The following is a 115,343-nucleotide window of genomic DNA, read 5'->3' on the forward strand; positions in this document are numbered from 1 at the left end:
TTCAAGTTGTTTTCGTATGATGTTTTGTGGATGTTGTCGTTCGTTCGTGACAACTTTTATAATATATCATGTATCGAGTTAGATAGTCAACACTTTTTTTGAGAATATATTTTTATTATTAAACTACTTTGATTAGTGCATCTTTTCTTTCTATATTATCGTTTCCTTCTATATAGAAAGAAAAGAGTAAATCATTTGCTCTTTATAGTAACAAGCAATAGATCTACTCTCTATATTCATTCATGTATCTTCTATATAACCTACTTTCTATAGATAGCAAAGAACGAATAAATCTTAACTTTTTTGCAATACTTCTTTTCGTTTAATAATCTCTTGTATAAACAGTTGATGATTTTCTATCAGATTATAGATCGTACCATCTACTGAGACTAGCGGACGTGTGGGATATGAGCGATCAGAGAAAATGATTTCTCCTATTAGGCCATTACTTAGACGAACCATTGTTCCATTATGGAACTGTGTGACTTTGCTAATAAAGGTAGTTACGATTTTAGGATCTAATTTGCCAAAAGCTTCTGAATCGATCTGCTCAAGTACTAGATAAGGAGATTGTGCCTGGCTATATGTTTTGGAAAGCGTCATTGCATGAAAGATATCAGCGACACCAACGATTTTGGCATAGATATGAATCTGGTCAGCTTGTAGACGAAGCGGATACCCTGAACCGTCCACTTTCTCATGATGTTGTAGTGCTGCCAAACGTACGCCTTCACTAATCCCTTTAACGTTCTTGAGTAGCTCATAACCATACATGGTATGTCGACGTATTTCTTCGACTTCTGATGCTGTTAGCTTTGAAGGCTTTTGTAGAATATCCAAATCGATCTTGGCATTACCGATATCATGAAAAAGTCCTGCAAAAGCGACTTGCATCCCTTCATTTACAGGAAGCCCTAACCAATGAGCTATCTTATAAGAAGTGAGTCCGGTTAATACAGCATTATGATACCAATAATCTTGCTTGTTTATACTTTTAGGGTAGAAAGTGAGGATATTGTATTCTCTTGAATATTGTAGTAACTTCTCCATTTGGATGCGTAATTCCAAGACAGGGATTTCAGTAACTGCGACATTACGAAATACATTTTTTAATAATGTAATCATCTTCTCATAATCTTTTTCAAAAGATAATACTTTTTGTATCGCTTTAACTTTTGCGCCAATCTCATTTAGAGCATTAGATTCTACAGGAGGAGCACTTAATTCTTCTTTAGGACTTTTACCGTTATTAATTTCTTCTATTAAAAAAGCACGTAAAATTTCTATATCTTTGGGCATGACTGTTTTGCCTTTAGGAAAAAGCAAATTACCTTGAGTTGTGAATACATCGTGTGTAATTCGGACTCCTGGTGTTACATCATCAATTAATATCGCTGCCATTGGATTAACCTCACTCTATTTTAAAATACTAAAAACCTTTAGATTGCATTATGAATAATTCGCTAGTTCTAAAAAGTTATGTATAAAATAGGGACTAAAGACTTGATTACTTAGACTTATTATATGCGGTATTTGTCATTTCTTCAATCTAATTTAGTAAACTTCTTAACTATTTTTAAATAAAAAAAGAGAACTTTCTTTAGATAGAAAGTTCTCTCTTTATTTTGAATATTTAAAATATATTATTCCGCTTCTTCTGTATGATCTGTCGATGTTTCTGATTTGTCCAGTTGTTGCACAGACTCTTGCTCTTCTGTACTACCTATTGCATCTTCAGCAAATACATCATCATCCGGTGAGTCGTCGTCTTCATTCTTATCTGTACGACAAATCGTAGCTACAGAATCTTCATCACGAATATGAATCAATTTCACACCCTGTGTGTTACGTCCCATGGTAGAAATACCTTCAATATCCATACGAATCAATGTTCCGCTTGTTGTGATAATCATCAGATCTTCTTCGTCTTTAACAACTTTAAGACCTGCTAACTTACCATTCTTATCGGTGACGTTCATCGTTTTGATTCCTTTACCACCACGTGTCTGAATACGATAATCAGAACCTGGCGTACGTTTACCGTAACCTTTGGATGTTACAATTAATACTTTCTGATCATCATCCACGATATCCATACCGATCACTGCATCGCCTTCATCCAAGGTGATTCCTTTTACCCCTGTAGCGCTACGTCCCATCGGACGAACATTGCCTTCAGAGAAACGAATCGACATACCATAAGATGTACCCATGATAATCTCTTGTTTGCCATCTGTTAATTTAACTTCAATCAGCTCATCATCTTCACGCATATTGATTGCGATCAGACCGCCTTTACGAATATTGGTATAATCGTCCAGACGTGTTTTCTTCACGACACCTTGTTTGGTTGCAAAGAATAGATGCTGATCTCCTTCAAATTGCTCTACAGAGATTACGGCATTTACCGATTCGCCTTGTTCGATTTGAATAAGGTTGATCACCGGTGTTCCACGAGCAGTACGGCCCAATTCAGGAATCTCATAGGCTTTGATGCGGTATACTTTACCTTTGTCTGTAAAGAATAACAAATGATTATGAGAATTGGTTACAAAGAGATGCTGCACAAAGTCAGTATCTTTCATATCCATCCCAATAACACCACGTCCACCACGTTTTTGACTACGGAATGTAGTGACTGGTGAGCGTTTGATATACCCTGTATGAGTTACTGTAACAATAACTTCTTCTTTAGGGATCAAATCTTCATCCAGAATACTTTCTTCGCCAACTGTGATTTCTGTACGGCGCTCATCACCAAAACGTTCTTTGATTTCATTAAGCTCTGTACTGATAATTTCAAGAACAAGATCTTCATTTGCCAAAATTTCGCGGTATTCAGCGATTTTGACTAATAATTCATTGTATTCGTTCTCGATCTTCTCACGCTCTAATCCTGTTAAACGTTGCAAACGCATATCCATAATCGCTTGTGCTTGTTCCAGACTCAGAGAAAAACGCTCAATAAGGCTTTCACGAGCCACATCACTGGTATTGGATGCACGAATCATACGAATAACTTCATCCAGATTATCTAAAGCTATACGCAAACCATCTAAAATATGAGCGCGTGCTTCTGCTTTTTTGAGATCATACTGTGTACGACGACGAATAACCTCGATCTGATGCTGAATGTAATGATGTAATACTTCGCGTAAAGTTAGCAATTTAGGTTCATTGTTAACGATAGCTAGCATGTTCACACCAAATGTAGATTGCATCGCTGTATGTTTGTACAAGTTATTTAGAACAACACTTGGATTCACATCACGGCGTAATTCAATAACGACACGCATACCGTTACGGTCAGACTCATCACGTAGATCGGTAATGCCTTCGATTCTTTTTTCGCGTACCAATTCAGCAATTTTCTCAACTAGACGAGCTTTGTTGACCTGATAAGGCAGTTCATTAACAACAATACGAGCTTTGTTGTTATTTTCTTCGATCGTTGCTTTGGCACGCATCGTTACTGATCCGCGACCAGTTTGATAGGCTTGACGAATACCCGAACGTCCTAAGATATAACCGGATGTTGGGAAATCAGGGCCTTGAATATAATCCATCAGTTCCATCGAAGTAATCTCTGGATTCTGGATCATAGCTTGTACACCATCAATAACTTCGCTTAAATTATGCGGAGGAATATTGGTAGCCATACCTACAGCAATACCAGATACACCGTTCACTAATAAGTTAGGGTAACGAGCAGGTAGTACAATCGGTTCTTTTTCTTCACCATCATAGTTAGGTGCAAAGTCGATCGTTTCTTTGTTGATATCACGTAACATTTCCATAGCAATTTTGGATAAACGTGCTTCGGTATAACGCATTGCTGCTGCCATATCGCCATCGATCGATCCAAAGTTACCATGACCATCTATCAACATATAGCGCATAGAGAAATCCTGCGCCATCCGTACCATTGTTTCGTATACAGCCGAATCACCATGCGGGTGATACTTACCAATAACTTCACCGACGATTCTTGCTGATTTCTTGTACGGTTTATCTGGAGCCATACCAAGCTCTGACATGGCAAATAATATACGCCGATGCACAGGTTTCAAACCGTCACGTACATCAGGCAAAGCCCGGCTCACAATGATGCTCATTGCATAATCCATAAAGGAATCACGCATTTCTACACCAATGTCCCGATCTTTAATTTGCGAAATCTTTTCTTCCGCCATGTTAAGCTTAACCTCCCTTATTGCAGCCTTCGTTTTGCTTGCACAAATGCTTGCTTATACAATGTATAAAATAAGTTGCTTGTCGCCAGAATATGGTTAAAAGTTGCTACTCTGTACTGTGTTGTCCGCTCTAGCTATGCTTACGACTACATCACTTTATTATACCATTTTTCTTGAATAATGTCCTGTATTTCATCATGATTTTCAAAGCTTTTGTAAATATAGTTGCTACAAAAATAAAAGAGCATCTGTATACAACAAGATGCTCTTTATCTACTGCATATTTATATCGTTACATTGATAAATAATAGGAATTAAACATCAAGATTGGTCACGTATTTAGCATGTTCTTGAATAAAGTCACGACGCGGTTCTACGTTATCACCCATCAACGTATCAAAAATCGTATCTGCCAAAATCGCATCAGGAATACTGACTTGTAACATAATACGACTTTCAGGGTCCATCGTTGTTTCCCAAAGTTGAGTTGCATTCATCTCACCCAAACCTTTGTAACGTTGAACATTGAACTTAGCATTTTCGCCAAAACCAGCAATGATCTGATCGCGCTCTTTTTCAGAGTTAGCATAGACCGCTGTTTTGTTGCGTTCTACTTTGAATAAAGGCGGTTGTGCAATATAGATATAGCCCGCTTCTAGAAGCTGACGCATATAACGATAAAAGAAAGTCAACAATAGTGTACGAATATGAGCACCATCGACATCAGCATCAGTCATAATAATGACTTTGTGATAACGTGCTTTGGAAAGATCAAATTCTTCACCAATCCCTGTACCTAGAGCTGTAATAATCGCTCTAATCTCGGCATTACCTAGAATACGATCCAAACGTGCTTTTTCAACGTTTAGAATTTTACCACGCAATGGCAAAATCGCTTGGAAGTGACGATCACGTCCTTGCTTCGCTGATCCACCAGCAGAGTCACCTTCGACAATGTACAATTCGCTGATCGAAGCGTCTTTGGAAGAGCAGTCTGCCAGCTTACCAGGCAAAGCACTGACTTCTAGTACACTTTTACGGCGAGTCAATTCACGCGCTTTACGAGCAGCTTCACGTGCTCTAGACGCTTGTAAAGACTTTTCAAGTACACGACGAGCAACCGCAGGATTTTCGTTCATAAACTCTTGTAGCTTCTCTGAGAAAAGAGATTCAACAATACCACGAACTTCACTGTTTCCTAGCTTGGTCTTCGTCTGTCCTTCGAATTGAGGCTCAGGGATTTTGACAGAAATAATCGCTGTCAGTCCTTCACGCACATCTTCACCTGTCAGATTACCGTTGTTGTCTTTGAGCAATCCGTTACGACGAGCATAATCATTAATAATACGTGTTAGTGCACTCTTAAATCCAGATTCATGAGTACCACCTTCATGCGTGTTAATGTTATTAGCAAAAGAATAAATATTTTCTGCATAGCTCTCGTTATATTGCAAAGCCACTTCAACTTGAATCATGTCACGTGAACCTTCAACATAGATCGGTTGTTCATTCAGTACTTCACGATTTTTGTTCAAATATTGAACGTACTCGATAATACCGCCTTCGTATTTAAAGGTGTTGGTTACACCTGTCCGTTCATCTGTAATCGTCATTGCTATTCCTTTGTTCAGGAAAGCTAATTCACGAATTCTACCAAGCAATGTGTCGTAATCAAATACCGTTGTTTCTGTAAAGATTTGAGAATCAGGTTTGAAAGTAACCGTTGTACCTGTATCTTCATCTGCTCCCATTTCTCCGATGACTTTGATATCATACTGAGGAGCTCCGCGCATATATTCTTGTTGATGAATTTGACCTTCGGTTTTGACAACCACTTTTACATGTTCAGACAATGCGTTTACAACAGAGATACCTACACCATGCAGACCGCCTGATACTTTATATCCTCCACCGCCAAATTTACCACCAGCATGTAGAACAGTCATAACAACTTCTAGTGCAGAACGTTGCGTCTTCGCTTCGATCCCTACAGGAATTCCACGTCCATTATCGACAACAGTTACACTATTGTTTTCGTGAATAGTCACTTCAATATGGTCACAATGACCTGCAAGTGCTTCATCGATACTGTTATCTACGACTTCCCAAACCAAGTGATGAAGACCCTTAGAGCTTGTGGATCCAATGTACATACCCGGACGCTTGCGAACCGCTTCTAGTCCTTCAAGTACCTGTATCTGGCTCGCATCATAAGCCGGTTGATTCATAGACATGCGATTTTCACCTACTTCTATAATTTCAGGCAGTTATATCCCATAACTGCGTTCATGCATTAACAAAAAAACTATTTGCTCGCTTTTTGAGCGTCGAGGAAGAGATAGGGGAGTAGTACACTTTGTTTTTAGTGACTACGATCGATTTGGGTTCTTCTTCACCAATCGATTCTACTTTTTTATTTTCAAGAGCATTATTTACAAATTGCTTAGAAATTTTGGAAGACTTTTCGATCGATATATCAAAAATCGCGACAAGCTCCGAGGAACGGATAATCTTCTCGCCGCCCAAGTGAATATACATAGTCTGTAGTCCTCCCTACTTCTCAACGTGTCCTTGATGGACATGGAAAATCTGAGCTTCTTTAAGACGCTCTGTATTTAAACTTTCGATTCCGGTCGCTGTAATAAATGTCTGCACTTTACCTTGAAATGTCTCAATCAGTTGCGTCTGACGATAAGGATCAAGTTCAGATAGTACATCATCCAGCAGAAGAATAGGGTATTCTCCAATTTCTTCACGTATCAGTTCAATCTCTGCTAGTTTCAATGACAGGGCGGTTGTACGCTGTTGTCCCTGAGAACCAAAAACAGCTGCTTCATTGCCATTGATATGAAAAGTTAAATCGTCACGATGTGGACCTGCAAGGGTTGCTCCACGACGATATTCCTGTTCTTTCACTTGTGATAATTTTACCATAAATTGCTCAAATAAGACAGCTTCATCTTCCTCATCTGCGGTTCCGAACGATGGGACATAAGAAAGAACCAAATTCTCTTTGCCACCAGTTATCCCCATGTGGATAGTTTCTGCCCAACCTTGAAGCTTGTGGATAAAGTGTTTTCGTTTTTTGATAATTTTGACTCCATGTTCAACCAGTTGTTCATTCCAGATATCGAGCATGGTTGAATCTTTAGAGCCTGAACTCCATGCTTGTTTTAAATAATTATTACGCTGTATTAAAATTTTCTGGTATTGCTGTAAATGAAAAAGGTAACTGGGTTGTACTTGACCAATCTCCATATCTAAAAAACGGCGCCGCACTCCAGGAGATCCTTTAACAATCTCCAAATCTTCAGGTGCAAACATAACCGCATTGATCGTCCCTACAAACTCACTTAATTTGCGTTGTTCCAGACCGTTGATTTTAGCACGTTTGCCTTTACTCGTAAAGTTTAACTCTAGCTTTACTTTGCCATATTTTTTTTCAGCTTCACACGTAATTCGAGCTTGCTCTGCGTGAAAAGCAATCAGTTCTTTATCTTTATTGGTTCGGTGAGATTTAGAAAGTGCCAAAACGAAAAGAGCTTCGATCAAATTTGTTTTTCCTTGAGCATTTTGCCCGATAAACAAATTGACCGCAGCGAAGGAATCCAGTTGGAGATGATCATAATTGCGATAATTTTGCAGACTGACTTGGTTAATAAACATGGATGAGGTCCTCCAGATTATTGTTCACTGTGTACTTTGTATGAACCTTCTCCCTGTACCTGAATTTCATCTCCAGGATACAATTTACGACCACGACGTTCTTCTAATTCTCCGTTGACTTGTACCATTTGCTCTTGTAAAAGGGCTTTGGCACTTCCTCCTGTGGATATACAACCTGCTAATTTTAAAAATTGATCCAGCTTAATATATTCTGTTGATATTGTTATATTTTCCATGTGAAAAGTATCGTCCTTTCGTGTAGCAACATAGGTTGTGGATATGAATAGCCAGGTATTTATCAACGGTTCTCATGATGTGAACAGATCAGGAACTTGTTGCAAAATACCTGGCTATTTTATTTAATCCTTTATTTTGAGCTATTGGATTAGTTGGTTGTACGGTAAGGCAAAATAATATACAGGCTACGGCTATCATCTTGTGGCTTGATGATGATCGGGCTCATTACCCCTGTAAATTGAATCGCTAATTGTTCACTTTCGATCACTTTTAGCACATCCAACATATATTTGGAGTTGAACGAAATACGTAAAGGTTCCCCTTCAAAACGAGAAACTTCAAGTTGCTCGGTTACTTTACCTAACTCAGAAGAGCTAGAAGAAATTTCAACGGCTCCATTGTCCAATGTTTGCATACGCACAATATTGGTTTTTTCTTCGCGAGATAACAAATAAGCACGATCAATTGAATCTGCTAATTTTTTGGTATCAATTACGATTTCTGTTTTGAAATTGGTCGGAATGATTTTGGACGTATCAGGATACGTACCGTCGAGTATACGGGAATAGAAAAGAACACGATCAATTTTAAATAATACCTGATTATCCGCGACAACGATATCTAATAATGTGTTTTGGTCAGGAATAATTTTGCTGAGTTCGTTTAACGTTTTACCTGCAATAACGACATTGCTAAAACGCACTCCTGTATCTTCGCTCATGTGAACGGTACGACTTGCTAACCGATGGCGGTCAGTAGCAACGAATTTAAGTTCACTTTCGTTCAAATTCCAAAGTACCCCTGTCAAAATAGGCGTAGTTTCTTGTGTGGAAATAGAAAAAGCCGTTTGCTTGATCATATTTTTGAGCAGATCGCCCGGGATTGAGATTTGTTGATTTTCTTCGATGCTTGGCAAAACAGGGAATTCTTCTGGATCAAGACCTACCAGTTGGATATCTGTAGCACCTGAACGAATAAACGTTTGGAAACCATCACGAACTTCCATTTCGATTTCAGAAGAAGGTAGTTTTTTGATAATTTCAACGAAAAATTTAGCAGGTAAAACAACGCTGCCTGCACGATCGATTTGGACGATTGTTTTGTCATTGTCTTCAGCAGGAATAAACGATTGGATCGAAATATCTGTATCGCTGGCCGTTAAAGTTACACCTGTATACGAAACATCAAATTTGATGCCTGTCAAAATAGGGATTGTTGTACGGCTAGAAATAGCTTTGGAAACATGTTGTATCGATTCATTCAAATAACTTTTGGAAATTTGGATCTTCATGGTTTCACTCCTAATCAGCAAGGTTCATCTTTATCACAAATGTGTTAAGTCATTTGATGAATTTCAGAATGTGTTTTTATAAGAAGAATATATATAAATCTTTATAGTAATCGTAGTAGGGGCAGTGGATATGTGGATAACCCCCTCAAACCCACGTGTAAGTAAGCCTATCCACATGTGTATAGATTGTGTATAGGCTTGTGACTTATTCAGGATGGATTTTTAATCTTTTCCGTTAAGTTATTCACAACTTTGAATAACTCCTGATCAATCTTAAGCGTTCTTGAAATTTTCTCATGAGCATGGATAACAGTCGTATGATCTCGTCCTCCGAAAGCTTCTCCAATCTTCGGCAAAGAATAATCTGTTAATTCCCGTGACAAATACATTGCAATTTGACGTGGATACGCCACCGCTTTGGTTCTTTTACGCGCTTTAAAATCTTCCATTTTCAAATTATAAAATTCGCCAACTTTTTGTTGAATATCCTGAATCGTAATCATTCGTGGACGGCTGGACGGAATAATATCTTTGAGTGCTTCAGCAGCAAGATGAGAAGTTACATCTTGGTTGGTTAACGACGAATAAGCCACAACACGAATCAAAGCGCCTTCTAGTTCACGAATATTCGTATCGATCTGGTTAGCAATATAGACCATGGCTTCGTTGGGAATATCTAAATTCTCCGCTTTCGCTTTTTTCCGCAAAATAGCGATGCGTGTTTCCAGATCTGGAGGCTGAATATCAGTAATCAATCCCCATTCAAACCGCGAACGAAGTCTTTCTTCAAGCGTTGGAATCTCTTTTGGCGGGCGATCACTAGAAATAATGATCTGCTTGCGTTCTTCATGTAATGCATTAAACGTATGGAAAAACTCTTCTTGCGTCTGTTCTTTGCCCGCTAAAAATTGAATATCATCAATCAATAAAATATCAATATTACGGTACTTGTTACGGAAACTTTCCCCGCGGTTGTCACGAATAGCGTTAATAAACTCGTTTGTAAATTTTTCGGAAGAAATGTATACCACTTTGCTATTTGGATTATGTTCCAAAATATAATGTCCGATGGCGTGCATAAGATGAGTTTTGCCCAGTCCTACACCACCGTATAAAAATAATGGATTATATGCTTTAGCTGGTGCTTCCGCTACTGCTAATGAAGCAGCATGCGCAAATCGATTGCCAGCGCCAATAACAAATGTATCAAACGTATATTTGGTATTGAGCATATTAGCAAGTGGTTCTTCTCGCATCGAAATAGCGGGTTGCGATTGAGTCTGTGCAGGTAAAAGCGATTCTTCAGGAAGTGCTTCTTCGATCACAAACTTAACGTCTACTTGTCTTCCCAAAAATTCAAAAACGGTCGAACTTACCAATTTGGTATACCGGCTTTCAAGCCATTCTACAGCAAAAGTGGTTGGTGCTGAAATTACAATAGAGTTCTCGGTAAAAGTCAGCGCTTTGGTTGCTTTGAACCAAGTGTCAAAGCTAGGCTTGCTCAGCTTTGTTTGAATAATGGATAATATTTGCTGCCATAATTCGGAAGTATGGCTGTCCACAGACTGTCACTCCTTTTAAACTTCCAATGTGTGGCTGAAGCCATGCGCGGATATCGGAAATATTGAAAATGATAATTATGATGAATGGCGTAGAATTATCCCCAGAATACCAGAAGGTGGATAAACTAAAAAAAGGATAAGAAGAAATTGTTCACAACTTTATCCACAGGCTGTTGATAATTTTTAGGTTAGAATAATCTATTCACAGTCAAAAACAATATAATAATACCAAAAAGAACCCTTTATTTCAACGAAAACCGATAATTTATCCACAAATTCAATCTGTTGTGTACAAAACTTATGCACACCACTAGATATTGTTTATAAATTGTTCGGAACAAACTTTTTGCTTGTGGAAGAATTTTTGAATTATACACAGGCAGTTTTTTAGAAAGTGTATAACTGTGGAAAAAAGAGGATCTATTTTAACCTGTGGATAAACGTAAAAAGGAATGATTTTTTGAACAGAAAGTAATGTGCGTGGACGATAAAAATAAACAGTGATAGCTCCCTCTTTATACATAGAAGTACCAACTGCAAAATGTAATAAATGAAATTTCATTGACTTATATAGACATTTCGTGTTTAAATGTATAAGGGAATTTTTATGTGAATAGAACCAATTAAATATGGAATATAGATTTCCTGCAAGGAGGTGCACAATATGAGACCAACATTCAGACCTAACGTAAGAAAACGTAGTAAAGTACACGGATTCCGTAAAAGAATGAGTACTAAAAATGGCCGTAAAGTGCTGGCGGCTCGTCGCCTTAAAGGCAGAAAAGTCCTAAGCGCGTAAATTACTTTAAGACCACTGCGGTGGTCTTTTTTTCTTTACACTAAAAAATACTAAAAAATTTTATATTTTACTATATAGAAGAAGTCCACTATCTTGTTTTTGAAATTAAGGGGAAATTACGGTGCAAAAAAAGCTGCGTTTACGAAACCGAGCAGATTTCAGCCGTGTATACCGTCATGGTCGTTCTTTTGCAAATCATCAATTTGTGGTGTACTGGTTTCACAAAAAAGATATTGAGCAATTTCGGATGGGTGTATCTGTCAGTAAAAAGGTAGGGAATGCAGTGGTTCGTAATCGGATGCGTCGTATGGTGAAGGAAATTGTACGTCATCATGCTGCTGAGATTGTACCGCAGATCGATATGGTATTTATCGTACGTAAAGGTGCGCTTTCTCTACAATATAAGGAGCTTGAAAAAAGTATCCTTCATGTCCTACGTAAATCTTCTTTAATTAAGCGTTCACAACGGTAGTGCTATCAGTTTATTTGTGTTGCTAAATATGGTATGATTTGCAGGGAAATGGAATGGCTAAGAGAGGGGTTTTGAAGTGTCGTTATTGAAGATTCGCAGAGGAAGATGGATGCTCCTCATAGCTGCCGGATTGATGATGGCTATTTTAGCAGGTTGTACACCGACTAATATGGCAACGCATTCGACAGAGGATTTACAGAACGGAGGTTGGTGGCAACGTTACGTCGTGTACTGGTTTGCCTACGCTTTAGACACATTCGCTGATTGGTTTGGCGGGGAATATGGTCTGGCGGTTTTGGTTCTGGTGCTTATCGTACGTACATTGATTTTGCCATTGACGTTAAAACAAGTCAAAAGTTCTAAAGCAATGCAAGCAATTCAACCGCAATTACAGAAATTGCGCGAAGAATACAAAGATGATCCACAAAGACAACAAGCTGAAACGATGAAGTTGTTCCAAGAAAATCAGGTTAACCCGGCTGCCGGTTGTTTACCATTGATTATTCAGATGCCTGTTTTTATCGCTTTGTATAATGCGATCATTTATAACACAGGGCTTCGTGAGCACACGTTTTTATGGTTACAATTAGGTGAACCGGATAAATGGTTTATTTTGCCGGTTATCGCTGCAATCACCACATTCCTTCAAACTAAAATGATGATGAGTATGAACCCGGCGCAAATGCAGGGTCCTATGAAAATTATGATGTATATGTATCCAATCATCATTTTCGTCATGTCTTATCAATTCCCAGCAGCACTTCCGCTATACTGGGTATACAGTAACATCTACACGATCGTACAGAACTATTTCTTGTATCGCAACAAAAATACAGTGGTTACAGATCTTGGTGCAGTTACAGATACAACAAGTGCTGCTCGCAAAATTGCTAACAACAAAGCTCGTAACAAGAAAAAAGCGAAAAAGAAACGTCGTTAAGAAATACAATTGGAGCGCTGTTCCCCGGGGCAGCGTTCTAAATATACAATCAACTACTACGGTTGATCTATGATCTTACACTCTGAGCACCACAAGGGAGGGCCCAATTTCGAAATGACCACAGTCATTACGTCTGGAAAAACCATTGATGATGCTATAGCAGAAGGGCTTACCCGTTTAAATACGAGTAAGGAACATGTGCAAGTGCAAATATTGCAACAGCCGTCAAAAGGATTCCTGGGTCTATTTGGTGCAAAACCTGCCAAAGTAGAATTGACACTGTTGTCTCAGCCGACTGTGCATATTCCTTCTAGCTCTGCTGTCCCTGTCTCCTTGGAAGATCGTTCTACTGCATCTCCATCAACTACAGAGATAGCAGACAAGGAAGGCAGTGCATCCACTTATTCTCATGATGAAGCGATACAGTTCGTCAAAGAAGTCGGTCAAAGTATAGGTCTTGAATTGGAAGTCGATATTAAGCGTAACCGTGATGGGTATACCATGAACATCTCGGGTAGTGATCTAGGATTATTGATTGGTCGCCGTGGTCAAACACTGGATGCTCTTCAATATCTGGTGAATATTGTAGCCAATCGTTACTCAGACAAATATGTACGCATTTTGTTGGATGCTGAAAATTTCCGCGAACGTCGCCGGAAAACATTAGAAGATTTAGCAGATCGTTTAGCAGGTAGAGTGATCCGTAGTGGTAAAGAAGTGGTACTGGAACCTATGTCTTCGCAAGAACGCAAAGTGATTCATGCCAAACTTCAAAACCATGCTCGCGTGAAAACGATCAGTAAAGGCGAAGAACCTAATCGCCGTGTAGTGATTACACTTCGATAATGAGTACACGTCATGCAATGATTTTTTGCCTTCGGGCAGAAGATCATTGCTTTTTATTTAGTTACAAGTATGTTCATTCATGATCTTCAAGAAAGAAGGGGAATCTTTATTATGATAAGTGATACTATTGCTGCTATATCTACTGCTGTCGGAGAAGCCGGGATAGCAGTTATTCGTGTCAGCGGACCACAGTCGATTACGGAAGTAGATCAACTTTTTCGAGGTAAACAATCATTAGTGGATGCGGATAGTCATACTGTGCATTATGGTTATATTATTGATCCAGATTCAGGCGAAAAGATGGAAGAAGTATTAGTAACAATTATGCGTGCCCCTCGTTCATTTACAACCGAAGATGTAGTAGAGATTAGTTCTCATGGTGGAGTGGTATCTGTACGTCGCCTGATGGAACTATTATTACAACAACAGATTCGGATTGCAGAACCAGGCGAATTTACCAAACGTGCTTTTTTAAATGGACGGATCGATTTGTCGCAAGCAGAAGGTGTTATTGATTTGATTCGTTCGAAGTCAGATAAGGCTTTCTCGGTTGCACTGCGTCAGGTGGAAGGGAAGTTGTCACGTCAAATTAAGCCATTGCAACAAATATTGATTGAAATGGTCGCTCATATTGAAGTGAATATCGATTATCCTGAACATGATGTAGAATCGGTAACTTCTGATTTTATTAAGCAAAAATCATTAGAAGTGATGAATGGCATTGATGAATTATTACGCACTGCCAATGAAGGCAAGATTCTACGTGAAGGAATCACTACTGCGATTGTAGGGCGTCCGAATGTAGGTAAATCTTCGCTTTTGAATACGTTAGCGCAAGACAACCGTGCGATCGTTACAGATATTCCAGGCACGACTCGCGATGTAATCGAAGAATTTGTGACGATCAATAATATTCCTTTGAAATTATTAGATACAGCAGGTATTCGAGAAACGATTGATGTCGTGGAAAAAATCGGGGTTGAACGTTCACGTACAGCTGTAAATGATGCCGATCTTATCTTGTTGGTGCTTAATCATAATGAAGCTTTACATGAAGATGAAATTCAATTACTGGAACAGATTAAAGATCGCCAAGTGATTATTATTGTAAATAAAATGGATTTGTATCGCCAATTGGATCTTGTGAAGTTGGAAGAGTATTTCCCAAAAGAAAGTATTGTTACGATGTCTGTTAAAGATCAAAAAGGGATCGATAAATTGGAAGAAGCGATTTCGAATTTATTTTTTGGTGGTAAATTAGAGTCGGCTGATCTGACGTATGTAAGTAATGTTCGTCATATTGCATTGTTGAAGCAAGCGAAGCGTTCATTACAAGATGCTTATCAAGCTTCTGATGACATGATACCAATCGATTTGATTCAGATTGATGTTCGTCTAGCATGGGAGCAATTAGGTGAAATTATTGGGGATTCCGCTCCAGATTCATTAATTGATCAAATTTTCTCTCAATTTTGTCTGGGAAAATAAGTTGTTATACTGCGGTTTGAAAAATAAACATTTAAAAATTGCGTTAAATTTGCAATTTTATCACATGAGTACAGTTGTTTTACGATATACTTGAGTGTAGGCTTGAACATGAATGATGATGACTTGAGCGATAAATAATATAATGTTTAGTTATGCAGGAAGTCTGTATGGCTTGAAATATAGAGGAGGTACACTCCATGACATATATGGGTGGAGAATATGATGTTATTGTAATCGGTGCAGGGCATGCGGGTTGTGAATCAGCACTAGCAGCAGCACGTATGGGATGCAGTACATTGATGATTACGATCAATCTGGATATGGTGGCATTTATGCCATGTAATCCTTCTATAGGTGGTCCGGCTAAAGGGCATGTGGTACGTGAAATCGATGCACTTGGCGGCGAAATGGGACGCAATATCGATAAAACGTTTATTCAAATGCGGATGTTAAATACAGCTAAAGGTCCTGCTGTACATGCTCTACGTGCACAAGCAGATAAGTTTTCTTATCAGCATACAATGAAAGAAACGATGGAAGAAGAACCGAATTTGACGTTGCGTCAAGGGATGGTAGAGCGTCTGATCGTGGAAGATGGCCATTGTACAGGAGTAATCACCAAAACAGGTACAACATACAAAGCTAAATCGATTGTTTTAACAACAGGCACGTATTTACGTGGTAAAGTGATTATGGGCGAATTGGCTTATGAAAGTGGCCCTAACAATCAACAACCTTCAATCAAATTATCGGAGCATTTGAAAGAGCTAGGGTTTGAATTGGTTCGTTTTAAAACAGGTACGCCTCCACGTGTTCATCGTGATAGTATCGACTTTTCTAAAACTGAAATTCAACCAGGCGATGATAAAGTTAAATTTTTCTCTTATGAAACAGAGTCATCAAGCAATGAGCAAATGCCTTGCTGGTTAACATATACTTCTCTAGAAACGCACCAGATCATCAGTGACAATCTTCACCGTGCACCGATGTTCTCTGGAATGATCGAAGGTACAGGACCTCGTTATTGCCCATCTATTGAAGATAAGATTGTTCGTTTTAGCGACAAACCGAAGCATCAAATTTTCTTAGAACCCGAAGGCAAAAACACATCTGAATATTATGTACAAGGTCTATCTACTAGCTTACCTGAAGAAGTACAATTGCAAGTGTTGCGCTCAATTCCGGGGTTGGAAAAAGTAGAAATGATGCGTAACGGATATGCGATCGAGTATGATGCAATGGTGCCTACACAATTGTGGCCAACGTTAGAAACTAAAAAAATGCCGGGCTTATTCACAGCTGGACAAATTAATGGTACTTCTGGTTATGAAGAAGCAGCAGGTCAAGGGATTATGGCTGGAATCAATGCTGCGCGCAAAGCACAAGGTAAAGAAGGCGTGGTATTGGATCGTTCGCAAGGGTATATCGGTGTATTGATTGACGACCTAGTGACTAAAGGAACAAATGAACCTTACCGTCTACTGACTTCTCGTGCAGAATATCGCTTATTGCTTCGTCATGATAATGCAGATATGCGTTTAACTGATATTGGACATGAGATTGGTCTAATTAAAGAAGAGCGTTATCAGAGATTTTTGGACAAAAAAGCTAAAGTAGACCAAGAAGTTAAACGTCTTAGCAAAACAAAAGTAAAACCTGTTGAGATCAATGAACTGTTAGCAACAGTAGATTCATCAGCACTACAAAATGGTGTGGATCTTTTGACCGTTCTTCGTCGTCCAGAAGTATCGTATAGCATTATTGAAGCTGTATCGCCTTCACCAGAGCCTTTGACAGAAGATATGAAAGAACAAGTAGAGATTCAGATTAAATATGCAGGTTATATTGAAAAACAACAATCGCATGTGGAACGTCTGAAAAAGATGGAACAAAAGAAATTGCCTGAAACGATTGTCTATGAAGAAGTTAAAGGATTGGCTACAGAAGCACAGCAAAAAATGGCTAAAATTCGTCCATTATCAATCGGACAAGCTTCACGGATCTCAGGCGTAACACCAGCAGATATTTCAGTTCTACTTGTATATTTGGAACACTATAATCGGGTAACCGCAGCACGGGGGTAACAAATGGATTCAATTCAACAGCATTTTACAGAAACGTTAGCAGCACAAAATATCGAAATTAATGAGCAACAGTTAGAGCAGTTTGAAGGGTATTATCAAGAGCTGATTACCTGGAATGAAAAAATGAATTTGACTGGAATCACAGATCGTGATCAAGTGTATAACAAGCATTTCTATGATTCGATTTCACTTGCTTTTTATATGGATCTCAATGAAATACAGACGCTTGCTGATATTGGCTCAGGTGCTGGATTTCCAGGGATTCCACTTAAAATCATATTCCCACATATCCAGCTACGGATTATTGATTCGCTCAATAAACGTATTCAATTTTTGCAAAGTGTTGTGAATCGTCTTGGACTGCAAAATGTCGAGTTGATTCATGGACGCGCAGAAGAGTGGGGACAAAAAGAAGGATATCGTGATCATCATGATCTAGTAACGGCTAGAGCAGTGGCTAAGCTTTCAGTTCTAAATGAATTCTGCTTACCTTTTGTCAAAACAGGCGGTACATTTGCAGCGATGAAAGGGATCGATCCAGCAGAAGAAATTCAGCATGCTTTTCGCAGTCTAGGATTGTTGAAAGGAAAAGTTCGTGAAGTTCATCATTTCCAATTGCCTGTTGAAGAATCAGATCGTCATATTATTCTGATTAACAAAGAAGCAGCGACTCCAGCGAGATATCCGCGTAAAGCAGGTACACCGATGAAAGAGCCGTTAGGTTAAGATTGATCTATCATTTATCAGCATTATTATAGTGTTCGTAAAGAGTTGTATAGCAGTGTTTCACGTGGAACATTCGCTATACAACTTTTTGTTATGTTTGAATATAGAACGCTATAATTTTAGTCACAATTTTTGTTGTTCTATCATAGGATTATGACTTGAAAAGTGCTAAAATAAATAGATGGAAGTATGAGGAAAACAGATCAATGTACGATCCGTATTATCAAGTGCACCTGTGCTTCAGGTGTTGCTATCATGAGATTAGGTGGTCTTATACCGAATGAAAGAACAATTTTCCAAATTGTTTGGCTTGACTGAACGCGCAAATGGGGAAGAAGTCAAACAGGTACCGGTCGCTAATATCACAACCAGCCCGTATCAACCCCGTACTATTTTTGATGATGCCAAAATCGAAGAATTGTGCCAGACGATCAAAACTCATGGTGTAATTCAGCCTATTGTTGTACGTATGCGTAATGGAAAGTATGAAATTATTGCAGGTGAACGACGTTGGCGAGCAGTGACCAAATTAGGTCTACCTACGATTCCAGCGATTGTTCGTGAGTTCAATGATTCACAAGCAGCGTCTATTGCTTTAATTGAAAACCTGCAACGTGAAGGATTAACTGCGATTGAAGAAGCTTTTGCTTATCAGAAATTGATTGATCTGCATGATCTTACTCAGGAAAGTCTGGCACAACGTTTAGGCAAAAGCCAATCTACGATTGCCAACAAAATTCGGTTATTGAATTTACCTGAAGTGATCAAACAAGCCCTAATGTCCCGCCAAGTCACAGAAAGACATGCTAGAGCATTATTGTCACTTGGAAGTGAAGAATTACAGCTTCGTGTGTTGAACGAAATTATTGAGAAAGAACTCAATGTAAAGCAGACAGAAGCCAGAGTGGCTTTTTATAAAGAAAAAACAAAAACAGTCAAAAAATCGAAACGAATCTCTTATACCAAAGATGTACGTCTAGCTTTGAATACGATTCGTCAATCGATAGATCTTGTGTCTGGTTCAGGGCTTGCGATCAATACGTCTGAACAAGATCACGAAGACCATTATGAAATAGTGATTAAGATACCAAAACGCTGATCGGACATGAAGTGAATTTTTGTTATCATCAAGCGAATTTCATACACTGGGGTGAATGAGTTGTCGAAAATTATAGCTATAGCGAATCAAAAAGGTGGCGTTGGTAAAACAACTACATCTGTCAATCTAGGCGCTTGTTTAGCCACGCTGGGCAAACGTGTTCTGCTGATCGATATTGATCCACAAGGAAATACAACCAGTGGAGTAGGGATCAACAAAGCAGATGTCGAAAACTGCATTTACGATATTATTATCAACGATGTCCCGCCAAAAGAGACGATCAAATCGACAGCAGTTGAAGGATTGCATATTATCCCGGCTACGATTCAGTTAGCAGGAGCAGAAGTTGAATTAGTGCCTGCTATTTCACGAGAATTACGTTTGAAAAATGCAATCAGTCAAGTAAAGCATGATTACGATTATGTACTGATCGATTGTCCACCATCGCTAGGCATTTTGACGATTAATTCATTGACAGCAGCAGATTCAGTGTTGATTCCAATCCAGTGTGAATATTATGCGCTTGAAGGTCTAAGTCAGCTATTGAATACAGTACGTTTGGTACAAAAACATTTGAATACAGATCTTCAGATTGAAGGCGTATTGTTAACCATGTTGGATGCTCGTACCAATCTGGGCATACAAGTGATCGAAGAAGTAAAAAAATATTTCCAAGATAAAGTATACCGGACTATTATTCCACGTAATGTTCGCTTGAGTGAAGCACCTTCACATGGCAAAGCGATTATTACGTATGATCCTCGTTCTAAAGGAGCAGAAGTTTACTTAGAGCTGGCAAAGGAAGTGGTTTCTTATGAGTAAACGTCTTGGTAAGGGGCTAGATGCATTGATTCCTTCATTGTCTGTCAGCGATGACGATAAAATAGTAGAAGTTAACTTAAAAGAATTACGTCCTAATCCGTATCAACCACGCAAAAATTTTGATCATGAATCGATTCAAGAATTAGCAGAATCGATCAGTCAGCATGGTGTTATTCAGCCTATTATTGTGCGTAAAGTTCTAAAAGGATATGAAATTATTGCTGGCGAACGCCGCTATCGTGCTTCAGAAGTCGCTGGTAAAAAAACGATTCCTACAGTTATTCGTAGTTTCACCGATCAACAAGTAATGGAAATTGCATTGATTGAAAATGTACAACGTGAAAACTTGAATGCACTTGAAGTAGCGACTGCTTATCAAGCGTTGATGGAAGAATTCAAAATGACGCAAGAAGAACTGGCGACTAAAGTGGGAAAATCACGCTCACATATCGCTAACTTTTTACGATTATTGTCGTTACCTGATGAAGTGAAAGAATATGTTTCACGTGGAACATTGTCGATGGGACATGCACGATCATTAGTCAGTGTCAAAAAACAAGAAATAATTATTGCTTTAGCTAATAAAGCGATAGAGCAATCATGGAATGTACGTCAATTGGAAGAAGCTGTACAGAACCTTGATAAAAAGAAAGATGATTCTGCTAAAAGTAAAATCAAAAAATCAGATCCTTATCTGGTGGATGTAGAAGAGACTTTACGGGATCGTTTTCAAACGACTGTCAAAATCAAACATAGTCAAAAAGACAAAGGTAAAATTGAATTGAACTATTACAGCAAGCAAGATCTAGAGCGACTGTTAGAAATGCTAAATCAGTTGTAAACGGGAGGCTGTTATATTGTCATCTCAAGATCATGAGACTCAACCGATCATTTATCTGGATCATGCAGCGACTTCTTTTCCAAAGCCGCCTGAAGTGAGTCAAGCATTGTTGGATGCCTTGGAGCAAGCTTCAGCTAATCCCGGGCGAGGTAGTCATCGGATGGCTGTCCAAGCTAGTCGTGAATTATTTCAATGTCGCAAAACATTATCCAAACTTCTGGATGTACATAATCCTGTAGATATTGCATTTACAGCCAATACTACAGTAGCTTTGAATATGGCTATTCAAGGTTATCTAGAAGCAGGAGATCATGTGATCTCTACGATGACAGAACACAACTCGGTACGTCGACCTCTAGAAGCTCTTAAGCGTAGTATAGGGATAGAAGTTACTTATATTGCTGTTGATGCTCAAGGGGAGATCAACTTAGCTGAAGTTAACCAAGCTTTTACGCCGCGAACGCGGCTTTTGGTATGTAATCATAGTTCGAATCTGTTAGGTAGTATATTACCAATTGCTGAATTGTCGAGTATAGCTCATGATCATGGTGCCAAAATACTGGTTGATATCGCTCAAAGTGCAGGACATATTCCTGTATATTTATCCCAATGGAAAATTGATATGGCTGCTTTTCCAGGTCATAAAGGATTGCTTGGGCCGCAAGGAACAGGTGGATTGTATATAGCTCCTGATATGGATCTGAACCCTTGGATATATGGAGGCACTGGTAGCCAGTCAGAAGAGATTAACCAACCGAATGTAAGACCTGACCGCTATGAAGCAGGAACGCCCAATACGCCGGGCATAGCAGGTCTACAAGCAGGAGCTCGTTATGTACTGGAGCGTTCTGTTACCAAAATCGCTGAAGAAGAACAAATATTAACTCAAATGATGATCAAAAAGTTATTAAATATACAGGGTGTACATGTACTGGGACCTGAAATTGGCAAAGAACGTACAGGTATTGTATCTTTTATAATGGAGCATAAAGACAGTGCAGAGATCGCTTTTCGCTTAGATCGAGAATTTGGTATAGCCGTACGTGCAGGTATGCATTGTACTCCACTGGCACATATAGCAGCAGGAACACTTGCTACAGGGGCAGTACGTGCTAGTGTAGGCTACCGATCAACAGCAGATGATATAGATCAACTGATCGAAGCTATTCAATATATTGATCGTACTTGAGCCAAAGTAGTTGTAGACGAATAATAAAATGTTCTAACTAAGCTTATTAGAAAATATAAATAGCAACAAAAGAAGGAAAGAGGAGAGCAGACAACGATGGCGGAATTGAATGGACTGATAGCAGAACAGTTGTATTTGTTTGTAGGAGGTATAGCAATTATCATGATTATTTTCTTGATTATTGCTATTGTGCAGGCAGTCAAATTAAGCAAAATGCGCAAACGGTACAATCAGATGATGGCAGGCAGTGGAGTAGAAAACTTAGAAACATTATTGCTAGACTTAAAGTTGCAAATGGATTCAATCGAAGATGATGAGCAAAACAAACGGGATCGTTTTCAAGCGATCGAAAATCGTTTGCGTCAAGTACCGGCACATATTGGTATGAAACGATACAATGCTTTTTCGGAGCATGGTAGTGATCTTAGTTTTTCATTAGCGATTCTCAATGATGAATCAGACGGTGTTATTCTTACAGGGCTTCACAATCGAGATAGCTCTTACATGTATGCTAAACCGATTGTCAAAAGCGAATCTACCTACAACCTGTCTCCTGAAGAAAAAGAAGCCATTCAACTTGCTAAATCACCTGCATCAGCTAAAGTATAATTTAGATTCAAAAACGATAGGAACGCCGTCATTTACAGCAAGATGCTAACATAGCTCTTATTGTGGATGGCGGCGATTTTGTATCTATAGGCAGATACGTGTAAGCTTTAAGAAAGAAGTTGGGTTATTGGTAGGGACATCGATAGTAAAAGGGGGTAAAGAAAAAGATGGATGGTATACTGGTGATTGCTTTTGATTCTACGCAGCAAGCTTTACGTGCGGAGATGTTACTGGAATATGCAGATATTGAAAATGATATGTTCCCTACACCTAAAGAAATTACAGCGGGTTGTGCATTATGTATCCAGTTTCCAGAAGCTGATTTGCCAGAAGTGAGCGAAATTATCCAAACAGAACAAGTAGATATTCGAGGCATTTTCAAATATCAACAACAGACATATGAGCAGATTGTGTTATAGGAGGGTGAAAGAATGAAAGGATTTTTAAGTGAACAAACAGGTGGTCAGGATATTCAACAATTAACTGAATCAGCGACAGATCAAGTGAGTGGATTTACAAGTGGCTTGTGGAAATGGGCAAGCGATACCGATATGTGGTGGCAGTTTTTATTTTCCAGTATTCGTATCGTTTTGATTTTTATACTGACTCAAATCGCTATCAAGGTGATAAGCAAAGTCATTGAGCGTTCTTTGCAAGGGAAAGATAAAACTAGACTCAGAACAAATCCAAGACGATTTATTACAATTGGCGAATTATTAAAAAATGTAGTTTCTAGTGTGTTTAACTTTATTATGATCATGTTAGTGTTGAATGAATTCGGATTTAATCTGACTCCGCTATTAACAGGAGCGGGTGTAGCAGGTCTAGCGATCAGTTTTGGTGCTCAAAGTATTGTAAAGGATATTATCACAGGATTCTTTATTATTTTCGAAGATCAATTTGCTGTAGGTGATGTCATTCAGGTCGGACTGTATAAAGGAACCGTACAGATGGTCGGATTGCGTACAACACGTCTGGTGAGCTGGAATGGCGAGGTAAACATTATCCCTAACGGATCAATTATCAGTGTAACCAACTTTTCACTTTCAAATTCATTAGCCGTTGTCGATGTGCCTCTAAAATTAGAACGTAGTATGGATGATGCATTGAAATTAGTCAAACAAGCGGTAGAAGAATTGAAAGACGATCATCCAGAAATGTTGAAAATGCCAGAAGTATTAGGGATTCAATCATTAACAACAGCAGAGTATGCGATTCGGATTGTGGCTGAGTGTCAGCCAAACTCAAGAGCAGGTGTAGAGCGTGCGGTACAAACAGCTGTGAAAAAAGCATTGGATCATGAAGAGGAAGAACGCTTATTATTAGAAGCCAAACAGCAAGAAGAAGAGGCTCAAAAAGCAGCGGATCGACCGTTACAAGGTGAGGGAGAACTTGAATCGCAAGTCAAAGACAAACGCGATGAAAATATATCAAATGATCAATAAAAAGAATGATTGAAACAATATAAACATGTGGATAAGTTTGCTAGAATATAACAGTGTAGTACGATAGAGAAAGTTATGATGATAAGGATATGTGGAGGGTGAAGAAATGGAACGTAAGGTTTTTCAATTGGGCGATATTGTGCAAATGAAAAAGCCACATCCTTGTGGAAGTAATGAGATGGAGATTATACGGATGGGGATGGATATCCGTATAAAATGCGTGGGATGCAAGCATAGTGTATTAGTACCTAGAGCCAAATTTGAGAAAAATATGAAAAAGGTATTACGATCGGTTGAGAGTGAAATACAACCAGCCAGTGAGTGAGAAGCAAAGATAAGTTATCAACAGAAAACAAAGAAGAAAATAGTATTTTAAAGGTTATCCACTGTGGATAACCTTTTTTATTTGCTGTATAGCATGATTGTGTATAACTTTATAAGCAGATATGATCGATTGCACAATGAGTTAGTAGAATATAACAGGTAGCGATCAAAGGCAAGTTTTATGAAGCAAATGACTTAAATAGATCCAAGTAAAGGGACAATAACATGCGAGTGGAGGGTTTATTTCATTCCTTTTAACAAGGAGCAAGCTGATTAGGATAAGGGAGTAGGGGAAAAGTAAATTAATACTACTAATCGTACAATCAGAGAGAATAACGCTATATTCATTGAAATTCATAAAAATGCATAGACTGTATAAAGCTTTGCCTAATGGCAATAAGTGAGCTAAAACTGTTATAGTACAGAATGAATTATCAAGGAATATTACAAATGAATATGTATAAATAAGATTATGACCAGGTACCAATATAGGCGTTAAATCCTGTTCTGTAAAGGGAAATCGATTCTTGCCAACCCAAATATAATGGAGTATAATCAATTCTGTTGTCAACTCGGACGTGGAGAGGTACCCAAGAGGTTATAAGGGGACTGACTCGAAATCAGTTAGGCGCTTCAGGGCGTGCGAGGGTTCGAATCCCTCTCTCTCCGCCACTTCTTTTCCCAATGATATTTTGCAACCTACATATTTGTTTACTAAGCTCTGTCGCAGAATTGCGATGGAGCTTTTTTAATTTCTACCACATATTTTTTCTATAAATATATTTTCTTAAAATAAAGCTTGTATTCATGTACTATAATTTGGTATAATCATATAGTTCGAGTCTATGCTCGTTCCTTGCTCCTGACATTGATTAGGGGCCTTAGTCCAAGAGGAGGTGAAAACTATGCGCAATTATGAAGTGATGTACATTCTTCGTCCTGAACTGGAACAAGAAGCTGTAGATGCAGCTGTTGAGAAGTTCAAAGGCATCATCACAAACGGCGGCGAAATTACAAAGCATGATGTAATGGGTAAACGTCGTCTTGCGTATGAGATCAAGAAAATTCGTGACGGTATCTATGTATTGGTAAACTTCCAATCAGCACCAGAAGTTGTTGCTGAACTAGAACGTCTTATGAAGATTTCTGACGATGTTATTCGTTATCTCATTACTCTTGACGTTACTAAATAATCTGCTTAACTGTAATAACCGTTCGAGGAGGGGATTGGATTGCTAAACCGTGTCATTTTAATCGGCCGGTTAACCAAAGACCCGGAGCTTCGCTATACACCCGCTGGTGTAGCTGTAACCCAGTTCACATTAGCAGTGGATCGTCCTTTTACGAGCCAAGGTGGAGAGCGCGAAGCGGACTTTATCCCGGTCGTCACTTGGAGACAACTGGCTGAAACTTGTGCTAACTATTTACGAAAAGGTCGCTTAACTGCGGTTGAAGGCCGAATTCAAGTACGTAATTATGAGAATAATGAAGGAAAACGTGTATACGTGACTGAAGTTATAGCTGATAATGTTCGTTTCCTTGAGTCTAATCGTGATGGTGGTGGCAGTGGAGGATCTTCCCGTGAAGAGTCTTCTAATAATACTAGCAATAGCGGCGGCGGTAGTAATAACCGTAGCAACTATAATAGTAATAATGGAAACAACAACTCACGAGATAACCAGGACCCATTCTCTGATGACGGTAAACCGATAGATATTTCCGATGATGATTTGCCATTTTAATGAAAGAAAGGACTGAATGATATGAGCTTCAATAGACGCGAAAGCGGCGATGGAGAAGGCAGACGTCCAGGTGGACGCCGTGGCCGTAACAAACGTCGTAAAGTATGTTTTTTCACTGTAAACAAAATTAAGCACATCGACTATAAAGATACGGACTTGCTTCGTAAATTTATCAGCGAACGTGGTAAAATTTTGCCACGCCGTGTAACAGGTACAAGTGCAAAATACCAACGTATGTTGACTATCGCGATTAAACGTTCTCGTCAAATCGCATTGCTACCTTACACAACTGAGTAGTATATATTTATTACTATTATAAATATATGCAGATAAATCGTTGATTTGTCTGTTTCTATAGCGTACAGAATCATGTCTGGATTTCGAAGATGTGATCCTGTGCGCTTTTTATGTTGTAAAAATGTATTTTGAAGTATAATGAGCAAAACCATAAACCTGTGTCATAGTCGTTATCAAACGTTTAATGATGATAATACGGGTCTGTCTGAAAAGAGGAATGGATGAATGGCGAGAAAACGTAAAATAGCTATTGGAGCTGCAATTGCATTAGTGGTCGTAGCTGGAAGCCTGTTTCTGTTACGCAAACCTATCTCTGCATTGATGTTCGATTGGTTCGTAGCGGGCAGTATTGAAGATCAATTAGAGCAGACCTATCAACCTGTACGTCAAATTGGAGGCGAGCAAGAAGCCACCGAAGAACTTCCTGTACTGACAGAGCCGTTTTCGATGTTATTGGTCGGAAGTGATCAGCGAGATAACGAAACAGCACGTTCAGACACCCTTATCTTTGCTGTGATGCGTCCGTTGGAATCTAAAGTGTTATTGATCTCGATTCCACGTGATACGTACACAGAAATTGTAGGCAAAGGCAAAAAAGATAAAATCAATCATGCTTATGCATTCGGCGGTATCGAAATGTCGATGGATACGGTTGAGAATCTAATGGATGAAAAGCTTAATTATTATGCAACGATTAACTTTCAAGGGTTGATCGATTCTGTAGATGCCTTAGGAGGCATAAAATTACCGATAGAAGAAGATATCGTCAATAAAGATCCTAACCATGAGCAGTTTACCATAGAAGGTGGTAAGCCTATTTATACAGGGCAGGATGCGCTTTATTATGTACGCTATCGAGAAGATAGTGATTTTAGACGTACCAAACGTCAGCAGATTTTTTTACAAGCCTTAGCAGATCAAGCGATACAACTTAACCAGATTGAAAAAATTCCTCAATTGTTGACTATCATGGGCAATAATTTCAAAACAGATATGCGCCCACAAACGATTACAGGCTTAGCGAGTCAAATACTGCGTAGTGGTAAGCCTGAAGTGACTTCATTTACGATTGCTGGCGATGGAGAATATGTAGATGGTGTCTATTACGAAGTGCCACGTGAAAGTGAAATTAAAGAAGCACGCGATTTGATCAATGAATGGATGAAATCAGACGCTTCTGATTCCGATATAAATAATAGGGATTCCGCAGACAGAGCCGCTGAGCCTGCTGACTCTCAGATTCACTAACTCGCTTTATTGTAGCGGCGATATCGCTTAAAATAAAAGAGAATCCTGAAACGAAGTATTTCTTATTACGTACTGTACAGGATTGAGCATAAACGTATGGAGTAAGAAATAAGGATTTAGAATAAGATCATGTTAGAGTTTTTGAGATGATGAGAGGAAGGATTTTTCATGAATATTGCGTTTTTTCTGCTACCGAAGCAGGAGGTCGTTTGTGTCACCCTTAATTCGACACTACGTCAGACGCTTGAAAGAATGGAATACCATCGTTATACTTCTGTACCTATGTTGAATAAAGATGGAGGCTACGCAGGTACAGTTACAGAAGGCGATCTGCTATGGTTTATGAAAAATTCAGAAGGTAAAGTGACTTTTGAGAACGCTTCTAAATTTCTCATGTCAGATGTACCTTTGCAAAAAGATAATAAACCTGTATCGATCGATGCCAATATGGAAGATTTGATCAATCTGGCAAAAGTGCAGAACTTTGTACCAGTTGTCGATGATATGAATCGTTTTATAGGTATTGTTAGACGTAGTCAGATTATAGAATATTGTGAGCAATTTGTACGTAGCGGGGAGTATAGCCCTGAAAAATCAAGAATGGCTAAGAATATGAAAGTTACGTAAGCGGTATTGATAAATCGATGTGTGTTTATTGGCGTTTATGCTATAATGATGAGTAAATCTTTTTTAGCTAATTGCTGAATAACATGTAGGTAAGAGGTGAATGTTTTGAAATTGCGCTGGACATCGGTGGCATGGAGTATAGCTTATTTGCTTCTGTTGCTGTCTTTATTAACTTCATTATCCATTATAACGATATTTTTTCTGATTGTGCCTGTAGTCGTGCTGTACTCGACACTAAACCTGCGCCAATTCATTATGCACCTGGTTCCGATCTGGTTGATTACGATGATCGTAGCGATTCAACTGGAAGGTAGGTTAGGCATTTATGTAGCGGTACTTGGTATATTCTTTATGGTACCTGGTATTGTTATGGGACGATTGTACAAGAAAAATGCTTCTGCTTTGCGAGTCATATTTACGACAGGCATCACTACCCTTGTAGAAATGTTGCTATTGCTCATTTTTGCTACTGTCGTTTATAAGTTTAATCTCGCCGTCTATGTTAAAGATATTGTAGAATTCTCTGTAGCTCCTATGCGAGCGATGGCAGATATCAATCCAGATATTGCTGATATTTTCTCACCGGAATTTGTGCGTGGATTATGGAACTATACGCTACAAATGATTCCTTTCGCATTGATTATCAGCTCATTTACAATGGTTGTGATCACCCATGCGATCTGTCGTCCAATTTTGGAAAGTATGAATTATTCGGTTTCTAAATTAAGACCTGCGCGTGAGTGGAGATTACCACGTTCTTTGATCTGGTATTATTTGCTTGCTGTACTTTTAGAGTATTTCGTAGCTAGCAATATAACAGGTGTATTGGCAGCGTTTGTGCTTAATTTTATGCCGCTGGTACATATTGCATTTACGATCCAAACGATCGGATTTGTATTCTTTATGGCGCATCATCGGAAATGGAATTCGTTTCTTCCGTTTCTATTATCTCTAGTGGTGGTATTGATTCCTCCACTTCGGATTGTTGGTATTATCGATCTAGCTTTCCCGCTCCGCGAATATATTACGAGACCGAAACGGTAAGGTGATGAATGATGCCTAATTTTTTGTTAAACCGCTGGCATGGTTATCGAACAGTATGGGCATCTCTGCTTATGCTGGTTCTGGTCATTTTGCTGTCTTGGTTCAATTGGATTATCGGACTGGCTGCACTTTGCTGTGTGATTTTGTTCGGTGTGTCTTTACTTCGTGCAGAGCTTACATTTCGACGGGAATTAGATGAGTATATTGCTGGATTATCTTTTCGGATCAGGCGTGTAGAAGAGGAAGCGGTCAGTACGCTTCCTTTTGGTCTTATTTTGTACGACAATCAATATACAGTTGAATGGCATAATCGGTATATCGGAAGTATGTTTGGACGCAAAACGTTGGTCGGTACATCGCTTGAAGAATGTTTTCCTCGATTTGTGGATGCTTATCAGCAGGCTAAAGAAGAAGCACGTAAAGAATCTTCGAAAGAAGTACGCTTTGAATTGCCACATGGACATTTGACGATCGAATTGATTATTTTACCGGATGAACGATTGATTTATTTGCAAGATGTAACGACATTTGCCGATCTGCGTGATCGTCATGAAGAAGAACGTCTAGCACTGGGTATTGTATTTTTAGATAATTTTGATGAAGCTTCACAAGGTATGGATGATCAACAACGGACTAGCTTAATCGCTCGTGTAGCGACACGAATTACTGATTGGGCTAAAAATTACGGCATTTATGTAAGACGATTATCCTCTGAGCGTTACTTATTGTTACTGAATCAGAAATCATTACGTGAATTGGAACAAAGTCGATTTGTGATTTTGGATGAGATTCGAGAAATGACAGCTGATCTCAAAGTGCCATTAACACTTAGTGTAGGTGTAGGATTCGGGGCAGGTAGTATCAGTGAGCTTGGTGAACTGGCACAATCCAGTCTGGATATGGCACTAGGACGCGGTGGAGATCAGGCAGCAGTCAAAGCAGATCAACGTCTATCCTTTTATGGTGGGAAGTCTAATGCAGTAGAGAAGCGTACCAGAGTACGTGCACGTGTTATTGCTCATGCGCTACGTGATCTTATGCTAGATAGTGATCAAGTTCTTATTATGGGTCACAAAATACCGGATATGGATGTTGTCGGTGCAGCGATCGGAATGCTCAAAGCAGCAGATATGTATGATGTAGATGCGTATATTGTGCTGGATAAAGTGAATCCATCAATTGAGAAAATGATGGAACGGATCGAACTGGATGAGCGCTTATCGGTACGCTTTATTACACCGGATGAAGCACTCAATGCGATGACTGAACAGACATTATTAGTTGTAGTCGATACGCATAAATCTTCGATGACGATTGAGCCGAAGTTAGTCGATCGGGCGAAGCGTGTTGTCGTAGTGGATCATCATCGTCGCGGAGAAGAATTTATCAATGATGCTGTTCTGGTCTATCTGGAGCCGTATGCTTCTTCTACCTGTGAACTTGTGACCGAGCTATTGCAATATATTCATGATAAAGTACAATTTACAACACTGGAAGCCACTTCGCTTCTAGCAGGTATTATTGTAGATACGAAGCATTTTGCACTACATACCGGTTCACGTACATTTGAAGCGGCAGGATTTTTACGTCGTAATGGTGCGGATACCGTATTGGTACAGCGAATGCTTAAAGAAGATTTAGGTGATTATATCGCCAAAGCTGAAATTATCAAACACGCCAAAATTATTCATAACCATGTGGCATTAGCAGTAACCGAACCAGGTCATCAGGTTCCGCAATTGCTGATTGCACAGGTAGCAGATTCGCTGCTAAATATGAATAATGTACATGCTTCATTTGTGATTAGCGAGCGAATGGACGGCTTGATTGGAATTAGTGCCCGTTCTCTTGGTAAAATGAATGTACAGGTCGTGATGGAACGATTAGGTGGCGGCGGTCATTTGACCAATGCAGCTGTTCAGCTTGAAGGTAGTATTGAATATGCGGAGTCACGACTTCGTGAAGTACTAGATCAAATGGAAAAGGAAGAGGGGTTATTTGAATGAAAATTATTTTTCTGAAAGACGTAAAAGGTAGCGGTAAAAAAGGTGAAGTAAAAGAGGTGGCAGACGGTTACGCACAAAACTTCTTGATCAAAAACGGTCATGCTAAACCAGCAACAGGTGGTAATGTCAAAATTCTTGAAAACCAAGCAGCAGCGGTAGAACGCCAAAAGCAAGAAGAAAAAGAAGAAGCAGAAGTACTAGCTAAACAATTAGAAGCTTTGACGATTGATTTGAAAGCTAAATCAGGTGAAGGTGGACGCTTATTCGGAGCGATTACCAGCAAACAAATTGCAGAAGCTTTGAGCAAACAAGGACATAAAGTCGATAAACGTAAAATTGAATTGGATGAGCCTATTCGTACACTGGGTGTAACACAAGTTGCTGTAAAATTACATCATGATGTTAAAGCAACGCTCAAAGTCCAAGTTACTGAGGAGTAAAAATGGGCGGCGAAATGTTTTACGATCGGGTTCCGCCACAGAATGTAGAAGCGGAACAGGCGGCACTCGGAGCGATCTTGCTTCAGTCGGAAGCGTTAATTACAGTGATGGAACGGGTAGACAGCGAGGATTTTTACGATAAATCACACCAACTGATCTATGAAGCAATGGTTAATCTCGGTGAAGAAAATCAGCCGATAGATCTGATTACATTAACTTCGTTATTACAAGATCGATCACAGTTAGAAGATATTGGCGGCGTTAGTTATCTGGCGAAGCTTGCTCATGCAGTTCCAACAGCAGCTAACGTTGATTATTACGCTCAAATTATCGAAGAAAAGTCGATGTTACGTCGATTGATTCGAACTGCAACACAGATCGTAAGCGAAGGATATGGTGGCGGCGAAGATGTCGGCAGTATGCTTGGCGATGCCGAACGACGGATTTTGGAAATTTCCAATCGCCGTACAGGTAGTGGCTTTATCGCGATTCGTGATGTGTTGATGGAAGTATTTGAACGGGTTGAAATTCTACATCAGAACAGTGGAAATACAACAGGTATTCCGTCTGGATTCGTTGATTTGGATAAAATGACAGCTGGATTTCAGCGAAGCGATTTGATTATTGTGGCTGCTCGTCCTTCGGTAGGTAAAACGGCATTTGCACTAAATATTGCGCAAAATGTAGCGGTACGTGCCAAAGAAACGGTAGCTATTTTCAGTCTAGAGATGTCGGCTGCACAGCTGGTACAACGTATGATCTGTGCGGAAGCCAATCTGGATGCGAATGTAATGCGTACCGGTGAATTCAAAGGTGATGAAGATTGGGCGAAGCTCACGATGGGGATTTCTTCTCTGTCTGAAGCCGAAATCTATATTGATGATACACCCGGAATTACCGTTTCAGAGATTCGTGCTAAATGTCGTCGTCTGAAAAAAGAAAAAGGTCTGGGTATGATCGTAATTGATTATCTTCAGCTCATTTCGGGACGCGGTAAAGCAGGCGAAAACCGTCAGCAAGAAGTCTCTGAAATCTCGCGTACACTGAAGCAAATTGCTCGTGAATTGTCTGTACCGGTTATTGCTTTGTCTCAGCTGAGCCGCGGTGTAGAGCAACGTCAGGATAAACGTCCGATGATGTCTGACTTGCGGGAATCCGGTTCGATTGAGCAGGATGCGGATATCGTTTCTTTCTTGTATCGTGATGATTATTATAATGCAGATACAGAAAAGAAAAATATTATCGAGATTATTATTGCCAAACAGCGTAATGGTCCGGTAGGTACTGTTGAACTTGTATTTTTGAAAAACTTTAATAAATTCGTGAACTATGAACGTGTGCAATCGGATATGTTTGCAGGTTAGCGATAAATAATATTATCTTAATAGTGATTAAGTACAGATATAGAGGAGTGTATAGAGTGCCTTGGATTCTTGAAGATACAGCGGGTGTTATTATATTTGCTGAATTTTTTCCTTTAACTGAATCTGATCTTCCACACATTTCTGCTAAATTAGGTTGGGAATCTTCATTTGATTGGAGCCTTTACTTACAATCTAACTCTATATTTACCGCTCTGAAATTAGTCGACAGCCATGGTGTTATTCATGGCTGTTTGGCATATCGAAAAGATCAGAATAATTTGTTTGTAGAACTTGCTTTAGTTGAAAAATCTCCGCTACATCGACGTGGAGTTTCTTATATTAATATAGGTAAGGTTTTGTTTGCATGTGCTTATAAAATTAGTTTTGATGCAGGGTTTGATGGTTTTGTAGTGCTTACACCCAAAACAAATTTAATTGATTATTATGAACGTGTATATCGTGCTCAGTTCGTTGGACATATAGATCATCACCCACGTTATTTGCTTGATCCAGCTATAGGTAAATCTTTGATTATGGTATACTACAGAGAGAGGATGTGATGCCAATGACAAACAAAATACGACGTGGAAATTATGGATATTCTGCTTTGCAAAAGGCAAGATCAGTGATACCTCGTAGATACTCACGCCTATACGGTAAGTCGGAGCAAGACATGAATACTGTTCATACCCTTACTATGCATGCACCTTTATCTGAAGATGGGGCCAAACAGATCGGTTCCAAATTAGAAGAGCTACGCAAACAATTGAAAATCAATATATAAAAAGAACTGCTCAGGCGGTTCTTTTCTTTTGTAGAATCACTATTAAATGCTAACTTCCTTTTGAAGGAGCGTAATAAATGAAAAAACCAATAACCATCAATCTATCTATAGAACCTCACGAAGTACCAGATCTGCGTGAAGCGGTAGGGTGGGAGCGTCGAGAGCAAGATTATCCTGCTTTATTAGAACGTTGTCAGTTTTATGCAGGCGCGCGAGATGAACACCAGCGACTAATTGCGTTTGGATATATCTCAGGTATGGGCTTGCAACATGGTTATTTAGAAGATATTCTGATCCATCGGGATTACCGTCATCAGCATCTTGGGACAAGCTTGGTACGTACACTATTACAACAAGCCCGGTACAATCAAATCGAAATTGTAACGTGTACGTTTACAGAAGAACATGCTTATTTTTACCAAAAATGCGGTTTGACGTTGAGTAAAGGTGGAGTATGGAGAAGTTAAGTGAGTATTTCCGAACGATAATATTTTTAATTGAATGTATTGTTCGCTTTTTATTTGACTTTAAAAAAGCAGCCTGTTACACTGATAATGGTGTTGAAAAGCTTACATTGCTTTAGTAAGTCTTTGCGTTACAGCACTGCTACGCCCTTCCACTGCGAAACGGATCATTATCATTGGCGCACGTCTGACCGTTCCTCGCAAGGAAGTTTTCATGCTGTCTGGCTGTTTGCATTATATTCGCTGTTGATCAGTTGTTTTTTTGCAACGGACAGCTCAAATTCACGGTGTATAAAAACACCTACGGAGGAATGATTTCATGTCAACTGTAGTCGTTGTGGGAACGCAATGGGGAGACGAAGGCAAAGGTAAAATTACCGACTATCTTTCAGAGAGTGCTGATCTTGTTGCACGTTATCAAGGTGGTAACAACGCAGGTCACACCATCCTAATCAATGAGAAAAAATTCAAATTAACGATGATTCCTTCTGGAATATTTTACGAAGATAAAGCTTGTGTGATCGGTAACGGTATGGTTATTAATCCATCTGCATTGATCGAAGAAATTAAATATGTGCATGACAATGGGTTTACGACGAAGAACTTAACAATCAGCGATCGTGCTCACGTGATTATGCCTTACCATATGGTACTTGATATTTTGGAAGAAGATCGTAAAGGTCCTAACAAAATTGGTACAACTCGTAAAGGGATTGGCCCTTGTTATATGGATAAAACCGCTCGTTCGGGTATCCGTATTGCTGATTTGATGGATGCAGAAGAATTTGAAATTAAATTGCGTCATCAAGTGAAAGAAAAAAATCAAGTGATTACTCAAGTCTATGGCGGCGAGCCTGTAGAAGTCGAAGAAATCTTGAAAGATTACTTGGAATATGCAGAATTTTTACGTAAGTATGTACAAGATACATCTGTCGTATTGAATGATGCTATTGATGCTGGCAAACGTGTTCTTTTTGAAGGTGCACAAGGTGTGATGCTGGATATCGACCAAGGTACATATCCATTTGTTACTTCATCTAATCCTTCTGCTGGTGGAGTATGTATCGGTTCCGGTGTAGGTCCTTCCAAAATTCAACAAGTCATCGGTGTAGCGAAAGCATACACGACTCGTGTGGGTGATGGTCCATTCCCTACAGAATTGAATGATGCAACAGGTGATACCATCCGTGAAAAAGGTCATGAATACGGTACAGTAACGGGTCGCCCGCGTCGTGTAGGTTGGTTCGATAGTGTGGTTGTTCGTCATGCTCGTCGTGTAAGTGGAATCACAGGATTGTCTTTGAACTCGTTGGATGTATTAACAGGTCTGGATACAGTGAAAATCTGTACAGGATATAAATACAAAGGTGAGTTTATTACCCACTATCCTGCAAGTCTTAAAATGCTTGCTGAATGTGAAGCAGTATATGAAGAAATGCCAGGTTGGAGCGAAGATATTACAGGCGTGAAGACATTGGACGAATTGCCAGAGTCTACACGTAACTATGTCAGTCGCGTATCTGAACTTACAGGTATTCCAATTGCTATTTTCTCAGTTGGACGTAACCGTGAACAGACGAACCAAGTAGCACCGATTTATATCTAATATTGATTTAATCCTAGTAAGTCCTATAGATGAAGCATAAACTATAGCTATATTCAGAGAAGGCATCCGTGAGGGTGTCTTTTTTGCTGTTCTTTAATCTAGTTCATTTAGAAGTGAAATGTTAATGAAGAGTAAAGTTGAAAATTTTGTCGAGATTATGGTAAAGTAAACGGGGAGTAGAAAAGGTTAATTTTTTGACACTTTTAAATGACAAATTTTAATAATTAGCATATATCATACACATAATTAACTGAACTTCACTAATAAAGTATCTAACCATGAACAGGGATAAGGATAAAAGGAGACGGTCATGAAAGGGTTTAAAAGTAAACTGGGGATGGGGAACACGCCCGAGCAAGATCAGTCGCGTGATCCACAGTTAGAAGTGCAGAGTGAACAGCAATCTACCGATCAGCCAGAAACATCTTCACCATGGTATACGATCACAGTAGATTCGATTCGTCAGGGAAAACATAAAATGCGTCGTCGGCTGATGATCGCTGCTGGAAGTCTGGTGGTTGTCGGGGGGCTTATTTGGGCAGGTACACAGTATGTGACTGCGAATACAATTCCATATTATGTGGTGTCTGTTAAAGGACAAGCGATTGGAACGATTTTGCATCAAGAAGAATTACAGCAACTTTTTACTACAAAGCGTGCTGCGTATCAAAAGAAATATCCAAAAGCGACAATGGTACTGAACACTAATGGTATAACAACAACCGAAGAACGTGCATATAAAGCACAGGTTAATTCTGCAAATACACTCAAAACACTGGACGGTATGCTAACGGCATATGCTAAAAGTGTAGATGTCAATATAGATGGTAAAGTGATCGGTGTTGTCAAAGATCAAAAAGTGATTGATGCAGCACTAGAACAGGTCAAAAAGAAGTATACGAAAAAAGCAGTATCTGCTAAAGCATCTACCAAAACCTCAAAGAAAGCTTATCCTAAACAAGTCACAGGCCTAGAATCAGTAACATTGAAACAAAAAGTATCAACGACTGAAATCAAAGCTAATCCAAATAAATTGTTAAGCAGTACTCAGTTAGCGAAAGTGATGATGACTGGTGTAGAATCACCAACTACTTATGTGGTACGTGAAGGTGATACGATTAGTTCTATTGCAGCAGACCATGATATTACACAAGAAGAGATTTTTGCGAATAATCCGAAAATCGACGAAATGGCGATGCAGATCGGTGATGAACTGATGTTAACTGTGCCGCAACCTCCAATTACTGTAACTACATTTGAAGACTATTCGGAGCAAATTGTGACAGAGCCAGCTGTAGAGATTCGCAAAAGCGAAACGATGCGTGAAGGGGAGTCCAAAGTTGTCGCTCAAGGCAGTAAAGGACTCAAACGAATCGATTATCGTGTGACCAAGCAAAATGGTCAAATGCTTCGCGAAGAATGGTTAGGTCAGGAAGTGACTAAGAAATCATCGCCTAAAGTGATTATCAAGGGTACTAAAGTGGTACAAGGCGAAGGTTCAGGTAATTTCATGTGGCCTGTATCCGGTGCGAGCGTGACCAGTCCGTATGGACAACGTTGGGGCAAAACGCATAAAGGGATCGATCTGGTAGGTAGTTCTTCTGTAATGGCAGCTGATGATGGCGTGGTCAGCTATGCAGGAACGATGACAGGTTATGGAAATGTCATTATTATTAATCATAACAATGGCTATGAGACGCTATATGGTCATTTGAGCCAGATTGATACAAGCACTGGAGCGATTGTCGAAAAAGGACAACATATCGGCGTCATGGGTAACACAGGGCATTCAACAGGAACTCATTTACACTTTGAAGTGCATACAGGTGGGGTGATCCAGAATCCACTAGGTTACTTACCATAAATCGAATAGAATGGATTCCATACAGCTTCTATATACTTTGAGTATAGAAGCTGTATTTTTATATCTATAGATTGAAATTGCCTGATACCAATGATGTCGTGGAGTAAAGGGATATGTTAAAATGAAAGCATAACAGGCAGGCATGGGGTGAATAATACAAATGCAGGGAAAAATTTTGGTTGTCGATGATGAACAACCGATCGCAGATATATTAAAATTCAATTTAGAAAAAGAAGGTTATGAAGTTATCTGTGCATTTGATGGAATAACGGCTGTTGAATTAGCATTTACAGAAGAACCGGATTTGATCTTATTGGATCTGATGTTACCGGGAAAAGACGGCATGGATGTATGTCGGGAAATACGCACACGTATGCATATGCCTATTATTATGTTAACTGCTAAAGATGCTGAGATTGATAAAGTGCTCGGGTTAGAACTAGGTGCAGATGATTATGTCACTAAGCCGTTCAGCACACGCGAATTATTAGCACGGGTCAAAGCACAGATTCGTCGTCAGCAAAAATTAACAGCTGTACCAACTGCACCAGCTGCCAAAGAAGAAGAGAAAAAAGGGCTCCGTTTGATCGAGCTATTTATTGATACCGATATGTATATGGTGTATAAAGAAAATCAGCCACTTGATCTTACTCATCGCGAATACGAATTGGTGTACTATATGGCGAAAAATGCAGGGCGAGTGATGACTCGTGAACATTTACTGCAAGCGGTATGGGGATTTGAATATTTTGGCGATGTACGTACAGTCGATGTGACGATTCGTCGTTTACGTGAAAAGATTGAAGATGATCCTAGTAAGCCAGAGTATATTTTGACGCGTCGTGGTCTAGGTTATATGATGCGTAGTCCCAAATCAGGAGGACTGTAACGTGAAGCGCAGATTTCCATTGCTTCCAGGGTTCAGCCGTACGATTCAAGCACGGCTGATCATTATTTATGTATTGCTTATTTTGATCGCCATGCAGTTAATCGGCGTTTATTTTGTGAGCGCTATGAAAAATTCATTAACCAGTAATTTTACTCAGGATCTCCAAGAACGGGCAGAATTACTTTCTGTACTGGCTGCGGATAAATGGTCAGGTAGCGGAGAAGCAGGTTCCAATGCGATCAACGATCTGAAGTTGATGGTGGATAATTTGTACAATATGAGTGGAACAGAGATTCAAGAAATCCAAGTGCTGGATATCAGCGGACGAGTTGTGATTTCCTCTCTGGAATCAGGCACTGATCTGGAAGGTCGGCGTAATACACAGACGGTAGTCAGTCGTGCGCTACAAGGGATAAGTGATAACGAAGAGTATATTATTGATGAGACAGGAGAGCGCAAACGTGTTGTTGCCAAGCCCGTAATTAGTGGTGGCAAAACAGTAGGTGCTGTCTATATTGTTGCTTCCATGAAAGAATTATATAGCACGATGAAGCGGATCAATAGTATTTTCCTTTCCGGTATTCTGATTGCACTGGCTTTAACAGCTGTGTTAGGCGTGATTTTAGCGCATACGATTACACAACCGATCAAAGAAATGACCCGCCGAGCCAAAGAAGTAGCGGAAGGTAATTTTGATCATCAGATGACTGTCTATAGTGACGATGAGATTGGTCAGCTCAGTGAAGCTTTTAATTATATGACCAGTCGTCTGCGTGATGCCCTCGCACAGAATGAAGAAGAAAAAGATAAACTGGCTTCTATTCTAAAAAATATGAGTGATGGCGTGGTCGCTACAGATGAGCAAGGACGCGTTATTTTGATGAATCGTGTGGCTGGAACGATGATGAATGTCAGTGAAGAAGAGATTGTAGGCAAAGAATTAGCAGACCTTCTATATCTTCCTGAAAATGAACGTACCAAACTTTTACAGGGTACACTGCGACGCACCGTATTGAAGCTTGGTGAAGAACATGAAGGTAATTCTTCAATTGTACGAGTCACATTCAGTCCGATTCATCGCCGTAAAGAAAGTATTACGGGTATTATTGCTGTTTTACAAGATGTTACGGAGCAAGAAAAGCTTGAAGGAGCACGGCGTGAATTTGTCGCTAATGTATCGCATGAATTGCGTACACCACTGACAACGATTAAGAGCTACACAGAAGCACTGGAGGATGGTGCTTTAGAAGAACGAGCACTTGCAGAACGATTTATTGGTGTAATCCAAAATGAAACCCAGCGTATGATTCGTCTGGTGACCGATTTGCTTCATTTATCACGCTTAGATTCAAGTGAAGCGATGTTACGCAAACAACGTACCGATGTGCGAGAGTTATTAGAAGATACGATTGATCGCTTTTCTGTTCAAATGCAGCAAAAAGATATTAAATCGGCTACTGATCTGGATGCAGATGTAGGGAGTGTGTGGATTGATCGAGATCATATGGATCAAGTGCTCGATAATCTAGTCTCTAATTCGTTAAAATACACACCGGATGGTGGTAAAGTGACACTGGGTGCATATGGTACAGAAGATGGAATGGTCGCTATAACGGTGACTGATACAGGAATAGGTATTCCAAAACAAGACTTGAATCGGATATTTGAACGCTTTTATCGGGTAGACAAAGCACGTTCTCGTAATATGGGTGGAACTGGATTAGGGCTTTCTATTGCCCGGGAAATGGTGCTTGCTCATGAAGGACATATTTCTCTAGAATCCGAGTTCGGACAATGGACCAAAGTCACAGTTACGCTACCTTTGCATGAAGAAGGAGATGGAGCACATTGAGAGAAAATATCAAATCCATCTTACTTGTAGGCTTGATTGTAGTCAGTCTGGTGCAAAGTTATTATTTGATTTACCGAATGCCTGGAGCTGATTCAGTGGCTAATTCGGAAGCCAGTTATGTACAGACAGAAGATATAGGCCCACGTACCAGTATAGAGAATACTATTTTTCCAGATCAGATGATTTTGCATCTTAAAAATAATAAGCATACGGTGTTCTATCCAGCCTCATCGAATTATAATGCGATTTATAGTCGTCTAAAAGGCAGTAATTTTAGTCAGTTTAGACGTCTATCGGTACAGACAGTGAATTGGAATGAAGTTCGTAACGATGCAGGACTGGAAATGACATTCAGTAGTGGTATTCCTGTCAGCCTGTTAGAACGAACGCTTGATATCAGCCCTGATTCACTATTTGAAGGGGATACTGTCAACCGAATCTGGATCTACAATACAGCCAATAGTACCAAGCCACGCGCTTTCTTTTTCAGTGCGAGTGGAGATGTGGTCTATGAAGCTACAGATCTAGATTGGACAAGCGCTGATATTCAGCAGATGACGTTAATGAATACAACAGCAACCAATTATCTGTATCAAACGAACAGTTATTATATTCCGCAGACAGCACTAGAGATTCAATCGCTAACTTTGAAGCTTGAAATGTACACCACTGAACAGATGCAACGCAATCTGTTTTTCGACCCAGGGGCTACACGTAATATTAATGAGGAAAATGGAACAGAAATCTATACCGATAGTAAGCGAAGTCTACAGGTCGATACCAAGCAGAAATGGATGACATATACCGATCCTACAGCTCCGACAACAGGTACGAATAATGTATCGGATAATGTATTGTCTGCGATTGACTTTGTGAATCAACATGGTGGTTGGCCGGGCTCTTATATGTTGCTGATGGATAATAACTCAAGTAATGATAAAGAATTTATTTTCCGTCAGTATATTCAGTCTTATCCAATCGTCGATACTGAGAAATTAAAGTTCGGGTATATGAAGCTAGTGATGGAACATGGAACGGTATCTTCTTATGAACGCTCGATGTTGTATACAGGTATCAACAATCCGCCCCTTAATGAATCGAATATCTCACGGGCGAAAGTGATTGCGTTACCTGGAGGGAAAGTGTTGCAAAATATGATCAAAGCTCAGATTCCAGCGGATCAGACGATTCGTGATATCTATCCAGCTTATCGTCCAACACTTGGTAATGGAGTGGTCGTACTCAATCCAGTCTGGATGGTGAAGCTACAAGATGGTCAAAGTATTGTCCTAACATCAAGCAATACGTCTATAAGTATGAAAAAATGAACATGATTTGGGAGGTCCACGATGGATTGGGGAAGAGCCAAAAGCGTACTGATCTGTGCTTTTTTATTGCTGAACGTTTTATTGGGATATCAGTTGTGGGTGGATGTACGTGATCAAGCCCAATCCAATCTGGACTTTACCTCATTAAGCGATAATGCGCAGCAAGCGATGGAAGACAAACATATTCAGGTGACTGCACAGATTCCAAGAGATACACCGATCTTGTCCAAAGTGATCTATCAATATACAGGGCAAGATGTTGTACCAACACCCATTAAGCTCAAAAGTTCTGTAGATAGCCAATTGATCTTTAACGAAGATGAATTGCGCAATCAATTATCCAACGAAATTCCTGATATTGAAAATTATCGGTATGATCCATTAGTGAGCGAAGAAAGTATCTTTATGATGCATCCGCTCATTAATAGTGATCTTCCTCTATTTAATATGAATTTACAGTTGTATTATAGTAATCAGAAGATTACATCTTATATTGAGCCTCAATGGACGGTAAGTTCCAATCAAGACCAACCCAAGCAAGAAATTATATCGGCATCCAATGCATTGGGTACTTTAATCGAAAAAGAATTACCTGAAAGTTCGGTAGTGAAAGATATAGCGCTCGGCTTTTACGGGCAGACACTGGATACGACTCATCAGCTCGCTGTACCGGTATGGCGTGTTGCTCTGGATAGTGGAGCCTTTTATTATGTACAAGCAGTAAATGGAGAAGTGATTGTTCCTCCAGCGGCAGAAAATAAGGAGTAGAGTAGACACATGGGAATACAGTTTACAGTCTTATCAAGCGGATCAACAGGCAATGCGACCATTGTTCAAAATAAAGATGCAACGATATTAATCGATGCTGGATTAAGTGCACGCCGAATCGGTGAATTGTTACAAGAGCGTGATCTAACCGGTGAACAGATTCACGGGATTCTGATTACACATGAACATTCTGATCATATTAAAGGATTAGGCGCTGTCGCTCGTAAATACGAATTACCGATCTATGCCAATGAAAAAACATGGGGTGCGATGGAACGCTCGATCGGTAAATTATCACCTGAACAAAAACAGATTATGCAAACAGGCGATCATCTTACTTTTGGTTCGATGCGGATTGAATCGTTCGGTATCTCGCATGACGCCGCAGAGCCTGTCGGTTATTTTTTTACAGATGGAGATGAGAAGCTCAGTCTAGCTACCGATCTGGGATATGTTAGTGATAAAGTGATGCAAAGTATCTCTGGCTCAGATGTGTTAGTACTTGAAGCGAATCATGATGTTGAAATGTTGCGTATGGGCAGATATCCGTGGAATACCAAACGACGTATTCTTAGCGATATCGGTCATTTATCCAACGATGCAGCAGGCGAAGCATTAAGTGAGCTGTTAACACGCAAAACCAAGCGGACGTATCTGGCTCACTTGAGTCGTGATCACAATATGATGGAACTGGCAAAGTTAACTGTACGTGATGCGATGGAAAGTAGAGGGTGCTTTTACAAAGATCATGAATTTAAGCTATGTGAAACGTATTATGATCGCCCAACACCATGGGACACGATAAGCGATAAATAAATTTATGTTCACAAAATGGTTATTTTTGGTAAAATTGAAATCATATATTTGATCTGATTAGCATAGACAAGCGAAGGGGCGATCAGGATGAGCTTATTTGATGATGATTTCTACAATACCAAAGTATCACGACGATCCAAACGTAACATGTCTGTGCCCTTTTTATCGAGAAGAAAGCGTTCATTGACTCAACGTTCACGATCAGGATCTACTTTCAAAGTCATAGCAGTAAGTTCTATCAGCAGTGCTGTGACCGTAATGATTATTGTAAGCCTATTTGGATGGTATAGTAGCGATAGTTCATCATCTGTTGTAGCCAGTAGTATCGTACCGACCATGGCGCAATCAACAGACGGTAATCCCTATGAACAGTTAATTCATGTCGCCAATGAAGTACGACCTGCGATGGTGAGTATTGTAAATTATCAGGATGAGTCGTCTACACTGAATGAATCGGCACTTGGATCGGGCGTTATTTTCCGCAAAGAAGGTAGTAAAGCTTATATCGTTACCAACAATCATGTGATTCAAGATGCCGATCAAGTGAAAACCGTTCTTAGTGATGGCACAACATTAGCTGCGACTGTAGTCGGAACCGACTTTATCAGCGATATTGCGGTGTTATCGATTAGCAGTAAAAACATCGACAAAATCGCTCAATTAGGCAACTCGGATCAGCTTCAACTGGGTGAGACGGTGATGGCTATTGGCAATCCACTAGGATTTAATGGTACGATGACATCAGGTATTATCAGCTACAACAATCGCTTAATTCCAGTATCATTGAATCAAGATGGTACATATGATTGGGAACAAAATGTGATCCAGACTGATGCCGCAATCAATGAAGGCAATAGTGGTGGGGCATTGGTGAACTTGAACGGGCAAGTAATCGGTATCAATACGATGAAAATCTCGGATACAGGAGTCGAAGGACTTGGATTTGCGATTCCGATCAATGAAGTGATGAAAAATGTCGATTTATTGATTAAAAATGGCAAAATCAGTCGTCCTTATCTGGGTGTGTACACAACCGATTTTGATAATAAAAATGCCTATCGTTTATTCGATGAGCAAGAGAAAGACTATAAAAAGCCGGAGTTGCCGAAAGGCGTAACAGAAGGTATTATTGTGGTCGAAGCGAGTGGACCCGCTAAAGAAGCTGGTATTCTGGCAGATGATATTATTGTACAATTGGATCAAGAAAAAATGGCTTCAACACTTGATTTACGCAAGTATTTGTATAATCATAAGAAGGTCGGTGATTCGCTTGAGATCACCTATTATCGGGATGACGTGAAGAAGAGTGCTACACTTCAACTTCAGTCCAAGCCGGATTAACCACTTCACCTATATAGATATTGAACCAGTAAAGGAGCTTGACCCTATTGATGTATGTCGTATGTAAAGAACACATTGAAAAAGCATTGGAAGAATTCGTAGATGAATTGGAAGAAGCACCGGATGTTGTCGATCTAAAAGAGACCGAATTTTCGGACTGGGACCCGCCTGCAAAATGTAGTTATTGCGAACAACATGCTGAATTTTTAGTTGTCTGATCGATTAGGTAACAAGATCGCAACTACTATACAGTGACTTAAGCATTCATGAAATGGCGTTGTAGATAGAGAAATCAAACGAATGTAATCATGAATTTATAACCAATAGGCATTCTAACCAGCACGTACAGATCATGAACGGATCAAAAGGGGCAGGAACCGTAAGCACGGTTCCTTATTTCCTTTTGCCCGAACAGAGTGTATGTGCTTTTTGATATGGTATGGTGATCAATACTTTGACGTTACTGTCATTATTTTTTAACTTTGCTGAGATTCTCTGCATAGTAAGCTTGTATATAATAAAAGAATAGAAAATGGGTAAATAAATGAGGAACATGTACAGAAAGGGTAGAAGAAATGAATAGGATCTGGGCACTTTTACATAAGGGGCGGTTCAGTCATGTCTAAGCCGCTTCAAGAACACCGTTACATGTCAGGACTGGATGGGTTACGTGCTTTTGCCGTTATTGCAGTGGTACTGTATCACCTCAATATAGATTGGGCACCGGGTGGGCTACTAGGTGTCGGTATATTTTTTGTATTATCCGGTTATCTTATTACAGATATTCTTGCAAGCCAGTGGGAACGTCATCAACGATTCGATCTGATCGACTTCTGGATGAGACGTGCTAGACGCTTATTGCCTGCGATGTTCGCTATGGTTATTCTAGTCGTCTTGTGGTGTCTGGTTGTAGACCATTCCCGTCTGCCTGCTCTAGTGGGAGACGTACCTGCCGCATTACTATATGTGAGCAACTGGTGGTTTATTTTCCATAAAGTCTCGTATTTCGAAAGTTTCGGTCCAGCTTCACCGCTAGGTCATCTATGGTCGCTAGCTGTCGAAGAGCAATTCTATCTGATCTGGCCATTGCTACTTGCATTAGGGCTGAAATTCCTACCGAAGCGTATCAATCTAGCCGGTTGGATTCTGAGTCTAGCTGCAATCTCAGCATTGTTAATGGCTGTATTATACGAACCGGGTAGTGATCCAAGCCGTGTCTATTATGGAACAGATACACGCATCTTCGCTTTATTAATTGGAGCATCGCTTGCGATTGTATGGCCAAGTGCCAAGCTCAAAGCACGTGTCTCCAATCAAGCACGTACCGTATTAGATGTGGTCGGTGTCGGCACTCTATTCCTACTCGGCTGGATGATCTGGCATACGAATGAGTATCAGCCGTTCCTTTACCGTGGTGGAATGGTACTGATCGCAATCATCACAGCACTGCTTATCGCTGTTCTAGCACATCCAGCAAGTCGCCTTGCGATTGTACTGGGTTGCAAGCCTTTACGTTGGTTAGGTAAAAGATCGTATGGACTGTATCTATGGCATTTTCCAGTCATTACACTCTCGACTTCACAGGTCAGTACAACAGAGCCTTCTATTATCAAAAGTATGATACAGGTCGGAGTAAGTCTGCTACTGGCAGAGTTATCGTGGAGATATGTAGAACAACCGATTCGTCATCAGGGATTCCGTAGTCTTCGCTTAAGATATCGGTTACAGCATATGACGTCTCGAGGATGGTTGCATGGCGCTGTGATCGTCGTCGTGTTCGTCTTAGCTTCAACAGCCATTAGTCATCTAATTACAACAGATAAAGAAGAGACAGCCGTAGCGCAGAATGCAGTCAATCAAGCCCAAGTGATTACACCTGCACCTAAAAATGTATCGTCTCACTCAGCAACAACAGATCCTACTCCTAACGAATCATCGAAGTCAGGCATGTCAACCGATCAGCCTACAGCAGATCCGGAAGCAACAACAGAGCATTCACCAGAAAGTAAACAACCAACAACCGAGACCAGTAAAACCGGTACCGAAGAGAAAAAATCAACATCTACCCATCAAGAGCCTGCCAAAACGCCAGAAGTCGATACCATTTCCGGTAAAGGCATTAGCGCAATTGGTGATTCGGTGATGTTAGATGTAGCTCCTTATCTCAGTGAAGCGATGCCGGGTATTGTGATCGACGGCAAAATTGGACGACAATTAACCGAAGCATCAGGCGTTGTTCAACAACTTTCACGTAACGGACAATTAGGTCACAAAGTGATCTTGGAACTCGGAACCAATGGATCATTTACCAAAGAACAATTAGACGATCTTCTAGCTGATCTGAAAAGCGATAGTGTGAAGAAGATTATTGTAGTCAACACACGTGTTCCTCGCCCGTGGGAAAGTATGGTCAATCAAGCACTCAGCGATGCCGCCGCAGAAGATTCACGTATTACGATTATCGACTGGTATTCCGCAAGTGCTGGACAGGATTCGTACTTTGCTCCAGATGGTGTCCATTTGAATCCATCGGGTGCACGTGCCTATGCAGCCTTAGTAGTCAAAGCATTAAAATAGTAATATGGTATATAAAGGAAATAAATCCATTATTATTTCAAAAAGGTATTCACAACCTATTACTAACTACCGATAAAAGAAAAGATGGATTCATAAGTGCTCCCTGCATGCCGACTGAGATACAGTTAGCGTGCGGGGAGTTTTCAATTTATCAGAGTATTCATAGGAGTAGAATAATGAGCTTATACCTATAAGTAGGAAAAGAGATGCTTGCCCCAGACCAGATAGTGTACACTTAAAAGTAAACAGGTTCACGATGAGCCAAAGGATAGTTAAAGGAGAACGTCATGCATATACAGATTATTGGGGTCGGTAAATTAAAAGAAAAATACTTAGTACAAGGAATCGCAGAATATAGCAAACGTCTCACGCCTTATATCAAGTTCCAGACGATTGAAGTGAGCGATGCGAAAGCACCGGATACGTTAAGCGATGCCGAAGTACGGATCGTGAAGGACAAAGAAGGCGAACGGATACTGTCCCAGATCAAGCCAGATGCGCATGTGATTGCGTTGACATTGGACGGGAAGCTATGGAGTTCGGAAGATCTAGCGAGTGAACTGGATCGGTTAGGCACGTATGGTAGCAGTCATGTGGTGTTTGTGATCGGTGGGAGTCACGGGCTTGGGGATGAAGTATTGAAAAGGGCGCAACAGAAGTTATGTTTTGGACGCATGACGTTACCGCATCAGTTGATGAGGTTGGTACTCGTGGAGCAGGTGTATCGGGCAGTGAAAATTAATCGTGGGGAGCCTTATCATAAGTAGGGCGAACTTTTAAGAACTGGTAAAAAGATAGCGACTGCAAAATAGGCTAGAACTATTATTCTAACAACAAACAGTCCCTCCAACTAGAGATATCACAAGGTGGCATTAGGACTAACAACAGTTGAAGTGAAACGCACATGTAAACTTATTTTCAATTTCCGCAGGCATGGAGCCTAGCGGATTTTTCTTTATTAAACGATGAAGTCTGTTGAATTAGGCAAAGACTCCGACAGAAAAGGCAAAGACCGCAGTATTTAATCCCCTATACTTAGAGTAAATATCCTACCGATAGGAAAGAGCTTTTTGAAAATGCGTGTATGGGTTACACAAACGACAGGCTTCATTGACATACAACAACAGAGGAGGGTCATTCATATGGGAAATAAAATGATTAGGGGACTCGTGTTCATTCTTGCATTTGCGATTGCCGGATACGCCATTGTTCAGTATGGCTTTCTTAACGCTAGTAATGCTGGACTGGTCTCTTTCAAATTGCAAAAGCCAAATTTTGAACTCGAACCATGGATATATGTGCTATACATCCATATTTTCACCGCGATATTTGCTTTGATTATAGGACCCTTTCAACTATTTATAACTCCAACAAATGCCAGAAAACGTTGGCATCGCCTGTTCGGGTACGTATATGTTTTTTCAATTATAGTTAGTGGGATCGTGAATGTGTATTTATCCATTTTTGCGACAGGCGGTTGGATTGCCGGGCTTGGGTTCATGTCGCTCGATGTACTGTGGGTTGCGACTACGCTTATTGCAATAAGAAAAATTATGGGCAAAGACATCCAAGCTCATAAAGAATGGATGCTTCGCAGTTATGCGCTTACTTTTGCAGCGGTCATGCTTCGAATCTGGTTAACGCCGCTGATTATCCTGTTTGGCGATTTCGAGGCAGGCTTTCGGGCTGTTGCTTGGGTTTGTTGGATTCCTAATCTGCTCGTCATAGAAGCTGTGATTTACAGAATGAGGTTGCGGCGGGAACAAGGATTTACAACTGCCACGCCAAAATGATCCATAAAACTGCGCATCCATAGCGCAGTTTTATTTTGTGTACGGTGAAATAGGTATGAGGATGGAATTGATTTATATTTGCTATTTCTAAGCTACGAGAAAATTTAAATTTCGCCATTGCCTATAAAGCTACTGATAGTTATAAAGCTTTTTTTCCTTGAGAAAGTCTAACATGTATATCCACCCGATTAATCCAAATAAAACAAATCCAAATGCATACAGCGATCCGTAAACGGGAATGAAATCAAGTATGGTTAAAGCAAATCTCTTTTTTAGCAACGGATAGAACATCGAAAGGATAATAACAATGTAGAAAGCGAGACAAGAAAGAACTAAAAAGTAGGTTGCTTTTTTATATAATGTTTTTCGCTTCAAGTACGTAAGGAGATAGGTGGTGTAAAGCACAATATTACAAGCAAACAAAGTGACACCAATGTACTCGATGGGCTTGGAAAAAATCATACCGATCGCGATCAAGATGGGTCCTATAATATCGATAGCAACGACCCATGGATACCAGCTTTTCTTCGTCATGATCCGTCCCAGCATACCAATAAAAATCGGAACGATAGCAGATGAAAAATGAAAGTGAACCGAACTTAATGCATGGGTGTCAGGATTAGCTTGAAAAATGTTCAATTGATACTGGTAAAGAGTAAACCAAATACCCCCGATAAAAAAGTAAATGAGTCCCGCGCCAATCGCCGTTTCTGCTATTTTTCCCTTATGTATCACTATATTGATTATCCCGTACATACAAAGCAGCCCTGTGAGCAATAGCCAACCTAGAGAAAGTGCACCCTGTATAGATGTACCTTGTAACTCCCAAACTTTACTGCTCATCATAGAGGCTAGAACAAAAAGCGCGGCAGGGAATTGAAGAAGCTTCACAGTAGTAAATATGATCCGTTGAGGAGTATTCTTTTCATCATATTTCAACAATAAAATAACTAGAGGTACAATAACAAAAGCGGCAAACAGTAAAAATTTTTCAACGAGTTCAAATTGGAAATAATCAAGAGAAAATATTACAATAATGATGATTGCACCTGGAATTATGGGTACGAATAATGATGTCATCTGTTGTTTCTGGAAACGACGCATGGAAGCTCCTTTCTAACTAGGCTTAGCGGTATACTTACCTCTATTTGGTTGTAAAGTATTCTTTGTAATAGTTGGAAGATGCTTTTTTAATAGTTTACCATAGTTATTCGCCGATAGACCTGTCCTACCGAGTTGTATTGTAAGCAAGGATAAAGCCATCGTTAAACAGAACATTACAATTTCATGCGATATAAATTCTAGAGAATCAATAAAAGGATGAGTGATAACATGAGTATCAGATATACCGACTATGTACGTATGAAAACAGGCCAATACCAGTCTGTCGGGAAATTTGGCGAAGATATTTATGTATTTGAGATGTTAACAGGGATAACTGATACCTCAGAGTTTCATCAGATTTCAAAGCAAGAATTCGATTCATTTGAAGTCTGGTCTGAAGAAGCACCAGAGTATCCAAAAACGTATGAAATCCTTGCCCGCCCTGTACTCTGTAGTGGTTATTTGGGAAAAGCATATTTAGATCCTTCGTTGCTTCGTGATATGTAAATGGGTAAAATGATGTTTAATCATAAGTAGTGAAAAATGATGTCGAAAGGATACGTTATGAAAAATTTTATTATTTTTGGAGCCAGTAAAGGATTAGGTGAAGCATTCGTTAAAGGACTACCCGAAAAAGGTGATCGGGTGTGGGTGGTTTCTAGAACGTACCCTAATAGTCTAAATGTTGAAGATGATATTGAAAAATATTGGATTGAAGCGGATTTGGCGAAACCAGATGCAAGCCATATCATTGCGAATACATTGAACGGTGTTACTATCGATGTATTGATATACAATGTAGGCATATGGGAGAGCAAAGGGTTCAGAGACGATTATGATTTTGAGAAAGATGATCCCGCTGAAATTGCGAACATTATCAATATCAATGTTACTTCTACTATTACCTGTATACAGAAGCTTTTACCGAATCTGAAAAAGTCAGATAACGGAAAGATTTTCTTGATCGGTTCTACAGCAGGTCTGGAACATAATGATTTTACACAAGTCTCATTTACAGCTTCCAAGTTTGGTCTGCGTGGTATCGGAAATTCGATAAGAGAGCATGTAAAGAAATACGGGATTGGTGTAACTTGTATAAATCCGGGCGAAATTGCAACCCAAATTCCGTTAGAAGATGGAATTGAAAAAGTATTGTCTACATATGGTGGAACCCAGATTCCCCTTCAAGATTTGGTTTCTTTAGTCAAATGCGTGATGAACCTGTCCAAAGCTTCTTGTGTCAAAGAAATCAATATGCCGGCAATGTTAGATACAAACGGGTAATTGACTCTAAAGAGACCGATCTGACGATAAAAGTGAAATTCTTTTCAAAAAAGCCACTCTATAGTTAGGAGTGGTTTTTATTTTATAGAAATTAACAAAAGGAATACTTGCTAAAGACTAGATAGTATACACTTAAAAGTAAATAGGCTCATGATAAGCCAAAGGATAGTTAAATGAGAAAGTTATGCATATACAGATTATTGGGGTCGGCAAATTAAAAGAAAAATACTTAGTACAAGGGATTGCAGAATATAGCAAACAGCTCATGCCTTATATCAAGTTCAAGACGATTGAAGTAAACGACGAGAAAGCAACGGATATACTCAGCGATGCAGAAGTAAGGATTATGAAGGACAAAGAAGGCGAACGGATACTGTCTCAGATCAAGCCAGATGCACATGTGATTGCGTTGACACTGGGGACGGGAAGCTATGGAGTTCGGAAGAACTAGCAAGTGAACTGGATCGGTTAGGTACACATGGCAGCAGTCATGTGGTGTTTGTGATCGGTGGGAGTCACGGGCTTGGGGATGAGGTTTTGAAAAGAGCACAGCAGAAGTTATGTTTTGGACGCATGACGTTTCCACATCAGTTGATGAGATTGGTGCTTGTGGAGCAGGTGTATCGGGTGGAGCCTTATCATAAGTAATGGTAAAGAAGAAGTATTTAATATGAATTCTATAATTCAAATATTATTTCTGATTATAAGATGTTATAATCTTATATAAAGTTATTTTATGGTAATAAAACCATTTGGAGGTTATAAAGTGAAGATATTCTTAAGTTGGTCAGGGGAAGCTAGTAAAAAAATTGCTTTAATACTTAGAGAATGGATACCTTCTGTCATTCAAGAGGTGAAGCCTTATGTATCTTCTGAAGATATAGATAAAGGAACCCGTTGGAGTAGTGATATTGCAATTGAACTTTCAGAATCTTCTTTTGGCATACTTTGCGTTACTAATGAAAATATCAATGCGCCTTGGTTAAATTTTGAAGCAGGAGCTTTATCTAAATCGTTAGATAAGGCTTATGTAATTCCTTTTTTATTTGGAATTAAAAGAGCAGAAGTAAAGGGACCAATTGTACAGTTTCAGTCTACTATCTTTGAAAAAGAAGATATAAAAAAATTGATTTACACCATTAATAGTGCCTGTGAAAGCAAAAGCTTAGATGATACTAGGCTTAATAAAGTATTTGAAATGTGGTGGCCTAGCCTTGAATCAGAACTTAGTAAAATTGAGCTTGAAATTCCTGAAACAATTATTGCTAGAGATCAAATTTCTGGGGTGATAAATGATAGTAATCAAGCTATGCTCGAAGAAATTTTAGATTTAGCTCGTTCTCAACAAAAAAAGTTAAGTGACCCCCATTCTCTGTTTCCTTTAGACTATCTATCATCGATAAGTAATGGTTATAGTCCTGAAGCCGTGAAGGATTTAGTAAATTCTGTTGAAGCACTTGAATTTTTAATTGAAGAATATTCTAATTCAGAACAAGTTCCAACACTTAAAGATTTACAAAAGATATTAGAATCGATTTCAAAACCTACTGTATACCTGAAACGTAGGGTTCGGAAAAATCTATTTGTAAATCAAAAGTCGATAAATTCATTTGTAAATGAATGATTTTAATAAATAGTATAAAATTGCTTCGATGAAAGAAAGGTATAGTTCCTTCTAGTACAAATATAAATACTAGAAGCCACCTCACTAGGTATACAGGTTAACATAACTAACCTGTGTACCTAGTGAGGTGGCTTCTTCGATTTAAAAGTGTTATATAGCTCCATAATTATTCGGTTGGACACCTCAAGCAGTACTAAATAGGATATCAAAATTCTCTTGTACCTTTAACTCTTGCTCTTCTGATTCATTCTGATGTTTGAACGATTCTTTTGGCTGAATTTCTAATATTCTAAAGATCTTTTTTTAAAGTGCCTATAAAGAAGGTTCATTCTCTAGTCTAATTGTGAACAGAAAAAGCAACTATAAAAAAGCAATAATTTGTAAAATAGAATTAGAATCGACTTAGAATATGTTTAAGCAGATATTCTTTTAATTTGAATCTATGTAATGAGTTGAAAATTTTCAAAATGAAGGACATTAATGGATAATGAGTTATTAAATAAGCACAGGAAAGTTTGGTCCATTTTTTTCTGATAAGATGAAACTAGACCGCTTTATTTTAGAAAGAGCAGAATACAGTATTAAAGATTTTTCTCAGTTTCAAAATAATAATGAGCTGATTTCCTACATAGTAGAAAATGATGATTATCCTATATATAATATTCCTCTTATAATGCTAAATAATGTAATGCTTCTAATTACTTTAGCTGATGAAATGGATAAAGTGAGTCCCAGACGTAAAAGCTCAAGTATATTTTTTATTATTGTATGTATAGAATCAGTATATAATTTTATTCCAGCAAAGCCGTTGCAACTTCAAGAAAGACCGATCAAATTTTTTAATAACTATAGTTCACCTGAAGATAAAAAATTGATTGAAGAAGGAATATCCATAGGCTCAGTGGGGCTAGAGTAAAGTTATGGAGTAATCCCTATTAACATGACTCAGTTTGCTTTAATACTGTATAGTATCAGGAATATTGTAGCCCATGAAGGAATTTACTAGAGTTTTGTTTTTCCTTCTAAGGAAGATAGAGGTGGATCAATTCTTAATAATATAATGTCAAAAATCAATAAAGATGAGGCAGCTAAAGAAATCGTATATAACGTATCTATAACATATCAACAATTTAGAAAAGTATGTATTAGAACATTCATCTGCTTTCTTGATAAAGAGTTTGAACGGATGAAAAATAAACAAAGCATTTGTTCCTAGTGAATTAGCGCTTTATTACTTATGAAGTTAGAGTGGGGCTTATCATAAGTAAAGTGCTTTTTTTGTTTGGCTTACGCAGAGACTAAGATCAAAAACTACAAATCAATTGTACTTACCCGTAAACCGTGTTACTCTGAGGAGTGGCAAACTCCAAACTCATGGTCGGCAAGACTTCTTATACAATCATCACCATTTTAGCTATACAGAAAGGTAACACTATGATAAAAGTTGAAGATTTATCCTTCTCGTTTCCACAGAAAGAGCTTTACAATCACATTTCATTTACGCTTGAAGAAGGACAGCATTGTGCTTTTATCGGAACAAGTGGTAGTGGAAAAAGTACCTTGATTGATATCCTCATGGATGTGGAAAGGTATCTGTTTGAAGGCAAGTTAGAGATTGATCCAGATTGCAAAATCGGGCTGGTCAGTCAGTTCTCGCAAGTTGACAAAACCAAAGAAGTGACGGTTTTTGAATATATCGCAGAAAAATTTATAAAGATACAAGATGAGATTACAGCGATTTATGCTGAAATGGCAACAACATCCGATATGGAAGCGCTGATGGAAAAGCATCAATTGGCTTCAGACGCATTCGATGCGATGGATGGGGACAACTTTGAAAGTACGATTAATAAGCAGTTGAATCTAGCGAACCTCATGAAGATCAAAGACCTAAACGTATCCGACTTGAGCGGTGGAGAATTCAAACTGATTCAAGTGATGAAAGAAATGCTTCAGCGTCCAGACTTGATGATTATGGATGAACCGGATGTATTTTTAGACTTTGAGAATCTTAATTCATTGAAAAAATTGATTAATTCTCACAAAGGTATGCTCCTTGTGATTACGCATAATCGCTATCTATTGAATCATTGTTTTAACAAAATCATCCACCTTGAAAACACAGAACTGCAAGAGTTTGACGGGCGTTATATTGATTATAACTTCTCCCTTCTTCAGACTAAAATAGAGTTACAAGAATTGACTGTTGCTGAAGCCGAAGAGATTGAGCGCAACGAAAGTATTGTCGATAATCTTCGAGAAATCGCGACGTATAATTCAGAAGCATCCCGTGGTAGAGCGCTCAAAGCTAGAGTAAGATTTACCGAACGCTTGGAAGCACGTCGACTCAAAGCACCATTTGTGGATATCAAACAACCTGATATTCGTTTAGATATCGATCATGAGATTGAAAGTAGATTTGCGATCAATGTCCGTGATTACAGCGTTTCTTTTGACGAACTGCTGTTGGAAAATGTAAGCTTCAAAATAAAACCTAGAGATAAAGTCGCTCTAATCGGGCCCAACGGTACAGGGAAAACGACGTTGCTTCGAGACATTTTCCATAATAACAAAGAGTCTATTGATATCAAAACAGATGCCAAAATGGCATATTTATCTCAATTCCAGGGCGAAATGCTTCAAGATTCCAATACAATTTTGGATGAATTTATCGAAGCAGGATTTAAAACGTATGAGGAGATTATAGCGTATCTTGCAGACTACGGTTTTGCAGGCGAAATTCTGAATCAGAAGATCGAATCGTTATCCGGTGGCGAAAAAAACTTGCTTCAATTGGCTAAAGTCTCTGCCAGTCATGCTAACATCTTATTTCTGGATGAACCAACAAGCCATTTAGATACCTATACACAGATCGCACTCGAAAAAGCGATTGCAGATTATAAAGGTGCTATTATTATGATTTCGCATGATTTCTATTCGGTTGTGAATGGTATGGATTATGTGTTGATTATTGAAGATAAAACGGTTAAAAAAATGAGTATGGAAGAATTCAAACAAATGATTTACGATAGCCATTTTGATAAAGGCTATTTGGAAGCAGAAAAAAATAAAAAAGCAGTTGAAATGAAAATAGAATTGGCGTTAAAAGATACGAATTTTGAACTGGCTAAACGTTTGGCAGATGAACTAGAAGAATTAATTAAGTTGGTTTAACAGACAGCGATACGACTAGAGTAAATAAGCTCTAGCGCCGCAATAAAATAAGATGATAAAACAGCCTCTATATAGCAAAAAGACACTGGTGCATCACATCTCAGTGTCTTTTTGTTATGTAGAACTCTTTATTGCTCTAAATGAGCCATATCTTTTCCATGTAGCATCCATAGAATAAAGCCATATAGAAGGTGTTTCTAGGATTCTTTTATGATTAGCATATTAATGTTAGTTGTACTACCGATACCCGTACATGTCTCTGCAAAGTAGAAGCTACTCTTTCTTTTCTCGATCTTCCAACATTTTTAGAAAAGAGACTTTTTCACTTAAAAAATCGTGAATAAGATGGAGTTTTTGGATATCTTGCTCAATTTGAAGTTGATGCTGTTCAAGATATTCGCGTCGCTTTTGAGTACTCGCAAGCTGTCCATCTATAAATTCGTTAACTCCTATTCCCGTGGCTCGTAAAAGCTTCACCATCTTCAGCCAATCCAGATCAGCTTGTGCATACTTTCTGTAATTGTTAGTATCTCTGACAACAGGTTGCAGAACACGAATCTGCTCATAATAGCGTAATGTATCTTTGGATAATCCAGTTAACTGCACCATTTGCTTCATAGAATAATACTGTTCCTTAACCAATTCCGCTTCTCTCCTTGCTATGGAGTACACTCCATGCTGTATTCTGATTTTATCAGTACAAAATGTATCAGGTATTATTCATGATTAGCATAGTATACGAAATTCAAATTGGAGGATGATCTATGGAAGCTTCACCATCGACATTTTTAGTATTTGGCGCAACAGGTCGAACAGGTCAGCATTTTGTTAAGATCGCTCTAGCGAATGGACATAAAGTCAAAGCTTTAGTACGAGATATGACAAAGATGAAGCAACAACATATGAATTTGGAATTAATTCAGGGCTCTATTATGGATAATGAGGGTATGGATGGACTACTTCATGATGTCGATGTGGTGATTTGTATGCTTGGAGATGCTCAACAACAACAGAAAGAGGCGATCAACACGTTATTTGTGAAAAGAATAATACCCGCTATGCGGCGACAACGTGTAAAACAATTCCTTTATCAAGCTGGAGGATTTACTCGTCCTTATAAAGAAAAGCTTCCTTGGCTAACTTGGATTTTAAAAAATACAGTGGCAAGACGTGCCGGTCTTCTCGGTCAGCATAAAGATAATGAATCTGTTATCGAATATTTGGTGGATGAAGCACAAGATATCGATTGGATAGTACACCGAGCATGTATTATCGCAGAAGGTCCTACCAAAGGAATATTGAAAAGAGATCAAACTAAGTTTAGTATAGCCACTTTTGGAGATTGTGCAGCATATAATTATGGCCTTTTAAAGGATGATTCTGCTATTCATACATACGATTTAAGCTATTACAGCAAATCGTTTTGAAGTATAGCCTGTAGACTATTTGTATCAACAACTATGATATGCCATAATTTTTATATTCTGTTGATATTATTGTACTATGCTATCTCATGTACTTACAAATTATAGCGAAGAGCTGGAGGAAACAACATGAATAAACGAATTCTGATTAGTGGCGCAAGCTTTGCGGGTCTGGCTACAGCCTATTGGATGAACAAGCGAGGATATGAAGTAACTGTGGTCGAAGTTGCAAGCGGTCTCAAACAAGGTGGTACTCCGGTAAATATTCGCGAACATACGGTAGATATCGTCAAGCGTATGGGGCTCCTTGACCAAATTCAGGCGAATCAAATCCATATGGAACTGACCGAATTCAAAAATGCGGATGATGTAACCGAAAAATCAGAAATTCGTGAACCTCTTGCTGATGATGAATATGAAATAGAACGAGATACACTGCTACATATGATGTATGACGCTGTCAAAGACGATGTAGCGTTTGTATTTAGCGATAGCATTGTATCATTGGAAGACAACAACGATTGTGTCAAGGTAGCTTTCAAAAGTGGACAACAACGCTCGTATGATCTGGTGTTTGGCTGTGATGGCATTCATTCGATTGTTCGCAAATTGTGTTTTGGAAAAGAAGAAGAGTTCTCTCATTTTCTAAAAACCTATTTCTCTATCACTATCGTAGATAAGCTATTGATTCGCGAAAATACAACGCAGATGTACAATGAGCCGGGTAAAACCGTTATGGTGAATGCTTATAATGGTAAAACGGATATTGTGCTCTGCTTTTCTTCCGATCATGAAATTCCGTATGATTACCGCAATGAACAACAGCAACGGGATATTATACTAGAGCAGTTTACCGGTATGAACTGGCGTGTGCCTGAACTACTGGAAGAAGTGAAAAATTCACTACCTTTCTACTTTGATAAGCTTTGCCAGATGAAAATGCCGTCATGGACGAAAGGTCGGGTCGCATTGGTCGGTGATGCAGGCTATTGTGCTTCTCCTGCTGCTGGTATGGGTGGATCACTGGCTATCGATGGGGCGGCGGCTTTGGCAGATGCTTTTGAGCAACACCATGATGATGTAGAACTCGCCTTTCAGACGTACAATAAGAGTTTCCGTCCTTTTATCGAAGAAGTGCAAGCAGATGCGGCGATGATGGTCGAATTTCTGATTCCACAGACAGAAGACGCGATTCGCGAAAGAAATGCACAGTAGAGTTCGCTGATCCATTTTTTATGTTATACAGGAACCAAACAAAAGACCACTTTCTGCTATTACAAGAAGTGGTCTTTTTATGTTGTATATTATTGATGAACTTCATTAGACACTTGAGACCTTTTGTTAGAATCAAAAAACTTAATCTTGACCACAATACAGCTCAGTCCAAGCAATAGAAATACTATGCCACTCCAGATGATGGAATGGACTCCGATCTGAGATAGAAACCATCCGCCAGAAGTGGTGCCAATCGTAACTCCCAGATTAGCAAACGAAACAAACAAGCTATTGGCAAATTCAGGTGCTTCGCTGGCTTCTGATGTTAAACATGTCTGGCTAACGATCAAACCACCTGTAAAAACAGCTCCCCACAACAGAATAATGATTATCATAGGAATCGTATAACTGCCCATATAATAGACGAACAAATAAATAATGCCGAGTACAAAAGGATATAAAATAGTCGTTTTGAGCATATTTCTACTTAAATATGTAGCTGCCCGTATATTGCCAATGATCCCGCTCGCACCAAAAAGAATCAACATGATACTGACTACTTTGCCACTCATTCCGGTTACTACTTGAAGATATTCTGCAAAATAAGAATAGACAGAATATAAAGACGCTAGAAATAAACAAGCTGTTGCAATCGTGAGCCAGAGTTGTGGTTTTTTCAGGACAGTTAACTGTTTGCCAAAAGATAACTTTGCCTCAACCGGCAATGTTGGAATAAAGATCACAATGCCAAGGAGCGCGATCGCATTGATTACCGCTGAAAACAGAAATGCGATTGCAAGCGAAAACTGGTCTCCTATAAAAGCAGTGATCGGAACACCTAATACCATACCTATCGTTAAGCCAGTAAATACTTTGCCTACGGCTATTGCGCTTTGCTCTTTAGGTACAGAGCTTGCCGCGGCTGCAAAAGCGACAGAAAAGTAGACAGGGTGTAGAAAAGCGGGTAACAGTCGAAAGATCATCAAGGCTTCGTAACTTGGAGCAAATGCAGAGAAAACATTTGCGATCGTAAATACAATAAGTACACTAATCAGAACCCTTTTTCGATTGAACCCTGAAAGTAAAAGAGTCATGAACGGACCAAAAATAGCAATAATCAAAGCAAACATGCTCACTAACATCCCTGCTTGAGATACACTGATTTGAAAATGTTCAGCAATTTTTGGCAAAATTCCAACGATGCCAAACTCTGTATTTGTAATACCAAATACGCCAAGTGCAATCGCATAAGTGAAAAATGGTTTATTGGAGTACAACAGAATCATCCTTTCAAAATTAAGTTGATTAATTCAATGTATTTAGTTGGTATTATAGTAAAACCTCAACCATCCCATAAGAACTAGAAGGGAACGTATTCTAGCTGGACAGATTGAGGACATAGTAAAGAAAAGCGGATTATATTCACTCGGCAGATGATTGTTTTGATTGATAATCGTGTTCCATTCCTTTGTAGGTCACGATCTTATCGGCGAGTAAATCCATATTGTGCTGTAATTCCATCATTTTCTGCTGTACTTCTGCGTAGTGTTCTTCGAGAAGAATCCTCCTTGCTGTTAGAGTAGAATCACCTTGTCTTCGAAGTTCAGCAATTTCAAGCATATTGGTAATAGACATTCCTGTCGCTTTAAGACGGGTGAGAAATTGAATCCATGTTATGTCTGCTGAAGAATAGCAACGATACCCGAGCTCATTGCGATCAATCGAAGATAACAGTCCGATATTTTCATAATATCGAAGGGTGTGGACACTAAGACCTGTGACAGTAGCTACTTGTCGAATCGTTAATAATGTTTCCATGAGACAAAGTATATACCTTCGAGTGAACTCTAATGCAAGTTTTTTTTCGCGATACATTTTATGATGATGAGCATAGTAGAATAAGGATAGGGAGGTCGTTGTAATCCATAAATATGTTCTTTATAACTAGAGGATTAATAAGACGGTATATGAAATAATAAGAGGTAGAATAGAGTAGATCTGTTTTAAAAAAGTTCAAACATTCTGTTGGAAGAGAAGAGGAATATACCAATGAACATCTATTGTCAGGGGATTTTTAAGCAGATGGATATGGCTGTCGATTCTGTGATTAAGCTTATCAACACATTGAGTAATGAAGATCTGAGCATTAGACCCACCGCAGAGAAAATGTCGATCGGCGAATTGCTTGCGCATATGTCTGTACTTTGCAAAGCTGACTTTCTGATCGGGAAAGGTGTCTCTGAGGAAGAGATCGATCTTTTTTACAAAGAAGCAGAACCTGCACCTAATCTGAATGCGATCGCAGAGGCGTTATTGCATCATTATGATTTTCTAAAAGAAGGCATAGCACAGCTGGAGGAATCAGAGCTTTTGCAACAAACCATAGCATTCTGGGGTGGTACTCATTCCCGTTATGAATGGCTTTTGGATACTCAAGCACACTTCTACCATCATCGTGGACAATTGCATGCGATGCTTGTTCATGTGTTGAAGCGGGAGCCGAATGTGCAGTTGTTTGAGTAACATACATATAGCCCTGCACCATAACCTCAATCACATTTAGGATACAGGGCATTTTAGCAGATCATCGCACTTCATATACAAGCTGATCTTTTTGTTATTCATTAAGAATGTTTACTTCCATACCATGACATTTGAAAACATGATCCGGATTTTTGTCGACGGCATCTTTCTGAAGTTCGTACATGGCTAGTTTGTAATTGATTTCTTCTAGATGTTTTAATTCTTCTTCAATATGTTTTTGTATTTCTAATTTATGATTTTTCAACATTTCTTGTCTTTCTACAAAAGTGATATTGCCTGCTTCAAAAAGCTCTTTATATTCTTTTATTTTAGCAATAGACATGCCAGTTTCTCGAAGGCAACGAATAAAAGAAAGCCAGTCTATATTTTGTTCAGTATAGACCCGTCTCCCTTTTTCATCGCGAGATATGTTTGGTAGTATGCCCTGCTCTTCATAAAATCGCAGTGTTTTTGCAGATATATTTACATTTTCAACTACATAATTCATAGAATACGTCATATTATTTGTCTCCACCTTTTAGTTACAGTTACTGTAACCTAATCATAGCACGAAAGTGAATAGAGAAACTAGCATATTTGTTGTAACGCTATATAAAATTAACCTTTACTTCCCCTTACGTCAACCAATTACAATAACTATTGTAAAGAAAATATAAGACAAAGAGGGCTAACCATATGAATACAAAATATAGCAAGCTATTTGACTCATTTACTTTTAAAAGTGGAGTGACTATCAAAAACAGAGTGGTTATGGCACCGATGACTACATGGGCAAGTAATGAAGATCTTACCGTTTCCGAGGAAGAAATTAGCTATTATCAAGAACGTGTGAATGGTGTTGGACTGGTGATTACAGGATGTACGCATGTGACGCCGAATGGACAAGGGTTTACACATGAATTTGCCGGATACGATGATGCATTTATTCCTAGTTTACGTAAATTAGCGGATGCCGCTAAAAGTGGTGGAGCACCTGCGATCTTACAAATTTTTCATGCAGGGAATAAAGCTTTGCCTGAACTGGATGTAGTGAGTGCAAGTGCATTAGCATCTGAGGTTACGGCGCTTGGATCAACAGCAGCAGCAAGAGAATTATCCCACGAAGAAATTCTTGCGATGATTCAAGCCTTTGGGGATACAACAAAAAGAGCGATTGAAGCGGGATACGATGGTGTTGAGATTCATGGAGCGCACGGGTTTTTGATTCAAAACTTCTGGTCACCGTCGACTAACCAACGGACAGATCAATGGGGCGGTACGCTTGAAAATCGGTTACGTTTTCCAATGGCTATTATTGAAGAAATCAAATCTGTTATTGCAAAATATGCTACCAAGCCGTTCATGCTAGGATATCGCTTCTCACCAGAAGAATCATCCAAATCAGATGGATTGCGTATGAAAGATACGTATCAATTAATTGATTTTCTGGTAGAACAAGATTTAGATTATATCCATGCTTCGTTAGATCATTTATCCTCCAAACCAGTAGATGCACAAGATGACAAAACAAGACTTGCATTGATTTTGGAAAAAGCAAACGGTAGAGTACCTGTATTAGCAGCAGGTTCTGTGACAACAGCAGACCAAGCTCTTGAACATGTAGAATCAGGATTACCACTGATTGCACTTGGACATACATTAATAATGAATCCTGATTGGGTGGAAAAAGTAGAAATCGGGCGTGAGTCTGAAATTACTTCCGAATTAAATCTTTCCCGTATTCAGCTTCCAGAAAAATTGGTAACCATTCTTAAAAATTCACCAGGTTGGTTTAATATTAGCGAATAAAGTAAGATAATTAGTACTATACAAATATATTAAAAAAGAGAACCTTCTTAGATGAGTTCTCTTTTTTATTGTTTACTAAGATACATAAATTTGACTACGATTGGAGAAAATAATAGAGGATGATGAGGATTTAGTAGAGATTGATCCTGTAAATGAAGTAAATGAATAAATACGAATGAGCGAATAAAAAATAAGTAAAATCCATATTTCTCTATGTTTTCCGATTAGATACCTCCTCAACGGGTAAAAAATAACAAAAGGAAGAGGAGGAATATAATGCTTAATATGAAATCAAAAGGGAAAATGATTACAGTTGCTTTATTACTCGCTTTACCTCTATCTACAGCTACAGGAACGATCCAATCGTTAACTTTAGGACAGACGGCTGTTGCAGCTACATCTTCTACAACTGCTACTACATCGAAGCTTACAGACTCTTTGAAAGGTGGCTATACCGTCGCAGCGACCAAGCTAGATGTACCTTGGTCTATACAGTTCTCTGGCAATACCGTCTATATCACACAACGTGGTGGAGGCATTGTCCAGATTAAGAACGGTAAGCAAACGGTACAAAAAGTGCAGACCAAAAAGCCACTTCGTGTTGTAGGTGAAGCAGGACTGACAGGCTTCGTACTCGATCCTAAATTTACTACAAATAAAATGGCTTATATTTATCATGCGTATGAGAAAAATGGTGAAGGATTCAACCGAATTGTCAAAGTGAAGTTAGTCGGCAATGTCTGGAAAGAACAAAGCAAGCTAGTGGAAGGCATTCCCGGCGGACGTATTCATGAAGGTGGACGTTTAGCGTTTGGCCCAGACGGTATGTTGTATAGTACAGCCGGTGAAACGAATCGCAGAGAGCTTTCTCAAGATCTGAAAAGCTTAGGTGGCAAAATTCTGCGCATGACATCTACAGGCAAAATCCCTAAAGACAATCCGATCAAAAATTCATATGTCTATGCTTATGGACTACGCAACTCGCAAGGGATTGCATGGACATCTGACGGCAAATTATATGCATCCGATCATGGCCCAAGTGGCGCTCCCATCCCGGGCGGTGGCACAGATCGCACAGGTCTGGATGAAATGAATCTGATTAAGCCCGGTTCTAACTATGGCTGGCCTAAGATTATGGGCAACGAAACCGCACCAAATATGGTTTCTCCGCTCTATGTCGCTAGTTCCAAAGCGATCGCTCCATCCGGTATCGCTACGACTCCAGATGATACAATACTTGTTGCCACACTGGCAGGGAAGAGTCTAAAAGAATTTGACCCTGTTTCCAAAAAAATGACCGATATCTTAACAGATGTGGGACGTGTCCGTGATGTAGCAGTATACAACGGTAAGATTTATGTGATCACCAACAACACCGCAGGCGGAACACCAGAGAAAAATGATGATCGCTTGCTAATTTTAAAATAAGTAAGAGTTATTCTGATTAGATCATAAGATGAACAGAGTATTAAAATAAACAATAAAAAGAAGCAATTAGGAAAAGATACGCTATCCTGATTGCTTCTTTTTCATTTTATTTAGGTGAAGTGTTATGATGAAATTTAATACAGCCTGAAGGGAGTACCTATGAAGAGTACAAAGTTAATTATTGTTGAAGGTCTTATGGGATCAGGCAAAACGTCTACAGCGTCTTTTCTCCAAAAATACTTGGAGCAACAGCATATACAAGCTAGTGTATTTCTTGAAGGTGATCTGGATCATCCTGTCGATTTTGAAAGTGTAGCTTGTCTAAATGAGGACGAATATCGCTCGTTATTACGACAGTTTGAACATGATAAAGAGTGTATTCAGCAAATGGTTCACTCGCAAGGATCCAATCATTTTTTCTTTTATCAAAAAGCAAAACAGATATTAAACGATACATTTTCAGATGATCTATATACATATATAGCAACTTACGATATTTACGAATTACCATTAGCCAGACATTGCGAATTGCTTTTACAGAGTTGGAGAGACTTTGTAGATCGTGTAGCTGATAAGGATGAAGTGGTTGTTTTGGAATGTTGTTTTTTTCAAAATCCAATGTGTATGTTATTAGCTAAAAGTAATGCCGATCAGGCAGTCATTACGCAGTATATTCTTGAGCTTGCTGATATCATTAAGCCACTTCAACCTGTGCTTATTTATCTATATCAAGAAGATATCAGTAGAACATTACATCGAGTGAGTGCAGAACGATCCTCTGAATGGTTAGACTTTGTCATCTGGTATTATACAGAACAAGAATATGGCAAATCATATCAATTAAGCGGGGTAGAGGGACTGATAGAATGTCTGCAAGTGCGAAGAAGATTGGAATTAGAGATTTTGGAGCAGTTGAATATGAATAAATTGTTGATTGATAACTCAGTAATTAATGGGGAACAAACACAGCAAAAGCTTATAGATTATTTAAATGAGTTGAAGAATAGCTAATTGTAGTTCATATATTCGTATAATAGAACCCGTTTAGTTGGTATCGTAAATGAACACTAAACAAAAGAGGTTCTTCCAGATACATAGTATCTAGGAGAACCTCTTTTTTTATCTTTTATGATGCTACGCTACAGTGATCTTTACACCGTAACTCCACCTCCATGATACCGTCCCTTCGGCACAACCAACGGCGAACCTGAAATGGGATCTTCAATCACGGTACAATCCAATCCGAAAATCTCTTTCACTCGTTCACTGGTGACCACTTCCGCAGGAGTACCTTCTGCAACCAGCTTGCCCGTATGAAGAGCAAAGATATGATCTGCATATCGTGCCGACAAGTTGATATCATGAAGTACCATCACAATCGTAGTGCCATGCTTGCGATTCAGATCGGTCAACAGATCGAGAATCTCTACTTGATAGGTGATATCTAGAAAAGTGGTCGGTTCATCCAGAAATAAAATATCCGTTTGTTGCGCGAGTGCCATCGCAATCCAGACCCGTTGACGTTGTCCGCCAGACAGCTCGTCGATATTATGATTAGCGAATTGCGTAATATCCATAATCGTCATCGCTTCTGCAACAGCTTCATAATCTTTTTTGCTCCAGCTTCCGAACATCTTCTGATGAGGGAACCGTCCTCTACCGACTAGATCAGCAACAGAGATGCCTTCTGGCACGATAGGAGACTGGGGAAGCAGTCCGATAATGCGGGCTAAGGCTTTGGCAGGGAATTTACTTATCGGCTTACTATCCAGTGTTACGTGACCGGAAGTAGGTTTGATCAATCGAGCTAATGTTTTGAGTAGCGTCGATTTACCGCAACCATTTGAACCGATGATCACACTGATTTGGTGACTCGGTATCGTGAGGTCTACGCCGTGAATAACGGTTTTATTTTCATATCCTGCTACTAATTGTTCCGCTTGAAAAAGATGTGTCGGCTTCATTATAGTTCCCCCTTTTGATTCATTCGGATCAGCAAGAAGATCAGATAAGGCGCTCCGAGTAATCCAGTAATGATACCTACGGGGAATCTGTACTCAAACGCAAATTGTCCGATCAGATCGGCAGCTAGCACTAGATTCACACCGACCAATCCTGCGGGCATAATATTAGACGAACCTACGCCTACTAATCTTTTGGCAATTGGCCCAGCTAGAAAGGAGACAAAAGCAATCGGCCCTGTAGTCGCTGTCGCGATCGCCACCATACAGACCGAGCTCACAATCAGTGCAATCCGTGTGCGATCCGTGTTCACACCTAATGAGAAAGCAGATTGCTCTCCCAATTCTAAGATGCTCAAGTGCTTGCTAAGTCCAATAATTAGCGGTGAACAGATCAGCACAATAATGATCAGTGGCGGTAATTCACGCATCTGCGAACCGTTCAGACTACCTGTTAACCACCGAAGGGCTGAAGGAATATCTTGTTGAGCACTGATCAATAACAGATAAGAAATCACTGCATCCAGCATTGCCTGAATACCGATACCAATCAGAATTAAACGTCCAATCGAAAAGACTTTGCCTCTAGATAATATATAAATAAAAATAACGGTAATCAGCCCTGCAACCACAGAAGCAATCGAGATGACTGCATTACTAGCATGCAGAATCACAATACAAAAAACAGCTGCTGCGCTGGCACCTGAGGTAATCCCGATCACATTTGGATTCGCAAGTGGATTACGTAATATCGTCTGAAAAGTATAGCCAGCTACGCCAAAGGCAAATCCTGCAAACAGTCCTGCTAACATACGTGGTAAGCGAATCGTACTGACTGCAAAAGATACACCTTTGATCTTTTCTCCTGATAGAGCACGAATAACATCACCCAGTGGATAGATGGTATTGCCTAGTACAAGCATCGCGCAACATAGACCAACAGCAATGATAGCAAGCAGACTGGTCACAATGAACCAGCGGCGATGGCGTTGACGTCTGCCTGCTTGGATAAATTCAATCGCAGCTTGGCTCATAATGAACGCACTTTCGAGCGCATCGCTACTACGATTAAGATAGGAGCTCCTATAAAGGCAGTGACGATTCCCACTTCAAGCTCACCCGGATTACTGATCAGTCTGCCGCCGACATCAGATACCGTCAAAATAATAGCCCCTGTGATCGCAGACATAGGAATCACAAACCGCAAGTCGGCTCCCAGAATCAGCCGTATCACATGAGTAGCAAGTAGACCAACAAATCCTATCGGGCCAGCAAGTGCAGTCGCTGCTCCACATAATAAAACTCCTGCCAAAGCGGCGATCAATCGTAGGGTGCCCGTACGTACACCAAGACCTGTAGCCACATCATCACCAAGTGCTAACGCATTTAGTGCAGGTGCAGTGATAAAGCCAATCAATAAGCCGACTGCCAAAAACGGGATAAAGGTAGCTATCGCACTCCAATTTGCAGAGCCGACGCTACCTACTTGCCAGAATCTAAATTGATCCATCACATACGAGCGAGGAATCATAATCGCTGTTACGAGTGAAGATAGAGCTGCACTGGTTGCTGCACCGGCTAAGACCAGCTTGATCGGTGTAGCTCCGCCACGACCCATCGAACCAATCCCGAATACAAATACCGCGGTGATCGCTGCTCCAGCCAGAGCTAACCAGATATACTGATTGGCATGACTAATATTAAGAAAAGCGATCCCAAAAACCACAAACAAGGACGCTCCTGTATTCACTCCTAATATACTGGGATCAGCAATCGGATTACGGGTGACTGCTTGCATCAATGCACCGGATACGCCAAGAGCTGCTCCACAACATAAGCTGAACACTGTGCGAGAAATGCGTTTACGTACAATATTAGCGCCGTAACTATCGACATTCGGATAAAATAACCCGTCTATTAATTCGTGCCATCCTATTGATCTTGAACCTAAGACCAGGGAGGCAATAGCAGTGAACCCGAGCAAGATCAAGCAAATGATCAGCACCCATACGAAGTTTTTAGGCATATGTGAGTGTAAGTGTTTCTCATTTGAAAGAGTTGAACTATCCATTTACTTTATCAGCAGCAGCACCGATTAATTTCAAATATTCATCGATGGTGTATGAAATCGAAAGTGGATTAGGTGTTCCAGCAGCTACCAAAGGAGTATCGCTTGTGATAAACGCTACTGAACCTCTTTGAATTGCAGGAATTTTACCAAGCAATGGATCTGCTTTGACGGCTTGATACAATTTGTCATCGCCATATCCGATTAAGATATCGGCATCGTTTAATACTTCTGCATTTTCAGCACTCAAGTTTAAAGAATAGCTTTTTGGATCTTTGATTTCTTTTGTTATACTTGCTGGAGCATCCATGCCTAATTCTTTTAAGAACGATACACGAGAATCAGCAGGCGTATAAATATGAAGTTTGGACATATCCGTATCGGAGAAATTCACCCATACGACTGTTTTACCTTTGATTTGCGGATAAGCACTTAGCTTGTCGTTGACTAATTTTTCGGTATCTTTGATCAATTGTTCGCCTTGCGCTTTCATACCCATTCCTGTCGCATTGAGCAATACTTGTTCACGCCAAGTGGTTGCCCAAGGAGCTGTTGGATAAGCGACAACAGGAGCAATCTGACTGAGTGTATCGTAATCTTCTTGCGTAATACCAGAGTATGCTGCAAGAATAACATCTGGATTAGAATCGGAAATCGCTTCAAAATCTAGACCATCGGTATCTTGGAAAACGTTCGGATTTTTCACACCAAGCTCATCTAGCTTTTTGGCTGTCCATGGCAAAAGTCCACTACCATCTTGAACTCCAAAGTTCGCTGCTGAAAAGCCGACAGGGACCACACCTAGAGCAAGTGCTACATCTTGGTTCGCCCATTGTACTGTAGCTACACGTTCAGGTTTGCTTTCGATCACAGCCTCGCCTAGAGCATGCTTGATCACGATTGGATACTCTGTTGTATCTGCTGGTGTAGCGGCTGCCTCTGTATTCGTTGTTTCTGTTGGAGCTGGAGTTGTTGTAGAAGCCGCTTGGTTGTTGGAACAACCAACGAGAGCAACAATCGACATGATTAAGATCAGTACCGCGGTAAAAGATAATTTCTGTCTAGTATTCATAGTGATCCCCTTTCGTACCCGAACATGATTGTTAATGGTACTTAGTCTCTGATTTTGGTGTTGATTATCTTAAATGAGTAAACTCAAATGAAATATAAGCATATGTAATACATGATAATGATTATCAACCTCAATAATATAGCGTTTTATCTCTAGCAGTGTCAATGAAAAAGTGGCAATTTAATAAGGAAATTCATCATATTTCTTCACTTTTCGCCAAAGTATGTAAGCATTGTTATAATAAACTTTTTTACATCATAAGCAGGTAGTGGTTTACAATATATTTATAGATATTTCAATGAAATCGTAGATGATTAATCTCAAGAAAGCAGGATATTATAAAATGACAGAACAGCACCAACAACGTTACCGTTTTAGTGAAGCACCGATATGGAGTCTGCAACGCAAATATTACGAAGATGCAGGCCTAGAAGCATGGAGAAATGATCAAGTTCCTCAATACATTACAAGTAATCCTGCTACAGCGATTGCTTATGCTGAAATGATTTTTGCTTTTTTACAAGATCAGATGAATCAAGGATTAGGTGCAGAACCAGTCTATATTGTCGAACTGGGAGCAGGAGCAGGTCGTCTGGCTTACCATGTCTTATATGAATTGCAAAAGTTAAAAGAATACGCAGGTATTGATGTACCGGAGTATCACTATGTCATGACAGATCTGGCAATGAATAATGTGATCGGCTGGAGAGAACACTCTGCATTACAGCCATTTATCGAACAAGGGATTCTTGATTTTGCTCAATTTGATGCCGTGCAAAGTGATTCGCTTCATTTAACCGTATCAGGGAAAGTCATTCAACAAGGTGATCTCACACAACCGCTCCTGATTATTGCAAATTACTTCTTCGATGCGATTCCGCAGGAATTGATCTATGTGGATGAAGGCAGTATTTATGAAGCTGATGTGTATATTGAATATTCCAAAACAGGTGCTGAATTTGAAGCACTGACTACTTCTCAACAACTCAATCATATTCATTTGAGTTATGAATATCGCAAAGCACCGGAGTATGAGCAAGATGATTATATTTATCGTGATCTAATTGCGATCTATCAAGAACGTCTGGAAGATGCACATATCTTATTTCCCAAAGTGGGACTAGAATGTCTGGATCGCCTGGATGCTTTATCTCAATCAGGTTTTATGTTGCTGACCGCAGATAAAGGCGATCATTTGATCGAAAATTGGGAATTTGCAGAACCGCCTGAATTGGTGTTGCATGGTAGCTTTTCTTTAATAGCGAATTACCATGCTGTCCAGTATGTGTTCGAGCAAAAAGGAGCAGAGATTCTATTTGTTCCGCATCATTACAACAACATCAATGTCGGTTGTATTTTACATGTAGCACAGCCCAAAGCATATACGAATACACGATTAGCCTATCGCCGTTCAGTCGAACGCTTTGGCCCCGACGATTTCTTTAGTCTAAAAATGTGGATCGATCGTCATCTGGATGAGTTAGGGATGCAACAAATTTTAAGCTTTTGGCGCTTAGGTGGATATGATGCGGAGTTCTTTATTCAGACGACCAAGCAAATTTCTGCATTATTACCCGAAGCCAACGATGAGGAAAAGCAAGATCTATGGATGGGAATTCAGAAAATGTGGTCAGCCTTCTATGTGATGCCACAACGATATGATCTGGCACTGGATGCCGGTCTGATTTTATTTGAAATGGATATGTTCCAGGAAGCGAAGCAGTATCTAGAAATATCAGTTGCTCAAGAGCAAGAGGAAGTCGTGTCGACCGTATATTACTGTCTGGCGATTGCGTGTCTGGAACTGGATCTAATGGATCAAGCCGAAGAGTACTTGAAGCAACTACTTGTTCTTGAACCGGATCATGAAGAAGCATTGGCATTAATGTCGGTATTGATGGCGGAAGAATAATTACGAATCTAACCCGTTATAGAGCTACAACAAGAAGAAGCATTGAAGAGTGTTTTAATCTCTTTGATGCTTCTTTTATTTGTCTATAAACAGACAATATTATGTATTATGTCGAACTTGTACGTACATATTTTAAAGGTTTGAGTAATTGTCTAAAATTATTATAATTTATGTATATTTTAACTTATATAAGTCGTTAAATGATCCAAAAAGGCTTGAATAAAGCATTTAATTAAGGATGTATATTTTATTTTTACTATAAAAAGAGTGTCTATATCACTTCTCATAGAAGACAAAGAGATATTTTTTATCTTTTTTTGATTTAAAAAGGGATCTTACATTGACAAATGTACGTACAAAAAATATACTGTAACTGTTACAAAAAGAAAACGCATTCTTTTTAAAAAGAATATTGGAGATTACCATACTTATAGATAATGTAGTGACTTTATTTTGAAATATATGCTTAATCCGTACGACTAACGTATCAACACCAAACTGCACTATAGAGAGGGGACTACATGAGCATGAGTCATGTGGATATGAAAGAAGCGATTATGAACGGAGAGACTTCGCTCGGGATTGAATTTGGCTCCACACGGATCAAAGCGGTCTTGATTAATAAGCAATTTGAGACCATCGCATCGGGAAGTTATGAATGGGAGAATTTGTTGAAAGACGGATTCTGGACATACGATCAAGCGGATATTATTACAGGGATGCAGACAGCTTATCGTGAAATGAAGCAAGAAGTAGAGCGCCAATATGGAATCACGCTACAGACAGTGGGTTCGATTGGATTCTCTGCCATGATGCACGGCTATGTAGCACTGGATAAACAAGGCGAATTACTGGTTCCTTTCCGCACATGGCGTAATGCGACAACAGGCGTAGCAGCCAAAGAATTAACTGAACTGTTCCAATTCAATATTCCAGAACGTTGGAGTATCGCCCATCTGTACCAAGCGATTCTGAATCAAGAAAGTCATGTACCTCAGATTGCATCGTTAACGACATTAGCAGGATACATACACTGGTTGTTAACAGGCAATCAAGCGGTGGGAATCGGCGATGCGTCCGGTATTTTCCCGATTGAAGAGTCTGCGCATAATTACCATCCATCCATGTTGGCTCAATTTAATGAATTGATTGCAGATAAAGGATACGCATGGAAAATCGAAGATTTGTTACCGAAAGTGTATCGTGCAGGAGAGCAAGCGGGTCTGTTAACAGAAGCAGGTGCTCAATTACTCGATACTACCCAAACGTTGCAAGCTGGTATTCCATTTTGTCCGCCAGAAGGCGATGCAGGTACAGGAATGGTTGCCACCAATAGTGTAAGAAAGCGCACTGGTAATATTTCTGTTGGTACTTCGGTATTTGCGATGATCGTACTGGAAAAAGAATTGTCTAAAGTTCATCCAGAGATTGATATCGTAACGACACCAGACGGTAGCCCTGTTGGAATGGTGCATGCTAACAACTGTTCTAGTGATATCAATGCATGGTTAGGATTGTTCCGTGAATTTTCCGAAGCGATGGGATACGAAGCCGATAATGCCAAGCTATTCAGCGTGATGTTCAACAAAGCGCTTGAAGCTGATCCAGATGGCGGTGGATTGCTTAGCTATGGTTATTATTCCGGTGAAAATATTACAGGTATTGAAAAAGGTCGTCCATTATTTGTCCGTTCACCTGAAAGTCGCTTTAATCTAGCGAACTTTATGCGTACTCATCTATTCTCTGCTTTTGGTGCATTGAAGATCGGAATGGATATTTTGACCAAAAATGAAAATGTAGCGATCGATAGTATTCTTGCTCATGGCGGTCTATTCAAAACACCTGTAGTCGGACAGCGAATCGTTGCAGCAGCAATGAATGTACCGATTTCGGTAATGGCGACAGCTGGTGAAGGTGGAGCATGGGGAATGGCACTATTAGCTTCTTATATGATCAACAAAGACGAGCAGGAAAGTCTGGATATCTTCTTGGAACAAAAAGTATTCCATGATGTTGTCGGTGAACAAGTACAGCCAGATGCAACCGATGTGAAAGGGTTCGAAGCCTTTATCGAGCGTTATCAGCAAGGATTGGCTATCGAACAAGCAGCTGTAGATCATTTGTTAGAGAACGGGAGGAACTAAGCATGTTAGAGCAGTTAAAAGAAGAAGTCTATCAAGCAAATCTAGAATTACCGAAGCATGGATTGGTCAAATTCACATGGGGAAATGCCAGTGCTGTCGATCGTGAAAGTAATCTATTTGTGATCAAGCCAAGCGGTGTCGATTATGAAACGATGAAACCTAGCGATATGGTGGTTGTTGATCTGGATGGCAATGTGGTTGAAGGCGATATGAGACCTTCTTCGGATACAGCGACTCATGCGGTTCTGTACAAGCATTATCCACAAATTGGCGGCATTGTGCATACCCATTCCACATGGGCAACAATCTGGGCGCAAGCGGGTCTGGATGTGCCTGTAATGGGAACGACACATGCAGATACATTCTATGGCGCTGTACCTTGTGCACGCTTCTTGAACCAAGCAGAGATTGATCGTGGATATGAAGCGGAGACAGGGAATGTCATTATCGAAACGTTCGAACAACGTGGACTTGATGTCATGGCGATTCCAGCTGTATTGCTTCATGGTCATGCACCATTTACATGGGGGAAAGATGCGAAGTCTGCTGTAGTGAATAGTGTTGTGCTTGAAGAAGTCTGCAAAATGAATCTATATGCACGTCAATTGAACAACTTTGCTAAAGAATTGCCACAGAATATTCTGGATAAACATTATCTGCGCAAACATGGTAAAGATGCGTATTACGGGCAAAAGTAATATAAAGAAATCTTTTTGAATATAGAGAGTACAAGATGATGGTGACTTATTAAAGTAGAAATGTATACACGTCTCTTTACACACTGGATTTGTTTTCAATAAACTCACTTTTAAATAACTCTCACTAATATAATTATGAAAAGAGGATGAAATGATATGTCAGTAGCAACTAAACAATTTTGGTTCGTAGTCGGTTCACAGCATTTGTACGGAGAAGAAGCACTAGGACAGGTTAAAGCAAATGCACAAAAAATCGCAGACTCGTTAAACGCTAGCGGAGTATTGCCGTATCCATTGGTATTGCAAGATTTGGCAGTAACCGCAGACAAAATCACCAGCATTATGAAAGAAGTCAATTACCGTGATGAAGTCGCTGGTGTAATCACATGGATGCATACTTTCTCTCCTGCAAAAATGTGGATTCGTGGTACGAAATTGCTACAAAAACCATTGCTTCATTTGGCAACACAATACAATGAGAGTATTCCATGGTCTACGATTGATATGGACTTTATGAACTTGAACCAAGCGGCGCACGGTGATCGTGAATACGGATTTATCAATGCTCGTCTAGGGAAACAAAACAAAATCGTGGTTGGATATTGGGAGCGTCCAGAAGTGCAACAACAGATCGCAGACTGGATGGATGTTGCGTTTGCTTATAACGAAAGCTTTAATATTAAAGTTGCTCGTTTTGGCGACAACATGCGTAATGTGGGTGTAACCGAAGGCGACAAAGTTGAAGCACAAATTCAATTTGGCTGGACAGTCGATTATTACGGTATTGGCGATCTTGTAGAATACGTTAATGCTGTGACTGAACAAGAAATCGACGAATTGCTTACTCAATACAAAGAATTGTATGACTTTGAATATGGTACGTACAGCCAAGAAGCTTGGGAAGCAAGTGTACGTGTACAAGTAAGTTATGAGATCGCAATCAAGCGTTTCTTGGATAACGGTGGGTACACAGCATTTACGACTAACTTTGAAGACTTGCACGGTATGAAGCAACTTCCAGGTCTTGCGGTTCAACGTTTGATGGCGCAAGGGTATGGTTTTGCAGGTGAAGGGGATTGGAAAACAGCAGCATTGGATCGCCTGCTGAAAGTGATGAGCCACAATGAAAATACAGGCTTTATGGAAGATTACACGTATGAAATGGCTGAAGGTCAAGAAGCGATCTTGCAATCTCATATGTTAGAAGTTGATCCGACTCTTGCGAGTAGCAAACCGAAAGTAGTTGTATCTCCACTAGGCATCGGCGATCGCGAAGATCCAGCTCGTCTTGTATTTGATGGTAAAGCAGGCGAAGGTGTTGTTGTATCCATGGCTGACTTTGGTACTCATTACAAATTGTTGATCAACGAAGTGTCTGCATTCGAGCCTACGGTTCCTGCACCGAACTTACCGGTCGCACGTGTACTATGGCAAGTAAAACCTAACTTCCAAGACGGCGTACGTGCTTGGATCGAAAATGGTGGCGGTCACCATACGGTTGTATCGTTGAACCTTACAACAGACCAAATCGTAACCTATGCAAAATTAGTGAACTTGGATTATGTTATTATTAAATAAAAATGGTAAATAGCTGATTGATCGATGGATGAATTATAAAAAGTAAGATCACATGCAAAGTCGGAGTTCATCTCCGACTTTTTGCGTTTTGTTGTTAATATTGAGAATAGGATGATGGATATACTGATTGCTTGCAGACTATACTTGATTTGAATAGACTTCAACATCTATAAAGGGTATACTTTATCTATTTTTGAAAGCGTGTTCAATCAAAGGAGCTGATTGCTATGACTGTTTATAATAGTGCTTGTGATGTAAGTCAACCGCAAGAAGGTCATCGTCTAACTGATATTCCTGCTCATGATCCATTTGTGTTAGCTGATTCATCGACAGGTACATATTATTTATATACCGGCGCAGTACCTTCACTACACGGAGTAGCATCTTATGGAGTATTAACGTATACCAGTCAGGACTTGGAGTCTTGGAAAGGCCCTTATCTTGTCTTTACCATACCTGAAAATAGTTGGGCACATCCTCAACATGGGGCTTGGGCTCCTGAAGTACACGCTTATAAAGGTCGGTACTATTTATTTGTGACACTTCATAATCAAGAGCGGAAGCTAGATGGTGAGCCTGTTCAAGGGTATGAGAAGCATTGGAGAGGTACTGTGATTGCTGTGAGCGATTCACCAGCAGGCCCTTTTGAAATGATCAACCCGGAAGCTCCTGTGGTATCTTCAACTCAGATGACATTAGATGGCACGCTGTATATGGATGAACAAGATGAGCCATGGATGGTCTATTGTCATGAATGGATTCAGACGATTGACGGTACGATCGAAGGGGTGCGTCTTGATGCTGACTTATCAACTGCTATCGGAGAACCGATGACGTTATTACAAGCTTCTTCGGCACCGTGGTTATCCCAGCAACAGCATGCGCTAGAGGATCAAGAGATATCTGTCTATGTCACCGATGGTTGTCAGCTTTATCGTACATTTAGCGGTAAGCTAATGATGCTGTGGTCAAGCTATGAAGGAGATAGCTATGTGCAGACGATTGCTCGCTCAATCAGTGGTACACTTGCAGGTCCGTGGGAACAATTGGAGCCATTAGTGAAAGAAGATAGCGGTCACGGGATGCTTTTTCAGACTTTTGATCAGCAATGGATGTTGATTTTGCATCGTCCTTTTGATATGCCTGCTTCACGTTGTTATCTATATGAGATTGAAGATACTGGAGATCGATTTAGACTGAAACATTCGATAGCAACGTTGTAATGCCAACTATATAATGATCGCTGTACCTAAAGGATACGTAGTTCCTATCCAAAGCTAACGTATCCTTTTGACCTACATATTATGTATAATATAACATAATAAAAGCTGTAGATTGCTAGACAAAAGCACAGTAACCCGATAGACTTTAAGATGTTCGACTATTTCAGTCAATCTTCTCATTTTTTACCAGATCAAAATAGTTTATAATGAAGAGACACATGCCGATAATATTTTAAATAGAAGATAATTTGGTTATAATGAATACAGATAACGTATATTCCTGAGTGGAGCTTTGCTTCTGGAATGACCTGGATAGAAGCGCCTGCTCTTTTTTGCAAATATAAAGAGATAAAGGAAGGTTTTTATGAACAGCATACCGAAAAAAACAGACATTATCTTAATTGGTGCCGGAGTCATGAGTGCGACTTTGGGGTCATTGCTTAAAGAGTTAGCACCCGAATGGGAAATCAAAGTATTTGAGAAGCTAGCCAATGCAGGAGAAGAAAGCTCTAACGAATGGAATAATGCAGGAACAGGTCATGCTGCGCTGTGTGAACTGAACTATACGTCAGAGAAGCCAGATGGATCGGTCGATATTAGCAAAGCCGTTAATATTAACGAACAATTTCAACTATCCAAGCAATTCTGGTCTCATCTCGTAAAGCGCAATATTATTCGTCGACCACAAGACTTTATTAAGCCGATTCCACATATGAGTTTTGTATTAGGACAAAGTAATGTGACTTTTCTGAATAAAAGATTTAAAGCGCTTTCGGAAAATCCATTATTTCAAGGCATGCAATATTCAGAAGACCCGGTTAAATTAAAACAATGGATTCCATTAATGATGGAAGGTCGTACATCGAATGAACCGATCGCCGCTACCAAAATCGATTATGGAACCGATGTGAACTTTGGTGCGTTAACTCGTATTTTATTCGACGATCTCAAAACTAAAAATGTAGAAATACACTATAAACATATGATTAAAGATATCAAGCGTGCTGCCGAAGGTGGATGGGAAGTCAAAGTCCATAATATTAGCACAGGCAAAACAGAACTTCATATTGCCAAATTTGTTTTTATTGGCGGTGGTGGCGGTAGTCTACCGTTGCTTCAAAAAACAGGTATTCCTGAATCCAAGCATATCGGTGGATTTCCGGTTAGTGGCGTATTTATGTCATGTACCAATCAAGCAGTGATTGAACAACATCATGCCAAAGTCTATGGTAAAGCAAAATTAGGTGCTCCGCCGATGTCTGTACCGCATTTGGATACACGTTATATTGGTAATAAAAAAGCATTACTCTTCGGGCCATTTGCAGGCTTTTCACCGAAATTCTTGAAAACGGGTTCAAATATGGATCTGATCAATTCGGTCAAACCGAACAACTTGTTCACAATGTTAGCCGCAGGAGCAAAAGAAATGGCGCTAACCAAATATCTGATTCAACAAGTGATGCTGTCAAACGATAAACGGATGGAAGAAGTACGTGAATTCGTTCCTAATGCCAAAAGCGAAGATTGGGAAATCGTTGTTGCTGGTCAGCGTGTGCAAGTTATCAAAGACACAGAAGATGGCAAAGGTACACTTCAATTCGGGACAGAAGTCGTCAGTGCTGCTGACGGATCGATTGCTGCGTTGCTAGGTGCTTCACCGGGTGCTTCGACAGCTGTACATGTTATGCTCGATCTTTTCCAAAAATGCTTCCCGCAACGGATGCCAGAATGGGAACCTAAGCTTAGAGATATGATTCCTTCGTATGGTAAAAAGCTGGCGGAACATCCAGACCTTTTTCAAAGCATTCATGCCTCCACTTCTGACACGTTAGGTCTAAGCGATTATCCAGCGACTGAGCTAGATATGGATACCAAAGTCTTTAAAAAGGTATAGCTTGATGTGGAGCAACATAAGATAACATACGGTAATGTAAATAGTAGAACCTTTGATCTGTTTTGCAGATGGAAGGTTCTTTTTTTGACCAAAATTCCATATATCGCCAATCTAAACAGTCGGAATAACAGTTCTCACCAAAATGCTTGCCTAAAAACACAAAATGTTGCAATCGTCCCATGTTGCTGTGCAAAAGAGGATGCTATAGTGATCACAGTTATATGTAAGCGCTTTACATAAAAGAACAGTGCTTATGTGAAGATATACACATAGATAGAGCGAAAGGGGATACACCATTGAAAAGAAAGAAAAAGATAGCTTCGTTGTTGTTAGTAATGGTGATGATCATCGGTCTATTACCGGTTCATCTGACACCTGCATTAGCAACAACGAATGACAACGAATGGATTCAAAATGGAGGATTTGAAAGTGACTTTTGGAATGATTCATCATGGCAAGTGGATTCTTCAGATTGGAAATTAATTGATATTCAGCAATATGCGTATGTGAATGATTCTTTTATTACACCCTCAGAAGATACGTATGCGTTCAAATATTGGATAAGCGATCAATCTACGACTAGCCAGCAAGTCACCGTAAGTCAGAATGTGCCTACACTTTCTGCTGGAAGCTATGAATTGTCTGTCCAGTCAATGGGCGGTACAGGAGCAGAAGGAAGTCATGTTCAATTGTTCGCAGGCAATGAACAAAGTAATGACGTGGCAACAACAGGATACAATCAGTGGGGAACGGTCACATTGAAATTTGTTCTGACCGAGCCGACGGCTAACCTTAAGATTGGAGCTAAAATCACAGGTGGAGCAGGCGCATGGGGATATCTTGATGCAGTCAAGTTGAAGCAGACAAGCACCGATACAACCACACCTGTACAAGCCGATATTTTTGTCCAAAAAGTACAGGGCTTGAAATCCGACTTTATTAAAGGGGTCGATGTATCCAGTATTCTCTCACTAGAGCAAAGTGGCGTGCGTTTCTATAATGAGCAAGGGATAGAGCAAGATATATTTACAACGTTAAAACAATCCGGTGTCAATTATATTCGTGTGCGTATCTGGAATGATCCGTATACAGCAGATGGTAAAGGATACGGTGGCGGAGATAATGATCTTGCCAAAGCGATCGAAATGGGAAAACGAGCGACGGCAAATGGTATGAAATTGTTAATCGATTTCCATTATTCTGATTTCTGGGCAGATCCGGGTAAGCAACATACTCCGAAAGCATGGGCAAACCTTAATCTAGCGGACAAAGAACAAGCGGTCTATGATTATACCAAGACAAGCCTACAACAGATTATAGATGCAGGGATAGATGTAGGTATGGTGCAAGTAGGTAATGAAACGAATCAATCATTTATCGGGGAAAATAACTGGGTGAATATCAGCAGATTGTTCAATAAAGGCAGTCAGGCGATCCGAGCAGTAGATCCTAAGATTCTAATTGCGCTACATTTTACGAATCCAGAGACACCGGGTCGTTATCTTTCTTATGCCAAAGCGCTTGCGGAACAAGGAGTCGATTATGATGTATTTGCCAGTTCGTATTATCCATTCTGGCACGGTACACTGAGCAATTTGACTGCTGTATTGAAGCAAGTAGCCGATACGTATGGCAAAAAGGTGATGGTCGCTGAAACGTCTTATGCCTATACAGCCGAAGATGGAGACGGTCATGAAAATACAGCGCCTCGCAGTTCAGGACAGACGCTTGATTATCCGATCAGCGCTCAAGGACAAGCGACATCTGTGCGTAATGTGATCCAAGCGGTATCGCAAGTTGGAGATGCCGGCATAGGTGTATTTTATTGGGAACCTGCATGGTTACCTGTAGGGCCGAAAGAAAATATCGAACAAAATAAAAAATTATGGGAACAATATGGATCAGGTTGGGCATCCAGTTATGCGGCAGAATATGATCCCGATGATGCGGGTAAATGGTATGGCGGTAGTGCTGTCGATAATCAGGCATTGTTTGATTTTGCAGGTCATCCATTACCTTCGCTCAATGTATTCAAATACGTAAACACGGGTGCAGTAGCAACGCTCAAAGTCGATGAAGTGCAAACTGTGAATATTACAGCTAATGCAGGTGATCCTATCCCATTACCTAGTGTAGTGACAGCAACTTATAATGACGGTACTACAGGCACACTAGCTGTAGTCTGGGATCAGCAAGAGTTAGAAGATGCACTACGTCAAGGTGCAGGTCAGTATACGATCAAAGGAACAGCTACCGGTGGATACGCGGCACAAGCAAAACTGGATATTCGCCGTCCCAATCTACTGCTCAATGGTGGATTCGAACAAAATGATCGTAGTATGTGGGAAGTGACGTATGGCGATGGAAGTACACCGCATACTGATTTCCAAAACAAAGCTTCAGATGCCAAATCCGGACAATACTCGCTCCATTTCTTTTCAGCGGATGGTGTGAATTTTAAAGTGAAGCAGATCGTACAAGGAATGAAGCCCGGTTATTATGATCTCTCCATGTCGATTCAAGGTGGCGAAGCAAATCCATCCCAGATGGCTTTATTTGCTTCTACGGGTGGACAAGAAGTACAAGCAGAGACAGGAGTTAAAGGCTGGGTGCAATGGAATCAGCCTGAACTGAAAGACATCAAAGTAACTGATGGAATGTTAACCGTAGGTGCTACAATTCAAGCGGGTGGTGGAGCATGGGGATCATTAGATGATTTCTATTTAACATTTGCACGTGATCTAGAAGCGACTGAACCGGATGGAGGCACAACGCCTAATCCTGTTCCTAATCCAGAACCAACACCGACTCCTACTACGGGTAATTCTTCCAGTAAAGGTGGCGGTGGTTCGGCAGTAGCGACTGAGAACATTACTTCTTCTAACCTTATAATTAAACGTACAACATTAGCAGATGGCACCAAAAAAGACACTGTTAATTACGAAGCGTCCCAAGCACAAGAAACGGTGCAAAAAGTAAAAGCAGAAGGTAAATCAACCGTACGTCTTATGATGCCAGACCCTAACAATGAAGTTAGTGAATTGCAATTGGGTTTACCTCAACAAACAGCGAGCATATTGGTAAATAATCAAATGAATCTAGAAGTGTATACTAATCATGCACAACTGATTCTACCTATAGCTACATTGTCTGCATTAGGAGCAGATCGTCAATTTACGATTCGTCCTTTGCAAAAAGCAACCGATCAACAAGCGGTGAACGAACGTGTGCAACAAGATCGTCTCATACAATCTGCTATAGGCAATGGAACCGTACAAGTGATCGGTACACCTGTAGAGATCGATACGAATCTACAAGGACAGCCTGTGAATCTAGTTCTTCCTTTACCAGAGCAAGCTTTACCAGCATCCACAACAGAACGTCAGACATTTGTGAACAATCTAATGATCTATGTTGAACACAGTGATGGAACCAAAGAGTTACTACAACCTACAGTAATCTCTGAAGACAATGGATCTTCTGCATTACAATTTAGCGTTAACAAATTCAGTACATTTACAATTGTTCATCTGGAGAAATCGCTAGATCGTGACAAGACAAGCGAAAGCAAGCCAACGAACGAACCTTATATGCAAGGTTATCCGAATCAGACTTTTCAACCTAATCGTACTGTGACACGCGCCGAGTTAGCATCTATTCTTGTCCGTCTGGGAGGAGATGGCTTATCTACATCTTCCACAACAACAGATCAGACATCGAAGTATAGTGATGTGATTGCTGGCAAATGGAGTACAGAAGCGATTCAAGCGGTTACTGCCGCAGGTTGGATGCAAGGGGATAGTCCGAACACATTCGCACCGGAACGTCCAATCACTAGAGCTGAAATGGCGACGATCCTTACTCGCTGGATGAAGCTTAGCGGAGAAGGTCCTATTTTCCCGGATACGAAAGGACACTGGGCAGACGTATCTATTGCTCAAGTTCAGCAAGCAGGCTATATGCAAGGGATGCCAGATGGTACATTCAAGCCGAACCAGACATTAAGCCGTGCACAAGCGGTTACCTTATTCAATCGAGTACTGAATCTAACACCAAGCGTAGAGACAACTACATCTCAGTGGTCAGATGTTCCAGCATCTCATTGGGCATTTGGAGATATTGTAACAGCAACAAGAATCAATCAGTAAAAGTGGGAATTTCAAAAAGAACGTTCTGGCTATAGGCTGGAGCGTTCTTTTTTTATAGAATAATCGTATGAATTATACCTAAACCTAGAAATGTTGATTATTGATGTAAATATAACTTTAATAAAGGCATGTTTTGATAGTATATTTAACGTAGGCAACCTAGAGAATGAGCATCTATATCTATTACCCAAACTACATTTCAGGAGGATGAATCATGTCATCTAAAATGATCTCCAAAGTAGAAGGTCAGACGTTAGTGCTAGAACGGGTTTTCGATGCTACACGTGAACAGGTATTTCAAGCATTCTCAACAGCAGAACATTTGACAGAGTGGTGGGGGCCTAATGGATGGACACTAACGGTCTGTAATATCGATTTTCGTCCAGAAGGGATCTGGCATTATTGTATGAAGTGTATCGATCCCGCGCAAGGTGATTTTTATGGATATGAATCATGGGGTAAAGCCGTCTATCATGAGATTGAACCTAATCAAAAAATAGTCTATACCGATTATTTCTCCGATGCCGATAGCAATGAGGTTGAAGGGATGCCACCTAGTCATATTACGATGTTATTTGCAGATCAGGACGGGCAGACTCAATTAATCAGTCATTCTCGCTTTGAATCTGTGGAAGCTTTGCAACAGGTGATCGAGATGGGAGTAGAGCAAGGTATTCGCGAAACATGGGACCGACTTGAAGCCTATCTGCAATCTCTTTAATTAAATAGAATCGATGATAAAAGCCCTGATGGATGATGAAGTATATTCAACATTCGTTCAGGGATTTTGTTATTTTGAGTGATTTTATTTTAAAATTTCACTTGAAATAAAACCGTCCAGACGGTATAGTAAAATGGGTGATCAATGATGACAACAACTAAAAAAGAATTAAAAAAAGAAACGATTCTCAAAGCGGCTGCTCATGTGGTACGTGAAGAAGGCGTAGACAAATTAACCTTAGAAGCAGTAGCCAAACAAGCAGGCATCAGCAAAGGCGGACTACTATATCATTTTCCGAACAAAGAGGAATTGATTCTAGGCATGGTCGAACGGATGTCCAATCATTTTACCGGAGAATTATATCAACGAGCTGAGCAAGATTCCGATTCCAAAGGGAAATGGACACGTGCTTATGTAGAGACTTCATTTTCAGAAGAGCAAGATGTAGATGGTCTATATACCGCACTATCGGTAGCACACTTTACTCATCCCAAAATGCTTAAATTATTGCAAGAAGATTATCAAGATATTCAGCATAAACTCGAACATGATGAACTTGATCCAGTACGTGCTACGATGGCGCGATTAGTGGTGGATGGATTATGGTTCGCAGGTATGTTTGGTCTGGCGCCACCTGATGATAAGTTACAACAGCAGATTATGGAAGAACTTAGAAATTATATAAAGGAGCAATCATAATGGCATATCTCTTTTTGGCAATTTCAATTATAGGCGAATTGATTGGAACGTCGATGCTCAAAGCCTCTGAAGGATTTACCAAGTTATATCCGACATTGCTGACCATTGTTGCTTTTGTGATCTCATTTTACTTTGTTTCGTTAACGCTCAAAACGTTACCACTTAATATGACGTATGCGATCTGGTCAGGTGTCGGAGCTGTAGCGACAGCATTGATCTCTGTACTCATCTGGAAAGAAAAGATCAACACAGGAAGTATGGTAGGCATAGCACTTATCGTTGTTGGAGTCGTGGTATTGAATTTATTCGGTGCAGGACATGGTGAAGCAAAAGGATCGACAGAAACAACAAGTTCAATTGCTCAGAAGTAAAGTTCGATGAAATCATATGACTCTTATATCTATCCCAAGCCAGCCTTGATCAAGGTTGGCTTTTTAGCTATTTCTTTTTTACAAAAGATTCTTAAAGAGTGAAGTCTCTTAGATATTTAAAAGGTGGGTATCATAGAACAAACAACAAATCACTTCCTAACTATTAGGAAACACTATAGGCTTGGTGTAAATAAAGCGCTTGCATTAGTATAAATGCGAGGAGGAAAACAAATGCGGAAACGTTACATTAAGCTATTGGAGCATTTAAAACAATCGGAGCATGACTTTGTGAGTGGGAGCGAATTAGCTAATCTATTTGATGTAACGACGAGAACGATACGCAATGACATCAAAGAAATCAACGAGAATTATTTAGATAAAGCGATTATCACAGGTAACACTCGCAAAGGATACAAGCTTGTCGGAGACTTGTCGAATCTCCATCAGAATGAAGATGATTATGAAGAGCGAGCTTTCCATATTATTAAAGCGTTACTGTCTCAGACAGACTTTATCACTTATGAAGATTTAGCCAAAAATCTTTATTTTTCTACACAAACGATTCGCAAAGATGTACAGAAATTGTTGCAGACCATTCAAGCAGAAAAGCAGAATATTGAGATCGAAGCGATTATTTTTCAAGGCATTCGGCTTAAAGGAAGCGAAGTCGAAAAGCGGATTTTGCTCAAAAAGCTGGTGACTGCGGATTGTCTCAAACGCATGTCGTTGGATGAAGCGCTACAGTATTATTTTGGCGATTGGTTTAATGAATCAGCGATTACTTTTATCTATACATGTATCGAGGAAGAAGTCGCACGATATCATTTGCTACTGAGTTCACAGGAATTATTTTCGATCTGTGTCAATGTACTGATTAGCCTCAAGCGGGTTGAACTCGGACAGCCTATCGCAGCACAAGATATGCGACTCGATCATACAAGCTTTGAAGAATTACGTATCGCGCGGTCTATTTTGAACCGTTTGACCATGGAGTTAAAGACTCCATTTGATGAATACGAGTATCAGTATCTAGGTTATCTGCTGATTGCACTACAGATTTTACCGAAAAAAAATGAAGGTATCGAACATGAGCAATCCAATGAGATCGAAGCCAAAATCAAAGCCGTAATCCAGAACGTTGGAGAGCAATATGGATTTGTCAGTTACAAAAATGAAGAACTGTTTGATCGACTACTTGCTCATATTACCAAGTCTTTATATCCGTTAAAATATTACTTTCCTGTCGAAAATCCTTTTATTGCTCAAATAAAATCAGAATACACCAATGCTTATAATATTGCGGTTGTGTTAGCGAAAGAATTGCAATTTTGCTTAAATATCAAAATCCCGGAAAATGAAATCGGTTATTTAACGCTTCATGTGATGGGGATTATCGAGAACTCTCAAGAAACCCGCAAACGAATAGCGATTATTTATGGCAAAAACCCGTTAGTGGGCAAGCTATTAGAACGCAAAATCAATCTGTATTTTCCGAATATCAAAATCGACAGTCTGCTCGCTAATCATGAAATTCATCTTCTGCCTGAAGGAATCGAGACCATTATTACGACAAGCGAGATCGCCGAACAACATCAATTACAGGCTCAAAATATAATTGTCGTGAGTGAAATGATTACCAGTGAAGATATGAAAAATATTTCGATCCAGTTAAATCGTGGATTATTGAAGTATTATCTATCGCCAAACGACCTCTTTTTTTTAGATGAAGATCAACCTACTGATTTATTGAAAACCCTTACAGAATTAGGAGACATTCAACATCTATATACCAGTATTCTGGAACGGGAAAAAATGTCGAGTACCAATATAGGAAATCTAGTCGCGATGCCCCATCCCTTTGATTGTGGAGATAACAAAAAATTACGTGTACTGGTCGCTATCAATAAGCAAAAAATACTGTGGGGCGATCAGATGGCGCAGATCATCTTTCTATTTATCCCACCCAAAAATCAAAAGGTGAACAACACCAAATTTTTTGAAGAAATTTATGATGTATTCAAGCAGACCAATATGACAGAAAAGCTACTCAAAATCACCAATTATGATGAATTTTTGGAAGTCTGGTCTTCCAAATAACCCTTAGGAGGCATTCAAATGTTAATAAATATGAGAGATTTACTTAAAGTGGCGTATGAGAATAAATTTGCAGTCGGTTCTTTTAATGTAGCAAATAGTGAGTTCGTCAAAGTGGTCATCAATGCCGCAGAAGCACAAAATTCACCTGCGATTATGCAGATCCATCCGAACGAAATTGATCTAGTCACAGATAGTTTTGTCGCTTATGTCCGTGAAGCTGCATCCAAATCGAAAGTACCGTTTGTGATTCATCTGGATCATGGAGCAAGCATCAAAGATATTACACGCTCGATTCGTAACGGTTATACATCAGTCATGATGGATGCTTCGCATTTGCCCTTTGAAGAAAATATTGCGGCTACTCGAGAAGCTGTAGAATTAGCACATCTGGTGGATGTATCGGTTGAAGGTGAGCTGGGTACGATCGGTAGTAATGAAGGTAGCTCTGAAGGTGGAGCAGATGAGATTCTGTATACCAATCCTGATGAAGCGGCGATTTTTGTAGAACAGACAGGTATTGATACACTGGCTGTTGCAGTAGGGACTTCACACGGTATCTATCCGCAAACGAAAGACCATTCGATCAAAATTGATCGACTCCAACAGATTCATGAAAAAGTGAAAATTCCATTAGTCTTACATGGTGGTTCAGATAATCCAGATGAAGAAATCAGAGAAGCGGTGAAGCACGGTATCGCTAAGATTAATTTATCTACAGATATGAAGAGAGCCTTTTACAATCAATTAAGAAAAACACTCGATGCGAATCCTAATGCCTATGAACCTGATTTCTTAATGCCTGAAGCGACTCAAGCGGCAACAGAATTAGTGAAGAAAAAAATGGATCTTTTCGGATCAACAGGTAAAGCATCCCTTTACAAATTGGGAGAGCTATAAGAGGAGTGATCAATCATGAAGATTTCTAGTGTGTTACAACCGGAAAATATCATATTGGATGTCACCGCTACTACCAAAGCAGAATTGATAGATGAATTAGCGCAAAAGTTAAATAATAACGGCTATTTGAGCGATATCGAGCAATTTAAAAAAGATATCTGGGCGCGTGAAGAACAGGTACCGACTGAAGTGGGCTTCGGGATTGCTATTCCACATGCCAAGTCCGCAGGAGTCAAAGCGCCCGCAATTATTATGGGTCGATCACTAAGCGGTATTAATTACAGCACAGAATCATGCAATCTGTTTTTTATGATTGCGGTCGATCAACATTCGTCTTCTGAACATTTGCAGACGTTATCCAAAATCTCCACTTTTCTGATGGATGAATTGTTCAGAGCGAAGCTTATTCTGGCACGTGATCGTGAAGAGATTGTGCGACTATTTGAACAAGCCGAACAACAAGATACAGCCGCTCTGCATAGTGATAAAAAACATGCAGGCAAAAAAATCGTCGGCGTTACTGGTTGTCCTACAGGAATTGCTCATACCTTTATGGCGGCAGAATCATTAAAAAATGCCGCTCAAGAATTGGGAGTACAGATCAAAGTACAGACAAACGGATCAACAGGTGTCGAAAATGAATTAACAGCGGAAGATATTGAGCAAGCAGATGGAATCGTAGTTGCCGCCGATGTCAAAGTCGATATGAGCGTTTTCGGTAACCGTAAAGTGGTTCAAACGTCGGTCAAAAACGGTATTCATCATGCTAAAGATTTGATTGAAGAAGCGATAGCAGGTAAAGGTGTCGCTCAAAATGGTGGTCAATCCAACCTCAAAGAAGCGAAAGAAAAAACACGTCTCAAACAGCCTAAAATCTACAGCCATATTATGAATGGTGTCTCCTTTATGATTCCATTCGTCGTCGCTGGCGGAATATTGATTGCGCTCTCATTTATGTTCGGTATTCATGCCGCTGATCCAACAAGCCCTGATTATAATCCGTTTGCTGCTTTTTTGAGTACAGCAGGTGGTAGTGCAGCCTTTGCTCTAATGGTTCCTGTATTAGCAGGGTATATTGCCTATAGTATTGCAGATCGTCCAGGTCTAGCACCGGGGATGATTGGCGGAATGCTTGCCACACTCGGTGGTTCAGGCTTCCTCGGCGGGATGTTAGCAGGATTTATCGCAGGGTATAGTATTCTAGCGATCAAACGATTAGTAAGAGGGATTCCTGATTCCTTACAAAGTCTGTCGCCTGTGTTGATTTTACCTTTAGTCGGTTCATTTGTAACAGCGATTATTATGTACTTTGTCGTGAATACGCCGATGGCTTGGATTAACGTATCGTTACAGGGATGGCTCAATAGCTTAACAGGGACGAATGCGATATTGTTAGGTGCTTTACTTGCAGGTATGATGGCATCAGATATGGGTGGGCCGATTAACAAAACCGCATCTGCTTTTGGACTCGCTATGTTTGCCAATCAGATTTTTGAACCGTCAGCTGCTCTGATGGTTGGAGGTATGGTTCCACCACTAGGGATCGCCTTAGCAACAACATTGTTCAAAAATAAATTTACCATCGAAGAACGCAATGCTGGCAAAGCCGCTTATATTATGGGAGCTTCTTTTATTACCGAAGCCGCTATTCCTTTTGCCGCTAATGATCCATTACGGATTATTCCTGCTAACATTGTTGGGGCAGCGATCGGTGGCGGAATGTGTATGGCACTGGGTATTTCACTACAAGCTCCGCATGGAGGAATCTTCGTGATTCCGATAGCAGCCAGTAATCCATTGCTCTATATCCTCTGTATTGCTGTTGGTTCTGTCGTTACCGCTTGTATCATTGGCTTATTGAAAAAGCCAGTCTATCAATCGAAAAACAATGACCAAACAGAAGTAGAGAAAAGTGAATTAGCACCAACTATGAAATCAGCATAAGAATAACCAATATATTTACATTTTAAAAAGAGTAGAATCCTTCAGAATGTTGAAAGGATTTTACTCTTTTTGGCGTGCAAATAATCTTTATTTTGTAAAAATACATTACATACCTACATAAATCTTGAAAACCATTGACAACGTTTAAAAAATTACATAAGATAATCTTGTTCATTACTCTGCACAGAGTAATCTACGCAAAGTAATTTTTGATAAGCAAAGCATCGATAGAATCAAACCTATAGATAAATACACTGTTATAAATGAATAGGAACAAAGGAGATGCTTTTAATTGTCTATACAGATTTTTATTTTGGGAAAGCTTCATGATCAGGATTATCACCCGTATGATATCAAAAAAATTATTAATAACGGCACAGAAGGTCTAGTACGGGTCACCGATGGTAATTTGTACTACAATTTCGAAGCATTGCAAAAGAAAGACTATATTCAAAAAGTGAATACGATTCAAAATGATAATCGTCCTGAAAAAACAAATTATACGATTACTGAAAAAGGGAAAGAACATTTAAAAGAAATGATTTATAAAAGCTTTAAAAATCCTGAAGATGTTCGTTCTTTGTTTGCTTCGCTGTTGTTTATTCAGCTTGTAGATGTGAACAAACTGATCTATTCGACATTGGAAACCATCGAAAATTTGGAGAAGCGAATAGACTATTTACAAACAAATTCATATCATCCTTTGCCTGACTATGTCGATCCTGATCAACACGAAATGGTTGATTTTATGGGTGCATATACATTGGATAAAAAGAAAGTCGAATTAAAAGCATTTAAACAATTACTATCGTTACTTGAAAAACATCGTTCTTGATGTATTACATGCTCTAAAGCAGAGGTGAGTACAGATCGCGATGATGGTTTGAATAGGGATTCCCAACTTTTAGACTGCTGAGGTGGAGTAAGTGAAGAAGAAGATTATTTTAATTATTTTACTGGTACTACTGGTCGTAAGTGGTAGTGCACTGGGCTATTACTATTGGTATCAAGGAAGTCATTTCGTCAAAACAGATGATGCTCGAATCAGTGCAGATCAGTATAAAGTGATGCCTCAGCTGACTGCTCGATTAGATCATATTGATGTCGAAGAAGGCGATATTCTCAAAAAGAATGAACCGATCGCTGAACAAGATGTATCTGGTCTAGAAGCAAGTGATATTAGTAAATCAGTGGTACGTGCCCCTATTGATGGTACGGTGCTCAAAGTACAATCCAAAGAACGAGAAATGGGATCACCGAGTACAGCGATCGCTATTATGGCAGATATGAAAAATCTATATGTATCCACCAATATTGAAGAAACAGATATTAGCCGGATTAAGTTAGGTGCACGGGTTGATATTACGCTTGATGCGATTGAAGGAGCCACGATACAAGGCAAAATTCGCAAAATTGGACAAGCTTCCAATGCTGTATTTTCTGCGATTCCTGCTACCAATACCAGTGGTAACTTTAACAAAGTGACCCAACGAATCCCTGTTGAAATAGCATTGAATGTACCGGACGGCATGACACTGATTCCCGGAACCAATGTTGAAATTAAAATCTATACACAGTAAAAGGGGGAGTCGATGTGGCTTCTAATGAAATGGCTGCTGCTCCTTCCTTGGATACCTCTTCCAAAGAACGCTGGCTTGCTTTCTTCGCTATTGTTCTTGGTGCTTTTATCGCTGTATTAAATAACAGCCTGATCAATGTAGCGATTCCGCAATTAACGACCGATCTAGGCTCAACCACAACCCGGATTCAATGGGTTATCACTGGCTATACATTAGCGTCAGGTATTATCGTGCCAATTACAGGATTTATGGAACGCAAAGTAGGCTATAAAAAGTTCTTAATCGGTGCATTAGCCCTGTTTACGCTAGGAACCGCTTTTTGTATTTTCGCATGGAATGATATGTCGTTGATTATTGCTCGTATTATTGCTGGTCTTGGTGGCGGCGTTATTATTCCACTGAGTATGACGATTATTTATAAAATTATTCCGCGTGAGCAAGTTGGGATGGCAATCGGGATCTGGGGTATTTCGGCAATGGCGGCTCCAGCGATAGGCCCTACACTAAGCGGATACTTGATCGAATGGTTTAACTGGCGTTTCCTCTTTATCGCTTGTGTACCGATTGCATTATTCGCTATTCTCATGGTCATGTTATTGATCAAAGAACCACCCAAAAGTGAACCGATTAAGTTCGATATTTTGGGATTTATACTGGCAGGCACATGTGCAGGCACATTATTGTATGCTCTATCGAATGGTTCATCAAAAGGATGGACATCTTTTGAAATAGTCGGATTACTGTTTATCTCGGTCTGGTCATTAATCTTTTTGATCGTGGTCGAATGGGGCAAAGACAATGCTGTTATCGATGTATCTTTATTCAAAAATTATAAATTTACGATCAGTGTGATTACGTCTAGCTTTGTCATGATGGGAATGTATGGCGGAACATTTTTGGCACCTGTCTTTTTGCAAAGTGTACAGTCTTACTCGGCAATCGATACAGGCTTAATCTTACTTCCTCAAGCACTGGCGATGGCGATAGTGATGCCATTTGCAGGGAAGCTACTGGATAAGATAGGCATTGTTCCAATAGGTCTGGTGGGCTTAACGTTAACCAGTCTGATGACATTCCATATGTACAGCCTATCTCCACAGACTTCCCGGACTTGGTTCGAAATGGTCACCGTTCTACGTGGTATCGGAATCGGTATGTGTCTCATGCCTTTATCTACAGTAGGGATGAATGCGGTAGCACCGGAAAAAGTAGCCAATGCTTCGGCGGCATCCAATCTGATTCGGACGATTGCAGGTTCTATTGCGATTGCCATTTTAACGTTTATTATGCAAAGTCGAACCGCTTTACACGGTCAACATATTGCAGAATCGATCACAGCAGATGGCGCTCAGACCTTGCAATCGACACTCGGTAGCTCATGGGTCTCTTCGTTAACAGGCATGATTTCACTGGATGCGTATTCGCGAGGGATTGCAGATACTTTTGTGATCTCATCGATTCCGCTATTCTGCTCGATTCCATTAATCTTATTATTTATTGGCAAACGCAAGCCCAAACCAGCGAAAGAAGAAGTGATTTTGGTCAAAGCTTAAAGCCTCACCGATCCATATAGACAGAACCGTTCTCTAGAAAGGAAAGAAGCGATGAACATCAAAAAGTGGGAAGTTACAGCAACAGCGCTATTATTAAGTACGGTTATTTTAGCAGGTTGTTCCAGTAGTGAAGCTGTTCAAGATATGAATGTCACGGTCAGAGTCAGTCAGGCGCAAACAGGCATGATCGGACAAGGCGAAATTTATACAGGCACAGTAACGCCATCAGCTACCGTCAATATTATGCCCAAAATATCCGGTAAAGTGTCAGCCATCTCGGTCGATATTGGGACAGAAGTGAAAAAAGGTCAGGTTCTTTTCAAGTTAGAAGACGATGATCTACGCAATAATCTGAAGATCGCTCAATCGAATGTAGAAGCGGCGGCGGCAGGTGTTACAACTGCTAAAGATTCGCGTGAATCCGGTATGGTCTCTGCCAATTCAGGTGTAGTGAGTTCAAAAGGCGGTGTGATTTCTTCCAAAAGCGCAATCGATCAAGCGACTGGGGGGATGAACCAAGCACAAGCAGGGGTGAATCAAGCGCAGACTGCACTCAAACAAGCACAAACGGCTATTTCTACAGCCACGAATACCATTAGACAAACACAAGAAAATGTAACCAATGCACAAAAAACAGCATCACGTACACAATCGTTATTTAACAGTGGTCTAGCTACACAAGCTGAATTGGAGCAGGTTAATGCAGCGGTAATTACAGCGCAAACGGCGTATCAAAATGCTCTAAATACTAAAGCGAATGCAGAAGAACAATTAGTGGGCGCTCAAAATGCGCTAGGTACAGCGCAAAAAGGATTATACACTGCACAAAGTGCCTATCAGAATGCTACAAGCAGTTATGAAAATGCCAATAGCGGTTACAGCAACGCTCAACGCCAGCTAGATGTTGCTCAAAGTACAGCAGGCATATCAGCTAGTGAGCAAAAAGTAGCTCAAGCTCGCTTGAATGTCAATATCGCTCAAGATAATCTTAAAAATGCTGTTGTCACTTCGCCAATTAATGGCATTATTACAACTAAAAATGCCGAAACAGGTGAAATGGTTGCTCCTTCCGCACCTTCACTTGTGATTGCAAATCTCAGTACGGTGAATATGCTGATCTATGTACCAGCAGATCAAATCAATAATATCCAAGCAGGCGATCGTGTACAGGTACGAGTCAATTCATCGAACATTTTAACGACAGGTAAAGTGAAAAATATTAACTCTATAGATAGCAGTGGAAATGGTTATCCGGTTCAAGTGGCTGTATCTAATGCAGACAATAAACTCAAACCGGGTATGCTTGCAGACGTCAGCTTTATCGGCAAAGATGCCAAAGAAGGTATTATTGTGCCGACCAAAGCGATTCAAAAAGACGGAAAAACCTCTTATGTCTATGTGGCTGTCAATAATAAGGCCATCCGTAAAGAAGTAAAAGTAGGTAGTGAAATGGGCTCGCAGACATTGATTACCAGCGGATTGAAAGATGGCGATAAAGTCATTCAGAACAATATAGCGTTACTTAGTGATCAGAGTACCGTTACGGTAAGTACAGATTAAATGATTCAGCATACTACATTAATTTATACTAAAAACCGCTCTATGATTTTGTAGAGCGGTTTTTTTCGTGTAAGTTTTGTTGTGTAAGTATATGAAGTGCATTCGAGGGAGTGGTTTGTATTTCATTCTCGTTTCTAATAAGTGTACATTAGAGATATGATATGAAGGAGTCTATGTCTACATTTAAGATAATCCATATGTCAACGACTCCACTTAAACACCAAGGATGGTGAATAGATATGGTGAATGTTAATGATCTACGTGTAGTACGCACACAAAGTTGGTTGCGAGAAGCATTGATCAAGCTGATCGAACAAGTAGGATTCGATGCGATAACAGTGCAAAGTCTGACACGAGAAGCAGGAATTAATCGGGCTACCTTTTACCAGCATTATCGAGATAAATACGATCTATTGGATCAAAGTATGGCGGATATGCTCACTTCACTCCAAGCTGAAGTGAAATTAAAAGAAATGAAAAAAGTAAACTTAGATATTCATTCGTTAGAAGCTTTATTTTTACGTGTGCTTACGATTATTTCTCAGCATCAGCCTTATTTTAAAGTGATGCTTGGTGATAAAGGGTTACCTTCTTTTCAATCTCAGCTTATCCAGCTTATCAAAGCCAATCTCAATGAAGTGATCGGACAACATTTCTCCTCTGATCCTCAGCAACAGATCACTCAAGATATCGCGATTACGTATGTGGCAACAGCCAATGTAGGATTGATTACACAATGGTTAACAGGAGTGATGCCCTATTCAGCAGCATTTATGGCTACACAAATGGCTTATTTGTTTGTACAAGGCCCTTTACAAACGTTACAAAAAACTTCGATCTGATCATCTTCCAAACAGCAGTCACTCCTATAGATGGAGTGGCTTTTTTGTATTGTTTATCGTCAGTATAGGCTGTATTGTGCGTTATCCGAGAGATAGCCATCACTATACGAAATAGTGTAGGTTAAGCAACGATTCTGGCTTTATTGTTTGTTGAATATGAACGCCAGATTGTTACAATTTAAGCAACAACATGTTGTTTATCTTTACGAGATCTATATCCAATATCAAAGAAAGCAGGTCATAAAAATGGACAATTCAAATACTAAAAGTCTGTTGATCGTTATCTCAATATCGATTACGTTGTCAGTTCTATTACTGATTCATGTGGGATGGGCCGTAGGTGCAGAATATACATTGGTGACTGTACTTGCTCTAATTGGATGGTTAATCTATTCGTATCGTGCTGTACCTCGTATCGATTCGCTATTACCTGTCTATATCATCTGTATTGTCTTGTTGATTGCACTGAATACTTTCCGTTATACATCTAAATATGCAAGTTTTATAGCTATACATTATTCCGCTGGATTTGCTCAAGATTTTGTAATGAGTCATACGACTTGGTTTGTCTGGATGGTGGGCTTACCGATTGTTATTTTGTTATTGGGTGGTTACTTTTTAAGCAAAGGGTATCGTGTAGGTGCATTTTTTGCCTGGTGGGGATATGGTTATGTCGCTGTCGAATCTATTATTCAACTGCTCGTAGAATTAGGAAATTATTCGTTATATGCACATCATTATCTCGGCGGAGTCTGGGTAGCGATGTTGTTATTTTATCTAGGCGGTACGGGAATACTCAAGCTTATTCGACCACAAGATCAAGTGATACGGCATGAATCGGTACAACCGTTAAGTCGACGTAAAAAAAATCTATGGACGATCTTGATCGTAACTTGTATTGCGATCTATGGAATGACTTTTTATGCACAAACCGGTAGCTTATTACCTGTCGGTGTAATCATCGGTTCTATGATGGGTGGATTGATCTGTTGGCGCAAAACAACTGCGAATTTACCGGCTGATCCGTATACATTAGTACCGCTGTATTTATTGTTACAAGCGCTTTTTTATATTCATGTGGGAGAAGAAGTATTGGCTCATTTTAATCAAGGAATAGCTTCAATTACTGGCCAGACATGGTCTGATCAAGATTTCGATTATTTGATTACTTTTATTGGCCCTTTCTTCTGGGTATTGGGGGCTTACAGTCTGTGGAAAAGACAAGCGTTTGGTAATTTTATTTTGTGGTTTATGATTGTCGGTATGATTCTGGGAGAACCTACCCATTTGCTTGTATTTCCTATCGTACGGATGGTACAAGAAGGCGTAGGATATGAATATTTTTCAGGCATGTATACAGCTCTATTTCCGATGATTCCTGCGATTCTAAGTCTGATTGTGATTGTAAAAGATTATCGCAAGCAAAAAGAGATGATTGTACATGATTAGGATGTTTATATGTGTCCTTATATTAGGATGGTTGCCAGCAGGTATTGTGGAAGCTCATGGATTTGGTGGTAGTGGTTTTTTGCATCCTTTAACAGGAGTGGATCATCTGGTCGCTATGCTAGCTGTTGGTGTATGGAGTGCGCAGATTGGAGGACGAGCAATCTATATCGTGCCTTCTTACTTTGTATTGATGATGATGTTAGGTGGAGTGCTTGGATTAGAAGGATGGTTATGGACACATCTAGAAGTCTATATCGCTTGTTCGGTATGTTTGCTAGGTTTAGCGATCGTCTGGAATCGTCAACAATCGGTATGGATTGCCAGTGGTGGAGTCGCTCTTTTTGGATTTGCACACGGTTATGCGCATGGTCTTGAAATTCCTCAATTGCTGAGTCCAGCAGTCTACATTATAGGATTCCTGATCACAACAATTGGCTTACATGTGATTGGAGCTGTCGGAGGTTTGCTTATTTTGGAAGAACCTAAAGGGGCTATTCGATTAAGGTTGATAGGAGTGGTGATTTTAGTCATAGGGTTAAAACTGATTTTGTTTTGCAAAATAGACCCTATTTGAGATAGCAGATAGTATAGTTAAAGTAATGGTTTTAGAGGTATTATGAAATAAATTTAACAGTAAGTTAGTGGAGGAGTAATGAAAACAAAATGGTATTTGCGACCGATGGTTATTATTGTGTTATCGATTGTTGTACCTCCCATCGGATATATAAACATATTTCTCAATAAAAAGAATATTCATGCTACAGAATGGGTAGGGTATTTAGCGATATCCACTATATTTACTGCTCTATGGATGACCAAGTTTTTACCTCATGAGATACGGATACCTGCTATTTTAGTTGTAGTGCTATTGGGGACATATTTACTGAGTAAGAAATAAATTAAAAGGGGATCTTTACATATTTTCGATCAGAGCCCAGAAGAGTTTGAAAAATTATTATGATATGTATGGTGTTACATTGTAACGATTATTTCCATTGACAACGTATAGTAGCTACTATAAAATTCAATCTAATTGATAATAATTATCAATTGAGTAATGAGAATATAGTTACTGTTGAACCGATTGAACATACATAGAGATACATATGTCAATCGTTCCACAGAGAGAGAAATCAATGGATAGAGGGGTTATGTATGAAAAAGTGGATAGGGATCACATTAGGAATCTGTATGATATGGGTGCTAAGTGCTTGTGGATCAACACCAGCAGTCACTGAAACAACAAGCACGACGGAAACCGCAAAGAACAAAAAGATAGCGTCGATTTCTATTTTTCTAACAGGGGATCTGATGGCATTAGGTATTAAACCTGCGGCAACGACCACAAGCGATTATTTGCCGATTACAGGTGAACAATATCAAGGCATACAGTATTTAGGTTTTACCAAAGAACCGGATATGGAAGCATTAATTGGGCTACAACCGGACGAGATTTTTATCGATGCTGAATTTGCAGATAAGCTAGGGTTGGATAAATTGGAGCAGATTGCTACCACCCATGTCATTAATTTAGATGAAGGAAGATGGCAAGATCATTTACGTGCTATCGCCCAAATCGTAGATCGCACAGACAATGCAGAATCATTTATTACAGCGTACGATGCCAAAGCCAAAGAAGTATCTGCATTATTTCAAAAAGAAATTGACAATGGCAAAGTATTAGCGATGCGCGTATCTGCTAAAGGATTCCGTATCTATGGTATGGATCGTCCGCTGGGCCCTATTTTATTCGAAGATTTGAAATTAAACCCTTCTCCAGATGTCACAAAAATCGATAAAAACTGGGAAAATATCTCCAAAGAAATCCTGCCTGATTTGGATGCAGATGCTATCTTTGTACTGGTATCTTCTGTCGATGAAGGCAGTGATCAAGTATTTGAAAAGCTACAATCCGATCCGATCTGGCTAGGGCTCAAAGCTGTCAAAAATCAAAAAGTATATAAGATTACAGAGCAACCGTGGTTAGATTACTCCGCTTCAGGTAATTTACAGGCATTAGAACAATTAGAGAAGATGGTAAGTGAGAAATAATTTATCTTTTACCTGAATAACAGATTTACATTAAGTAGATATCAGATCATTAGTCATGTAAGAGCAGCCATACAAGTAATACATTACTTATACACAGAAAAGCCTTCGTTGTAAGTATGAAGGCTTTTTTTGTATTTAACATGATGAGTACAAAGTAGACGAAAAAACAGAGTTACCGTATAACAATTCCGAAAATCCATTCAAAAGAATATTAACTTCATGTAGTATATAGAAAATTACTTTTTATTCCTTATTATACTAATAAATCATAATCACTAAACATCATCTCCGAAAAGTAATGTCCTGTCGTTCAGTGTTTTGTAAGCGTTATCAAAATAACTTCAACTCAAATGATGGAGGGATAATGATTATGTACAAAGTTGAATTACAAGCAAGACATTGGGGATGGCGTCAGTGGTTGACGTTAGTTGTTGTCATCGTATTAGTAGGAGTATCGAGTGTATTTCCTGCTTCCACCGGGCATGCCGCGGCGATCGGTGTAACAGACAATGGATCAACGATTATTGTAAATACAGGTGCAGGTCTAGTCTATACTGTGAACAAAGACAATGGAGATATCACATCTAGCAAAATGAATGGAATCGAACTCAGTAGTTCAGCAGGCAAAGGTTCTCATATTAGTTCAGGTCTGGGATCAGGGGCAGATGTGACATGGAATACATCTCCATCAGGTTCTACAGTAACGATCATCACCAAGACAAGCACATTAACTCATTATTATGTGTCCCGTAGTGGCGAAAATATTATCTATATGGCGACGTACATAACAGCAGAGCCTTCGGTTGGCGAACTGCGTTATATTTTCAGAGGTAACGGAAGTGTACTGACCAGTGTTCCAGCCCATTCAAATATCCGCAATAATACAGGGGCGATTGAAAGTCAGGATGTATTTGGATTATCCAACGGTCAGACGGTATCCAAATATTATGGCAACGATCAAGCCAAAGACTTGAGTGTGCGTGGAGTGACTGGTAACGGTGTAGGTGTCTTTATGGCGTATGGTAATCGGGAGAAAAGTTCAGGAGGACCTTTTTTCCGGGATATTCAATTTCAGAGCGGTGGAGATACTGAAGTCTACAACTATATGAATTCCGGTCATGAACAGACAGAAGATTGGCGGCTTGGTCTACATGGCCCGTATGCGCTGATCTTTACTACAGGCTCAACGCCAAGTGTACCGGACTTTAGCTGGATGTCTGGACTGGGATTAACGGGTTGGGTATCCAGTCGTGGAGCGTTTGTATTAAACGGATTATCGGGTATGGTGAGCGGTTCAACGTATACGATCGGATTTGCAAATGATAATGCTCAATACTGGACAACCGCATCGTCGAGTGGAGCGGCAGTTCGCCGTGATATGATCCCCGGAACGTATACGATGACCGTCTACAAAGGAGAGTTAGGCGTGTATAAAGAAAGTGTCAATGTCACCGCAGGTAACACAACAACGATCAATACAAGAACAATTTCAGGTGATCCTGCAAGTAAACCAGCATTATGGCGTATAGGCACATGGGATGGCACACCACTAGAGTTTCTGAATGGACAGACGATTGCTGTTCGTCATCCATCGGATAGCCGTAATGCAAGTTGGGGCCCTGTGACGTATGCGGTCGGTGGTGCAACCAACAAATTCCCTGCCATTCAATTCAGAGGGCAAAATTCACCGACTAAAATTACATTTACTCTGACAGCGGCTCAAGCATCTTTACCACATGTGCTGAATATTGGAATTACAGCAGCATATAATAATGGTCGTCCTAGTGTGACTGTGAACAACACAATATTAAGTAATCCCGCAGCATCGACACAACCGAATTCACGTAGCTTTACGATTGGAACATATCGTGGCAACAATACCACATTTTCATGGACGATTCCTGCTTCTGCTCTAGTGACAGGCACGAATACGATCTCGATCACTCCGATCAGTGGTTCCAGTGATCTTGGAAATTGGCTTAGTGCAGGGTGGGTGTATGATGCGGTAGAGTTGCTCAATTGAGAAGTTGAATTAAGATATAGAAAGAGATGTAATAACGATCAAAAAGAGGCTTTAAGTTCGCAGTGGAACTTGAAGCCTCTTTTTGATGATATACAATATTAGATAGAATTTCGTTATTATATGTATTTCATTCCTGTTGTGACTTATATTTATTTGAAGTTGATGCTTGATCTATATTATTATTTACACTACAAGCAGATATGTAAAAAAAGATGATTAAGAATACAATAATGAGCTTGCTTTCATACTATACGGTCAATTTAAATTAATCGATTTTGCTAATACATCACATCTGTAATATTTGTTTATATCGAGAGGAGATTTTCAGATGATTCAGGGGATTTTTGAAACGCATATTAATGTCAGTGACTACAAAAAATCAGCAGAATTTTACGAGCAACTACTACATATTATTCCACTACACCATGATCCTTTTCGCAAATCGAAGTTCTATTGGGTAGGGAAGCCAGGAGAATCGATGCTTGGGATTCGGGAAAATTATCCGTCATCGCTTATCCAACGTCAGCATTTTGCTTTTCGCATTGCGTTAGAAGATATGCCTCAAGCACGTAGCTATTTGGAAGGGTTAGGGATTGCGACGACGAATTTTTTTGGAGAAAGTGCAGAGCAGTTATCTGTCTTTCCGTTTATGCCAGCTGTGTCTATTTATTTCCAAGATCCAGATGGTCATTCGGTGGAGTTGTTAGCGATGTTGGAGGATCAGCCGAGAGCAGATTTGGAAATTATGTCGTGGGAAGAATGGGAAACGCTTCATGGCAGATCGAAGACACAACATTGATCTGGCAAGCCAAGTGTCTGAATATGGATTCATTTTTTATGATTGATGTGCAGTTGTTATGCGGTGCTGGCTTGGAAGCGACTCAGTTATATTTGTTAGAGATCGACGATGAAGAAGCAATTGCAGAGAGGTAGCCTATTTAGAAAAATGTGAAGCGACAGGAGATTTTGAAGCGTTTAGCAAAGAAGTGTGGATGAAGCAAGCGGAGTTGTATTATGTATAAAGTTCTTCATGTATGGATAGATAAGGAGGCACTAGAAGCGGATGAAGTATGCATTTCTTCAATAACATAATGGACAGCTTGTATGATTTTTTTAGATTCATAGTAGGGATCAATAAAGATATCAGCTGGAAATTGAATATCTACTATGCAATCTGGAGACAGAATCAATTCTTGTAATTGGATTTCAAATCGTAATGAATCTTCAAACGTATCCCCATCTCGATCCCGATAACAACACATCGCCTCAATATCTTCAATTTCGATAATTAGCGTAGCATTCACTGTAAATTGCATCGTTGAACTCTCCTTTGATATTAAAGTGCTATTTTATAGTATACATTATAAAAGATAACGCTTACTTTTGAATGATTTTATATTAATTTAAATTATTAAGGGATTCCTTATCAGTTATAGGAAGTAAATAAGTAGATTGTGATATTATGGGAAAGTAACTATTTATTATTGTTCTATACTAACCAAAAGGTGGTGAAAGTAAGAAATAAAAATAGAAATAAAAAGCATAAGCCATAAAATAAATTTTAAAAGAGATAGGGGATAAGTTAATGAAGAAGGTTTTTCTAAAAAGAATAGTTTCACTTAGTGTCATATCTACTTTACTTCTATCTGGAGTAACTCCATTTAAAGGTGTAACAGTTAGCGCAGCGCAGGCGCAAACAGCAAACTCTTCATTTGGTGATGTTCAAGGACATTGGGGACAACAAGCCATTAAAAAGTGGAATAAGTATGGTATTGTGAAAGGTTCCGATGGTAAGTTTAGACCCAACGCACCGGTAACAAGAGCTGAATTTGCTGTAATGATTAATAATATTATGAAATACATAGAGGAAGGAAATACAGAGTTTTCTGATATAAGCGAAGGACAGTGGTATGCCGATTCTATGCGTAAATTAAGCGCGGCTTCCGTATTAAACGGAATAGATGGCAAAGCTTTACCACAAAATAAGATCACAAGACAAGAAGCAGCTACTTTGATTGCAGGCGCTTTTCAGATAGACAGCGAAGCAACTATGCTTACATTTAAAGACAATCAACAAATTGCTGATTGGGCACATAAATCTGTTCAAGCTTTAGCATCAAAAGCGGTTATGGGTGGCTTGCCAAACGGTACATTCGGCCCCAAAGCGAACTTAACTCGTGCTGAAGCAGTCACTATTTTTGATCATTTGATCCAAACGTTAGTAACACAGCCGGGGCAATATCAAGAAGATGTACAGGGTAATATGGTTATTAATACACCAGATGTTGTACTGAATAATTCAAAAATTACAGGTGATCTTTATCTTACACAAGGTATAGGTGAAGGTGAAGTGACATTGAATAATGTGACTGTTAGTGGCTCCGTATATGTACAGGGCGGAGGAGAACACTCTGTTATTTTTAACAATTCAACTGTAAAACAATCACTAAATATCAATAAATACAATGGTAAAGTTCATATCCAAGCTAAAGGAAATACGACTATTCCTATGACGATATTAAGTAGTGGTGCTTCTCTTATAAGTACAGATATGACAAGTAATGCTTTTGATAGTGTAGAAATTACATCTCGTATTCCTCAAGCACAAGTTGTAAATCTAGATGGTAATTTTAATAAAGTAACCAATCAATCTTCACAGACATCGATTACAGCTAACGGAAATATTAAGCTGTTGATCGCTAATGCAACTACTCAGCTTACAGGTAATGCGAAAATCGATACTACACAAAAAGCTAGTTCCGATGTAGTGGTGAATAGAACAACAGCACCAACCCCTGAATCGACTACTCCTACTACAAATGGAACAAATGCAGCAACTTCATTTGGCGGCGGTGGAGGTGGTGGAACATCTACATCTACTGTTGCTGTTCAAGGAGTCGCTATTGTACCTAATACAGTATCTTTGCAAGTAGGACAAAGCCAACAATTAGTAGCTACAATCACTCCTAATATGGCGACTAATCCTCAAGTAGTCTGGGCTGTATCTCCGGAGAGTGCTACGATCCTTTCTGTAAGTGCAAATGGACAGGTAACGGCTAAAGCTCCAGGAATGGGTAAAGTTACAGCAACAACTAAAGATGGGGGATTCATAGCTACAGCTAATGTAAAGGTTAGTTCTTCAATGATCGCATCAGGATTGACTTTATCTACGTATGAAGAAGATTTGGTTGATTCTAATATACTTGTAGATTCGTCTACAGAAAAAAATAATAAAAATATTAAAGTAACAAGTTATGAAAAATCGTCTCAACAAGAAAATGAATATACTGCTGCCTTAACAGCACAAGCACCTTTACAAAAGCAGAGTTCATCGGTGACTTATGCGGTATATGCTGTTGTAGGATTAACTGATAGTGCGGGTCAATCACTTGATAGTTCTACTGTTCAAATGACAGTGAGCAATGACACATATGCATCTGATCGTTCTTCATCATCTGTAGAAAGTTATAAAAACGGAAAATTTCTTGTTCGTCTGAACATGTCTAATCCTAATCAAGTGAATATTTATAATGTCATCGCATCTCAAAATGGTGCTCCTAATCTGTCGATGAAGATTACGTATCATCCGGTAGACAGTGTACCCAACCCACAAAATAGTGATGCTCTATTCACTGCTTTAGAAGAAAAATATCTAGGTAGTAATAGTGATGCAAGTAATATTGTAAGTGATCTAATATTGCCTTCTTCATTGTCAGACTATACAGGTGCAAAGATCGACTGGACAACAGATCAAACACAAGTTATTGGTCTTGATGGCAAAGTGACAAGAGACGCTGAAAATGATCAAATCGTGAAGTTAACAGCTACACTTAGCGGTACGCTAGAAGGTACCCGTACGTATGATGTAATTGTACGTTCTCAAAAGACAGGGATTGTACACCATAGTGATTATATAGACAGCTACTTTGTCAAAGGCTATCCACAAGCTTATATCAAAAATGGAACGATCCATGTGAAGTACGCACTGAACCAACCAGGTGAAGTGTATATGGTGATTCATGGTCTAAAAGGAGCTCAATCTGCAAGTGTAACATCAGTTCTACAGGGAGCTAGTGAAATAGGCATAGAACCGACAGGTGTCTTAGCATGGCCTTACTTCGAGATTAATAAAAACCAAGTAGATCAGGTACAAGACTTCGATACAGGTGTGGGTCTTTCCGTTATAGATAGTGATCGGATCAATATTGAATTCGTAATTAAAGATGCTCAATCATCGTATACATCCAATCAAGTAACAACTCTTTCATTAGACGAAGCGACTAGACAAGCAGATTCTCCATACAATCTTGGTCTAAGAACGATATATGTTAATGATGCTAGAGATACGATTCGTATTTATTACTATCAAAAGCTTGATCCTAATTCTGTACCTTCTCCAGAAGATTTCACATGGTCTTATCAGTATAGTGGAGTTAGAAAAGTGGAGTCAGTAAGTATACACAATTATCAAACTGAGAAAGCTTGGCCTGCTTCCTATGTAGAGTTGAAGGCGGAAAATCTAGCAAATGAAGTGTACGTAAGTTATAGTGGAAATCAATTACAAGATCTTAGTCCTGTTCCTGTAAAGATGCCGACATATCAAAACCATCGTAACTTACCAAGAACAGAAGAGTTAGATTCTATTTATATTAGTGTGGATCGTAAAACAATAGACGTAAATATCAATCCAGGATGGTATCCAGAAGATAATTCTTCATTCAGTAATGATATTCTTTCTAAGTTCACTGTAGAAGTCGCAGGAAAAACATATCACCCAATCTCAGCAAAACCTAGCATATCGGTTGATTCATATGCTAGTACAGCTACGATGAACAATCTTAGCTATTTGTTGACATTTGAACAGTCTTTACCAGAGGGTGAAGCAGTACTCAAACTAGACACAAATGGTGTGAAGAATTGGGCAGGCGATACTTTTGCTTCTGAACTCAAAAGAGACTACTTTTCTCAAATGATAGATGCAGGAGTACCTGAAGCACAGTATTCGCAACAATCTGGACAAATAGCTTTAATATTTGCGCCTGATTACAATATTAATGGCGGCTCGAGCAACGTAGCAGGTATGATGGTCAAAGTAGATGGTCAGGAATATTTGCTTCGTGGAACGATTGCTTCAGATTATAATTTTAAATGGACTCCAGAAGGTCACTATCGGGGAGACCGAAACCTCTTATTTATTGATCTGAATGACCCATATGCAGCTAAAGTGAAAGAAGCTATAGATAAAGGTCAAAATATTGAAATCAAATATACGCGTTCTATTGAAGAATTTAAACATCAGTTAGCTGATCGAGTAGGTACACCATTATCTAATTTTGGATATGTTAATGTAACCAAAGTAGATTAATTAAGATAAGAATGTAATGCTGTTTGTCTCAACACAAAGTAATATACGATTTAATACAGAGCAGGCATCTATCAGATGTCTGCTTTTTAAACTAAAATAGGAGAAACTTAGAGAATTTAAACGAGGAGATACTCTGATGCAAATACTATTTTCTACAAGTGAAATACAAGAATTGAAAGATTGCCAAGAATTATTTGAAGATATGAAGGTTGACGATGTAGAAGTAACTTGCTTTCAAATCATAGATGATCTAATACATAAAAATAATATTTATCAGCAAGCAGACATTCTATATGCTTATGAGCAATTTGAGATAGCTGTTGAACTATTGAAAGAAATAGAGTGGTTTGATAGTTCCAGGCTAGAGCATATATTACCTAAGGTGAAGAAATTGCTTATATTTCAAAATGAGGTGAAACGTTGTTAGTTAACTCTAAGATGCAAATACATCTTGATGAACTGGAAAACATCGAAGTAGAAGCAAGTATTTATAATATAGAATTTAGTAGTCTTGAGGATATTATTTTTCCCGTTTTTATTGAATGGGATGAGTGTATTGTTTTAAAACAAAAAGGAAATGCTGATCTACCCACTCATTTTTCACCCAATTCATTTATTACAGATAGAACAGCATTTGAAGCATCCCATAATCATATTCATCTAAATGACTTTGTTGAGGATATTATTCAACCTAAGCAAATATTTAAAATGGCAACGAAGATCCTCGAAGTTTGGGCATCTGTACTTTATAGACAGTTCAATACCCAAAAAAGGTTTGTTCTTATTCTTTCTTACGATGGTGAAGAAGTAACTCTACGCTTTTATTCCATTAGAGAGAGTGAATCATCATGGCTTAACATTTCTTCATTAGAATCATACTCAGACGGACTGATGATAATTGAAATCTAAAACTAAAGACCTTGAAGAGCAAGGTCAATCCTTTATTTATGGACGATTAAGAAATACCCTATAAAGTGAACTGGCGAAATGCTAAGAAATTAGCATAGGTGTGATGCAACTAACGCGAACTTCGATATAAATCTGTACTTTCTATAGTTAAAATAATAATTGGTACAGGTTACTTCTAAGAAACTACCGGACGGAACATATAAAATATAAGATGTGTGGGTGAAAGAGATATGAAAGACAATGCGAAAAAATTAATAATATCAGGTGATTTTAAAGGAGCTAACTCACTTATCGAGAAAGAAGGGAAGGATTTTCTAGAACAAATAGTTCTTGAGTTAGGTTTTGATGAAGGAAGTATAGGAACATATTCATTTGTTTGCCATCTGATTACGGTTAAGGAAAGTTCAGATTTGCATTACTTGGCTTCAGAATTGTTAAGTACAGCTCTATGTCACTTACCAGATGCATATTCAAGTGCATTATTTCATGCAAGAAGAGCACTAGAATTAAATTCTGAAGACATAAGTTTAAAAGAATATTTGCTACTTTTTCACGATATTCCTGAACAATTGATAAATAAAGAAGAGGCAAGGGATATTGCTAGAGACATAGCTCATAAGAGTAAGTACATAACAGTGGAAAATAGTGTGAAAAATGATAAAGAGGGTGACAATACTACACCAAAAATAAGATTGGATGCTGACGAATGAATCAGAGTAAATTTATAAAAGATAAAAATGATTTTGAAGAAACTCTATATTGTGTAAAACAGACATTTCATTATGAACAGCGGTTACCTAACCAAGTGTATAAGGTTCCCTTTCAGAAAAATGTTGTAATTGATTTTGATGATGCAATGAGTCATGTTTTTTGGTATGAACTAGAAAAATGGATGAACGTATCAGATGATTCATTTGTAATTATGGCTGTTTTAGATCCGGATCCTGTTGATTATTATTATAAAGAGTTCTCTCAGTATAATTGGTGTATTTTACAAAAAGAAACTATAGCGGATGAATACTGGAATACACTTAATCAAGGACCTGACGAAAGTCCTGCTGATGCTATTTTGTTTAACTCCGAAGTCGTAATATGGTTATCTCCTTCTCGGAAGTGGGCGATGTGGGGAGAGCGCAGTTATGGTATTTGTATTTTAAGCTTTAACGATGATGCTATTAATGACTTTGAAAATGAATTATGGTTTACTATGGAGCAAGCAATTGCTGATCTAATATCACTTAACTTTCGAAATTATACTGTGCCTGAAGAGATTATTTCGAAGTTAATGAAGTTTTATAGCGATATGTAGTAGTTTCCTTTTAGACTGTAAGAGCTTGGATTCTCAGAGTCTTTTTTATTCTACTCAGTAAGCAGAAGAAGTATATATCTTATGCTTTAGAAAGAATTATTTACATGAGTTAAAAAGAATAATCAAATATCACTAAAATATATAGAAATAGTACAGGTAAATTAGAATGAGGTGATTGAATGCCTATCGATGATCTTAGACGATGGATAACTGAACAAGAGGTTGAAAAACGAACGTTACAGGGATTTTGGTTAAACTTGAACTCTTATCAAAGAGAAGATCCTGATGAGTTCAACCATTTTTTTAAAAATTTTAGTAGAGATAATCTTGATGTGAAAATAACACAAATAGCATTGATGCTAGGTAATTACCCTGAATGTAATGATAATCATGTAATATCTTATGTTCCAATCATTTACAATGGAAAAAGAATAGGGTTATACCGATTATTATTTACTTTAGATGGAAAGATTGATGATGATTATTTTACTATAGAATAGTAAATAATTTTAATGAACGATTCTTAAAGAAATTTATTAAATTTCGACTTTGAGAGTTTAATCCTACAAGGTCTTTCTTTTACCCCCACCTAATGCTGAATGAATCGGGCGGCAAAGTCTGAACTCCAAAATCGATGGAGCACTTCGGAATTTACTGAAAGATGCTCGAAATCAGGATAATTCAAAGTTCGATTAACTATACTTAAAGTATAAATTAAAGATCACTGAAATGTATGGAAATTTTGTAGATGAAAACAAATACAATTACCTATGAAAATAGCAAATGGAGAGTGGTGAGAAGAATGGATTTGAAGTCAATAGAACACACTTTTAATCTCATTTATGACTTCGAAAAATTGAAGGATTCTACCCAAGAAATACTTGAAGAACTTGTACATAAATGCTCAACCAATTTTCTAAAAGATGAGGAGAGGAGTTTGCCAAAAGGCTTAAGCTATTCAGATTTAACAATACAGTATAGATATGTAAGTATATTTGTAAATAGCTTTGATAGAGAGTTTCCTTATTTTAGAATTTGTTTTGACTTGGTTCATCCAAAGACGGGGATTCAACTTTTTTACTATCATGTTGATTATAATATTGATGGTGAGTTCTCAGATGAATACTTTGGCACATATTAAAGGATAGTCTGACCTTGAAACTTAATTTACAGCGCAAGAAAGATATTTGCTAGCGAGCAGTTGACATAAGTAGGAGAGGAACTATGGCTGTGAATAAGGTTCTCGCCAAGGATGAGGAAACGGGAGAAAAGGTGTATAAGGAAGTCACCGCCCTTCATCGTAACGAGAAAGATACTACCTATAAGTTGTCGATAGGCAATGAATTAGTACAAAATAGCGGAAATCATCTAAAGATTTACAACATCAAAATTGTACATCACGATGAAAAGGTAAAAGTTTATAATTTTGCTGTTGCTGATTTCCATACGTCTTTGTGAGTGAGTTGGATATTTGAGTTCATAATATTGATTGTGAATAGAGTAAAATGATGAGAAAAACTTAGAAGTAGAAATATAAGGATGGTACTTATAATGCTGATTTAAACCGAATAGGAGATTAATATGTATAAATATCGAATATCTAAATATGATCCTTTGTTTAGGGCTGCTAATGGGAGGTATCTAAAGGAAGATTGGATTTCAATAAGTGATATTGACAAAACGTTTGATGGTAAACAACTCACCATTGAGAGTTATAAAGCCATAGAAGATGGATATGTGAATGCGATTTATTTAATAATCGGATATATGAATATTCCCTTTTTATCAATAAAAAACCTTAGTAAAAACTCTTCTATTGATGTATTACAGGATTTAATAAGGAAGTATCCAGAGTTATATAATGAAAAAATACTAGATATCTATCATAATTCGAAGGAATTGGATAATCTCAAAAAAGGTGTATTAGATTCTTATTGTAGGCTTTTACTTAGGGAGAATATTTGGTCAGAAGTATTTTATCAAGAAAAATTTAAGGTGTTCATAAAATATGACTATTTAATGGGTATTCATTCAAACCAATCATTAGAAAAAATAATTCCTGATATTGAGAAATTGGGACTGTTTATAGAGAAGTTTTAGATAATTGAATTGTTTTTAAAGCATATTGATCTTGATTGGCTTAAAGCCTTTCAAGTCTTCCTTTTTATCACTACCCAGTAGCGATTGAATCGGGCGGTTCAGTCTAAATGAACTTAACGCTCATTATCTCTATATGATCTATTCTAAAATTCCTGTATGCTCAAAATTAGATTAAAGTGCTTGAATTTATACTCTTTTTTAAATAGTGTTTTGCTACGTCTAATCCTTAAAATCAGGTGTTATTATGGCAATACATTTTACATGGAGGATTACCAAGTATAATCCAAAATATCGTGATGAAAAGGGAGTTTATCTTAGAGATGAATGGACATCAATATCAGAAATAGGTAGCATTACAAATGATAATGGTATGTTAAAAACCCACGACTATATTTCTACAGAAAATAAATATGTAAAAGCAATACTAGACATTATGAGCTGTTTGGATATTCAAAAGCTTTCTATTTTTGGTCTCGAAAAGTGGGAAGATACCCTAGATACTACTAACTTTTCCTCTTTGTATAATGAGAACATGAAGAGTTTGCATGGTCAAGTAACTAATGGTTTATGGTTAGAAAAAGATCAAATAAGTGATTTAAGTAGACTTATTCTTCGAGAGAAAATATGGTGTAAATTAAAGTACGACTCAAAAATGTATGTACATTTTGGACATGATTTTTATATGTTTATTGGTAGTGAGATGATGTGTGAAGATACTATTAATAATATTGAAAAATCAGGATTATATGTTGAAGATTTTATTTCACCAATTAAGGAAGAAGATTAGTGTATGAGAAAGAATTTAATAAAGTCATAGATGTTGATGCGACGAGAATAAGTTGTACAAAGTTAGAGTGATTGCAGATAAGGGCGAAGATCTTGTAACTGCATTTCTATAAGCCGGTTGGAAATAATGATTTTGATTTTAAAACTATTTTTAGGAGGGGCTATGGGACTAGATATTGTATTATTTGATGAAGAAAAAGTCGGAATAGGGCTAATAGAAATACCTAATAGTTTGCATGACGCTATATTCACAGGCACATCCAATTGGAGTAGTTGTATGTATTTAAGGAAAGTTAAAGATTATTACAAGACTAACGTCCGATTTAATAAATATGAACTCTCATGCTTTGTAGAAGATTTGAAACAAATACGTATATTTATTAATTCCTTTCATCATCCGTTGTTAGATCAGTTGATTCAAGCTTTAAGTGATGTCAGTATTAAAGCTATACATATTGCAGGAGATTAAACATCTTGATCTTAAAGACGTCAATCTTTAAGATATTTTTATCCCACACAGTGATGAATGAATTGAGTGTTTTCGATGTAAATCAAACGAGTCAGTTGATATGTTCGCTCACTAGGCTTATAAACTGACAGAGGATATTGTTTTATACTGAAGAAGAAGTGAAAAGGAGAGTATTAGAAATTAAAAGTAAGCTTAATAATATAAAGGAATAAAGTTATTTACCAAGATACAACGGATCACTCCAATGTACTCAAAGAAACAGATACATATGACCTGAGTTTTACGGGTTCGAAAGCATTTCATACTTTATCTTAATAATAGGAGGAGATTGGAATTAGAGTAAACGAATTATTAGCGGTTTATGACCTACATGATAGTGTAGTAGAGAATATTGAATATTTGTCCAATGAGAAGAAGGTTCTTATTACATTGGAATTATGTCAATGGAAACAAGTTAATTATGATAAATCTGAATCCGAAATTCAGGAAGGAGTATTATCTTTCACTGATGTAGAGTTATTTGTAATTGAGCCGTTTTCTTTTTTGATAAACAGTAGTGAAATTCTCAAAACGAAAATTTATCCTGAAAATAGGATTATCGAAATCATACTGCTGGGTGAACATGATGTAGGAAAGGTGAACATTGTAGCACAGGATGTTTATTGGGAAAAATAATGAACAGGGATAGAGCGATGAAGATGAACACATTACATATATCGCTTCCTTACGAGTATGTTGTAAGTCATGTTAGTCTAACTTGGAGTGACATTTTATTTGCTCTAGAACATGATCTGATGGCTAAGAATGCTGCTGTAAAATATGCCTATGATGTTATTGAAAAAGAAGAAAAACCAACGCAGACCGTTCTTGCCTTGACTTGGGTTAATAATGAAGAAGAGATCGATTTTTATCTAAATGAGTTAACGAATCAAATTGTAGAACAAGAAGACAATACTTCACAAAAGAAATTCTTATATCTGTTATTGAATTGGGTTTTTGAACATAAAGAACAATTTTCCGATCCGCTTCAGATGGTGGAGATTATTTATGCTGACTTCGATTATCCTGAGGAAATTTCTAATTTTGTTCGCTATATGCCATCATCAGAACATAGATTGAATTCAGTAGAAGCAAGTATAGAGAGACTTTTCAACAATTGGGCAATCTATTTGAGAACAGCAAAAATAAAAATTTCGAAGTGATTTTGTGCCCAAAATAGAAATAACTATATCTTATAGCGATTTTAAAGTAACTATTTAATCTCATCTGGTAACAATTGATGATGCATATAGATATAAAATAAGTTTCTATAAACCAGTGAGGTAATCCATGGAAAAAATGATAGAAGAACTCATAGTCAAAGTAAGATATACGATTCAAAATCCTACTGAGATAGAATCATTATCTCGTTGGGCAGATGAGAAACATCATTTCATGTATAAGCAAGGGTATAATACATTTTTGAGATACCGATTAATACTAGACATTTTATTGAGAATTCGAGATATTAACGATCCTTTGTTAGATGATTGGGAATGGGGTTATACAGAAAGCAAAATATCTATTTATATAGAAGAGCTTAATGAAATATATGAATTTTTAGTTGGGAAAAGAAATTTTGTAGAAGTGATGATCGTCCAAGAGAACGTACTTGAAGCAAAGATTAAATATGTAGAAGAAATATATTTTCTCGCTAATAAAGTACTAGATGATCAGTGTTTGTCTATATTAGAAGTAGATCAACTTGAACGTTGGATATCCTCTTTCGTTATTCAGACTAGAAGTCATTGTATTTTACACGAGACAGTCGTAACTGTATTACATCTTCATGATGCATTAACACATCAAAAAAATAAGATTATATCTATCGGAAACCTAGGCGGAAGTACAACGATAAGTGTAAATGATGAAAAGATACGCTTGCAACATTTGAAAAAAATAATAGAAGGTGTATCGTCATATCGATTAAACTTATGTCTTAATAAACAAGATATTTATTATAACAGTATTACAATTATATAAAGTAGGAGGCAAACTATTGCTAATTTCTATATTAAAAGAAAAAATAAATACAAATCATATCGATGAAGCCATATGTATTGTAGAAGAAATTGGAGAGAAAAGGCTGAATGAAGCTGTTCCTTATCTTATTGAACAATTACAACTTACCCAAAGTCATGTATTGAGAAATTCAATTGCTCTTGCTTTATGTGCTATCGGAAATTCTGATGCGGTTGAACCTATAGTACATGTATTAAAAGATCCTAAAACGCTAGGATATAGAGGGACTTTATTGGCTTCTTTAGAACCGTTTGATTATTCTCCTCATATTGATATGCTTTTTGAATTTTTAATTGAAGGTAATTTTGAAGTAAGCAGAAAGTCTTTTTTATTAATTGAATCTATCATCGAAAATATACCTGAAGGAACAAAACAACAATATCTAGAGAGATTACAAGATGAAATTGAACGCTTAGAGGAGAAGCACGATCTTCTATCTGAAGCTAGGGATATGTTTTAATGTAAAGTATCGATTTTTGATCTTCTTCCAAAACGGGTATGATAATACATAGCACCTCAAAAATAAATGAACCACAAGGAGAGCAGATCCATGACGAATCTTGTAAATAATGCGATTTTGAAAGCAAAAGCAGGGCATGAAGAGCAATTGAAAGCAGAGTTGGTCAAAATGTTGGAGCCTTCTCGTAATGAAAGTGGTTGTATTCAATATACATTGCATGAATCGATTGAACCCGGGGTGTTTGTATTTTATGAAATCTGGGAAGATGAAGCGGCGCTTGAATTTCATATGAATACGCCTCATTTCAAATCGTATCGGGAAAATATTGCG

Annotated in this window: 109 protein-coding genes, 1 tRNA gene and 1 pseudogene (1 of these 111 running past the window's edge); 93 read left to right on the forward strand and 18 right to left on the reverse strand. The window is 39.0% G+C overall.

Annotation, left to right across the window (positions count from 1 at the left end; all coding sequences use genetic code 11):
• Positions 1–294: 294 nt before the first annotated feature.
• The 8 genes from PTI45_RS04575 to dnaA form a co-directional block, all read right to left on the reverse strand.
• A complete protein-coding gene (locus tag PTI45_RS04575; RefSeq protein ID WP_069326370.1) occupies positions 295–1,401 on the reverse strand; it encodes an HD-GYP domain-containing protein in 1,107 nt (368 codons plus the stop codon).
• Positions 1,402–1,643: 242 nt separating this feature from the next.
• A complete protein-coding gene (gene gyrA, locus PTI45_RS04580; RefSeq protein WP_069326371.1) occupies positions 1,644–4,193 on the reverse strand; it encodes a DNA gyrase subunit A in 2,550 nt (849 codons plus the stop codon).
• Between the two features lie 314 nt (positions 4,194–4,507).
• Entirely contained in the window at positions 4,508–6,427 is a 1,920-nt protein-coding gene (gyrB, locus tag PTI45_RS04585; protein WP_069326372.1) for a DNA topoisomerase (ATP-hydrolyzing) subunit B, read from the reverse strand.
• A gap of 52 nt (positions 6,428–6,479) precedes the next feature.
• Complete coding sequence (gene remB, locus PTI45_RS04590; RefSeq protein WP_069326373.1) at positions 6,480–6,731, reverse strand: extracellular matrix regulator RemB; 252 nt, start codon at positions 6,729–6,731, stop codon at positions 6,480–6,482.
• Positions 6,732–6,746: 15 nt separating this feature from the next.
• Positions 6,747–7,859 carry a DNA replication/repair protein RecF gene (gene recF, locus PTI45_RS04595; RefSeq protein WP_069326374.1) on the reverse strand — a complete coding sequence of 371 codons (1,113 nt, stop codon included), beginning with the start codon at positions 7,857–7,859 and terminating at the stop codon, positions 6,747–6,749.
• A gap of 17 nt (positions 7,860–7,876) precedes the next feature.
• Positions 7,877–8,095 carry a S4 domain-containing protein YaaA gene (gene yaaA, locus PTI45_RS04600; RefSeq protein WP_069326375.1) on the reverse strand — a complete coding sequence of 73 codons (219 nt, stop codon included), beginning with the start codon at positions 8,093–8,095 and terminating at the stop codon, positions 7,877–7,879.
• A 149-nt stretch (positions 8,096–8,244) separates the two neighbouring features.
• Positions 8,245–9,387: a DNA polymerase III subunit beta gene (gene dnaN, locus PTI45_RS04605; RefSeq protein WP_069326376.1), complete on the reverse strand. Its 1,143-nt coding sequence runs from the start codon at positions 9,385–9,387 to the stop codon at positions 8,245–8,247.
• Positions 9,388–9,596: 209 nt separating this feature from the next.
• A complete protein-coding gene (gene dnaA / locus PTI45_RS04610; protein ID WP_069326377.1) occupies positions 9,597–10,949 on the reverse strand; it encodes a chromosomal replication initiator protein DnaA in 1,353 nt (450 codons plus the stop codon).
• 664 nt (positions 10,950–11,613) lie between these two features.
• Here dnaA and rpmH point away from each other — a divergent pair.
• The 40 genes from rpmH to PTI45_RS04810 all read left to right on the forward strand — a co-directional run bounded on the left by rpmH (position 11,614) and on the right by PTI45_RS04810 (position 49,483).
• The gene (gene rpmH / locus PTI45_RS04615) at positions 11,614–11,748 is read left to right on the forward strand and encodes a 50S ribosomal protein L34 (protein ID WP_069326378.1); all 135 of its coding nucleotides are present in this window, start codon (positions 11,614–11,616) and stop codon (positions 11,746–11,748) included.
• 121 nt (positions 11,749–11,869) lie between these two features.
• Positions 11,870–12,220, forward strand: coding sequence for a ribonuclease P protein component (rnpA, locus tag PTI45_RS04620; protein ID WP_069326379.1), 351 nt, complete (start codon positions 11,870–11,872; stop codon positions 12,218–12,220).
• Between the two features lie 76 nt (positions 12,221–12,296).
• A complete protein-coding gene (locus PTI45_RS04625; protein ID WP_069326380.1) occupies positions 12,297–13,160 on the forward strand; it encodes a YidC/Oxa1 family membrane protein insertase in 864 nt (287 codons plus the stop codon).
• A 114-nt stretch (positions 13,161–13,274) separates the two neighbouring features.
• The gene (gene jag / locus PTI45_RS04630) at positions 13,275–14,006 is read left to right on the forward strand and encodes an RNA-binding cell elongation regulator Jag/EloR (protein ID WP_069326381.1); all 732 of its coding nucleotides are present in this window, start codon (positions 13,275–13,277) and stop codon (positions 14,004–14,006) included.
• Between the two features lie 111 nt (positions 14,007–14,117).
• Complete coding sequence (mnmE, locus tag PTI45_RS04635) at positions 14,118–15,494, forward strand: tRNA uridine-5-carboxymethylaminomethyl(34) synthesis GTPase MnmE (RefSeq protein ID WP_069326382.1); 1,377 nt, start codon at positions 14,118–14,120, stop codon at positions 15,492–15,494.
• A 197-nt stretch (positions 15,495–15,691) separates the two neighbouring features.
• The gene (mnmG, locus tag PTI45_RS04640; protein ID WP_069326383.1) at positions 15,692–17,578 is read left to right on the forward strand and encodes a tRNA uridine-5-carboxymethylaminomethyl(34) synthesis enzyme MnmG; all 1,887 of its coding nucleotides are present in this window, start codon (positions 15,692–15,694) and stop codon (positions 17,576–17,578) included.
• A 3-nt stretch (positions 17,579–17,581) separates the two neighbouring features.
• Positions 17,582–18,304: a 16S rRNA (guanine(527)-N(7))-methyltransferase RsmG gene (gene rsmG, locus PTI45_RS04645; RefSeq protein ID WP_069326384.1), complete on the forward strand. Its 723-nt coding sequence runs from the start codon at positions 17,582–17,584 to the stop codon at positions 18,302–18,304.
• A 280-nt stretch (positions 18,305–18,584) separates the two neighbouring features.
• The gene (gene noc / locus PTI45_RS04650) at positions 18,585–19,403 is read left to right on the forward strand and encodes a nucleoid occlusion protein (RefSeq protein WP_069326385.1); all 819 of its coding nucleotides are present in this window, start codon (positions 18,585–18,587) and stop codon (positions 19,401–19,403) included.
• A gap of 60 nt (positions 19,404–19,463) precedes the next feature.
• On the forward strand, positions 19,464–20,225 hold the full coding sequence (locus PTI45_RS04655) for a ParA family protein (protein ID WP_069326386.1): 762 nt from the start codon (positions 19,464–19,466) through the stop codon (positions 20,223–20,225).
• Positions 20,218–21,066 carry a ParB/RepB/Spo0J family partition protein gene (locus PTI45_RS04660; RefSeq protein ID WP_069326387.1) on the forward strand — a complete coding sequence of 283 codons (849 nt, stop codon included), beginning with the start codon at positions 20,218–20,220 and terminating at the stop codon, positions 21,064–21,066. Before PTI45_RS04655 ends, PTI45_RS04660 begins: the two co-directional genes overlap by 8 nt.
• 16 nt (positions 21,067–21,082) lie before the next feature.
• Positions 21,083–22,255, forward strand: a complete 1,173-nt coding sequence (locus PTI45_RS04665) for an aminotransferase class V-fold PLP-dependent enzyme (protein WP_069326388.1) — start codon at positions 21,083–21,085, stop codon at positions 22,253–22,255.
• A 96-nt stretch (positions 22,256–22,351) separates the two neighbouring features.
• Positions 22,352–22,864 (forward strand): DUF4446 family protein, encoded by a 513-nt coding sequence (locus PTI45_RS04670; RefSeq protein WP_069326389.1) that lies wholly within the window; start codon positions 22,352–22,354, stop codon positions 22,862–22,864.
• A gap of 167 nt (positions 22,865–23,031) precedes the next feature.
• Entirely contained in the window at positions 23,032–23,283 is a 252-nt protein-coding gene (locus tag PTI45_RS04675) for a putative Se/S carrier protein (RefSeq protein ID WP_069326390.1), read from the forward strand.
• Between the two features lie 12 nt (positions 23,284–23,295).
• Positions 23,296–24,309 carry a mechanosensitive ion channel family protein gene (locus PTI45_RS04680; protein WP_069326391.1) on the forward strand — a complete coding sequence of 338 codons (1,014 nt, stop codon included), beginning with the start codon at positions 23,296–23,298 and terminating at the stop codon, positions 24,307–24,309.
• Between the two features lie 106 nt (positions 24,310–24,415).
• The gene (locus PTI45_RS04685) at positions 24,416–24,634 is read left to right on the forward strand and encodes a DUF951 domain-containing protein (protein WP_069326392.1); all 219 of its coding nucleotides are present in this window, start codon (positions 24,416–24,418) and stop codon (positions 24,632–24,634) included.
• Between the two features lie 579 nt (positions 24,635–25,213).
• Positions 25,214–25,305 (forward strand) — tRNA-Ser (locus PTI45_RS04690).
• Positions 25,306–25,538: 233 nt separating this feature from the next.
• Positions 25,539–25,826, forward strand: coding sequence for a 30S ribosomal protein S6 (rpsF, locus tag PTI45_RS04695; protein WP_069326393.1), 288 nt, complete (start codon positions 25,539–25,541; stop codon positions 25,824–25,826).
• Positions 25,827–25,865: 39 nt separating this feature from the next.
• Entirely contained in the window at positions 25,866–26,375 is a 510-nt protein-coding gene (gene ssb, locus PTI45_RS04700) for a single-stranded DNA-binding protein (protein ID WP_069326394.1), read from the forward strand.
• Between the two features lie 21 nt (positions 26,376–26,396).
• Entirely contained in the window at positions 26,397–26,672 is a 276-nt protein-coding gene (rpsR, locus tag PTI45_RS04705; protein ID WP_069326395.1) for a 30S ribosomal protein S18, read from the forward strand.
• Between the two features lie 225 nt (positions 26,673–26,897).
• Positions 26,898–27,920 carry an LCP family protein gene (locus tag PTI45_RS04710; protein ID WP_069326396.1) on the forward strand — a complete coding sequence of 341 codons (1,023 nt, stop codon included), beginning with the start codon at positions 26,898–26,900 and terminating at the stop codon, positions 27,918–27,920.
• A 168-nt stretch (positions 27,921–28,088) separates the two neighbouring features.
• Positions 28,089–28,547: a CBS domain-containing protein gene (locus PTI45_RS04715; RefSeq protein ID WP_069326397.1), complete on the forward strand. Its 459-nt coding sequence runs from the start codon at positions 28,089–28,091 to the stop codon at positions 28,545–28,547.
• A gap of 96 nt (positions 28,548–28,643) precedes the next feature.
• Positions 28,644–29,591 carry a DUF2232 domain-containing protein gene (locus PTI45_RS04720; RefSeq protein WP_245703419.1) on the forward strand — a complete coding sequence of 316 codons (948 nt, stop codon included), beginning with the start codon at positions 28,644–28,646 and terminating at the stop codon, positions 29,589–29,591.
• A gap of 11 nt (positions 29,592–29,602) precedes the next feature.
• Entirely contained in the window at positions 29,603–31,597 is a 1,995-nt protein-coding gene (locus PTI45_RS04725; protein WP_069326399.1) for a DHH family phosphoesterase, read from the forward strand.
• Complete coding sequence (gene rplI / locus PTI45_RS04730; RefSeq protein WP_069326400.1) at positions 31,594–32,037, forward strand: 50S ribosomal protein L9; 444 nt, start codon at positions 31,594–31,596, stop codon at positions 32,035–32,037. The genes PTI45_RS04725 and rplI overlap by 4 nt, the downstream gene beginning before the upstream one ends.
• 2 nt (positions 32,038–32,039) lie before the next feature.
• Positions 32,040–33,401 (forward strand): replicative DNA helicase, encoded by a 1,362-nt coding sequence (gene dnaB / locus PTI45_RS04735; protein ID WP_069326401.1) that lies wholly within the window; start codon positions 32,040–32,042, stop codon positions 33,399–33,401.
• A 56-nt stretch (positions 33,402–33,457) separates the two neighbouring features.
• Complete coding sequence (locus tag PTI45_RS04740; protein ID WP_069326402.1) at positions 33,458–33,961, forward strand: hypothetical protein; 504 nt, start codon at positions 33,458–33,460, stop codon at positions 33,959–33,961.
• Positions 33,962–33,966: 5 nt separating this feature from the next.
• Positions 33,967–34,185: a hypothetical protein gene (locus tag PTI45_RS04745; protein WP_069326403.1), complete on the forward strand. Its 219-nt coding sequence runs from the start codon at positions 33,967–33,969 to the stop codon at positions 34,183–34,185.
• A gap of 77 nt (positions 34,186–34,262) precedes the next feature.
• The gene (locus tag PTI45_RS04750) at positions 34,263–34,652 is read left to right on the forward strand and encodes a GNAT family N-acetyltransferase (RefSeq protein ID WP_069326404.1); all 390 of its coding nucleotides are present in this window, start codon (positions 34,263–34,265) and stop codon (positions 34,650–34,652) included.
• A 316-nt stretch (positions 34,653–34,968) separates the two neighbouring features.
• A complete protein-coding gene (locus PTI45_RS04755; protein WP_069326405.1) occupies positions 34,969–36,255 on the forward strand; it encodes an adenylosuccinate synthase in 1,287 nt (428 codons plus the stop codon).
• 310 nt (positions 36,256–36,565) lie between these two features.
• The gene (locus PTI45_RS04760) at positions 36,566–38,119 is read left to right on the forward strand and encodes a peptidoglycan DD-metalloendopeptidase family protein (RefSeq protein WP_069326406.1); all 1,554 of its coding nucleotides are present in this window, start codon (positions 36,566–36,568) and stop codon (positions 38,117–38,119) included.
• Between the two features lie 160 nt (positions 38,120–38,279).
• Complete coding sequence (gene yycF / locus PTI45_RS04765) at positions 38,280–39,008, forward strand: response regulator YycF (protein WP_069326407.1); 729 nt, start codon at positions 38,280–38,282, stop codon at positions 39,006–39,008.
• Between the two features lies 1 nt (position 39,009).
• Positions 39,010–40,860, forward strand: a complete 1,851-nt coding sequence (gene walK / locus PTI45_RS04770) for a cell wall metabolism sensor histidine kinase WalK (RefSeq protein WP_083243350.1) — start codon at positions 39,010–39,012, stop codon at positions 40,858–40,860.
• Positions 40,857–42,188 (forward strand): YycH family regulatory protein, encoded by a 1,332-nt coding sequence (locus tag PTI45_RS04775; RefSeq protein ID WP_069326408.1) that lies wholly within the window; start codon positions 40,857–40,859, stop codon positions 42,186–42,188. The genes walK and PTI45_RS04775 overlap by 4 nt, the downstream gene beginning before the upstream one ends.
• A gap of 21 nt (positions 42,189–42,209) precedes the next feature.
• Complete coding sequence (gene yycI / locus PTI45_RS04780; protein WP_069326409.1) at positions 42,210–42,956, forward strand: two-component system regulatory protein YycI; 747 nt, start codon at positions 42,210–42,212, stop codon at positions 42,954–42,956.
• Positions 42,957–42,965: 9 nt separating this feature from the next.
• Complete coding sequence (locus PTI45_RS04785; protein ID WP_069326410.1) at positions 42,966–43,772, forward strand: MBL fold metallo-hydrolase; 807 nt, start codon at positions 42,966–42,968, stop codon at positions 43,770–43,772.
• Between the two features lie 87 nt (positions 43,773–43,859).
• Positions 43,860–45,113 carry a S1C family serine protease gene (locus PTI45_RS04790; RefSeq protein ID WP_069326411.1) on the forward strand — a complete coding sequence of 418 codons (1,254 nt, stop codon included), beginning with the start codon at positions 43,860–43,862 and terminating at the stop codon, positions 45,111–45,113.
• 50 nt (positions 45,114–45,163) lie between these two features.
• Entirely contained in the window at positions 45,164–45,331 is a 168-nt protein-coding gene (locus PTI45_RS04795) for a CxxH/CxxC protein (RefSeq protein WP_069326412.1), read from the forward strand.
• Positions 45,332–45,731: 400 nt separating this feature from the next.
• Positions 45,732–47,690, forward strand: a complete 1,959-nt coding sequence (locus PTI45_RS04800) for an acyltransferase family protein (RefSeq protein ID WP_069326413.1) — start codon at positions 45,732–45,734, stop codon at positions 47,688–47,690.
• Between the two features lie 287 nt (positions 47,691–47,977).
• Entirely contained in the window at positions 47,978–48,457 is a 480-nt protein-coding gene (rlmH, locus tag PTI45_RS04805) for a 23S rRNA (pseudouridine(1915)-N(3))-methyltransferase RlmH (RefSeq protein WP_069326414.1), read from the forward strand.
• A gap of 375 nt (positions 48,458–48,832) precedes the next feature.
• Complete coding sequence (locus tag PTI45_RS04810; protein WP_083243351.1) at positions 48,833–49,483, forward strand: DUF2306 domain-containing protein; 651 nt, start codon at positions 48,833–48,835, stop codon at positions 49,481–49,483.
• A 129-nt stretch (positions 49,484–49,612) separates the two neighbouring features.
• Here PTI45_RS04810 and PTI45_RS04815 read toward each other — a convergent pair whose 3' ends face one another.
• A complete protein-coding gene (locus PTI45_RS04815; RefSeq protein WP_069326415.1) occupies positions 49,613–50,587 on the reverse strand; it encodes a YndJ family transporter in 975 nt (324 codons plus the stop codon).
• 228 nt (positions 50,588–50,815) lie between these two features.
• Here PTI45_RS04815 and PTI45_RS04820 point away from each other — a divergent pair, with 228 nt between their 5' ends.
• The 6 genes and pseudogenes from PTI45_RS04820 (at position 50,816) to PTI45_RS04845 (ending at position 56,669) form a co-directional block, all read left to right on the forward strand.
• Positions 50,816–51,094, forward strand: coding sequence for a hypothetical protein (locus tag PTI45_RS04820; protein ID WP_069326416.1), 279 nt, complete (start codon positions 50,816–50,818; stop codon positions 51,092–51,094).
• Between the two features lie 57 nt (positions 51,095–51,151).
• A complete protein-coding gene (locus tag PTI45_RS04825; protein ID WP_069326596.1) occupies positions 51,152–51,871 on the forward strand; it encodes an SDR family NAD(P)-dependent oxidoreductase in 720 nt (239 codons plus the stop codon).
• A 184-nt stretch (positions 51,872–52,055) separates the two neighbouring features.
• A pseudogene (rlmH, locus tag PTI45_RS04830) lies at positions 52,056–52,519 on the forward strand (23S rRNA (pseudouridine(1915)-N(3))-methyltransferase RlmH).
• A gap of 88 nt (positions 52,520–52,607) precedes the next feature.
• Entirely contained in the window at positions 52,608–53,495 is an 888-nt protein-coding gene (locus tag PTI45_RS04835; RefSeq protein ID WP_139129213.1) for a toll/interleukin-1 receptor domain-containing protein, read from the forward strand.
• 538 nt (positions 53,496–54,033) lie between these two features.
• Positions 54,034–54,411 (forward strand): hypothetical protein, encoded by a 378-nt coding sequence (locus PTI45_RS04840; RefSeq protein WP_069326418.1) that lies wholly within the window; start codon positions 54,034–54,036, stop codon positions 54,409–54,411.
• Positions 54,412–54,929: 518 nt separating this feature from the next.
• The gene (locus PTI45_RS04845) at positions 54,930–56,669 is read left to right on the forward strand and encodes an ABC-F family ATP-binding cassette domain-containing protein (RefSeq protein ID WP_069326597.1); all 1,740 of its coding nucleotides are present in this window, start codon (positions 54,930–54,932) and stop codon (positions 56,667–56,669) included.
• Between the two features lie 273 nt (positions 56,670–56,942).
• Here the strand turns inward: PTI45_RS04845 and PTI45_RS04850 are convergent, their stop codons facing one another.
• Positions 56,943–57,311, reverse strand: a complete 369-nt coding sequence (locus PTI45_RS04850) for a MerR family transcriptional regulator (protein ID WP_069326419.1) — start codon at positions 57,309–57,311, stop codon at positions 56,943–56,945.
• Between the two features lie 122 nt (positions 57,312–57,433).
• Here PTI45_RS04850 and PTI45_RS04855 point away from each other — a divergent pair, with 122 nt between their 5' ends.
• Both PTI45_RS04855 and PTI45_RS04860 read left to right on the forward strand, forming a co-directional pair.
• Positions 57,434–58,096 (forward strand): NAD(P)-dependent oxidoreductase, encoded by a 663-nt coding sequence (locus PTI45_RS04855; protein ID WP_069326420.1) that lies wholly within the window; start codon positions 57,434–57,436, stop codon positions 58,094–58,096.
• Between the two features lie 126 nt (positions 58,097–58,222).
• Positions 58,223–59,308: an FAD-dependent monooxygenase gene (locus PTI45_RS04860; RefSeq protein ID WP_069326421.1), complete on the forward strand. Its 1,086-nt coding sequence runs from the start codon at positions 58,223–58,225 to the stop codon at positions 59,306–59,308.
• 89 nt (positions 59,309–59,397) lie between these two features.
• Here PTI45_RS04860 and PTI45_RS04865 read toward each other — a convergent pair whose 3' ends face one another.
• Both PTI45_RS04865 and PTI45_RS04870 read right to left on the reverse strand, forming a co-directional pair.
• Positions 59,398–60,585, reverse strand: a complete 1,188-nt coding sequence (locus tag PTI45_RS04865; RefSeq protein ID WP_245703422.1) for an MFS transporter — start codon at positions 60,583–60,585, stop codon at positions 59,398–59,400.
• A gap of 145 nt (positions 60,586–60,730) precedes the next feature.
• Entirely contained in the window at positions 60,731–61,126 is a 396-nt protein-coding gene (locus tag PTI45_RS04870; protein WP_069326423.1) for a MerR family transcriptional regulator, read from the reverse strand.
• Between the two features lie 231 nt (positions 61,127–61,357).
• On the opposite strand from PTI45_RS04870, the gene PTI45_RS04875 reads away from it, so the two are divergent.
• A complete protein-coding gene (locus tag PTI45_RS04875) occupies positions 61,358–61,831 on the forward strand; it encodes a DinB family protein (protein WP_069326424.1) in 474 nt (157 codons plus the stop codon).
• Positions 61,832–61,925: 94 nt separating this feature from the next.
• Here the strand turns inward: PTI45_RS04875 and PTI45_RS04880 are convergent, their stop codons facing one another.
• A complete protein-coding gene (locus PTI45_RS04880; RefSeq protein WP_083243352.1) occupies positions 61,926–62,351 on the reverse strand; it encodes a MerR family transcriptional regulator in 426 nt (141 codons plus the stop codon).
• A 176-nt stretch (positions 62,352–62,527) separates the two neighbouring features.
• Here PTI45_RS04880 and PTI45_RS04885 point away from each other — a divergent pair, with 176 nt between their 5' ends.
• From PTI45_RS04885 to PTI45_RS04895, 3 genes are all read left to right on the forward strand, one after another.
• Entirely contained in the window at positions 62,528–63,640 is a 1,113-nt protein-coding gene (locus tag PTI45_RS04885; protein WP_069326425.1) for an NADH-dependent flavin oxidoreductase, read from the forward strand.
• A gap of 276 nt (positions 63,641–63,916) precedes the next feature.
• Positions 63,917–65,068, forward strand: coding sequence for a PQQ-dependent sugar dehydrogenase (locus tag PTI45_RS04890; RefSeq protein ID WP_069326426.1), 1,152 nt, complete (start codon positions 63,917–63,919; stop codon positions 65,066–65,068).
• A gap of 159 nt (positions 65,069–65,227) precedes the next feature.
• Complete coding sequence (locus PTI45_RS04895; protein WP_069326427.1) at positions 65,228–66,079, forward strand: P-loop NTPase family protein; 852 nt, start codon at positions 65,228–65,230, stop codon at positions 66,077–66,079.
• A gap of 140 nt (positions 66,080–66,219) precedes the next feature.
• Here PTI45_RS04895 and PTI45_RS04900 read toward each other — a convergent pair whose 3' ends face one another.
• From PTI45_RS04900 to PTI45_RS04915, 4 genes are read right to left on the reverse strand one after another with little or no spacing between them, the layout of a single operon-like run.
• Entirely contained in the window at positions 66,220–67,032 is an 813-nt protein-coding gene (locus tag PTI45_RS04900; protein WP_069326428.1) for an ABC transporter ATP-binding protein, read from the reverse strand.
• Complete coding sequence (locus PTI45_RS04905) at positions 67,032–68,063, reverse strand: FecCD family ABC transporter permease (protein WP_069326429.1); 1,032 nt, start codon at positions 68,061–68,063, stop codon at positions 67,032–67,034. The genes PTI45_RS04900 and PTI45_RS04905 overlap by 1 nt, the downstream gene beginning before the upstream one ends.
• Entirely contained in the window at positions 68,060–69,100 is a 1,041-nt protein-coding gene (locus PTI45_RS04910; RefSeq protein WP_083243353.1) for a FecCD family ABC transporter permease, read from the reverse strand. The genes PTI45_RS04905 and PTI45_RS04910 overlap by 4 nt, the downstream gene beginning before the upstream one ends.
• On the reverse strand, positions 69,093–70,169 hold the full coding sequence (locus PTI45_RS04915) for an iron-siderophore ABC transporter substrate-binding protein (protein WP_069326431.1): 1,077 nt from the start codon (positions 70,167–70,169) through the stop codon (positions 69,093–69,095). Before PTI45_RS04915 ends, PTI45_RS04910 begins: the two co-directional genes overlap by 8 nt.
• Before the next feature lie 343 nt (positions 70,170–70,512).
• On the opposite strand from PTI45_RS04915, the gene PTI45_RS04920 reads away from it, so the two are divergent.
• From PTI45_RS04920 to PTI45_RS24055, 25 genes are all read left to right on the forward strand, one after another.
• Entirely contained in the window at positions 70,513–72,081 is a 1,569-nt protein-coding gene (locus tag PTI45_RS04920) for an SAM-dependent methyltransferase (RefSeq protein ID WP_069326432.1), read from the forward strand.
• 527 nt (positions 72,082–72,608) lie between these two features.
• Positions 72,609–74,225, forward strand: coding sequence for a xylulokinase (locus tag PTI45_RS04925; protein WP_425415567.1), 1,617 nt, complete (start codon positions 72,609–72,611; stop codon positions 74,223–74,225).
• Positions 74,226–74,227: 2 nt separating this feature from the next.
• Entirely contained in the window at positions 74,228–74,923 is a 696-nt protein-coding gene (locus tag PTI45_RS04930; protein WP_069326434.1) for an L-ribulose-5-phosphate 4-epimerase, read from the forward strand.
• 156 nt (positions 74,924–75,079) lie between these two features.
• Positions 75,080–76,501 carry an L-arabinose isomerase gene (araA, locus tag PTI45_RS04935; protein ID WP_069326435.1) on the forward strand — a complete coding sequence of 474 codons (1,422 nt, stop codon included), beginning with the start codon at positions 75,080–75,082 and terminating at the stop codon, positions 76,499–76,501.
• 227 nt (positions 76,502–76,728) lie between these two features.
• Positions 76,729–77,724, forward strand: coding sequence for a glycoside hydrolase family 43 protein (locus PTI45_RS04940; RefSeq protein WP_069326436.1), 996 nt, complete (start codon positions 76,729–76,731; stop codon positions 77,722–77,724).
• A 364-nt stretch (positions 77,725–78,088) separates the two neighbouring features.
• The gene (locus tag PTI45_RS04945; RefSeq protein WP_069326437.1) at positions 78,089–79,618 is read left to right on the forward strand and encodes a malate:quinone oxidoreductase; all 1,530 of its coding nucleotides are present in this window, start codon (positions 78,089–78,091) and stop codon (positions 79,616–79,618) included.
• Positions 79,619–79,914: 296 nt separating this feature from the next.
• The gene (locus PTI45_RS04950) at positions 79,915–83,766 is read left to right on the forward strand and encodes a glycosyl hydrolase 53 family protein (RefSeq protein ID WP_069326438.1); all 3,852 of its coding nucleotides are present in this window, start codon (positions 79,915–79,917) and stop codon (positions 83,764–83,766) included.
• A gap of 214 nt (positions 83,767–83,980) precedes the next feature.
• Positions 83,981–84,487 carry an SRPBCC domain-containing protein gene (locus PTI45_RS04955; protein WP_069326439.1) on the forward strand — a complete coding sequence of 169 codons (507 nt, stop codon included), beginning with the start codon at positions 83,981–83,983 and terminating at the stop codon, positions 84,485–84,487.
• A 147-nt stretch (positions 84,488–84,634) separates the two neighbouring features.
• The gene (locus PTI45_RS04960; protein ID WP_069326440.1) at positions 84,635–85,186 is read left to right on the forward strand and encodes a TetR/AcrR family transcriptional regulator; all 552 of its coding nucleotides are present in this window, start codon (positions 84,635–84,637) and stop codon (positions 85,184–85,186) included.
• Positions 85,186–85,557: a DMT family transporter gene (locus PTI45_RS04965; RefSeq protein WP_069326441.1), complete on the forward strand. Its 372-nt coding sequence runs from the start codon at positions 85,186–85,188 to the stop codon at positions 85,555–85,557. Before PTI45_RS04960 ends, PTI45_RS04965 begins: the two co-directional genes overlap by 1 nt.
• Positions 85,558–85,788: 231 nt before the next feature.
• On the forward strand, positions 85,789–87,654 hold the full coding sequence (locus PTI45_RS04970) for a BglG family transcription antiterminator (protein WP_069326442.1): 1,866 nt from the start codon (positions 85,789–85,791) through the stop codon (positions 87,652–87,654).
• An 18-nt stretch (positions 87,655–87,672) separates the two neighbouring features.
• Positions 87,673–88,551 (forward strand): ketose-bisphosphate aldolase, encoded by an 879-nt coding sequence (locus PTI45_RS04975; protein WP_069326443.1) that lies wholly within the window; start codon positions 87,673–87,675, stop codon positions 88,549–88,551.
• A 15-nt stretch (positions 88,552–88,566) separates the two neighbouring features.
• Positions 88,567–90,495: a PTS fructose transporter subunit IIABC gene (locus PTI45_RS04980; protein ID WP_069326444.1), complete on the forward strand. Its 1,929-nt coding sequence runs from the start codon at positions 88,567–88,569 to the stop codon at positions 90,493–90,495.
• Positions 90,496–90,787: 292 nt separating this feature from the next.
• Complete coding sequence (locus PTI45_RS04985; RefSeq protein ID WP_069326445.1) at positions 90,788–91,330, forward strand: PadR family transcriptional regulator; 543 nt, start codon at positions 90,788–90,790, stop codon at positions 91,328–91,330.
• A 91-nt stretch (positions 91,331–91,421) separates the two neighbouring features.
• Entirely contained in the window at positions 91,422–92,075 is a 654-nt protein-coding gene (locus tag PTI45_RS04990) for an HlyD family secretion protein (protein ID WP_069326446.1), read from the forward strand.
• 14 nt (positions 92,076–92,089) lie between these two features.
• A complete protein-coding gene (locus tag PTI45_RS04995; protein ID WP_069326447.1) occupies positions 92,090–93,628 on the forward strand; it encodes a DHA2 family efflux MFS transporter permease subunit in 1,539 nt (512 codons plus the stop codon).
• A 51-nt stretch (positions 93,629–93,679) separates the two neighbouring features.
• Positions 93,680–95,188 (forward strand): efflux RND transporter periplasmic adaptor subunit, encoded by a 1,509-nt coding sequence (locus tag PTI45_RS05000; protein ID WP_069326448.1) that lies wholly within the window; start codon positions 93,680–93,682, stop codon positions 95,186–95,188.
• 239 nt (positions 95,189–95,427) lie between these two features.
• Entirely contained in the window at positions 95,428–96,030 is a 603-nt protein-coding gene (locus PTI45_RS05005; RefSeq protein ID WP_083243355.1) for a TetR/AcrR family transcriptional regulator, read from the forward strand.
• A 246-nt stretch (positions 96,031–96,276) separates the two neighbouring features.
• The gene (locus PTI45_RS05010; RefSeq protein WP_069326450.1) at positions 96,277–97,479 is read left to right on the forward strand and encodes a hypothetical protein; all 1,203 of its coding nucleotides are present in this window, start codon (positions 96,277–96,279) and stop codon (positions 97,477–97,479) included.
• Positions 97,472–98,053 (forward strand): HupE/UreJ family protein, encoded by a 582-nt coding sequence (locus PTI45_RS05015; protein ID WP_069326451.1) that lies wholly within the window; start codon positions 97,472–97,474, stop codon positions 98,051–98,053. The genes PTI45_RS05010 and PTI45_RS05015 overlap by 8 nt, the downstream gene beginning before the upstream one ends.
• 78 nt (positions 98,054–98,131) lie before the next feature.
• The gene (locus PTI45_RS05020; protein WP_069326452.1) at positions 98,132–98,377 is read left to right on the forward strand and encodes a hypothetical protein; all 246 of its coding nucleotides are present in this window, start codon (positions 98,132–98,134) and stop codon (positions 98,375–98,377) included.
• Positions 98,378–98,634: 257 nt separating this feature from the next.
• Positions 98,635–99,531, forward strand: a complete 897-nt coding sequence (locus PTI45_RS05025) for an ABC transporter substrate-binding protein (protein WP_069326453.1) — start codon at positions 98,635–98,637, stop codon at positions 99,529–99,531.
• Between the two features lie 370 nt (positions 99,532–99,901).
• Positions 99,902–101,554: a rhamnogalacturonan lyase B N-terminal domain-containing protein gene (locus PTI45_RS05030; protein ID WP_069326454.1), complete on the forward strand. Its 1,653-nt coding sequence runs from the start codon at positions 99,902–99,904 to the stop codon at positions 101,552–101,554.
• A 328-nt stretch (positions 101,555–101,882) separates the two neighbouring features.
• On the forward strand, positions 101,883–102,353 hold the full coding sequence (locus PTI45_RS05035; RefSeq protein WP_069326455.1) for a VOC family protein: 471 nt from the start codon (positions 101,883–101,885) through the stop codon (positions 102,351–102,353).
• Positions 102,314–102,487: a hypothetical protein gene (locus tag PTI45_RS24055; RefSeq protein WP_175425119.1), complete on the forward strand. Its 174-nt coding sequence runs from the start codon at positions 102,314–102,316 to the stop codon at positions 102,485–102,487. The genes PTI45_RS05035 and PTI45_RS24055 overlap by 40 nt, the downstream gene beginning before the upstream one ends.
• Before the next feature lie 95 nt (positions 102,488–102,582).
• On the opposite strand, the gene PTI45_RS05040 is transcribed toward PTI45_RS24055, so the two are convergent.
• Positions 102,583–102,870: a hypothetical protein gene (locus PTI45_RS05040; RefSeq protein ID WP_069326456.1), complete on the reverse strand. Its 288-nt coding sequence runs from the start codon at positions 102,868–102,870 to the stop codon at positions 102,583–102,585.
• Positions 102,871–103,139: 269 nt separating this feature from the next.
• Here PTI45_RS05040 and PTI45_RS05045 point away from each other — a divergent pair, with 269 nt between their 5' ends.
• The 16 genes from PTI45_RS05045 to PTI45_RS05120 form a co-directional block, all read left to right on the forward strand.
• The gene (locus PTI45_RS05045) at positions 103,140–106,919 is read left to right on the forward strand and encodes an S-layer homology domain-containing protein (protein WP_069326457.1); all 3,780 of its coding nucleotides are present in this window, start codon (positions 103,140–103,142) and stop codon (positions 106,917–106,919) included.
• Between the two features lie 136 nt (positions 106,920–107,055).
• Positions 107,056–107,346, forward strand: a complete 291-nt coding sequence (locus PTI45_RS05050) for a hypothetical protein (RefSeq protein ID WP_069326458.1) — start codon at positions 107,056–107,058, stop codon at positions 107,344–107,346.
• Complete coding sequence (locus tag PTI45_RS05055; RefSeq protein ID WP_069326459.1) at positions 107,340–107,828, forward strand: hypothetical protein; 489 nt, start codon at positions 107,340–107,342, stop codon at positions 107,826–107,828. The genes PTI45_RS05050 and PTI45_RS05055 overlap by 7 nt, the downstream gene beginning before the upstream one ends.
• A gap of 230 nt (positions 107,829–108,058) precedes the next feature.
• Entirely contained in the window at positions 108,059–108,538 is a 480-nt protein-coding gene (locus PTI45_RS05060) for a hypothetical protein (RefSeq protein WP_069326460.1), read from the forward strand.
• Positions 108,535–109,137 carry a hypothetical protein gene (locus PTI45_RS05065; RefSeq protein ID WP_069326461.1) on the forward strand — a complete coding sequence of 201 codons (603 nt, stop codon included), beginning with the start codon at positions 108,535–108,537 and terminating at the stop codon, positions 109,135–109,137. Before PTI45_RS05060 ends, PTI45_RS05065 begins: the two co-directional genes overlap by 4 nt.
• A gap of 179 nt (positions 109,138–109,316) precedes the next feature.
• Complete coding sequence (locus PTI45_RS05070) at positions 109,317–109,637, forward strand: hypothetical protein (RefSeq protein WP_069326462.1); 321 nt, start codon at positions 109,317–109,319, stop codon at positions 109,635–109,637.
• Between the two features lie 248 nt (positions 109,638–109,885).
• A complete protein-coding gene (locus tag PTI45_RS05075; RefSeq protein WP_245703424.1) occupies positions 109,886–110,278 on the forward strand; it encodes a hypothetical protein in 393 nt (130 codons plus the stop codon).
• Between the two features lie 83 nt (positions 110,279–110,361).
• Positions 110,362–110,595 carry a polymorphic toxin-type HINT domain-containing protein gene (locus PTI45_RS05080; protein ID WP_069326463.1) on the forward strand — a complete coding sequence of 78 codons (234 nt, stop codon included), beginning with the start codon at positions 110,362–110,364 and terminating at the stop codon, positions 110,593–110,595.
• 123 nt (positions 110,596–110,718) lie between these two features.
• A complete protein-coding gene (locus tag PTI45_RS05085; protein WP_069326464.1) occupies positions 110,719–111,237 on the forward strand; it encodes a hypothetical protein in 519 nt (172 codons plus the stop codon).
• Positions 111,238–111,481: 244 nt separating this feature from the next.
• Complete coding sequence (locus PTI45_RS05090) at positions 111,482–112,024, forward strand: hypothetical protein (RefSeq protein ID WP_069326465.1); 543 nt, start codon at positions 111,482–111,484, stop codon at positions 112,022–112,024.
• A gap of 117 nt (positions 112,025–112,141) precedes the next feature.
• The gene (locus PTI45_RS05095; RefSeq protein WP_175425120.1) at positions 112,142–112,492 is read left to right on the forward strand and encodes a hypothetical protein; all 351 of its coding nucleotides are present in this window, start codon (positions 112,142–112,144) and stop codon (positions 112,490–112,492) included.
• 429 nt (positions 112,493–112,921) lie between these two features.
• Positions 112,922–113,167 carry a hypothetical protein gene (locus PTI45_RS05100; RefSeq protein ID WP_069326467.1) on the forward strand — a complete coding sequence of 82 codons (246 nt, stop codon included), beginning with the start codon at positions 112,922–112,924 and terminating at the stop codon, positions 113,165–113,167.
• A 23-nt stretch (positions 113,168–113,190) separates the two neighbouring features.
• Positions 113,191–113,694, forward strand: a complete 504-nt coding sequence (locus PTI45_RS05105) for a DUF2247 family protein (RefSeq protein WP_069326600.1) — start codon at positions 113,191–113,193, stop codon at positions 113,692–113,694.
• Between the two features lie 127 nt (positions 113,695–113,821).
• The gene (locus PTI45_RS05110) at positions 113,822–114,514 is read left to right on the forward strand and encodes a hypothetical protein (protein ID WP_069326468.1); all 693 of its coding nucleotides are present in this window, start codon (positions 113,822–113,824) and stop codon (positions 114,512–114,514) included.
• A gap of 16 nt (positions 114,515–114,530) precedes the next feature.
• Positions 114,531–115,013 carry a HEAT repeat domain-containing protein gene (locus tag PTI45_RS05115; protein WP_069326469.1) on the forward strand — a complete coding sequence of 161 codons (483 nt, stop codon included), beginning with the start codon at positions 114,531–114,533 and terminating at the stop codon, positions 115,011–115,013.
• A gap of 90 nt (positions 115,014–115,103) precedes the next feature.
• A protein-coding gene (locus tag PTI45_RS05120) for a putative quinol monooxygenase (protein WP_069326470.1) crosses the window boundary here: on the forward strand, positions 115,104–115,343 show its 5' portion. Its footprint extends 51 nt past the window's final position; 240 of the gene's 291 nt are visible here — the first part of the coding sequence; the start codon lies at positions 115,104–115,106; its stop codon lies off the right edge, out of view.

The sequence above is a fragment of the Paenibacillus nuruki genome, assembly GCF_001721045.1.
GTDB classification, from domain to species: Bacteria; Bacillota; Bacilli; order Paenibacillales; family Paenibacillaceae; genus Saccharibacillus; species Saccharibacillus nuruki.

Coding starts and splice junctions, on each gene's coding strand:
- PTI45_RS04575 (WP_069326370.1), bottom strand. CDS start 1,401: ATGGCAGCGATATTAATTGATGATGTAACACCAGGAGTCCGAATTACA.
- gyrA (WP_069326371.1), bottom strand. CDS start 4,193: ATGGCGGAAGAAAAGATTTCGCAAATTAAAGATCGGGACATTGGTGTA.
- gyrB (WP_069326372.1), bottom strand. CDS start 6,427: ATGTCTATGAATCAACCGGCTTATGATGCGAGCCAGATACAGGTACTT.
- remB (WP_069326373.1), bottom strand. CDS start 6,731: ATGTATATTCACTTGGGCGGCGAGAAGATTATCCGTTCCTCGGAGCTT.
- recF (WP_069326374.1), bottom strand. CDS start 7,859: ATGTTTATTAACCAAGTCAGTCTGCAAAATTATCGCAATTATGATCAT.
- yaaA (WP_069326375.1), bottom strand. CDS start 8,095: ATGGAAAATATAACAATATCAACAGAATATATTAAGCTGGATCAATTT.
- dnaN (WP_069326376.1), bottom strand. CDS start 9,387: ATGAAGATCCAAATTTCCAAAAGTTATTTGAATGAATCGATACAACAT.
- rpmH (WP_069326378.1), top strand. CDS start 11,614: ATGAGACCAACATTCAGACCTAACGTAAGAAAACGTAGTAAAGTACAC.
- jag (WP_069326381.1), top strand. CDS start 13,275: ATGACCACAGTCATTACGTCTGGAAAAACCATTGATGATGCTATAGCA.
- mnmE (WP_069326382.1), top strand. CDS start 14,118: ATGATAAGTGATACTATTGCTGCTATATCTACTGCTGTCGGAGAAGCC.
- mnmG (WP_069326383.1), top strand. CDS start 15,692: ATGACATATATGGGTGGAGAATATGATGTTATTGTAATCGGTGCAGGG.
- rsmG (WP_069326384.1), top strand. CDS start 17,582: ATGGATTCAATTCAACAGCATTTTACAGAAACGTTAGCAGCACAAAAT.
- noc (WP_069326385.1), top strand. CDS start 18,585: ATGAAAGAACAATTTTCCAAATTGTTTGGCTTGACTGAACGCGCAAAT.
- PTI45_RS04660 (WP_069326387.1), top strand. CDS start 20,218: ATGAGTAAACGTCTTGGTAAGGGGCTAGATGCATTGATTCCTTCATTG.
- PTI45_RS04670 (WP_069326389.1), top strand. CDS start 22,352: ATGGCGGAATTGAATGGACTGATAGCAGAACAGTTGTATTTGTTTGTA.
- PTI45_RS04675 (WP_069326390.1), top strand. CDS start 23,032: ATGGATGGTATACTGGTGATTGCTTTTGATTCTACGCAGCAAGCTTTA.
- PTI45_RS04680 (WP_069326391.1), top strand. CDS start 23,296: ATGAAAGGATTTTTAAGTGAACAAACAGGTGGTCAGGATATTCAACAA.
- PTI45_RS04685 (WP_069326392.1), top strand. CDS start 24,416: ATGGAACGTAAGGTTTTTCAATTGGGCGATATTGTGCAAATGAAAAAG.
- rpsF (WP_069326393.1), top strand. CDS start 25,539: ATGCGCAATTATGAAGTGATGTACATTCTTCGTCCTGAACTGGAACAA.
- rpsR (WP_069326395.1), top strand. CDS start 26,397: ATGAGCTTCAATAGACGCGAAAGCGGCGATGGAGAAGGCAGACGTCCA.
- PTI45_RS04710 (WP_069326396.1), top strand. CDS start 26,898: ATGGCGAGAAAACGTAAAATAGCTATTGGAGCTGCAATTGCATTAGTG.
- PTI45_RS04715 (WP_069326397.1), top strand. CDS start 28,089: ATGAATATTGCGTTTTTTCTGCTACCGAAGCAGGAGGTCGTTTGTGTC.
- PTI45_RS04725 (WP_069326399.1), top strand. CDS start 29,603: ATGCCTAATTTTTTGTTAAACCGCTGGCATGGTTATCGAACAGTATGG.
- rplI (WP_069326400.1), top strand. CDS start 31,594: ATGAAAATTATTTTTCTGAAAGACGTAAAAGGTAGCGGTAAAAAAGGT.
- dnaB (WP_069326401.1), top strand. CDS start 32,040: ATGGGCGGCGAAATGTTTTACGATCGGGTTCCGCCACAGAATGTAGAA.
- PTI45_RS04745 (WP_069326403.1), top strand. CDS start 33,967: ATGACAAACAAAATACGACGTGGAAATTATGGATATTCTGCTTTGCAA.
- PTI45_RS04750 (WP_069326404.1), top strand. CDS start 34,263: ATGAAAAAACCAATAACCATCAATCTATCTATAGAACCTCACGAAGTA.
- PTI45_RS04755 (WP_069326405.1), top strand. CDS start 34,969: ATGTCAACTGTAGTCGTTGTGGGAACGCAATGGGGAGACGAAGGCAAA.
- PTI45_RS04760 (WP_069326406.1), top strand. CDS start 36,566: ATGAAAGGGTTTAAAAGTAAACTGGGGATGGGGAACACGCCCGAGCAA.
- yycF (WP_069326407.1), top strand. CDS start 38,280: ATGCAGGGAAAAATTTTGGTTGTCGATGATGAACAACCGATCGCAGAT.
- yycI (WP_069326409.1), top strand. CDS start 42,210: ATGGATTGGGGAAGAGCCAAAAGCGTACTGATCTGTGCTTTTTTATTG.
- PTI45_RS04785 (WP_069326410.1), top strand. CDS start 42,966: ATGGGAATACAGTTTACAGTCTTATCAAGCGGATCAACAGGCAATGCG.
- PTI45_RS04790 (WP_069326411.1), top strand. CDS start 43,860: ATGAGCTTATTTGATGATGATTTCTACAATACCAAAGTATCACGACGA.
- PTI45_RS04795 (WP_069326412.1), top strand. CDS start 45,164: ATGTATGTCGTATGTAAAGAACACATTGAAAAAGCATTGGAAGAATTC.
- PTI45_RS04800 (WP_069326413.1), top strand. CDS start 45,732: ATGTCTAAGCCGCTTCAAGAACACCGTTACATGTCAGGACTGGATGGG.
- rlmH (WP_069326414.1), top strand. CDS start 47,978: ATGCATATACAGATTATTGGGGTCGGTAAATTAAAAGAAAAATACTTA.
- PTI45_RS04810 (WP_083243351.1), top strand. CDS start 48,833: ATGGGAAATAAAATGATTAGGGGACTCGTGTTCATTCTTGCATTTGCG.
- PTI45_RS04815 (WP_069326415.1), bottom strand. CDS start 50,587: ATGCGTCGTTTCCAGAAACAACAGATGACATCATTATTCGTACCCATA.
- PTI45_RS04820 (WP_069326416.1), top strand. CDS start 50,816: ATGAGTATCAGATATACCGACTATGTACGTATGAAAACAGGCCAATAC.
- PTI45_RS04825 (WP_069326596.1), top strand. CDS start 51,152: ATGAAAAATTTTATTATTTTTGGAGCCAGTAAAGGATTAGGTGAAGCA.
- PTI45_RS04835 (WP_139129213.1), top strand. CDS start 52,608: ATGGTAATAAAACCATTTGGAGGTTATAAAGTGAAGATATTCTTAAGT.
- PTI45_RS04840 (WP_069326418.1), top strand. CDS start 54,034: ATGAAACTAGACCGCTTTATTTTAGAAAGAGCAGAATACAGTATTAAA.
- PTI45_RS04845 (WP_069326597.1), top strand. CDS start 54,930: ATGATAAAAGTTGAAGATTTATCCTTCTCGTTTCCACAGAAAGAGCTT.
- PTI45_RS04855 (WP_069326420.1), top strand. CDS start 57,434: ATGGAAGCTTCACCATCGACATTTTTAGTATTTGGCGCAACAGGTCGA.
- PTI45_RS04860 (WP_069326421.1), top strand. CDS start 58,223: ATGAATAAACGAATTCTGATTAGTGGCGCAAGCTTTGCGGGTCTGGCT.
- PTI45_RS04870 (WP_069326423.1), bottom strand. CDS start 61,126: ATGGAAACATTATTAACGATTCGACAAGTAGCTACTGTCACAGGTCTT.
- PTI45_RS04875 (WP_069326424.1), top strand. CDS start 61,358: ATGAACATCTATTGTCAGGGGATTTTTAAGCAGATGGATATGGCTGTC.
- PTI45_RS04880 (WP_083243352.1), bottom strand. CDS start 62,351: ATGACGTATTCTATGAATTATGTAGTTGAAAATGTAAATATATCTGCA.
- PTI45_RS04885 (WP_069326425.1), top strand. CDS start 62,528: ATGAATACAAAATATAGCAAGCTATTTGACTCATTTACTTTTAAAAGT.
- PTI45_RS04890 (WP_069326426.1), top strand. CDS start 63,917: ATGCTTAATATGAAATCAAAAGGGAAAATGATTACAGTTGCTTTATTA.
- PTI45_RS04895 (WP_069326427.1), top strand. CDS start 65,228: ATGAAGAGTACAAAGTTAATTATTGTTGAAGGTCTTATGGGATCAGGC.
- PTI45_RS04900 (WP_069326428.1), bottom strand. CDS start 67,032: ATGAAGCCGACACATCTTTTTCAAGCGGAACAATTAGTAGCAGGATAT.
- PTI45_RS04905 (WP_069326429.1), bottom strand. CDS start 68,063: ATGAGCCAAGCTGCGATTGAATTTATCCAAGCAGGCAGACGTCAACGC.
- PTI45_RS04910 (WP_083243353.1), bottom strand. CDS start 69,100: ATGGATAGTTCAACTCTTTCAAATGAGAAACACTTACACTCACATATG.
- PTI45_RS04915 (WP_069326431.1), bottom strand. CDS start 70,169: ATGAATACTAGACAGAAATTATCTTTTACCGCGGTACTGATCTTAATC.
- PTI45_RS04920 (WP_069326432.1), top strand. CDS start 70,513: ATGACAGAACAGCACCAACAACGTTACCGTTTTAGTGAAGCACCGATA.
- PTI45_RS04925 (WP_425415567.1), top strand. CDS start 72,609: ATGAGTCATGTGGATATGAAAGAAGCGATTATGAACGGAGAGACTTCG.
- PTI45_RS04930 (WP_069326434.1), top strand. CDS start 74,228: ATGTTAGAGCAGTTAAAAGAAGAAGTCTATCAAGCAAATCTAGAATTA.
- araA (WP_069326435.1), top strand. CDS start 75,080: ATGTCAGTAGCAACTAAACAATTTTGGTTCGTAGTCGGTTCACAGCAT.
- PTI45_RS04940 (WP_069326436.1), top strand. CDS start 76,729: ATGACTGTTTATAATAGTGCTTGTGATGTAAGTCAACCGCAAGAAGGT.
- PTI45_RS04945 (WP_069326437.1), top strand. CDS start 78,089: ATGAACAGCATACCGAAAAAAACAGACATTATCTTAATTGGTGCCGGA.
- PTI45_RS04955 (WP_069326439.1), top strand. CDS start 83,981: ATGTCATCTAAAATGATCTCCAAAGTAGAAGGTCAGACGTTAGTGCTA.
- PTI45_RS04960 (WP_069326440.1), top strand. CDS start 84,635: ATGACAACAACTAAAAAAGAATTAAAAAAAGAAACGATTCTCAAAGCG.
- PTI45_RS04965 (WP_069326441.1), top strand. CDS start 85,186: ATGGCATATCTCTTTTTGGCAATTTCAATTATAGGCGAATTGATTGGA.
- PTI45_RS04970 (WP_069326442.1), top strand. CDS start 85,789: ATGCGGAAACGTTACATTAAGCTATTGGAGCATTTAAAACAATCGGAG.
- PTI45_RS04975 (WP_069326443.1), top strand. CDS start 87,673: ATGTTAATAAATATGAGAGATTTACTTAAAGTGGCGTATGAGAATAAA.
- PTI45_RS04980 (WP_069326444.1), top strand. CDS start 88,567: ATGAAGATTTCTAGTGTGTTACAACCGGAAAATATCATATTGGATGTC.
- PTI45_RS05000 (WP_069326448.1), top strand. CDS start 93,680: ATGAACATCAAAAAGTGGGAAGTTACAGCAACAGCGCTATTATTAAGT.
- PTI45_RS05005 (WP_083243355.1), top strand. CDS start 95,428: ATGGTGAATGTTAATGATCTACGTGTAGTACGCACACAAAGTTGGTTG.
- PTI45_RS05010 (WP_069326450.1), top strand. CDS start 96,277: ATGGACAATTCAAATACTAAAAGTCTGTTGATCGTTATCTCAATATCG.
- PTI45_RS05015 (WP_069326451.1), top strand. CDS start 97,472: ATGATTAGGATGTTTATATGTGTCCTTATATTAGGATGGTTGCCAGCA.
- PTI45_RS05020 (WP_069326452.1), top strand. CDS start 98,132: ATGAAAACAAAATGGTATTTGCGACCGATGGTTATTATTGTGTTATCG.
- PTI45_RS05025 (WP_069326453.1), top strand. CDS start 98,635: ATGAAAAAGTGGATAGGGATCACATTAGGAATCTGTATGATATGGGTG.
- PTI45_RS05030 (WP_069326454.1), top strand. CDS start 99,902: ATGTACAAAGTTGAATTACAAGCAAGACATTGGGGATGGCGTCAGTGG.
- PTI45_RS05035 (WP_069326455.1), top strand. CDS start 101,883: ATGATTCAGGGGATTTTTGAAACGCATATTAATGTCAGTGACTACAAA.
- PTI45_RS24055 (WP_175425119.1), top strand. CDS start 102,314: ATGGGAAACGCTTCATGGCAGATCGAAGACACAACATTGATCTGGCAA.
- PTI45_RS05040 (WP_069326456.1), bottom strand. CDS start 102,870: ATGCAATTTACAGTGAATGCTACGCTAATTATCGAAATTGAAGATATT.
- PTI45_RS05045 (WP_069326457.1), top strand. CDS start 103,140: ATGAAGAAGGTTTTTCTAAAAAGAATAGTTTCACTTAGTGTCATATCT.
- PTI45_RS05050 (WP_069326458.1), top strand. CDS start 107,056: ATGCAAATACTATTTTCTACAAGTGAAATACAAGAATTGAAAGATTGC.
- PTI45_RS05060 (WP_069326460.1), top strand. CDS start 108,059: ATGAAAGACAATGCGAAAAAATTAATAATATCAGGTGATTTTAAAGGA.
- PTI45_RS05065 (WP_069326461.1), top strand. CDS start 108,535: ATGAATCAGAGTAAATTTATAAAAGATAAAAATGATTTTGAAGAAACT.
- PTI45_RS05070 (WP_069326462.1), top strand. CDS start 109,317: ATGCCTATCGATGATCTTAGACGATGGATAACTGAACAAGAGGTTGAA.
- PTI45_RS05075 (WP_245703424.1), top strand. CDS start 109,886: ATGAAAACAAATACAATTACCTATGAAAATAGCAAATGGAGAGTGGTG.
- PTI45_RS05080 (WP_069326463.1), top strand. CDS start 110,362: ATGGCTGTGAATAAGGTTCTCGCCAAGGATGAGGAAACGGGAGAAAAG.
- PTI45_RS05085 (WP_069326464.1), top strand. CDS start 110,719: ATGTATAAATATCGAATATCTAAATATGATCCTTTGTTTAGGGCTGCT.
- PTI45_RS05090 (WP_069326465.1), top strand. CDS start 111,482: ATGGCAATACATTTTACATGGAGGATTACCAAGTATAATCCAAAATAT.
- PTI45_RS05105 (WP_069326600.1), top strand. CDS start 113,191: ATGAACACATTACATATATCGCTTCCTTACGAGTATGTTGTAAGTCAT.
- PTI45_RS05110 (WP_069326468.1), top strand. CDS start 113,822: ATGGAAAAAATGATAGAAGAACTCATAGTCAAAGTAAGATATACGATT.